The organism is Colwellia psychrerythraea 34H, from assembly GCF_000012325.1.
GTDB classification, from domain to species: Bacteria; Pseudomonadota; Gammaproteobacteria; order Enterobacterales; family Alteromonadaceae; genus Colwellia; species Colwellia psychrerythraea_A.
In genome coordinates this window covers 692,057-807,399 of the sequence record NC_003910.7, presented here as the reverse complement: position 1 = coordinate 807,399, position 115,343 = coordinate 692,057, and the positions used below count along the sequence as shown (strand labels likewise).

The following is a 115,343-nucleotide window of genomic DNA, read 5'->3' as shown; positions in this document are numbered from 1 at the left end:
TTCGAAAGTTTTGCTCTTTTCAATTACAGCTACTTAGTAATTTATATTATAAATTACTAAGTAGTTGGTCAGATTAAACTCAAGGTTAATTTGACCTTCTTGTGCTGTTCGCCGCAATTCTAGTACATTCTTAAGAAGATATCCAAATATAATCGATCAAAAAACAGACAAAAATAGACTTGTTATTCTAAGCTATTCATTAACATGAAAATAAATTTTAAAAAATTTATTCAAGTTTAGATGTACTAACAAAACCTATTGATACTGATATCTTACTAGTTTCAGTACTTCGTAGTTAACCAATTATGTAATATATGTTTGTAACCTTTTGCTAAATCGCAATTTATTATTTCAGAAACCCTAGATTTAAGATTAGTATTATTCTTGCTTAATTTGAGATCGAAAAATAAGACCACGATCTAGATGCGCCCTTAAGAAAGACAATTTTTATGATGAAGAGCCCTTTAAGCTCAAAGAATTATAAAGCTGTTTTCATTTTCGCATAAATTATACCTGCACGTAATGACCTATTTGGTGGCAGTAATTAGCCGCCTGGATTGGCTTGGTCCCTCGTCAGTTTTCAACGGGAGGAAAGCCAAGGTTATTCGGTATAAGCAAACGAGGAAATAAAGGCATACGAGAGTTATTCATTCACGGTGCAAGAGCTGTTCTTGTAAGGCTAGAAAAAGCAGTCGCTATCTTTGGCAACTGGATATTAGAGTTACTCTCACGAAAACCATATAACGTCGCGGTAGTCACATTAACGAACAAACTAGCACGTATCGCATGGTCGGTACTGTCAACCAAACAAGCATTCGAAGTTAGAATGCAAACCTGATTTGCAAATGATGATACAACGGTTAAACCACTAGGTTGAAGACCTGTGGGGCACTTACCTGAACAGATTAAGTATGGTCTTTATCAGGAGTTAAAGACTGTATTGTGGCAGTAGTTAACCTTTCCACACCATAAATGTTCGCTATAACGAACACTTGACCAACAAAACATTGAAACTCTACAATCGGAATTTTACAGATGACATGTATAGCTAGAATCATACTTTTATTGTTGTGAGGTTTGCTTCGATAATATTTTAAATGACTAAATAGAAGTCTCATTGATTTTGACAAACCACACAACCTTTTAATTATGCTCAAATATCCTCATAATTATAGGCACAAAAAACCAGCTGGATAGCTGGTTTTGATTAGCACGTATTTACTCACCAACACAGTGATATCTCCTGTAAATAAGACTAACTACCGAGTATTTTAAGCGGTAATGACAAGGCGTCATTAGCTGTTTGACCAACAAACCAAATAATGGCACTTAAACCACCGACAGTAATGACATACCACAGAGCTGATACGATTTGCGCATAGCGATTTAAGGGTAATAGATCACTTAAATGTCGACGCTTGTATTCAAAGAATATTTCAATGCTACCAATAGCCAGTAAAAAACCTAGCAAGGCTAAACCGAAGTGGTAACTGATATATACCCCCAATGCTGCACCTAATACACATGCGACTAAACCCACTTTAGAGTTGATTGAAAACGCAATACTTTTAAGCACGTGTCCACCATCTAACGGCAATACCGGCAACATATTAAATAAATTAAGTAGCGCATTAAATACCGCTAAACCAGCGAGTATTTCTATATCGGTAAGCCAATAGCCAACTAAACAGGCGATAGACAGTATCAAGCCGAAGAAAGGCCCCATAATGGAAATGACAATATCTTGCCAGCGAGTATTAATTTTGTCATCGCTAAGTGCTAAGCCACCAACAAAGGGAATGAGATAAATACCTTTGGTTTTCAAACCAAAATATTTCATCGCTTTAATATGGCCATACTCATGAAAGACTAAACAGAGGATTAGTGCGATAGCAAACTCAATAGAAAACAACCAGCTATAAGCAGCCAAACTACCAGCAGCGAACAACACTTTGATGACCTTGGCACTTTTCAATAGTTTTAAACCAAGACCAGCCATACCAACAAAGCTAAATTTAATTGGTTGCTTTTCACCTTGCGTGACTTGACGTTGTTCTATGTCTTTTTCATTGAGGGTATTTTCATGTAACAGCTCCTCATTGACTAAAAGCTGAAACTGCAGGTCAAAGGGCTGCCACTGTAATGATCCTTTGAGTTCAACTTGTAGTTCTCTCTGTTCACTTCCCTCTCTTTGCAAAGAAAATTGATGTGAAAATGTCTCACTATTGGCATTAGCATTAATCTGAGAGACACATTTATCACCCCAAAATAGTTGCTGCCATCCAGCCATTGAACCTTCTAACCGTAGTGTTTGACCTAAACACTCTATTTCTAATAATTGCACTTAATTAACTCAGCAAGTAAAACCTTGCCCGATTATCGCTATATTTTCTTAACCAGCAAGGTTTATCTAAAAAAATATTGTCGATGATTACTACTAAATAAAACATGATCATGAAATTTTAAGCTTACTTAAGCAAAATACTTGAGAGCTAAGCGATTACCAATGGAAATTTTTATTGAGCCATTTAGCATAAAATGGCGAGTTCCTACTAACATTCATTTGATCTTCAGCAGATAAAGTCGCACAATCCTCGCCAAGAGCTAACACCTAAAATAACACCTTATAATGACGCACTGACATAAGCCCTGAGATACAAGTCAGAGCAATTATGTAACTATATAAATTAGTAACCAGTTACCCTAGGCATACGTAACGCAGTAAGTACCTAATTCAGACGGCGCCTAGTCATGTTAAGTAATCAGAGTAGAAATAATGGATTCAAAAATACAACTTACCAAAGAAGATCTTAGAAAGAATAAGCCAACACGAGATGAATATTTAACTAAGCCAAAAATCCCCTTGATAGTGGTATTAGATAATGTCACTAACAGCTACAACATTGGTGCCTTTATTCGTTTGGCTGATGCTTTTGCTATCGAAAAAGTCATAGTTTGTGGCGCGCTAACAATTTCAGATAAGAAAATGAAAAAAGCCTCGAGAAATGAAGCGAAATGGGTTTGCGTTGAATATAGCGATAGTACTACAGCAAGCTTACAAACATTATTAGATGAAGGACATGCCATTTACAGTGTTGAGCTATGTCATGAGTCGGTTGATTACACTAAGGTAACTTATCCTGCTAAATGCGTATTAGTATTAGGCAATGAACGCAAAGGCGTGAGTGAAGCAGCATTGAAATTAAGCCTTCAACAAATACATATTCCCATGTTTGGCATGGGTAACTCACTCAATGTGTCTACCGCTGGTGCTATTGTCTTAGCCGAATGTGCTAATCAAATTAGAAAACTGCCATAAGGCTAACATGTTGTAAGAGTCGATGATTAAAAACCAGAGACTCAAACGTGTTGGAATATTTTCAACGCGACTTAAGGTTCAGTTCCACAATAACTTTATAAGGTTGTTGGAATATTTTTCAACGGGATATCTTAACAGTTACCTTGGCAATGCAATTATATTTACGGTAACGCAAAGCAGTGTACTACGAGAAAAGTACTCAAAGATAAAAAGCCAGTCATAAACTGACGGGCTTTTTAAATAGACTTAGTTTTAACCAAGCTAATTTATGAAGTGACGTTTTTACGTCTAGCTGAAATACCAAGTAAGGCTAAAGCAAATAATGCAATAGATGATGGCTCAGGTACACTTGCTGGTGGTCCTCCTCCGCAGTTATTATCACATTTGTTCCCATAAAAGGAGATGTGAGACAGATCCCTTGGGTTGTTACCATTTAACGGAGTAGTCCAAGTTCCTGTTGAGACACTAACCGCTAAATCTAGGCAGTTTACAGAAAACTCATCAGGAGATGCACAAGTCAAATTATTTGCATCGTTATCAACAATCATCCAGTTCAAAATAAAACCAGCAGATCCTGCTTTTGCTACCCAATATGAAACGCCTGGATATTCAGCTCCAGAGTAGTTCCATGTTCCAGTACCATTTTCTCCGGGGTTGGTTTGATTTGTTAGATTATTAACATCAAAATTCCAATCAGAAGCCTGTGATGGAGCTGCAAACTTTGTCGCTCCATCGCCATCGAATTTCCCCATAATCTCAGCAAATACAGGGGAGCCAACAGTTGGTACATGGGTAATTTTACATTGCTCAAATCCTTGACCAAAATAACCACTACAATCATTTTTCTTATTTCCCTGTTCAGTCTCTGCAATCAATATTGATACTTGGAGTAAATCACCGACAGGGGTTAAGGAAGCATTAACAAAAAAGCTACTGAAAAGAGAAGCCCCTATTAATATAGCCTTTGAAAACAGGTTCTTTGAAAACATTATATTCACCTAAAAATAATTCAATTATGCACTTATCATAATCATTAACATTCACAAAAGCAAAAATCATGCCTGCTTTTTAATTTGTTGTTATATAATGATTTATTTTTTTATTGTGACTTTTAATTATCAAAATAACAAAAAGTGTAAAATTCCTAGACAGTGTAAAAAAGGTTATATAATACGGTGTTATCTTTATTCCAATAATTTTGACATAATCACTATCTAATCTTCATTTGCAATTTAGGATAGATATTTGAAAGCTTATCCGTATATATTTTTACTACTCATTTCCTCTTCGTTAGCTGCCTCACAGGAAGATAAACTTTATGAAGCAGCTCGTAGTGCATTAAACGACAACAAATATAGTGAAGCACTGATACACGTAAAAAATATACTAAAAATATCACCAGAGCACTTAGCCTCAAATATTTTAATAGCTGAAATATTGCTCGCAGACGGTAGTGCTAGTGCGGCAGAAGCATCATTAACTAAAGCTGTTTCTCTAGGTGCAAATAAGAAGCAGTTACGACTATTGTTTGCAGAATCCTACATTATGCAAGGGCAATATAATAAAACCTTGGATTACCTACCAGAGCAAACTAATGACGACAAATTAGCAGCGAAAATTTATGTACTTCGTGGTGATGCGCATTTGGGGCTACGACAATTAAAGCTATCACAAAATGATTACAACACAGCGTTAGCTTTTGATGCCAAAAACATAGATGCCAAGTTGGGATTAGCGCAAATTGCAGTTAATTATTTTCAATTCCATCAGGCAGAAAAACTCGTTGATGAGGTGTTATCTGGGTATATTCCCCCCATTAAAGCTTGGAATTTGAAAGCGAGTATTCAGCAAAGTTTAGGCAATAACGAACTTGCTCTTAATGCAATTAACCAAGCGCTGCTGATTGATAAAAACAATATTCAATCACTAATTTTTGCAAGTACTATAAACATCGAATTACAGCAGTTTGAGTTAGCAGAAAAATACGCCGATACCGTATTAGAGCAAGTGCCGAATGAACCTAAAGCTGAATTTATTAAAGCTATGGTACAGGTTAGGAAAAATGAAAATGCTGGCTTTGAAAGTGCAATAGAAACAGTTGCACAAGTACTGGATCACCTGAGTGAAGATGTGTTGCGGTCAAATCCTTCTTATTATTATTTAGCCAGTATTATTTTATTTCACCAACAAAAACATGAAGCAGCAAGACAATATATAGATGACTATTTATTGATAGATGAAAATAATATAAACGCTTTAACACTTGCTGCCACTATTGAATTAGTAGAAAAAAAACCAATGCAAGCTAAAACGTTGTTAAGTAGAGCTAATTTTTTAGACCCTGATAACCCGAAAATATTATCTATGCTAGGCATGACCTACTTAGAGCTAAGGCAGTATGAAAAAGCTCACTTCTACCTTGCAAAAGTTAAAGAGCTGAAGCCTAATTTAGGAATCGCAGACACTCAACTTGCACAAAGCTATTTAGCAACAGGAAAGCCCGAAAAAGCGATTAAGCATTTGTTAACAGCCTCTGCAGCAGAATATGATCCAACAGTGGTTGGTTTATTATTGGTTGAGTCTTATATTAAGTCTGGAAAAATGAATAAAGGCATTAGTGTTGCAAAAAACTTAGCTGAAAACATGCCAGACAATGCAAATATTCAGCATCATCTTGGTTATATTTACCAAATTTCAGGTGAAATAGAGAAGGCAAAACATCAATTTGAACAAGCATTGATAATTGAACCCAATCATGCCAAATCCATTATTAGCTTAGCTAACCTCGATTATCAAAAGGGTAACGCTGATATTGCTATTGATCGTTTAAAAGCAGCATTAATAATCTCAGCAAACGATATTGATTTAATTACAGCTTTAGCTAAGTTTTATAACCGTACTAATAATTCAGCTGCTAGCGTCATCTTACTAGAAGAACCATTTAAGCTTGATAATCAAAATGAAGAATTATTAAAAAACTTAATTGTTAGTTATGTTGGCGATAAACAGCTGATGCTTGCTATTGAAACATTGAATACTTATTTATTGAATCAAAGAAAAACAGTTGAGCTTTATCTCATGCTGGCAAGTTTACAAATAATGAATTCAGATGTGAACTCTGCAGTTAGTGCGTATAAATCGGCGATAAAACAAGACGGAGATAAAGGGACAATTTATTTGTTAATAGCCCATGCTTATCAACGATTTTCTAAAGTACCTGAGGCAATCACTGCCTATAAAAAATCGATGGCTTGGGATGGAGATAACGATAAAGCGATCATAGGATTAGCGCAACTTTATAATGCAGAAAATGATACTGACAGTGCAATAAAATTAATTAAATCGTTTGAAGTTAATCATCAGTTATCTGCCCAATTAGTCGAAGTTTTAGCTAATTCCTATTTACGTATAAATCAATATAAACTAGCTGAAATGTATTATAAAAAACGTATTAAATTAGCTAGTAATGACAGTAGCGTAGTTGGTTTAAACTTAATATACAGAGCGACTAAACGAACCAGTAAAGCAGTAGACTTATTAACAACGTCGTTAAATGACAGGCCAAACAGTTTATTCTTGAATACAGCATTAGCTGAGCTTTATATCGACCAATCTCAATGGCTCAATGCAGATAAGATATATCAAACATTAGTTCAGCTGTACCCTAAGCAACCGGCAATATTAAATAATGCCAGTTATGTGGCTTTGAATCTATCTGATTACCCACGAGCTGAAGCATTGGTAAAAAGGTCATTGGCACTTGTTGATAATCAGCCTGACTCTTTAGACACTTTAGGCTGGGTTTATTATCACACCAAAGAATTTAATAAAGCCTTACCTCTATTTAGAAAAGCGTTAGCCATCAATAATTCAAATCCGGCGGTGAAGTATCATTTAGCGTTAACACTCAAAGCTCTTAATAGAGATAAAGAGGCAATAAAATTAATGGTAGATGTAGTGAATTCAGATTATTCCCAAAAAGCTGATGCGGATGTCTTATTGAAGCAATGGTTAAAATAAGGATAAAAGTCCAAGAATGTAGACTACTGTTTTATTAGCTTTTATTGGCTTTAATTAAGCGATTAACTTAATGTAGTTATCCAGCTATTACGGATTATCTGTAGTTAGCTAAAAGCTTACCAACATTCGCTTTAGTCGTTTTAGTTAACTTCTGAATTAAAGAAAATGGCACTTCATCAATACCAGCTTGTTGCTGAATATCATCTAACATCGCAACCCAAAGCTTTGCTGTCATTTCAGAATCGTATAATGCTCTATGGAAACTGCCATTTGAGGCAATGCCTTTATAGTTAATTAATGTACCTAACTTATGGTTAGGTGCAGTTTGATATAATCGACGAGATAACAATAACGAGCAGGCAAACTGCCCATCATAACCCGACGAGATACGCTTTAGCTCACTATCTAAAAAACGCTTATCAAACGATGCATTATGAGCAACGAGGTTTTGCCCTTGAATAAAACCGCTAAAACGATCCATGACTTCATGACATGGCGCGGCTTTACTTAGCATTACATTAGTGATGCCAGTGTAATCAGCAATAAAGTGACTTACCGGTCGCCCAGGATACATCAACTCTTGAAAACGATCAGTTACCACGCCATTTTCAAGTTTTACCGCACCAATTTCAATGGCTCTATCGCCATTATCAGGTGACAGACCGGTTGTTTCAAAATCGAGGATTATTAGAGAGTTTGCGTTCATAAGATTAGTTACAGAGTAGTGTTCAATTAATGGTCGTTAATAGAGGTTTTTGAGGCTTCTTTAATTTTGAGTTAATGATATCAGCTATAGCGAGAGTGTTGTGATTTCATCTCTAGAAAACTTCAACTTTACGCAACATATATTGGCAGCGATAAAACCACTTCAACACCTTGCTTAACATAAGGAGAGTCTTTATCACTCCCTTGAAGTAAACCTTGATAATTGTCTATTTTAATCGAGCCATTATGGTTAAATAAAATTTGTCTACACAGTGCTAAACCAATACCACTGCCTTGAGGTTTTGTGGTGTAAAATGGCACGAAAACATTAGCTAAGTTTGCAATGCCTGAGCCGAAATCTCGAATAGATATATGCTGCCAATTGCCTTCTTGAGAACTGTTGATCTCAATGACTTTTTCATCTATTTTGCTCATAGCTTCAACCGAGTTTTTAAATAAATTTATCAACACTTGTTCAAGCTGATTTTTATCCGCTTCAATTAATAATTCGTCGTCTATTTCACACTGTATTTTACATTGTGGATAAAGTGTCGAAAGATTATCAATCAACAATGCTAATTTAAATGCTGATTTATTCGGTTTGGGTAACTGAGATAGCTGACTATAGCTGGCAATGAATTGGCTTAATGAGTCTGCACGTTCATTAATAATGTTAATGCCATCAAGTAAAGGCACTTTGTCGATTTCACTATCAGCCCTTTGTAACTTTTTTTGCATTGATTGGCTGATAGCAACAATGGGCGTTAATGAATTATTCATTTCATGGCTTAATACGCGCAGTAAGCTTTGCCAAGCTTTACGTTCTTTTTCCATCAAGAGACGTTCGGCATTAGTAAGGGTATAAAGTTGATGCTGTTTGCCATCACTTAAAAAAGACTCTTTAGATAAAAAGTGCTCGCCGGTAATGAGCCCTTCTTTAAATTCAATAATGCCCGCATTGGCGCTAATAATTTCAGCACCAATAGGTAAAGTTGCTAATTGAATATTGGTTATATTACCGACCTCATTATCGACCTGCCCCAAAACAAGTTTATGCGCCGACGCATTCGCCATAACGACAAAACCTTGCTCGTCGGTTGCTAAAACCATGGCATCCATTTGTTCCATGATGCGCTCTAATAACAAACGAGATTCTTTGGCTTCAATTTTATGTTTCGACAAAGTATCCGCTAAAACGTTAACTGAACTAAGCAGTTCTTGAAACGCTTGATTGGTTTGAAGTCGTCCTCTTAACGTGTAGTCACCATCGATCATCGACTCAATTAAGTTAGATAAGGTACGGATTTGATATTGTGAATTTTGTCTACTCGCCACGATGACAAAGCTACAGAGCAGAAATAAAACAATAAGGATAAATGCAATTAAATAGCCTGATATTTGCGTTAAGAAAAGTGCAGTGGCTGTGATGAGAAAGCACGGTATACACACCAACAGTAACAATTTATGTTGGTTATCACCGCGTTGACTTTTTGACTTACCCAAGAGTAATTGCCAGCTTTTTTTAATCCAGTTCATACTTACTCAAACGTCGATAATAACCGCTTCTGCTTAACCCTAAAGACTTCGCTGTTTCAGTGGCATTTCCACGGTGAAACTTCAGGCGCTTAATTAACGTTTTTCTTTCAATTTCATCAAGGCTTAACGTGGGATCATCTAAAGATTCAACGGCACCATTTTCAGCATTATTAGCGCCTGTTAACATCAGCTCTGCGGTCTCAATACTGTCTTTTTTACAGGTAAACAGCACCCGTTCCATCATATGACTAAGTTCACGAATATTACCCGGCCAGTCATATTGTTGCATCGCATTAATAGCTTGGTCAGTCAGTTTAGGACACGCTCGATGGTATTTAGCGCTGAAAGACTCTAGAAAGTGGGCCGCGAGCGCTGGGATGTCTTCCGCGCGTTCGCTTAACGATGGCACTCTCAACTCAATAGTATTTAATCGGTAATACAGATCTTGTCTAAAGGTATTGTTTTTAATATCAGCCAATAAGTCACTGTTAGTGGCCGATATTATACGTACGTCGGCATGTAATGATTTACTACTGCCAACCGCCTCAAATTGTTGTGCTTCGAGCACATGCAACAGTTTAGCTTGTTGTGCAAAAGGAATATTGGCAAGTTCATCTAAAAATAAAGTACCTTGCTCCGCCATTTCAAAGCGGCCAATTCGATTTTCTTTGGCGTCAGTAAACGCTCCTTTTACATGGCCAAACATTTCACTTTCAAAAAGTGATTCAGGTATTGCGCCCATATTAACCGGCACAAAAGAGTGTTTTTCTCGACTAGAAACACTATGTACGTAAGCTGCAAGCATGCTTTTACCGGTGCCATTATCACCAGTTAATAAAATGCTCATATCGCTTTTAGCTAAGTCATCAAGGGTCGACAATAGTTCTTGCATCGGTTGAGACTGTGCAATGATGCCTGCACGACTACCAGGGTGGGCTTGTGAGGTAAGTAGCTGATTTTGCTGACTCAGTCGTTGGGCTTTTTTATCTGATTTTGCTAACGCTAATTGATTGTCAATTGCGCTGAGCATACGTTCATTTTTCCACGGTTTCTGGATGAAGTCTTTTGCGCCAGCTTGCATGGCTTCAACAGCAATATCAATAGTCGCCCAGCCAGTCATCACGATAATAGGAACATTAAGTTCAAGTTCGGTGATTGCTTCCACTAATTGAACACCTTCAGCACCAGAGGTTGTGTCTTGCTGAAAGTTCATATCAAGCAGAATTAAATCAACACTCTGAATTTTTAAATTCTCTAAAGCCGCTTGTGGCGTTGTGACCGCCACAATATCAAAGCCTTCATCAGCTAAAACAAATTTTAAACTGGCAATGATATTAATATCATCATCTGCGATCAGTATTTTTTTATTCACAAGCGTTTATTCATAAGTAATTAAGTTTCCGAGGTAATGTCTTCACTGTAAGTAATATCGAGTAAGGGCACAAGAATTAGATGACTATACCCATTACCAATCAAGATGCATGTTTCAGAGTGTTTGAGCAGTTTCAATTCAAGGCGCTGTGATGAAATAATGGTAATTCAGGAGAATATGCTCCTGCATTCTCTAATAACACCATCCATGTAGCGTCATTATAAATCACAGCAACGATGAAGTTATGTTGCTCAAGCGCTTCTTCGATGGGTTTAAATGACGTTATACGGCGTTAAATAATCAAAACATAGAATGGTGTTTAAATTATTTACCTTGCCTAAAGTCATTTTAATTCCCACTGAAATCCTGCACTTTGAATGGTAACGGGTATACAGCTTTATTCGTAGCGTAACGCTATGCTCGGTTCCATTTTAACGGCACGTTTGGTTGGTGCAAAAATTGCCAACATAACAATGACTGAAAGCACCGAAACTACCGTAATAGCAATGCCAAAGTAGAGGTATACCGGGAATATTTCTTCAGTAAACTTATGAAAACCAAAAGAGATTAAAGCAAACAGTACCACCGCCAAGCCTAAACCAATAACTAACTGACGAGCCCCCTGCTTTAAAAACATCTGTGTAATATTTTTATCACTAGCGCCAACAGCACGCCTAATACCTACTTCATGGGTACGCTGAGCCACTGAATTTGCCGTTAAGCCATAAATACCCACCATGGCCAATAATAAAGCAAAGAAGCCAGTACCAAAGGTTACATTCGACATTAAGCCCATTGAATCTCGCATCATGTTTCTGTTCTTACTCGCTAATTGAACCGAATATGTCATCTCAATAGAGCGATCGGTATCAAACATGGCTTGATAGAAAATTTCTTCCGCGTTTTGCGTATTGGGTAAAGTACGATAATAAACAATTTGGAAGCTATTGATAAATTGTAATCCTGATACATAAACTTCATCAGCACTATCTAATCGAGCAAACATAGTAGAAGCATTAAGACGGTCTGTAACAACGCCAACAATAAAAACTTTTTCATTTTTATCATCTATTTTCACCTGAAAACTTTTTTCTAAAGCAGACTCTCCCGGCCAATAACGTTTAGCCATAGATTGGCTAATCATAGCCGTTTTACGGTGACCCAACTTATCAAGGTGAGTAAATTGTCTCCCTGCGACTAAGTCAATACCCACTGTTTTGGTATCACCAATAACCGTAATCGTATCAATTTTAGGTTTGCTCTCTTCAGAGGCATAATCCTTACCTTCTAGAGTCACTGTCGATTGACGTCGCCAATCGTTTGCAACAACACCAACCACTTGAGGATGTTGCTCAATGTTTTCTTTTAACGATTGAAATAATGCTAATTGCTGCATAGGCTCTGGGTATTTATTTTCAGGTATCGACATTCTTGCTGACATCACATAGCTATAATCATCGCCCATTTCAAGGTTAATCAATTTATGTGATATGTAGGCAGAAACAGAGCCAATTAACATTAAAGTGGCGACCAAAAAGACTTGGCTAGTGACTAATATCCGAGAAATCCTGCCTGCTTTTTTACTTTGAGCACCACGGGTTCCATCTCTTAATGTGGTATTAATGTCTTGATTTGCAGAGCGCCATGCCGGTAAAAAAGCTGACAGTAAAATAGTAACCACGGTAAATGCAATGCCCATTAACAACGTTTGTAGATCCATACTCCAATGCCACCAAAAGGAACCTCCACCTGGAATCCACGAGTGAAAAGCAATTTCGGTATAATCTAAAGCAGCCCCAACCAATAGTAATGACAAAATGCCACCAACCGTTGAAATGATAACGCCTTCCCACATTAACTGGCTAACTAAGCGAGAGCTAGTTGCCCCCAAAGCAGCGCGAATAGCGGTTTCTTTTTGACGTTCAATGGTACGAGCGAGTAATAAATTGCCGACGTTGATACAAGCAAGTAATAAAATCAACCATGAAATGGCGTTTAAAAAGACAAAAACAATACTGCCTTGACCGTTGGTTTGCGCCGCTTGGAATGACATCAGCTTCGCGCCTTTTTCAAACTCAGGCATGTTATATAATGCTACATTCTGTTGATAAACTTGGTTAATGGCTTGCCCCAACTCCAATTCAGCTTGTTCAATAGTGGTACCAGCGTTAACTCGGCCATAGGCAAAATAGTTTTCACTTTGCTCTGCGGTAGCATTAAAAACGCTGTCAGACAGTGGCAACCAAATTTGTGAAGTATTAGGAAATAGATATCCTTTTGGCATAACCCCAATAACATCAGTAATCACCCCATTTAGCATCAGGCTTTTTGACAAAACACCTTCATCGCCATTAAGTTCAGACTGCCAAATTTCATAGCTAATTAATGCGACTGGCGATGCACCTATTTTGTTATCTTGGGTTTGTATCGTTCGACCTAAAATAGGTTCAGTACGACTGAACTCAAAAAAACCATTTTGGACATAGCTTCCTGAAATATCTTTACCTGATTGTTCAACAGACAAACGAATATTACGATTATCATAAACACCAAACTCGGCAAAACTGGTTACACTCTCTTTAACATTGTTATATTCATAACCCGTGATTAAGTTGTAGTTACCGTCAAATTCAACAGTAATCGCTTTTGCCGTTTCAGCCTCAGGTATTGGTAGAGGTTTGTAAACCATGGTATATAAAAATGAGAAGGTGAATAAACTAATCGATAATCCACCGATTAATACCCCCAAGGTCATCGCAGTAAATTTAGGCGCTTTAAATAACAAGCGAAAAGCGTATTTAATATCTATTAACATCGACATGGTACTTCTCCTAAGGTTTAGCCCGCAGCCAATTCAACTGGTTTAAGCGTTACTTGACGATCATGATTGATATTGTCTTTGATCAGTTGCCCATCAAACATTTCTAAACACCTACTCGCTCTCTTCGCTGACGAGGGATCATGGGTCACCATGCAGATAGTTGCGCCATCATGATGAAGTTGATCGAATAGCTGTAAAACTGCCTCGGCATTTTTTGAATCTAAGTTACCTGTTGGTTCATCGGCAAGAATAATTGCAGGGTCATTAACTAAGGCTCTAGCAACGGCAACACGCTGTTGTTGTCCGCCAGATAATTGTGAAGGGTAATGATTTTTACGATGTCCCATTTCTACTTTCGCTAATACTTCATTCACTTTAGCTTCAATGGCTTTTTTAGACTTTCCTGTTTGATACGTCAACGGTAACATAACATTTTCAAATACCGTGAGATCTGAAATCAAATTAAACGATTGAAAAACAAACCCTATTTGTTCACTGCGTATTTTTGCTCGTTGATCCCGTGTTAAAGCTGAAACATCACTACCTGCTAAATGATAATGTCCTGAACTAGGTGCATCTAATAATCCTAGTAAAGAGAGTAAGGTTGATTTACCACAACCTGACTGACCACTGAGTGACAGGTATTCCCCCTTATTAATCTCTAGGTTAATAGTATTTAAAGCCCGCGTTTCTATCTCTTCAGTTAAGAATTTTTTGCTAATATTTTTTAAGGTGATAAGTGCAGTCATAATTATTCCCATATCGTATCAGCAAGTTACTTGCTGCTGATTTTCATTTTTTGAGTAGTGTGTATTGAGTAACAATTCATTAAGTATTATTGGTAATAGACCATTAATTGATCTTAATCTCTTGATGTTCTTGCCAGCTTGACGTGTCTGAAATAATAATTTCATCGCCAAGCATCAAACCATCAATAATTTGAATTTTATTCACAGAACTTTGACCTAAACCAACAGAATATTTACTCGCAAATTGCTGATCTTGGCTCAGTTTATACAGGCCAACTTTAGTATGTCTTGGCGCATAAACAGGACGTTTTACATATAAAGCATTTTCAATATTGCTAATGGCAATTAAGCCATCAACTGTTAATTCAGGACGAGCTTCTGCTGGTAGATCACCGATTAACTTAACATCAACTAACACCATGCCAGATTTTACCGCTGGGTCGATACGCGTCACTTCACCAATAATCTCAGTGGTGCGAGTATCAATAGTCACCAATTGGCCTAGGGCAATATCTCTTACTCTAACCTCTTGCACTTGTAGTTCTGCAAACAAAGTATTTTGATCAGCCACTAAAGCAACACTATCTCCCACTTGAGCACGTTCACCGAGCTCTAATGATACTTGTTGAACAACACCAGATGTAGATGATCTCACTTGCAGCGCTGCGACTTGCTCTTGCACCCGCTGATAATTATTTTCAACTAAACCAATACGGGCTTGTTGAGCAATTTTTGTTGCCGCCATATTCGCTTTCATTTTTTCAGTTTTTTGTTGCTGAGCGCGCCAATATTGCATTTGCTGCTTAACGGTTAATTGGCTTCTTTGGTATTCAAGCGCAGAAACTGTCGCATTACCTTGTGCTAATAATGCAGTCTCTGCATCAAGTTTTAGTTTCGCTGATTGATAGCTGTATTCTGCGGACAATACTGAATTTTCTAAATCAACCATCTGAGATTCTAGCATCACAAAAGCAACATGACTTTCAGCTTTTTTTGCTTCGAGTTCCCAACGCGCCTTTTCTAAATTACGATGTAGTTCAGGGTTAGATAATTGTACAAGCACATCACCTTTATTGACTTTTGCGCCTGCTTTAACAAGAACTTGCTCTGCTCTACCTGAAACTTGTGAAGATACCCAACGAATATTAAGTGGTTTTAAAACACCTGTTGCACGTACATTCACTCGAAAATCACCCTGCTCTACCTTGGCAGTAACAACAGCGCTTCGTTCAATAAAGTAAGAGGCGTTACCTAAAACATTTCTTAATGAATAAGTGCCGATGAGTAAAATAAATACTGGTAAAACAAACCAATATTTTTTCCAAAGTGGTTTTTGAACGGCTTCTCTCTGTATATCCATGATTCATCTTATATTCGTAAATGAGATGATTAGTTATTACAAGTCTTGTGCCACAGTAGAGGTAAGATATAATACTTTGATTTTAATGTATTTTATTTTAATTTTATTATTTTAACATGAAGAGGTGTGCCAATTTCGGCACAGTTTTAATTGTAGTAAGTCGCAATTGTGATACATGACTACTTGAGATTTATACCCGTCACAATTAAAAGTGCAGGATTTCAGTGGGAATTAAAACCACTTTAAGCAAAGAAAATAATTTAAGCATAGTCAGTACAATAGGGCTGTGAAAACAAAAAACCCATAATGACAGTTAGCCCAGACAAAAATTTTCTGGGCTAATTGAATTTAAAAACCTCTAAAAAAGATGCGTTTCAAACTATATTTATTTAACATTCTTTCCATTAATTCAACATCAGAAAGACGATCATCTAACGCCTGAATTTGTTGTGAGTGTTTATCGAGTTGTCTGTCTTGTGATCGATCTAATCCACCACTGGCAATAAAACTACGGATCTGTTTTAACTCTCCTTTATCTAACCAAATGCCACAACTAATGCAGGAGTCAATAATCACCCCAGAGATAGCTTTAAAGTTTTTTCGGGACATTAATTTATCGCAACAAGCGCAAGGTAAATACCCTTCAGCTTTTGGCGTTGGTTTCCTAAGAAAATTTGGCTCCGAATTATCATCACGGTAAACGTCAAATTCACTGGTTAATACTTTGAATTTATCTGGCTCTAACCATAAACCTTCACAGCTTGTGCACTTGTCTAATTGATAATGATTAAACTGAAAAACCACTAAAGGTTCTTTACATCGAGGACATTGACGGTTTTCATTCTCTATTTCTTGTTTCATTGAACCACCACACATAGGGCAAATACGACATGTGCCTTTTACTATGTGTTGGCAGTGAATACAGTGCGAATTTGACATATAAATCCATTATAAAATACTTACTATGGAATTTATTGTAATTGAGTAACAGGCTAAAGTAATTACTTTCAGTCATGCAATAGGTATATAGAAGCTCCCCCTCATGCGTTGGTAAATAAAAAGAGTACTTATTTTGAATAATAATTACTCTTTTATTACTCTATAATCGATGACTTACTTATTTTCTTGTAACCATCCTTTTGTATCAGTAATATCAGCGCCACCAAATGACAATGATAATAAGTTAGCTGCAACCAATTGCCCTCCAGTAAAGCTGTGCTGCTGATATTCTAATTTAGGTGCAGCAATCGCATCGGAGATGACCTGGCACTTATAACCTTTATTGACCGCACTTCGACAAAGTGTTTGCACGCACGCTTGTGCCATTGCACCGACTATGACTAAGTTATCTATACCTAACTCAACCAATGTTTGTTCCAATGTTGTCTCAATAAAACTGTCTATTTGATGCTTTATAATGACAGGTTCATTTGCAGTAGGTTTAACACTTGATTCAATTTCAGCGCCTACTGTATTTGCACTGAAAAAGGCGGCATTAGTCTCTTCAAATAAATGCTGCATATGAATAACAGGCAGTTCTTTTTGTCTAAAGTGTGCTAATAATTGACTGGCTTGTTTGGCTGCAGAATCAGTATTATCAAGCTCAAAACGACCCCCACTAAAATAATCATTTTGTAGATCAACCAAGACTAAAGCCGTTCTTTTATCGTCAACAGGTTTTGTATGCTGTGCTAAAACAGTAAAGTCGTCTTCTTCAAGGTACCACTGACCGTCTTCTGCCAGAGTCCACAACTCTTTACTAATAAAACCACTGGCAATATTCATGCGCCAATTCGCTGAAAGTACTGCTTGTCGGTCATTTAATACTTTGATCTCAATGTTTCGATAAACTAAGTCACTTGGGTTACTCTTGGCAAACTCGAGCCAAAAATCAGCAATTGCCTCTATTGAAGTGAATTTTCCGAAGGGATGAACTTGCATCGTTGCACTGGGTAAATATCGGTTAATACATGTTTGGACATTCCCTTGATTAAAATCAGAGATCCACTGAGCGCTAGCTTGCATAACGTAATTTCTAATAGTGTTTAATGTTGTTTGATTCATTTTTTATCTCTTAGTTATTTCAGAAGCATCATTTTATTGTTATTCTAAAGAATGATAATTAGCCAAAAGATGAAAACAATGTTCAATAAAAGTGAACAGAAGCGTTTAGCTTACCAAATGTTAGTATTTGATGAAGTGCTTAAACAAGGCTCATTTACAGAAGCGGCTCATAGCCTAGGGCATACTAAGTCAGCAATTAGTCAGTATGTCAGTCAACTTGAACGAGCCTTAGGAGTTCGTTTGCTCAATAGGAGTACCCGTACTTTAAATTTGACGCCAACAGGACAGTTAGTTGCCAAACGTAGTGAGCAATTACTTGAGTTATTAACCGTCACTTTAGATGAAATACAAGAGAGTGCTATCGCACCAGCGGGCCGTATTGCAATAACGGCTCCACATGCTTTTGAGGCGTCTTTAGTCACACCAATCATTACAGAGTTATGTGATGAATACCCCAAACTTACACCTGAGCTTACTTTTACCGATGAACGTTTAGATATACTTAAACATCAGCTTGATCTGGCCATTTCAGTGGGACCACAAAAAGATAGTTCGTATCATGCGATACTGATTGGGGAATTAGAAAGTGTGTTAGTTGCATCGCCAAAATATTTGGCTAAACATACAGGCATTAATGAGCAAAATTTATCACTACAAAATTTAATTATGCTGCCATGGCAACATAATTTTTCTCTGACTAAAAATGATAATAACGCGATTACTTTTAGTAGCTTGAAATATCTGAAAATGAATACCTCAACCAGCGCTATCAATAGTGCAATAACAGGTGCGGGTATCTGTTTAATTCCGTCAGTTTTTATTAAAAGTGAACTACAATCAGGTGCTTTGCAACGCGTACTACCTGATTATTTGGGTGAGCCAAGAAATGTCTATGCGGTGCATTCTTATCAGCAACAGTTACCGTTAGTCCTACGGTTATTTATCAATAAATTAAAAGCTAAGTTCTTGCAAGAACAATGAATGTTCTATCCCTGTTAATCCATCACAGCGCTTTGAATTGAAATAGCTCTCGCACTCTGAAACATTCATCTTGATTGGTAACGGATATAACATATAAGACGGGTTTTAAGGATTGTGTTAATCGCGCAAAAAAGCTAAACATTCCGAATTATTACCACGAAAAATAACTCTGTCGGACTTGAGTCCTAATTGATATTGATACATAGGATCATAGTATTCGCTGAGTAATGGTTTTAACCAATCCAAGTGATACTGTGGTTGACCCTTGTTCTGCTGAGTTAAGGCCGTACTCTGTATTTCCTTTAGTTGCCCATAACGCTGGGTACCAAGGCGTTTTCGTACCTTGAATAAGCCATGCTCCAAATACTCGCTAAAGGCGGTAAAACCTTGTTCAACGCCATAAGCAGCTTGGTATTGGGCTGTCATTTTTATGATGTATTCTTGATATATCTGCTCAAGTCGATACTCTAAGCTTTCTTCAATCACCACGAGTGGTGCTAATGTCATAGCGTTACGTAAACTTTCAGGTAAATGAACGCTTCCAATTAATCTGCCTTCATCTTCTAAGACCAACCTTTGCTCTAAAGAAAAATCACCCCTGATGTATTGTTCAGCCAGTTTATTTTCAAAGTTTATTTGATTTGATTGCGGTGTAACAAAGCTGCCAAAACTCGAACCTCTATGTCCCGCGGCTCCTTCTAAATCTAAACTGTTTGCACAATGGGCCAGAAAAGGCGTTTTTCCACTACCGGTATTACCGGCTAAAATAGTTAAAGGGTGTAACGCTAGTTGCTCAAGTTCGTTCAATAAAAACTGACGCAGTGCTTTATATCCCCCTGTAATGAGTGGATAGTTAATTCCTGATTCCTTTAACCAGCGTTGTACCGTTTGTGAACGTAAACCGCCACGAAAACAATATAAATAACCTTGTGGATTTTCTCGTGCAAAGGTTTGCCATTGTGTCAATCGCCTGGCTTTACTTTGTCCTGAAACTAGCGCATTACCCAACTTAATGGCAGCTTCTTGGCCATTTTGTTTATAACAAATACCAACGTCTGCTCGTTCATCATTGTTCATTAAGGGGTAATTAATGGACAGGTCAAAAGCCCCCTTGCCAAACTCAACGGGGGCACGTACATCCATTAACGGGATCTTATTTCGAATGATAGTGCGAAAATCAGCACTATCGGCGCGCTCTGTTGCTGAGGTGATTTTTCCAGAGGTATTTATGCTCATGACAACAAACTCACTGTAGGCGAAGTTGCCGCCACGAGTTCACCAATAGGTTGTAGATTAAGACCATTCTCTTGGCATAACGCTTCAAAAGCTTCTTTGCCTTGTGGTTTCACTGCCACAAGTAAACCACCACTGGTTTGAGGGTCACACAAAAGTATTTTTTGTTTGGGGCTTAACGGCCCAACATGCTCGCCATAGCTGATAAAGTTTCTCTCACAACCACCAGGTACGCAACCTTGATCAATGTAATCATTGACGAAATCAAGACGCGGTACTTGCTCAAAATCAATAACTGCAGCAACCCCACTGCCCTGACACATTTCTAAAAGGTGTCCTAATAGTGCAAAACCGGTTACATCGGTCATAGCAGTAACTACCTCTAGTTCTGCAAACTTCTGTCCAATGACATTTAGGGTCTTCATCGCTTGTGGTGCTAGTTGCGCATGTTCAGGTAACAATTTCCCTTGTTTTTCAGCCGTGGTCATAATGCCAATACCTAATGGCTTGGTTAAGTACAGAAGATCGCCAACCTCTGCAGTATTATTTCGCTTAATGTGCGCATTATTAATTAGTCCCGTAACCGCTAAACCAAAGATAGGCTCTGGCGCATCAATGGAATGACCGCCTGCTAACGGGATACCCGCTTCAGCACAGATAGCTCTAGCGCCATCAAGTACTTGTTGGGCAATTTCAGGTGCTAAAAGATTGACTGGCCAGCCCAAAATAGCTATCGCCATGATCGGTTTTCCGCCCATGGCATAAATATCGCTGATGGCATTACAGGCAGCAATTTTACCAAAGTCAGTTGGGTCATCAACAATGGGCATAAAGAAATCAGTGGTTGAAATCACACCTTGATCATTACCAATATCGAAAACGGCCGCATCGTCTTTAGTACTATTACCCACTAAAAGTGCGTCATTCACGGGTAAAGCAAGTGATGACTTTAGCATCACATCAAGTACCGATGGAGAAATTTTACAGCCACAGCCTGCGCCGTGTGAGTATTGAGTCAAGCGAATTGATGTCATGGTGATTCGTATAAGAGAGTAAGCAAGTGACTAATTTACAGCAATACCTTCCCTGTTACACCCGTCGATTAATATATAATTGTTGGTGTTAGGGTAAAACTGAAAATAATAATCTTAACTTAGCTGATCCCATGAGCAGTTTTAATTTGAGGAACCTTGAAAAATTTAAAAACCACCGTATAAATACAATGCTAATGGTATGAATAAAATGGATAGTACGGTACTTAAAAACACCGATAAGCTCGCTTTCTCTGGTTTAGCATTTAATAAGACAGCAAGTGATACGGTATTGCCTGCAAGTGGTACAATTGAAAACAGAATCAGTACCTTGTATAAATCTTCGTTAAGTAATTGAATAAATGTTTTATCTAGGTAAATAAGCGCCAAAATTGAAGCCGGCCAAAAAATGAATTTGATGATAAAAGATATTTTGATAAATTTAACATCCAAGTCTTCACTTTTGTTAAAACCATGAAGCCCCATCCCCAACATCATCATTCCTAGAATCCCATAGGAGCTCTTAAATTGATCAGAGTAAAATGTTAACTCTTCTGGAAGCTTTATTCCCATGATGTTCAATGTAATTCCTACAATAAAAGCATGCAGAATTGGCAGTTTAATTATCTTAACAAGACTTTGTTTAGCGGTGAAATTGCCCTTTGCAGTGACATAAAATCCTGTAGTATTTTCATATAAAAGAGAAGCTAACACCGTAAATATATATATATTCGCTAAAGCTGTATCGAAAAAGATCAGAGCAAGCGGTATTCCAAAGTAACCAGTGTTTCCCGTTCCACTTGAAAAAGCTAAAATATTCCCTGTTGGGTCATTCCAATTTTTTCCAAAAATGAACAAAGTAGCGAAGGCAATGATAGAACCGAAGATGTATAAAAAAATGGGTAAAAAGGCAACACTGGCATTAATTTCTACACTCATTGTTGCAGACAATACAACAATAGGTCCTATGATATAAATAAGAAGAGCAGCAACACTATGTCTTTGAACATCCAAATATTTTGTCGCAAAAAAGCCTAAACCTACATTGATGTATAGTGGGAAAATTTTGACTAACAGTATTAAAAATATATTCACATTATCCTTCACATCGCAGATTTAAAAAATAAAAAACAATAACACAAACTAGATATACCTTTATCGCATATTTTTAAATTAGTTTTTAATAATTTTTCCGACTCTAGTTATCGCTCAATAATCCGACAGCTATGAAAAAGCATTACAAGGAGAGCCGGCCCATTTACCTTCAACAATCTTATTAGCCAAATTACATGTATTAAGAGGAGAAGGAGATGCGGCCGTTGATTATATAGGAGAAGCAATAACACTTGGCGCTGGCGTAAGCCTTACAATGCTAAGACTCGCAAAAACTACCTACTACAAAGGTATCAGTTAAGGCTATAACCTTAACTGATACCAATTTAACTGCACAAAATAAATTTGAGCTCATTTTATTCCAGACATCAGCCCTACAAAGAGTCGATTATTTCGACCACTGTAAAGAGTATTGGTTAACTGATGGTAATAAGTGCGCAATAGACATTACATATTTAGCTTTTAATCGACCAAGAGTCGAAGCTTCATTTTTAAGAGCAACTAACCCACCTGTTGGATCATAGACAGCATTCGTTTGGTAATAGAATGTTGACAAAGCACCCTGTAAATAAAGAGCTGCAGGTCTAACGCTTTCATTACGAATCTGAACAAGATCGCGTACTAAATTATCAACCGTTATCTTACTTAGACTTGATATAGGCCGTGCTGACAGTGCAAGTATTGAATTAATCAATACAACTCTATCACTCGCAATATCAGGGAATGCATTAGCATTCATTCGTGATGTTGCTTGCCCAAAGAAGCCTTGCTTCAATAACTTATCGATCTCATCAAGTGTTGTATCATGATTAAACTTAAAGTTACCCGAAACTAAGGCACTATCAATCCGTTTGGCAACATCCATAAAATCAGTCGGTGAGTCGCAGTAACCCGCATCCAGCCACTGCGTTCGGGCTAATAAATAAGTAAACTCATCATGAGTGGTTGTTTCCATCCAACAATCATCTAATTTAACGGGAATAATAACCGCAGAAGAACTTTGTGCTAAAACGACTTCTTTAGCCACCTCACTGGATCCCGCAATATTATTTACTTTATCCCCTATTGAATTGGCGCTTGTCATCAGTACAAAAACATCAATATCTTTTAACGCCGTGGCAATATCTTTTGCGTAATAACCACCGGGTAATATAGCGTCTTGATCAAACCAAACATCATAAGAAAGTTGCTCTAAAGCCTCTTTCAATAGCTTTACCGCAGGTCTATCAGATGAGCTATAGCTGATAAATACTTTGCTCATTAACTTTCCTTTTTGTGTTGCTGTAATTGATTGCGAATATTCTTAATCGCTTCATCAGCTTTATTACTTGTTTGACTAGAATCTAATTCAAATAAGCTTGTTTTCGCTTCGGCTATACGACCATCAACAACTCTTAACTCATCTTCTTTTTCTTCATCAGATAAGTCGTCATCAGCTTCAATGCTTATACGTTCATCTTCTAATTTTTGCATCAACATTTCAGGGCTGATCGTTTCAACATCTTTAGTCTGTTGGTGTATTTTTGACAAACTTTCTTCATTTAAAATAGTTAAGCGAATCTTCTCTCCACTAGCAACTGATAAAACAATTTCAGTTGCTGAGATGTCTTTACTTTTATCTTCCCAGAAATCATCACGATCCACTTCTTTTTTCGCAATATTGGTAACGTCTTTGTAATAAAAGGCATTTGCTTCCTTACCGACTGCTTTATTAGTTATAAAATCGTAATAAGTAGTGAACACATCAATTTTATCTTTTGTTAAGAAAGTGTACTGAATAAATTGCACAGCACTTACTAGCGTACCGCCTTTGATCGGCCAGAATGAATATTCATTTTCAAAAACAAGTTTACTCGCAACTTGTGAGCGTCTTTCTTTGTCTTGAATTAAACTAAATGTTGGTAAAATAATTGGTTCTTGATCTTTATAAATAATATCGTCTTTATCTAACCCACATTCATTCATCGCCAATTCTTGAATTTTACCACTGATTAATTCATCAATATGGGCTTGAATGAATTGTCCTTGATACAGATCTCTACTACCTTCCTGTAATACAGGTATTTGACTTGTTAATTTTTTTCGATAGCTCTTAATATTCTCAATCAGTTGATAATATCCTGGTAACAACACATTTAGCACGGCTAAATTGTTGCTTTCACGGTTAGCATTTTTATTATGCTTTCGTGATTTAGACCAAAATAACAACCAAAAAACAGACAATAATACCGCAGGTATGTAGACAAGGAATTCCGGTTTTTGTTGAGCAATACTCAATAAATCTCTGTTCTCTGACACCATAGATTCAAGTAAGCCTGGTTGTTGTAATAAAAACCAACCCGCTCCTGCAGCAGTAGATGCTAAGACAATGAAAACCCAGGCCATGGCACCAAAAGTACCTCTTTTGGATATATAACGAGTTTTTCTTGTATCTCCCTCTTCAATCAAGGTTAAGAGTACTTTCTCTTTAGTGCGAGCGGTTTTAATTACTGATTTTAGTGCCGTTTTAATTTTTTCAAATATAGGTCGGCTAAAGAAATTCCAAACTTTTTGTTCAGTCGCATTATCTTCAAAATCTAAGGATTGTTTTTCTAACTCATCGTGGGCACGAAATAAGCTTTTTTTCGAGGCAAGTAGATTTCTAGCGTGCTGAAAGTAGCTAACATCTGGATTATTACTTATAAACTGCTCAGTTTCTCGAAGTCCTTTTGCTAATTGATCAAATAAGTCGACAACACCTTTATTGTTTTGATGTTCACTTTGTAAAGTGCCGTTTTCATCGAACAATGAAATAATCGAATCACTTCGCTTAATTAGTAGTTGCTTCGATTCAAGTTCACAATATGCTCCGAACACAGGAAAGGAGAAAGAAAATGTTTTAATTAATTTCCCTTCACCTGTCCATAGACTTGGCTTAGTATTTTCTGTCCAGATTAGCCAGTTGCCCGATGATAGTTGATGAGCTGATTGCAGTTGCTTTTTTTGACCTTCGAGCTGTACTAATTGTTCACCTGAAAATTTCCAAATACTCACAGAGTTATTTTCTTTGATTGCCACGATATCGTGATAGAGAAAAAACTTAACTTGTTCTAATGATTCAAGTGAGGTTTCTATTTCACTAAGCATCTTCCCATTTTTAGTATTCCAAAAGCGAAGAAAACCATCCGTACTAGCAGAAACCAAGTTACCGTCATCAAGTTCAATCAAGCCGAGAACTCGTTCGTCGTGGCCGATCAATGTTTTCAGATGAGGTCCCTGATTTAAGGATATTTGCAAACTATTTTCTAAGCCTATGCTCACAAAACAGCCTTCATTTTTAGGATGTTTTAGTGGTAGTACACCAATTATGGATTCAAGGTGGCGGGTATACGTTTTTTGTTCATCTTCATCATCACAGTAAATAGTAAAGCTTGAATCTACACCCCACTCTAATCTATATTTATTATCTAAACGTTCTTCCCTCACAATCTCTTTAGCAATTTCATCATCAGTCAGTGTTTGATAAAAGCTTACTTTTTCTGTTGTCATAATTAGTTTTCCTTACTACTTAATTCAAATTTTTATCTTTCTTTCAAGTCGCTAGCCATTTCTGAACGTGTCCAAGTGACGTGTTCAAATACAGCTTCTTTAGCTAACTCAAGTAACATTTTCTTACTGCTTTTGTCCGGTGTTTCTTCAAACAGTGTTGTCGCACGCTCGTATAAAGTTTTGAGACTGCTATAACCTAAAGTAGTGGACTCATATCCTGCAATTTCACTCCATAGCACAACGATACCCGCTAGCATCAATCCATATTGCACTATGTACATTAGTGCGCCGTTAAATGAACTGAAAAAATCAAAACCGACAACATAAAATAGACTCAAATTCATCAATAAAATAAGACCAAACACCACTGCAGTATAAAAACTAAAGGATGCAATTTTACTGCATAAATGAGCAGCGTATCGTGGCCGTTTATATAATAGTTCACTGACTGAATTGGCAGATAATACAAGTCTACTGTCTAAAAACTTCACTTGTTCATCTAGCCAAATACTTTTAATAGACTCAGGACTACTTTGATAGTTTTTGTCCCACCACTGGATTTCTGTAAGTTGAATAACATGATTTAACAAGGGTAAATTTTCACGATAACGCCTTGGAATTAATGGCTCTGCAGTCGGCGCTACATCAGCGAGATTTAGAAACTCTCTAATTCGAATTGTTTCAGCGACCCCTCTAGCTAATTGATATTGCCATTTAGGATTATTTTTTCTCACATATTTAATAAGTAACCCACTACCTAACATAGCGAGTAAAACAACAATAAGTATGTACACACCGCTCAGTTCGTTGATGTAGTTACCCGCAAGCTCATAAGCAATAAAACCTGGGGTGATGATGCTAAAAAACGCTTTAACTATATTTCTATATTTAGATTGATTAGCAATAGCAATGGCATCAGATTTTTCAAAAATGGCATTAGTACTACTCAATCCATCACTTTGAATGTTCGATTTAACAGGATGATTTTGCGCTATTTGGTTATAAAACGTCATTTCATCGAGCATTAACTGAAACTCATGCACTATGAGATCATTTAGTATATTTTTACCCTTCGTTTGCCCTACTGAAGAATAAAGTTTACCAATGCCAACTTCTATTGACGTAAATTCGGTTAATTCCGTCAGCTTCGACGAGTCTGTCTTTCGAGGCACAAGGATATGGTGCACAACACCGCTAACTTGACCGTCAAAATCAGAGGCTGGCAATAGATTTTTATCAACAATAATATTATCTGGCCAAGAAGGTGTATTACCAAGTTTGTATTGCACTGCATCGGCACTGCCACCGGCACCTTTACTTTGGTGTCCATCCCATAAAGCCAATAAAGCATTACAATATTTAGCAACAAAAAGACTTTGATTCAAATATAAAGCGTTACGCAGCGCTCCAAATTCATTGTCATTAATTGCAATTTCAAACTCTCTAGATGAAAGTGGGTTTTTTAACTCAAAAAGCTTATTATCACTTTTTGTTATGCGCTCGAGTATATTGGTATAGGTCGATAACGCATCTGAATTAACGAAGTCTTTTCTAAACGCTGATTCTGGCATAGGCAAACAAGCAAGTAATAGTATATTTTCACCCTCACTTTGCAGTGCTAATACTGTTTCTGCTACAAGTAAATCGGCACCTTCTGCTAAACCCGTTAATAACCAAAGAGGAGTATTAGCGCCAATTTTTTTTTGCCAAAAAGAGAGTGCCTGTCTTATTTGACCTTTAAGCACTTCAGGTGAGTTTTCAGTAGATGTGAATAAATCACGATGCCCAGTTACTCCTAAAATAAATGGAATATTACCCGTACAGTCCGTTCGCATATAATAAACTTAATTCTTTGTTATTAATAAATAAAACCCCAAAAACACTTATAACATACTTGATTTTATTTTCCAATAAATGAATATGTCACTGTTGATTATTATGATTTACAAGTGAAATAAGACTAATTAGTTGAATGGGAATTGAGTATATTAACGAAATATATCATCTGAGGATAACAACATATCTAAATAAATTTTTATGATTTTACTGTTTTAATAAGCGGTTAACTTTAGCTCTCTATTCGTTAATTTCACTCATTACCCCCTTTTAACGAATTCACTTCTACCTTCAACCATAAAGAATCGAATAATAGATAAGATAGTAATGAAAAAATATTTGAGTTTTTATGCACTGATGAGGATGTTATAGAAGAAATCCACTAATAACTTACCATTAATAAATGACAAACTATTAGTGATTTCATTTTAAATGTGCGTTACTTTTCCTCATAATTATTAATTCATTATAAGTCACAGTAACGATAAAGTGAGATCGTTCTAACGCTTACTCGATTGACTTAAAATCACTTTATACTGGCATTAGGGATAAAACCACTACCAATACTTAGTAAGTTAATGGTTCTCTCCTAAGCAAATTTTATTTGCACTACTTACCTATACCACAAACTTTGCTGCCAGACTTTCAAGCGTATTAGCAATCTCTACTTGCTCACTAGCTGCCAGAGATACATCTTGTGCTCCCGATGTTATTTCAGAAGACTTCTTATCTATATCATTAACATTTTTATTGATATCTTCCGTGACGCTAACTTGTTCTTCTGCTGCAGTAGCAATTTGTTCGATCATCAGGTTTATATCCGATACTGCCGTTACGATACTTGTCAGTGATAATTCAATTTGATGAGCACCATCAATACTTTCATCCGCACGTTTTTGGGTACCAGCCACCATAGTATTTGCATTGCTGGCTTCGCTTTGCAATTGATTGATAATTTCTTCAATTTCAATAGTGGAGTCTTGAGTACGTTGAGCTAAGGTCCTAACTTCATCTGCCACTACGGCAAAGCCTCGCCCTTGCTCTCCTGCCCTTGCTGCTTCTATTGCTGCATTTAGGGCAAGTAAGTTAGTTTGATCCGCAATACCTTTTATAACATCAATAACATTTGATATATTTGACGTTGTAGAGTGCAGTCCTGATATAAGCGTGCCTATTTCCGACACTTCTGTCGCTAAATTATTGATTGCTTCTAATGAGTTGCCTACAACAGTTTGGCTCTCTATTGCTTGAGTATTTACTTGATGCGTTGATGACATCGCCTCATTGGCATTACGAGAGACTTCTTGTACCGTTGCTGACATTTCCTCTATTGCAGTAGCAACTTGAGCGGTTTCATCACGCTGCTGTTGTAAACTATCTACGTTATTATTCACAATGACAGATGATTGTTGTGCCGAAGCGGCGAGAGAAATGCTACTACTTTTTATTTCGGTGATGGCATTAGAAAAGGTGCTAAGTGTTTTATTTAAGCCTTTGGCAATGTTACCCAATTCATCCGTACTAAAAACACCTGCCTGTACCGTTAAGTCATTATGTTCAGTGACTTTTTCCATCGTTACTGAAATCTCATTCAATTGCTTAATTAAATTTGTCAAAATAACGTAGACAATAAAAATAGTCATAATGAACGTTATTATAATAATAATTAAATTAATACTGACTCCTCTACTTGCTTCATGAAGCAGTTTATCTATGTCAGTAATGAACTCATCAGCAACGAGATTCTCAATATCTTTTAGTAAATTAATTCGTCCTGTCGCGCTTTTAAACCATACACTCGCATCAATATTGAAAGGACCAGCTTGACCAACCGATACTGCCACGTTTCTCATTCTATTAACTTCAATTACAGCATTACTATTTAAGCTGTTTTTATAAGCGTTTATGGTATTAGATGATGCTTTAGCGCTGAATTGTTCTAAATAACTATCTTGTAAAGCCACTAAGCTAGTAAATTTTTGGAAAGCCGCTTGTGTGAACTTATCCATGGCAAAACCACCACTAGCAACAGCCCGCTCTATACCAGCCCGCTCTTTAGCTTCTAAAAGAACATAATACCCAATGGCGTTACTGACTGTTTCTGTTGGACTAATCGTTGAAAAGAACTCTGCTAAGCTAAGCATTTCATGGTTTTGAGTTGTGTAGTAACCAATAGCATCATTGAGTGAAATTGAGAGTTCATCAGAACGAGCTCTAATCCTGTCTAATTTTAACAAACCATTTTTAACCGTTAAGATAATATTATTTACTTTGTCATTCTCAGATGAGAAAACTTTTAACTTTGCATTTAAGAGTGTGTGAGCTTTATCGGTAAGTTTTCGTTGTTCTTTTAACTCGTAAGAAAAATTTTCACCTTTACTACCTAGATAAACAGCAGTGGCACCACGCTCTTTTTGTAACTCATGAACAAGTGCATTATTAGCAACTGTTAGCGTAATCAAGTCATGAATTTCTTCAAGCTGCCCTTGTTTTGAAGTTAAGGAATTTAAATTGTTTAAACTAAAATACAGTGTGGCTAAGAGGGGTATCAACACAAGTAAAATTAATTTTTGTTTAAACACTAAATTATTAAGTAAATTCATATGGATCCTTATTAAGATTTTGCAAAAATTTAAACAACAAAGAAATAAGCGATCCCTTCCCACTCTTCAATGGTTAAATTTCCAACATTAATAAAATATTGTTTGGTTCTAGTATAAACACTTTCGCTGAAAGGTACTGATTAATTAGGTAAAACTTTAGTCTACACCTAACCAGCGATTGTTGAGATAGTGCATCAAACGTTACCGAGCATCACCTTTTCTATTGTAATACATTAATAAAAAATTTATAAAAAAATCCCACCGTGATGCACACGGTAGGATTTTTATAGGATGCTATTTTAAAAGTATAGCGGTAGTCGCTAATTGCTTAAGGTAAGTAGCTCTTACCCATTAAGTAACTGTCTACTTCACGCGCACAACGACGACCTTCATCAATTGCCCAAACAATCAAGCTTTGACCACGGCGACCATCACCAGCAGCGAACACGCCTTGTTTGCTTGTAGCAAACTTATCGTATTCTGCAGCTATGTTAGAACGATTATCTTGCTCAAGGCCAAACTGCTCAACTAACCCACCTTCAGGACCCATAAAGCCCATTGCGATGAGTACGATATCGGCTGGAATAGCTTTTTCACTGCCAGCAACTTCCTGCGGGAACATTTGACCTTTGTCATTGCGTTCCCAAGTAATATCAACCGTATGAACCGCTTTAACATTACCTTGCACATCACTTTCAATTTTCTTAGTCATCACCAAATACTGACGAGGATCTTGACCTTGAATCTCAATAGCTTCCTTTTGACCGTAATCAACTAACAAACGTTTTGGCCATTGTGGCCAAGGGTTGTTATTCTCTTCACGTTTTTCTGGTGGACGCGGCATGATTTCGAGTTGTAAAGCATTTGTACACTGATGACGTAATGAAGTGCCGATACAATCGGTACCAGTATCACCACCACCAATAACGACCACATTTTTGCCTTGGGCATTAATGTACTGGCCATCTTTATGTTCGCTATCGAGTAAACTTTTAGTATTCGCTTTCAAGAAGTCCATGGCAAAATGAACACCATTAAGTTCTCGACCTTCAACAGGTAAGTCACGTGGCACCGTGGCGCCAATACATAACACTATCGCATCAAAGTCGCTTTCAAGTTTCTCAACACTAACGTCTTTACCTACTTCGGTATTAGTAACAAATACAATGCCTTCTTCCGCTAAAATATCAACGCGACGTTGTACTAATTCCTTTTGCAGCTTCATATTTGGAATACCGTACATTAACAAACCACCGATACGATCGGCACGTTCATAGACAGTAACCATATGGCCAGCTTTATTAAGCTGTGCTGCAGCAGCAAGACCAGCAGGTCCAGAACCTATGACAGCAACGTTTTTACCTGTACGTGCTGATGGTGGTTGAGCGACTACCCAACCTTCCTTAAAGGCATGATCAATAATTTCTTTTTCATGTAACTTAATAGCCACAGGATCAGCATTGATACCTAGTACACAAGCGCCTTCACAAGGTGCTGGGCACACACGCCCAGTGAACTCAGGGAAGTTATTGGTTTTATGCAATAGCTCTATCGCATCTTTCCAACGGCCTCGGTAAATCAAGTCATTCCATTCAGGAATAACATTGTTAACCGGACAACCCGCCACGGCAGGCGCAAACTCTGATTTTGCCGACTGACAAAATGGTACGCCACAGTCCATACAGCGAGAAGCTTGTTTTTCTACAGCTTTTAGTGGTATTTCTTCATAGACTTCAAGCCAATCAGATAAACGTTCACCTGCTTTGCGTTCAGTTGGCAAGGCACGACCTACGTTGATAAATCCTGTTGGATTTCCCATAATATATTCTCCTTGGCAGCTTAAGCTTTAGCGCTAGCTAGTTTATTTAAATGGATATCGAATGCTTGAACGGCAATGTCATATTCTGACTCGAACTTACCGCTTTCGCGCACGTCATTCATATAACCTTGCATTCGCTTATAATCAACTGGCATGACTTTAACAAAACGTTTCACGTTATTGTCCCAATCATTAAGTAATTCATTAGCGACATCTGAGCCTGTTGCGGCAAAATGTTCTGCAATTAATGCTTTTAACTCAAGGCTTTCTGCATCGGTATCAACTGTTTCTAATGAAACCATTTCCATGTTGCATTTAGGTGCAAAGTCTTTGTTATCATCAAGTACATAAGCAACACCGCCAGACATACCCGCGGCAAAGTTACGACCTGTTGCGCCTAAGATTACTGCTTTACCACCGGTCATGTATTCACAACCGTGATCACCAACCCCTTCAACAACTGCCGTAGCACCTGAGTTACGAACACAGAAGCGCTCGCCAGCAATACCTCGTATAAAGGCACTACCTGAGGTTGCGCCAAAGAAGGCAACATTACCAATTAGAATGTTTTCACTTGCTATAAACTTAGCTTGCTTGCTTGGGTATACTACCAAGTTTGCGCCAGACAGCCCTTTACCAAAGTAATCATTGGCATCGCCTTCCAGTTCAAAATGCAAACCTTTGGCTGAGAAACAACCAAAACTTTGACCCGCAGAGCCGTTAAACTTAACCTTGATAGTATTTTCTGGTAAGCCTTCAGCTTGATACTTCTTCGAGATTTCATTAGAAATCATCGCACCAATCGTTCTATCTGTATTGATAACATCATATTCAAGAGAAACGCTTTGCTGACTATCAAGAGCCACTTGCGCATCTTTTATCATCTTGCGATCAATAATATCGTCAATTAAATGCTTCTGATTGATTGATTGATAAAGCGTTTCACTCTCGTGAGATTCTTCTTTGTGCAATAACGGCGTTAAATCAAGTCCTTGGTATTTCCAATGATCAACATTTTCAAGCTGTTTAAGACACTGAGTCTGACCAACCATTTCTTCAATGGTTTTAAAACCTAGTTCAGCCATGATTTCACGTAAACCTTCAGCCATCATGGTAAAGAAGTTAACTAAAATATCAGCACGACCAGTAAACTTATCTCGTAAACCTTTGTCTTGTGTCGCAATGCCAACCGGACAAGTATTTAAATGACACTTACGCATCATGATACAACCTTCAACCACTAGAGCTGTTGTTGCCATACCGTATTCTTCTGCACCAAGTAATGTTGCAATAGCTAAATCGCGTGGTGTTTTAAGTTGACCATCCGTTTGTACAGTAATACGGCTACGTAAGTGATTACGTACCAAGGTTTGATGGGTTTCAGCCAAACCAAGTTCCCACGGTAAACCCGTATGTTTAATTGAACTCAATGGTGAAGCACCAGTGCCGCCATCGTGACCTGCAATAAGTACTACATCCGCATAGGCTTTCGCTACGCCTGATGCGATAGTACCTACGCCAGCTTCTGATACTAATTTAACGTTAACACGCGCTTCACGGTTAGCATTTTTAAGATCAAAAATTAGCTGTGATAAATCTTCGATAGAATAAATATCATGATGTGGAGGTGGTGAAATCAAACCAACACCTGGTGTTGAACCACGCGTTTTACCAATCCAAGCATCAACTTTGTCGCCAGGTAACTGACCACCTTCGCCCGGTTTTGCGCCCTGCGCCATCTTAATTTGTAATTCGTCTGCATTAGTTAGGTAATGACTGGTAACGCCGAAACGACCAGAAGCTACTTGCTTGATGCGCGAATTCATTGAATCGCCATTTTCTAACGGTGTATAACGAATAGGATCTTCACCACCCTCACCGCTGTTACTCTTACCGCCAATACGGTTCATAGCAATAGCTAAGGTAGTGTGTGCTTCCCATGAGATAGAACCAAATGACATAGCACCTGAAGCAAAACGTTTGAAAATATTTTCAATCGGTTCAACTTCACTTAATGGAATTGAAGGACGATCGCTATTCAGTTCAAGTAAGCCACGTAAGGTAAAGGCTTCTTTACTTTGATCATCAACTGTTTTGGCGTATTGCTTAAATTGATTGGTATCGTTACTTGCCGTTGAATGCTGCAGTAAACGAATAACCGTTGGGCTAAATAGATGACGTTCGCCATCATTACGCCATGAATATTCACCACCTGTTGGCAATAAGTTTTCAACAGCAATACGGCTCGCTTCAGGGAAACCTTCACGATGACGTAATAACGCTTCTTGGGCGATTTGATCTAAGCTTAATCCTTGGATTCGACTAACCGTACCAGTAAAGTACTCATCTATAACATCAGAGTTGATACCTAATGCTTCAAAAACTTGCGCACCTAAGTATGATTGTAACGTTGAAATACCCATTTTAGAGAAAGTTTTCAATAAACCACTGCCTACTGCTGCTGTGTACTTAGCAACAATTTCTTCATCAGTTAACTTGCTGTCAAGTACGCCTTCATCACGTAAGCCATACATACTTTCTAGCGCTAAGTAAGGGTTTACCGCTGCCGCGCCATAACCAATAACGGTAGCAAAATGATGAGTTTCACGGATGTCTCCTGATTCTAAAATAATATCAGCGCCAGAACGTAATTTTTCGCGAATTAAGTAATGATGAACAGCTGCTGTTGCTAATACTGATGGAATAGCAACATGGTCACTATCAACTTCACGATCACTTAAAATTAGGATTTCATAACCATCTTCAACGGCACTTTTTGCGTTAAAACATACACGGTCAAGCGCCTTTTTAAGTGCGCCAGCTTCACCGCTAGCTTTAAAGGTAATAGCAATGGTTTTTGATTGCAGATGATTATTATCAATATACTGTAACTTGCGTAATTGATCGATTGTTAATACCGGCTGTTCAATTTCAACTTTGTGGCAATGCTCTGGTGTCTCATCGAGTAAGTTAAACGACTTACCAATATAACCACGCAATGACATAACCAACTCTTCACGAATCGGATCGATTGGTGGGTTAGTTACTTGAGCAAATAATTGCTTAAAGTAATGAGACAATTGTTGTGGGCGGCTAGACAATACCGCTAAAGGCGTATCTGTACCCATAGCGCCTAATGGCTCTTTAGATGTACCAACCATACCCGCAAGCACTAAATTAAGATCTTCGCTAGTATAACCAAAGGCTTTTTGCATTTTACGCAGTTCTGCCAGTGGCGGTTGAGCAATAGACGCTATTGGAACTGGTAATTTATCTAATTCAACTTTGTTATCTGCTAGCCACTTACCGTAAGGCTGAGCTGAGCTGACTTGTGCTTTTACTTCATCATCACTGATGATACGACCTTGCTTTAAATCAGCAATGAATATTTTACCTGGCTGTAAACGGCCTTTTTCAACGACGGTTGACTGATCAACACACAAGGTGCCTGTTTCAGAGCCCATCACTAAAGTACCATCTTCAGTTAACAAGTAACGTGAAGGACGTAAACCGTTGCGATCAAGTGTCGCGCCGATAACATTACCATCACTAAACGATAATGAAGCTGGGCCATCCCATGGTTCCATGATGCAGGCATAATACTCATAGAATGCGTGTTTAGTTGCATCCATATCAGTTTGTGTTTGCCATGCTTCTGGCACCATCATCATCATAACTTGGGCTAACGAACGTCCACTTAACACCAATAACTCAATCGCCATATCAAGGTTGGCTGAATCAGAGTTATCGTTATTACAAATAGGGTTTAACATTTTCAATTCAGCATCGCTAAAATTAACTGAGCTAAACAATGCTTCACGAGCATTCATCCAGTTAATATTACCGCGCACTGTGTTAATTTCGCCATTATGGGCGATATAACGGAACGGCTGAGCACGACGCCAAGCTGGAAAAGTATTCGTTGAGAAACGAGAGTGGAACATCGCCATACCAGAGATAGTACGCTCGTCTTGAAGGTCAAGATAATATTGGCGAACTTGCTGCGTGGTAAATTGTCCTTTATAGACAATTTTGGTTGATGACATTGAGGTAACATAAAACTCATCACGTTCTGTGATACCGCTAGCATTAATCTTATGCGAGGTGTATTTACGCAAAACAAATAACTTACGCTCAAATTCTTGAGCCGTTAATGCTGCAGGTTTGGCAATGAATACCTGCTCAATGTTCGGTTCGCTATCAAATGAAGCCGCACCTAACATAGAGTTATCACCCGGGACATCACGATAACCTAATAAGGTTAAGCCCAGTTCAGTAATATTTTGGTTTAGAATTTCTCTACACGCTTCGCTTTGCGCTTTATCGCGCGGAAAGAAGATCATGCCAACGCCGTAATTTCCGGCATCTGGTAAGCTAAAGCCTAATTTTTCGGTTTCTTGGCTTAAAAAATCGTGTGGGATTTGAATAAGAATACCGGCACCGTCACCACTTTTGACGTCAAAACCAGTACCACCACGATGCTCCATACAACTCAACATGGTGAGTGCATTTTCAATAATATCGTGAGTTTTTTTACCCTTTAGGTTGGCGACAAAGCCAATACCACAACTATCATGTTCAAACTCGGCGCGATAAAGGCCTTGGGATTTTTTGCTCATATCATTCATTGCTTATTCCTATTTCATCAAACTATTTCTATTAGCTTCTTTTGCTTTCTAATTAAGCTGCTTGCTAATTAAGCTATATATTCTTTATGTTCAAAATGTGCGCTGCTGATCCTTCAGAATATTACTTAGAATTTCTTGAACATCGAACGTCAGACTTCTACCGAGTCTTTCTGAGACGAATGCAATTGTGAAAGTCATTATTAATTGCGGCCGGCAAAATTACCCGCAAAATGGTTCTGAGTCAATCATTTTATGAATATATATACGACATATTTGAATATATACAACAATAAAAGTGATTTGAAACGATTGAAAACTATTACTATTTACGCTAAATGGCAGCTACATTTAGTAGTACACTCACACACACGCACTTGAATGTTTGAATAAAACGCCAGAAACATCGCATAAAGAACCAAAAGCCACACCTATTGTAAAATAAAAAAAACACCCATTACACTAGGGTTAGAGTAATAATCACTGTTTTACTCGACATATTATCTACGAATAAAATAGTACTAAGTCTATTGAGTTACTTACCGCTAGGGATAGAGTGAAAAGACAGAAACGAAAGTCATCGATTGAGAGAATAGTTATTCAAATAATATATAATCAGGATAATTGACTCTGCAAAATCTAATAAAGTCACTCTCTATAGCATTAGCATGCTCTAAGAAGCTAAATTAGCCCTTAAAATGACTTTATAACCCCATTAGTGCAATTACTCTTATTAGTCTTGTTAAATGTGAATTAGAGCGTATTACCTAATAATGATTAATTTAGTTCAGTTGAGTCGAAGAACTTGCCTTTTCCTACCTTAAACTTTACTTAGCATTTATATCAGCTTTGATTTACTAACATTGGCTAGGGCCTTTAGTCCTTCCTATAGTGATTTGGTAGTTTAATATGAAACCTAATTGCCAATGCACGTAGAATAAAGGCAATAAAAAAACCTCCAATCAAATCGTAATTAGCCGGTAGGCTTAAGGTATTGAGCCAAAGGTACATAACTGAACCCGCCACAGTTGTGGTGATATAAAGCTCTTCGTTCATCAGTGTAAGGTTGCTACCACTAAGTACATCTCGTGCGATACCACCAAAGCTAGCTGTCATTACTCCCATACAAATGGCGATCAAAGGGGAGGTACCAAACTCTAGCGCAATCTCAGTGCCAACCACGGCAAATAATGCAATACCAACCGCATCCATCCAGATCAATGCGCGTGTTATAGAAGCCAATTTTGGTGCGATAAAATAGGTTATTGCTGTAGAAACCAAACAGACGATGATCCATATCGGCTCTCGTATCCAGAATACGGGGACATTACCCAGCAACAAATCGCGAAGTGTACCACCACCGAGACCGGTAGCTGTACCAATCAGCATGAACCCAAGAATATCCATTTTCTGGCGAGCGGCATCAAGTGCCCCCGATATTGCAAAGACTGCCACTGCAGACAATCCCATAATATTCACTACATCGGTAATTTCAAATAACACAGCAGCACTCTCATAACTTTCATAACTTTCATCTTATACCAAACGGATTAATTAGACTTTACCCAACCCTCTTATTTTCTTCAATCGCAAAAGTTAAAACCAGCTAATAAATCTTATTAGTTGTCACTTTATAACGCCAATATGACAAGAATCAGTTAAATATGCTCTATCCCCTTGCTATCTTGATTAAATCACACGTTTTTATAGCTCACAGCAAAATTACAAAACTAGACTGTAATGACCATGAGTACGGCAATGGTACCTGTATATTTACCCGTGATGGAGAAGCAGCGCGTTATTTCTCAGATAATATTCAGGTAGGTATGGTTGGCATTAATTTTCCACTGCCTGTGCCCGTTGCTTATCATAATTTCGGTGGCTGGAAGCGCTCATTATTTGGTGACTTACATGCCTACGGCCCTGATGGTGTTCGTTTTTACACCAAACGTAAAACCATCACTCAACGCTGGCCTTCAAGTGGCGTGCGTGAAGGCGCAAGTTTTGCGTTTGCTTAGTTAACTACCTTGAACAAAATCAGTGCGGCTTAGTTAAAATTAAGTCGCACTTTCGTCCCTCCCCTTTCCTTTCTTTGTTTTCTTTTATTTCCCTAAGCTCACTCATTATTTACAAACAGTAAAACGTCACTAACAAATATGGTTACTTTTTCGTGGTTATTTAGTCGTTTTGTAGTGCTAAAAATTCACTGACTGCTTTTAGGTTTTTAATTTTGCTATAAATAGCATAAAGTTATCCACTATCATTCTTTCTGGATTTAATAACTTGTGAAAACTCCATCGGCATTTATTATTGGCGCAGCTAAAAAACAAGATGAGGTAGGTAGTCTTGATCAGGTTTTACTACTCGAATCACAATTACTTCAACGTGGTATTACGCCTAAACATTTAGTGATAGAACCTTTAGAGGCTGATTGGCATAGCCCTGAGAAAGAACATCACTTTAGAAGTGGTTGCGCTCCAATTGAAGCCTTGGCTGAAGCAAAAAGATTAATAGAAAATGGTGAAGCTGCTGTAGTAATTAGTGGTGAAGATCATATCAGAACGGGTTATAGCCGAGAAAATCGGTTAAGTAAAATGGCTGTTTATGGACAAAGTTATCCATTAACACAAGCTTATACCGACTTAGCGCGTGCTTTTAGTGACAACCACACCATTACAGAACAACAATTTAAAGAATTCTCTAGTGCACTGTTTGAAAATTATCAAATCAGTTTTCGTAACGCTTTGTCTGATACTTTTACCCCAGAATTATTGCCCGATTTACGTTGGCATAAACCGATCACAGATTTATTTAGAGGGGTTGATTGTGCTAATCCTATGGTAGATTTTTCAGGTCGATTATTATTGACTCGTGCAGATATCGCCGAGCAGTTGGGCGTTGATAAAAGCCAATGGTTGAAGGTCAAAGCCGTAGGGTTGAGCCGCCTTGATGGCGATGGGCGAGAGTTCTTAACCGACATTTCTCGATATGAACACTTACAGCAAGCTTATCAACAAGCCTGTAGTGAAGCTAATATCGACTTTGTGCAGTTGTTTAAAGGTGGTGATGCCTTATTAGAAACTTATACTTGTTACCCTGTTGTTCCAATGGCTTTTTTATTAGTCAGTGGTTTGGTTGAAGTCTTAGAAGATATTCCAGACTTTCTTGCTGAACATAGTATTACCATAACAGGTGGTATGAATTTGGCCAAAGCCGCCTGGAATAATCCGGCGCTTAATGCACTAGTGCTAATGCATCATCGATTATGTGATGGCCCAGAAAAACTTGGTTTAATACATGGAAATGGCGGCTTAGGTTATCGACAAGGAGTCGCGATTGTAGAGCGTGTTGACGTTTAATAGGTTGATAACGTTTAAACTGAACTGCATATTAACTCTATTATTCTCATGGTTTATACCCGTTACCATTCAAAGTGCAGAATATCAGTGGGAATTAAAATGACTTTAGGCAAAGAAAATTATTTAAGCATAGTCATTCTATGGTTTGATTATTTAACGCCGTATAAAGTCATTTTAAACCCATCGAAGAAGCGCTTGAGCTACATCACTTCATCGTTACTGTGATTTATAAGGGAATGACTTCAAGCAATACAGCGTTATAGTCATGATATAACCATTGCCCTAATTTACTTCCCCCTTAATTTTCCAAATATATTTTTTACTTGCTTCAAAAGATAGTTAAAAGTATTTTTTGAAGTAGCCATCAATTCCGTATTTTTCACTTTATCTTCAACAGCTAATTTCAGACTGTATTATAAAGGCTACAAATACCCCAATAGCAAAATTCTTTAATAAAGTGCTAGATAAACTCATCAGCTTGATGTTAATAAAGTGTTACTATAAATTACATTAAGTGGTTATTTAAAGGAAGGAGTAACTTAAAATAATAATAAAGAATAAACACCAAATAGGAAGAGCAATTGCAAAGACCAATTAGACAATTACCCTTAGCTTTAGCTTTAGTGTGCCTTGTTACCTTTATTCCTTACCCTTTTGTTGCCAACTGGCTAACAATGCATTTTGAAAGCGCATTAAATTTTGCTCTATTCACTTTACAAATTATTAGCAGTATATTTTTATTTTTTTGTTTTAAAAAAAACACCTCACGCTCATTCAAACTGTTTTGGCAATATCTGCTTTTAGCTGCACTCGCGATCGTCGCAAGTAAATTATTAAATAGTACACCTGCCAGTGTCAGCCAGCAGTTGTATCAAGACTTTGCTTCGCTCTTTGTTTATTTCTTTATTTTATTGGCAATAGAAACCAACCCTCACTTAAGTGATGTCCCGCTTAATAAATATATTGGAGGTAGAGTTCCGGCTATATTTTTCACGCTGATTTGTTTTTGTTATTTTATTTTATTACCTGCCGAATTTTCGGGAAAGATATACCAAACAGCTAAACCGTCCTTGTTATTTCACCTAGTAATAAATAGCCTTATTATCGCCAGATTAATACAGTGTTTAGTGAGTGTTAAAGACAATTTCTGGCGTTATAGCTTTGCACTACTTTCTGGGAGTGCTGTTTTTTTGCTGATAGGAAATATCAGTGCCTTTATTGATAAGGATTCAGTCTTCATTAGCACCAACAGCTATTCTCTTCAGCTTATTGCTTTGCTGCCCTATTTCTTACTTATACTCGCCGCAAACATCACCTTAAAAGTAAGTAAATTACCTATCGCGATAGAAAAAGAACCTCATCCAGAACACTATATTTTACTGCTTATGCTTATACCAACCGCAGCTCATTTATATGGCTATGAGCACAAGTTGTTTTATAGTGTTAATAGCAATCTGCAATCTATTACCCTGCTTTTTTGGTTATTTGTTGGCGCCACTTTACTATCAGGTATTGCAATCACTCATCGCAGCCAAACTAAAAAGCTTAAGCAAAATTTACTTTCAGAAAAAAACCAACACCAGCAACTTAATAGTCTAAATAATGACTTAACCGATTCGCTGATTAACAGTGAAGATAAAGCGATAGTCAACGCTTCAAATAATGCCATATTAACAACTTCAATTACTGGTGAAATATTATCGGCTAACCCCGCAGCAGTACAAATGTTTCAAAGCCTAGAGCAAGAATTAAAAGGTATATCGGTGAGTCGCTTATTTGCAGAAAAAGACGAAATGCACTTCTTTTTTGACTTTCAAAGCAATGTCTATTCATTGCAGCGTAAAGCTTTAGGCATATCGGTGGAGTGTCTTTCGCTACGTTCAGATGGTACAGAGTTTCCAGCACAAGCAGAGTTACAGTGGGCTGATCGCGCTAAACAACCACTTATTGTCATAACTTTCATTAATTTATCCGCAAGAAAGCATGCTGAAAGACAAACTTTAGAATTAAAAGACAAATTCATCGCTAACATTTCACATGAGTTTAGAACACCACTCACCATTATTAATGGCATTATCGATAGGTATATAACCAAAACAACCAATGAATTAGAAAGTGAAGAATTAACCACTGCTAAGCGTAATGGCCTTCGATTAGTACGTATGGTTGAGCAACTGTTAGAGCTTTCACGTTTAAGTGACAATCCACAACTATCGCTGAGTACTTATCGATTACAAACCCTAATGATGATGCCTGTTGATTCATTTTCTCGTATGGCATCACAAAATAACTTAAGCTTTACGAGCAATATTCCTGACGACTTGTGGTTAGACTGTGATGGCCAAGCTTTTGAAAAAATCATCTTTAACTTGCTTGCTAATGCGATAAAGTACACCCCTAACGGAGGCTCTGTACAAGTAAATGCTTATGTCGAGCAAGACACTATTATTTTAAACGTTATCGACTCAGGTATAGGTATCAACAAAGACTCTCTTGATAAAATATTTGGACGTTTTCAACGAGCTGACGATGTAAAGAACCAAGCAACTTTTGGGGTAGGTATAGGTTTGTCTTTAGTTAGTGAACTCGTAAAAGCCCACGGATGGCGTATCAGCTTAGTGAGCGAGCATGGCCACGGCAGTAAATTCAGCCTTTCAATACCGTTAGCACCCGCAAATGAGGTAGAGGCAGAAATATCGATGAGTATCTCAGAGAATGAGGTGACTTCATTACTCACAGAACAGCGTTGTGTAGCGAATATTGAGAGCAATCATTCACAGAAAGTCGTTTTAGTGATAGAAGATAATCTGGATATGCAAAGTCATATAAAACAAGTCATTGAACAACAACATCACTGCATTCTTGCCGGCAGTGGTGAGCTTGGCCTGCAATTAGCACAAGAATATATCCCTGACCTCATTGTCTGCGATTTAATGTTAACCGGTATTGATGGATTTGAAGTGTTAACACAGTTAAAGCAAGATGAAATGACCGCGCATATTCCGGTAATATTACTCACCGCAAGATCTGATCTTGAAAGTAGGTTACAAGGCCTGAACCTAAATGCTGATGAGTATTTAAGTAAACCTTTCAATCAACATGAACTGTTAACGAGAATTCAAAATTTAATTACGAATAGGCAGCAGCTACAAAAACGCTATTTACAAAAATTTAATGAAGAGCGAAAAGCAGAGCGAAAAAGTACCAGCCAACAAAATGTCGCAAACTTAACGCAAGAGACCGTTGAGCAAATCAGTCTGGAAGATAAGTTTTTACATAAACTTGAAGCGCTGATCGCTAAACATTACACAGAGCCAGAGCTTGATATCTCATTACTTGCCAAAGAACTCGCCATGAGTGAAAGACAATTACAGCGAAAAATTAAAGTGATACTAGGCACTACGCCTAATAACTTCATCAAAGAATTTCGTTTGAAAAAGGCACAAGCATTACTAACCAGTGGTGCACAAATTGGGCGTATAGCTTTAGATGTAGGCTTCTCATCACAAACCTATTTTGGCCGTTGTTTTAAAGAAAGTTATCATTGCACGCCCAAACAATACCAACAAAAAATGGCACAACAAAACTCAACTCCCGATTGTTAACTTATAGCAGCAACTAACCCTGCTTTAATTTGACTAATTTACTTAATTCGCCAACATCTTGTTGCTGAATAACATCTAAATAGTTAAACGGCTGCACCTTAGGTGCATAAAGCCCCAGCCAATTCATGTTATTATCTCGAGCAACCTTTAAGGCATGTTCAGCAATAACACTCACTTGATCCCATGATAGCGCCATAGGTTGTTCAAAATTAAACGGGTAAAAAGAATAAGCCACATTTGATTTAATGCCATGGCCCAATACTTGTGCAAAACGATCCGTTAAGCGAGTTACCAACTCACGGGTGTTATCATCTTTTTCATAACCGATAATAACAAAGGTGTCATCAGCCCACCGAATAACCAAATCTTCATTATTTCGACTATATAGTAGTAGGTCAGTAAGGTTAACCAATTGGCTATTAGTTACTTGCTCTATATTCTCAAGTTTTATCATGACAAGGTATAAGCGTGGTAATAGGCTGCGCTGTACGGGCAGAATATTTTCATGAATTTGAGACATCAGTTGGCTAGCTTGTTCGATATAAATATCTAAATAACGACGGCTTTTAACGCCTGTCACTTTATCTACCGTTGCCGCATTCTCTAACTGTTTATTTGCCTGTTCAAGCTCAACATTCTTCAAATGAAATTCTTGTGTTTTATCTCTTACTTGCTGCTTTAAATTAGCTTTTTGTTGCTGTTCAATAAGTAACTTTCGGTTTAAAAAACGCGAATAAGTTAACAGTAATAAGGCAATCAATGCGGCATAAAGCACATACGCCCACCAAGTATTCCACGGGGCTGGTTTAACTACAATATCAAGGGATAATCCTGGTTCACTCCACATATTATCGTTATTAGCAGCAATCACCTGTAGCTGGTAGCTACCTGCCGGTAAATTGGTATAAGTGGCTCGTCGTGACTTACCGGCATCTATCCATTCTTGGTCAAACCCTAATAAGCGGTATTTATAACGTGTTGACTCTGGAGCTGCGTAATTTAATCCGACATATTCGAATGAGATCAGTTGTTCACTGTAGTCAAATTCCAATTGGGTTAATTTTGATAATGAGCTTCCTAAGGGCATCGGCTCATTCAATTTTAAAATACTTGTTAATCGAACTTCGGGTGAAAAAATACTGGTATTTATTTTTTCAGGATTGATACTATTCATTCCTTTACCTGCACCAAAGTATAATGTGTTATCCATCGAGCGAAATACAGCAGAGTGAGTGTACTCGAGATCAACTAGGCCATGAGTCAGGTTGAAATGCTTAAAGCTTTTATCACCCAATGAATAACGAGATATACCTTTATTGGTGCTAAACCAAATATCATCATAAGCATCTTGAGTGATGCCGTATACTGTCAAACTTTTCATACCGTCTTTAGTATCAAGGTGAGTAAATGAAAAGTTGTTATTCTGACGATTTTCACGGCTTAATATGCTAAAGCCTGAAGATTGAGTACCAAACCAAAGGTTTTTATTATTGTCTAACAGCATGATCCATGAAAAATCATCAGAAATACTATTAAGGTTATTTTCCTCATGACTAAAGTGTTTAAACGTTCTCTTCATAGGGTCAAAACGACTTATCCCACCACCAAAAGTAGCCAACCATATAAAGCCTTGGTCATCCTCTAACAATTGTACAACATGATTACTGCCAGGCCCTTTTTCTCTATTTAACTTGTTTTTTATAAACCGTTTAAAAGTACCATCTTTATTTAATAAATTAAGTCCTTGATGGAAAGTAGATACCCAAAGGTTGCCATTCCTATCTTTAATAATATCCGTAATACTATTTGCCGAAATAGAATTATTGTTTTCAGCATCATGACTATATGAAATAACTTTCTTCGTTGTTAAATTTATTGAAAACAATCCTGAAGCTCGCGTCCCCACCCATAAAGTGTTTTCATCGGCAAACATAGTCATAATTCTATATTCTGAAAACGAAGCGTTAAAGTCGGCAGTTGAAATTGAATTATCATATTGCGACAACCGATAAATTCCAGCGCTATAGGTACTAAAATATATATTTTCTTTATCGAACTGAGCAAAACTAGTGATATTGTGATTTTTTAAAACAGGATCCGTTTGAGTACTATATTGTCGAAAAGTCGCTAGGTTAGGATCCCAACGATTAACTCCAGAAAAAGTACCTATCCACATCACCTTATGATTATCTTCAAAAAAAGTGAGAACAAAATCATTACTTATACTGTATGGATTATTCGGAGAGTAATTATATCGACTGAAATGATTGGTTTTGTAATTATAAATAGATAAACCATTATCTGTGGCAATCCAAATGTTTTGTTCTGAATCCTGAAAAATGTTACTTATTGCATTACTGCTAATCGTTGACTGATCATCAACATTAAGTTGAAAGTGAATAAATTGCTCTGTACTAGGAGTATACTTCAGCAAACCGCTATCAACTGTGCCGATCCAAACATTTTCATTAATATCTAAGTGCAAACTACTGACAAATTTGTTTACATAAGTCGCACTATTTTGATCACCGTACTTTATGGATTTAATAAAATGTCCTTGTAAATCAAATACCGAAATACCCCCGCCATTTGTACCAACCCAAATTTCTTGATTGCGGGTCTCAATAATTGAAAGTACAGCATTATGCGTAAGGCTATTAGGATTACCTAGCTCTTGAAATATTTGCTGAGTTGACCACTTTTCGTCATGAGATCTGAGAATATTTAAGCCATTTTCGGTAGCAACCCAAATTTTACCTTCACTATCCTCAAATAGTGCATTCACAGAATTATTAGTTAACGTTGCATTTTTTGTTTTAGTGGTAAAATGTAAAAAGTCTTGAGTTGTTTCTCTATATAAATTCAAGCCCCCACCGAAAGTTCCCACCCAAATACGTTGTTGTTTATCAATAAGAATACGACTGATTACATTAGAGCTAAGTGAACTAGGCCGAGAGCTATCATGCTGAAAACTTAGGGTTTGGTGGCCATCAAATCGGTCTAGCCCCTCAGATGAACCAAACCACATAAAACCATCTTTATCTTGGACAATTGTTCTGACAAAGTTATAGGACATTGGGTTGTCAATACCAAAGTTTTTAAACAATTTGACTTCTTGTGCAAAAACACTGAAATGAAGACTAATAAGAAATAACAAAAGAAGAATATTTTTCACAAAACAGCTCTTATAAATTGATGATATTTAGAAGTTTACAGCATGAAATAAAAAAGCCACTGCTTTTACAGTGGCTTAGAGTTGGTCAAGCTATTGTTGCTCAACCCAATTATTAACATTAATGTTGGTAGTACTATCCGCTATACCCATCCTCCAAATGATGGTATCTGACTCAACATTCATTCTCCAAATTATCGTGTTAGTTTCGACATTCATTCGCCAAATTATGGTATCTGTTGATGCTGTATTTTTCCAGTCTAGCGCATCTTCAGCAAAATTCATTCGCCAAATTATAGTATCACCACCAAGGTTACTATCATCTAACTTCCACACATATTCATCGCCTAAACCTTCAACATAAAAATTTCCATCCTCATTGATATTAGAAGGTCCAAAGAAATGTTCATTTCCCTCTAAGTCTTGAGCAATATCTAATGCTTGATTCGCACATGCTGATGCAGTACTTGTTAATGCATCAGCGACATTCACTAGGCCTGAACCCTGTTGGAAAACACTATAAGCAAGTTCACCGTTATTATTAAATGCTGCATGAGCACTGTCCATTAAGCGACACTTAACTTGATCTGGAGTTAATGCTGGATCTTGCGTTAACATCAATGCCACAACACCAGACACTACACCAGCTGCTTGAGAAGTGCCTGACATTTCAAAATAACGTCCGCCATCATGAAACTCTGGGTGTTCTTGAACGATTTGAGAATCATAAGCCATTAAACCTGATAAATGCCCACCTGGTGCGACAATTTCTGGTTTAACAAAACCTTCAAAAGTAGGTCCTGCCGCACTAAAAGTCGCTAACTTGTCGTCGTTTGGATCTGATTCTGTAAAATTATCCGTCATCGCTCCTACCGTAATGATATAAGGCACATTACCTGGAACACCAATGGTCATGGGATCAGGACCACTGTTACCAGCAGAAGCCACGACAACAATGCCTGCTTGCCATGCTTTCATTACCGCTTGGTTTAAAGGATCTTCCCAATAATAAGAACGAGCAGGCCCACTGAACGACATATTCAAAACTCTTAAGTTAATCTGATCCTTAACTTGAAGTGCCCATTCAATACCACGAATAACGTCTGCATAGGTTGCCTTGCCTTCAGCATCAAAAGCTTTAATACCCACTAATGACGCATTAGGAGCAACACCATAGACCTTACCGTAAACATCATAGTCTGCATTCCCTGCAATACTAGCAACATGAGTACCATGGCCACTTTCTTCATTACTATAATTACTGAGGTTATTATTTATCGCGTCATACGTTCCCCAGAACTTATCTCGCCCATATAAATCAGTAGATAAGCCTAGCCCGTTTGAGGTCCCTTCTAACTGATCTAATCCGGTATCCAAAAAGCCTATGGTTACTCCGTCGCCAAAATTGCGGGCGGCATGGGCAGGAGAAGCATCAATCAGGTCATTAACAACTGATTTAGGCTGCCATTTACGTTTCCCCCAGGCTTTACCGCCTGACAATTCTACGCTATGGTTTTTAGTGACCGTAATAGTCAGACTTTGCTGTAAATGAGATAACTGAGATTGATTCAAATCAACCGCTACAGCATTAATAATGGCAAGTTCATGTGAAGGTACTAGGTTAAGTGCTTGGACCTTTTCTTTTAACAATAAGTAATCGGCTGAGCTGATAATATAAGACTGAGTTTTATTATTAGCTGTGCTATTTAATAATAAACTGATAAGCCAAATTGATAAGCCAATAACGCCTAACAATGAGAATGGTTTGATTAATTGTTTTACTGAGTTGTTCGACATTTTAATTCCCCTATGCCCAATACATCTTTCAAAATATCAACATATTTTGAAAGCATTAGGGTGTTTTTGTTTATATCTTGTCGTATCTATTTTTACTTAAGATCTAATTGTTAAAAATAAGTTACAAAAAATCACATCGCTACAAAACATAGACTAAACATACCCTAACCACAATGACTTTTATTTCTAGCGTGATAAATATTAAAAGTTAATGTCGCTTAAACGAAAATATCCAGCCCCATAAATGAGCTGGATATTAAGTACTTGAAAGAAGAATATCAAGTACTTAAGTTGGTTCAAATTAGAAGTTTACCGTTACTTCACTTGAACAATTATCACTACCTTGGTCACATACTTTATACGTAAATGAGCCAGAAGCTCTAAAGCTATCTCTAAAAGAGCCATCGTTTGCTGTTGTAGTTCTTAAAGAACCGTCACGATAAATATCAACACTTGATGCTGAAGCACCACTCCAGTTTAGATCCACGTAGTTCTTACCTTTAGCACGACCAGTCGTTGTATCCAAAGTAATATCACCCGCTGGAGGAGGTGTTACACCACCGCCACAACCGTTAGCCGTTAAGTAGTCACTCGCTGCTTTAGCTTTAACGATACCGCTACCAAAGTTAACATCATGACCTATAGCACCACTATCTTGCGCTGTTGCTTTAAGTGCATCACGGATCTCAGTACCCGTACATTCATTATGGTTAGACCAGATAAGCGCAGCCATTCCTGATACTGCAGGCGTTGCCATAGAAGTACCACTCATGAAACCGTAATCACTTGTACCAATAGTTAGAATGGCAGTTGTAGCAGCTAACAGATCCGCCCTGTCTTCAAATGTTGCACCTACTGCTGGGATAGTCGTCGCATTAGTATCGCCTAATGTGCCATAAAGCATGCCGGCTTCATTATTGATAAGAATTGCACCAATACCACCTGAGTTTTCACAATTTTCAACTTTATCGTGGAACGAAATAACGCCTCGGTCAATTACACAGATGTTGCCATTAGCGCCAGAATCTGTCGCTTCAGCGGTACCCATGTAATAAGTATTACCTATAGCATTACCCGGATTTTCCATAGAAGAGCTGGCAAAATCAACGCCATTGGCAGACATTGATGCGCTAGTAGCCATACCCGCAGGGTAAGTAGATAAAGTATCAACACCACCAGCAGTTACTTCTACACAAATAGTTTCATCAGTCGTTGTTGTTTGTCTTTTACCTTTACCACTGGTTACAGAGCAACTAGGGTATTGTGAAAAATCGGCGATGTTATTGTTATTATCGTTTGCGCCAACCATCATTACTGATGAATAACCAGCTGGGAATGAACGTACATCATTACCATCGTTACCTGCAGCAGCAACCACTAAACCTCCCGCAGCAGTAAATGCTTTAAAAGCATTTTCTTCAGTGCTATTTGCACCACCACCGCCTAGACTCATACTGATAATATTAGCGCCAGCTGCTGAACACTTATCAGCAGCATACGCTAAATCTGAAGAGTAACCCCAACCGTCAGTATTGAATACTTTAATAATATGCATATCTACGCCAGGTGCCATACCAACAACACCTACGTTATTATCAGCAGCACCAATTGTTCCGGCAACGTGTGTACCGTGTGGGCCACCATTTTCATCCCAGTTACCTGTTCCTGAGTCATTATCACCCGTGATATTATTCCATTCGAAATCTTGATTAGAGCGATCTAAACCAGAATCGATGATACAAACCTTCATTCCAGCGCTGGCATTAAAGGCTACTTGATCGGCTTGTGATTGCACTACAGCATACGGAGTTAGCTGCTCAGTCATCGCATTACCCACATCGTCACTATAAAGTGATAAAGGCATACGACGTTGATCTTCTTCGACCATTTGAATATGTGGATTATTTAGTAAACCTTTAACATCAGCTAAATTTTTTCCTGAAAATGCTGCAGCAATAAAACCATTACCATCAACTTTAAGATCAGCACCTAGTTTCTTCGCTAAAGCTTTTACAACACCTTTTTTACTGTTGTCTACTTTAATAATGTATCTGTCGTCAGCTGCTTGAGCTGAGAATGCAGCGGTAACTGCTAAGGTAAGAACTGAGGTTGTAAACTTAGAAATTTTCATATGTACTCCACTATTGCTTTAATTTTATTAAGTCGTCTTATTATGTAGATTAACTTATTGATTAATTGCTTAGATGAACGGTCCGTTCTCCTTTTATATGCTTCACGTAATATATACATTTGCTTAACTTGGCTCCCTGCCTCTTGCATAATTCGATAGTAACAGTTGCTAAAACTCCCTCTAGTAATATTACGACAAACTTTCGAACAAACACGACAAATAAAAACAGATCTCATTACTTTCAATAACTTAGCTTAATAAACAAAAAATAGAATGTCGGTTTTTTATTACTATTCGTCCATTATTTGCTAGATAAATATCATCTAAAGATTCAATCTGATAAATGTTGATTTTTTGTTAAACACTTAAAGCAACCTATAAAAATAATGCGCAAAACAACAGTCAAAATGATTGCTGCAAGAAGCGTGAAATATCAATGATGGAGTTAATGTCAGATGAAAAATAATAGAAAGCTCGTATTAAGTACCATAGCCTTATCCGTTTTAGCCGTGACTAGTGCCGCGAGTAATGCAACACCTCAAGCGCAACTTAATAAAGCAGAAAAAATGACTACGGCGCAGTCTTCAACACTTAGTTTTGCGCAGTGGCGTGCTCAACAAAAACTTGAACGCACTGATTACACTGACCGTTTAATTATTACCTTTAAAGATAAGAAGCAAGGTAAGAGTGTTCCTCCTGGTCTAGCTAAAAAAATCGGTTTAAATTTAAAACACGTTAAAATATTAAAAAATAATAGCCATGTAATTGCTCTTGATGAAATGCATGCGGTAAAAGATGTTGAGAAATTCATTGAAAAACTACGCAAGCACCCTTCTGTTGTATCGATAGAACCAGATTATCAACGTTTTTTAATGGCGCAAAACCAACCTTGGGGAATATCAAAAACCCAGTCTGATCAATTAACTGATAATGACGCCGCTAACATGACGGTATGTATTATCGATTCAGGTTATCAACGTAACAATCCAGATTTAAATGCAAACAATGCTGCAGGTACCAATAACTCGGGTACAGGTAACTGGTATGAAAATGGTGGTTCTCACGGAACACACGTAGCAGGTACTATTGCTGGGGTAAATAACAGCGAAGGTGTTGTTGGTATTTTGCCAAGCACTAACGTTAATCTACATATTGTAAAAGTATTTAACGAAGCAGGTTGGGGCTACTCTGGCGACTTATCTGACGCAGTTGATACTTGTGTAAATAACGGCGCTAAAGTTATCAATATGAGCTTGGGTGGTTCTGGTTCAAGTAACACTGAAAAAAATGCCTTACAAGCTGCTGCTGATACTGGTGTATTGCTTATTGCTGCTTCAGGTAACGATGGTAACGCTACTCTGTCATATCCAGCTTCTTACGATGCAGTTATGGCTGTTGGCGCATTAGACAGCAATAACCAACATGCTGAGTTCTCTCAATATACTAGCCAAGTTGAAGTATCTGCACCTGGCGAAGCTATTTTATCTACTGTGGCTGGTGATGGTCGTTTAGGTTTTATTACTGTCGGTTCAACAACCTATGGTAATGACAGTGTTGTTCCTCAAACTCATTACATTCAAAGTGCTGGTAACTTCGTTGTTAGCAATGTTGATGGTGCTGCCAATGGCGTATTATCAAGCTGTACTATTTCAGGTAGCAGCTACAGCTGTTCAAACGTAAATGGCAATATTTGTTTAGCTGAGCGTAATGATAACCAAAAAGGGAGTAATTACCCTGAGATCAACCCAGCTAAAGCTTGTGCTGATGCTGGCGCATCTGCTGTTATCGTTTATAGTGACAGTACTCGTCCTGGCTTACAAAATCCTTTCCTAGTTGATGCAAATACTGACGTAACTGTACCAACCGTTTCTGTTAGCCGTGCATTAGGTCAACAACTGATGACCCAATTAGGGTCTAACGCTAGCTTAACCGTTAATAGCTCACAAGATTATGCCTATTATAATGGTACTTCTATGGCAACACCTCATGTCACAGGTGTTGCAGCATTAGTATGGAGCAATAACCCAAACTGTACTGCCGACGATGTACGTAGTGCATTGAAAAATACTGCGGTTGATTTAGATGCAGCAGGTCGTGATGACAAAACAGGATTTGGCTTAGTACAAGCAAAAGCAGCGTCTGATGCTTTAGCAGCTAGTTGTGGCGGCGGTACAACACCTCCACCACCAACAGGTAATACGCTTACTAATGGTGTAGCTAAAACCAACCTTGGCTCAAGCACAGAACTTAGCTTTACTATGGAAGTTCCTGCTGGTGCCACTGAGTTAAACTTTGCTATGGCTGGTGGTACTGGTGATGCAGATCTTTATGTTAAATTTGGTTCAGCACCAACAACTAGCAGCTATGATTGTCGTCCATATAAAGGCGGTAACACTGAAAGCTGTCCAATAGCGAGCGTTCAAGCAGGTACTTACCACGTTAAAATGATTGCTTATTCAGCATTTACGGGAGTTAGTTTAACAGGCAGTTTCACCGAACCTACCACAGGTGGCGGCGCTACTGGCGGCAGTGCTTCAGTAACAGATATTAGTGTTGCTCGACAAGCTTGGACATACTACACCATTGACGTTCCTGCTGGCATGGCGACATTAGATTTTGCTATGAGCGGTGGTACAGGTGATGCGGATATGTATATTAGACGTGGTTCTCAACCGACCTCTTCAACGTATGATTGTCGTCCATACAAAAGTGGTAACACTGAAGCTTGTGCATTTACCAACCCAGCAGCTGATACTTGGCATATAGGTGTTTACGGTTACTCTGCAGCAAGCGGTGTTAGCTTAGACGTAACTTATAACCCATAAGTAAATGATTACCTAAAAAGTAAAACTAACAACCTGGTATAAGGCAACTTATATCGGGCTTTCTTTGTTTTACAAAAGAGTAAAGTCTTTCGCCCATAACTGCACAATTTTCTTCGGCTTCTACGGTACTTACAAACAGCTGACTAATTACTCTTTAACAAATTTTCCGATGGTCACAGATTTTTCATGCCATTAACTGCTCCGACAAGTTTTAATGGAGCAGCTCTAAAATAGAAACTAACCAGAGAAACTTGCTATTGGCCGAACGTCCACAGAAAAGCTATAAACATGGGCTTGGCTTCAGGAAACGATCAATTTAAAACAAAAATTGAAGGATGAAGCGGTAAGAGTGAAATAGATAGATAGGTAAACAACAAATTCAAAGTAGCTCTGACCCCTTTATTTCTAGGCACTGCCGCTATGAGAGCGATTGGGACATTAATACTTTAATTTTTTCATCTTGCTTGAGCATTAAATGAATTGTCTTATTAACTTCTTGACGGGTTTGTGATTTATACCAACGATTCCAGCAACCAACATTATCCCAGTCGGTGATAATCGTTCTGATATTAGGGTTATCAACATTGGTGTATGACGCACCAGAAATATAACCTTTTGCTGCCATTATTGCTGCTAAGGTTTTGCGAATTTCATTATCGTAGGTTGTTTCCATATCTTCTGCGAGCACACGCTCAATAATTACTTTTATCATTTCTATTCAGTTACCTAATAATTAAATATTTAACTTACACATCACGTTTTTCAATGCTCACAACATAGATATAACGCATTTTAGGATTCATTGTAAAGCAGAGAAATAGGTAATATTAGTTAATTTTTCAGTTGTTCATTTATTTTAGCTTAAAGAAGGATAGGTGCTTTAGGTTGAAACCGAAGTTTAGCGAAGTAGAACAATTGTTCAAACCATCAAAAAATAATTAATTGATGGTGAATGTGGTTTAGTAAATTATTTTTATCTTGAACTATTTTTTAAAAATTACGCTAGGGGAAAGCTGTTGATTGGCTTAAATATAATAGAGATGGATATTGTGGCTATATAGACGATAGTAGATGCATATCTACCCATAATATATCCAGACACAAGATAGGGAACTTTTAAACAACGAACATTCCAAAAAACTCGTTGTAAATTAGGTCCTATAAAGCACTTTAATTACATGCCAACCAAATTTAGTTTTAACGAGATGAGACTCTAATAGTGCGCCTTTAAATGCTATTTTATCAAACTGAGGTACCATTTGACCTCGTTTAAACTCGCCTAAATCACCGCCCTTTTTACCAGACGGACATGACGAATATTTTTTAGCTAAGGTTTGAAACTTGGCCCCTTTACCTAACTGCTCAATAATATCTTCTGCAATTTCTTTGTGCTTAACCAATATGTGAAGTGCGTACGCTGTAGCTGCCATGATAAAAACCTTTTTAATACCGCTTGATGACTCATTTATTATACTATTATCTTTTGCACATAAAAAAGCCCCGACTCTTTCGAATCAGGGCTTTATAATAGTGGTACCAGCGGTCGGACTCGAACCGACACGTCTTGCGACAGGGGATTTTGAATCCCCCATGTATACCAATTTCATCACGCTGGCATAGGTATTACCCTACTTTTGCAATTTGCAAAGAATTAAGTTTTCATTTAAAAACTAAATTCTTTACAAACTTTTTTCTTTTGGTATATCTAATTTTCTTCATAACTTTAGCTACAAGCTAAAGATGGGGGGCATTATACGAAACTTATTCCAGTAAGCAACAAGTTTTTCATGCCTTCACGACACTTAGGCATCAAGTGTCGTTTATTTGTGCAATCATCTTACATTTTGTGGGCATGTAAAAAGAGATCAACCGCCTTAGTCACTTGATAAGTGATTTCTTCATCACTCACTTGTTTATCGGGCAATAGTAAACTGCGGGTATGGAGCGGCCCTTTAGCCATTTCCATTAACATTTGCGCACTAAAATGGCAGTTGTCAATTTTCAATATTTTTTGCTCAGTCAACCAGGTTAAATAATCAACTAAAGGCAATATGCCGGTCATTGGACCATTTTTATATATCATTTCACCCAGCTCAGGAAACTTCACTACTTGCTGAACGACTAAACGAAATAGTGACATTAATTCTGGTGACAACATGCCTACTACAAACTTGAAACATACTTGATTGAGCGCTTCCTTTGCTTCGAGGTCACGATTTATCGACGTTAAAATTTCAGATTGTGTTTTTACTTGCCGTTGAATAACGGCCATCAACAAGCCGTGCTTATTTCCAAATTCATTGTAGATAGAACGTCTTGAACCGCCAGCGTCCTTAATAATCATTGCTAAAGACGTTTCATCAAAACCTAGATTATAAAAAAGGTTTTGTGCTGCATCTAAAATCAATAGACCCCTTGGGCTGAGTTTTTTTATGTCTACAGTGCTGTCTTTAACCATGTGATTGTCCGTTATTGTAACTATATTGTTGACTTTGGTACTACATAGTACCAAAATATACGGTACTGACTAGTACCAATTGTACAGTTCAGCAAAAATGAACTTTACTCACAGGGACATCCCTGCACTGAAGGAACACGTATGCGCGCGCTCTCATTTATATTTATTGCTCTGATACTCGTTGGATGTAATGAACCAGCTAAAGAAATTACTAAACCAATACGTCCCATCATGTGGACCAAAGTAAAAATATCTCCGTTTGAACAAATCCGTACCTTGTCTGGTATTGTTGCTCCTGTTGAAGCAACTAAATTGAGCTTTGAAGTTCAAGGAAAAATTCAAACCATTGAGGTGAATCTTGGTAATGAAGTTGTTAAAGGTCAAGAGCTAGCGCGCTTAAATCAACGTAACTTTAACTTGGGGCTTCAGTCTGCACAAGCGCAATACCAACAAGCCAAAGCAACATTAATTGATGCCAGAAATAGCCATAGACGATACGAACAATTACTTAAACAAGGCGTAGTGTCACAATCAGGCTTTGATAATGCTAAGGCCACTTATGACGCTAGTAAAAGTGCTGCTGATGTAGCACAAGCACAATTGGATATAGCTAGTAAAAATTTGCAAGACAGTATTTTATTAGCCCCTTATGACGGTATTATCACCAAACGTTTATATGAACCTTCACAGCAAATATCCGCAGGACAATCCCTTTTTGAAATTGAAGGTAAACATGGCCTTGAAGTTCATGTCATGGTACCAGAAACACTCATTCGTGAATTAAGACAGCTTTCTATTCTCCCTATACATTTTCCTGTATTACCTGAATTAACGATGCAAGGTCAAATTACCGAAATTGGTACTCGTGCTGAATATGCGAATGCCTTCCCTGTTACAGCAGTACTCGAGGGTGATAATCCTTTACTCCGTGCAGGTATGACGGCTGAGGTGGACTTTTCTTTTTCTGGAACAGGAAGAACAGGTCATACAGGTGATGTATTTCGTATTCCGGCAACTGCGCTAAGTGCAGGGTTAGAACAAAAGGCTTATGTTTTTGTTTATAACCCTGACAGCCAACAAGTGATTAAAACCCAAGTGCAGACAGAAAACATTTTCAAAAATGAAGTGTTCATTTCATCAGGTTTAAAACAAGGCGATATTATTGCGATAGCGGGTGTTGCCTTTTTGCGCGATGGCCAACAGGTCAGTTTGACTGATAATAACGTTCAGCGTTTTAATTAAGTTTAGGAAAATTGATGAACATTACCCAAGTAGCTTTTACCTACCGAAAAAGCGTGTTTTTGATTATTGCTGTGTTACTGATTAATGGCCTCTTTGCTTACTTCACTTTGCCCGCGCAAGAAGATCCAACGATTACCATTCGTGAAGCGATTGTTAGTACTTCTTTTCCTGGTATGGCGCCCGATAGAATTGAGCAGTTAATCACTAAAAAATTAGAAGAAGAAATACGAAAAATACCGCAAGTAAAAGAGATAAAATCTAGCTCAGCCACTGGCATATCTATTATTCACGTTAAAATTTACGACCGCTATTTTAATCTTGATGATATTTGGCAGAACCTGCGCAATAAAGTGACTGCAGCACATAATAAAATGCCCTCTGGCACCCATACTCCTTTTGTTAATGATGAGTTTGGTGATGTATCTGTTGTTACCTTAGCACTAACCGCTGATGGGTTTGATCTGGGTGAGATGTATGATATTGCACAACATATTCGCGATACCTTATATGGCGTCGAGGGTACTAAAAAAATTGAAATATTAGGTCGCCAAGAAGAACGTATATTTTTAGAAGCTTCAAATGCCAAACTTGCTCAGTTAGGTATTTCACCGCAATCACTTATCAATGAATTACAAAAGCAAAATATTGTCCGTTCTGGCGGTGAAGTAAACACGGGTGCCATCAGTTTTATTGTTGAGCCGTCAGGTAATTTCAACAGCTTAGTTGAGATTGGTGATACCTATATCAGCATTCCTAATACTGAAGATTTTATCGCATTAAAAGATGTCGTGACTCTACGCCGTGATTTTATCGACCCACCCGATAAAACCGCTTATTTAAATGGTCAATCGGCGATATTTTTTGCAATTTCGATGTTGCCAGAAAATAATCTTTTGGAATATGCCCCGCGTGTATTAAACAAAATCAATGAAATCGAATCAAGTTTACCTATTGGTTATAATCTTGAAATTGCCACTTATCAGGCCGACCAAGTGGCAAAAACCATTAATGGTGTCTCTGTTAATGTACTGCAAACCTTGGCTATTGTATTAGTGGTTGTGATTCTATTTTTAGGTTTACGTACTGGCTTGATTGTTGGCGCTATTGTGCCTTTTGTTATGCTAACCACATTAAGCATAATGCAATTTAGTGATATGAAACTCGAACGAATGAGCTTAGCTACTCTTATTATCTCGCTCGGTTTATTAGTCGATAATGGCATTGTTATCGCTGAAGATTTCAAGCGTCGCTTAGAAGATGGCGTAGATCGATATAACGCCATGTTGCAAGGTAGCAAAGAGTTAGCGATTCCCTTACTGAGCTCATCAGTGACAACGGTTTTATTTTTCTTACCACTTATGTTGGCTGAACATGTTGCAGGAGAGTATACCCGCTCTATCTCACTGGTTATTTTAATTACCTTACTTACCAGTTGGATATTGGCTTTATGTGTTACCCCTCTACTGTGTTATTTCTTTATTACCCTACCGGAAAATAAAAAAGCTAAAGTTGAAAATAACGAGTCTACCCGTGAAGAGCCAGGTAAGTTTTACCGATACTATGAAACATTCTTGCATTGGTTACTTAAACATAAAGCCTTATTTATGACCGCAATGTTAGCGCTGTTCATTGGATCAATACTTTCAATGAAATATGTCGCCAAACAATTTTTTCCTGATTCAGATCGTACTCAAATACTAGTAAATATTGATTTACCTAATGGCACTTCATCCACAGAAACCAACCGTCAGATGAAAGATATTTTCACTTGGTTGGAAGATGAAACACGTTTTGATTTTATCGAGAGTTACTCTGCTTATGTCGGCTTTAGTGGCCCAAGATTTGTGATGTCACTTAACCCTGAAGACCCAGCTCAAAACAAGGGTTTCATGGTATTAAACGTTAAAGATGAGACGGATATTAGTGCAACGGTGTTATCACTTGATGAGCAAATAGAACATGATTTTCCTAACGTGTCAGCTCGCGTTAAAAAAATGTTTTTAGGGCCTTCCGATTCAAGTACCATTAAAATTCAAGTAAAAGGACCAGATAAAGAAGTTATCTATAAAAAAGCACAACAGATAATGGCTGTTTTACACGATGTTCCCAATACTATTGATATACGTACCGATTGGGAAAACCTGATCACTAAAATTGACGTGCAGATAGACCAGCATAGAGCCAAACGTTCAGGCCTTACTTCTGAAGAAATAGCTCAGGCACTCGATGCCTATTTCTCCGGTTCGAAAATTACTGAGTTTCGAGAAGGTGATAACATTATCCCTGTTGTGCTGCGTGCAGAGCAAGCAGAACGACAAAGTTTAGATAGACTTAGAACGCTAAATATTTATTCCAATAAAACAGGGAAAACGGTGCCCTTGTTCCAAGTAGCGAACTTAGCACCCTATAATCAATTTTCTATTATTCACCATGAGGATCTTTTTCGTACCATCAGCATTCAAGCGAGAAACACCGATGTTGCCGCAGAAGATCTTAAGTTAATTATTGATGCAAAGATTCAAGCTTTAGCGGCTGATTTACCGATAAACCATAACATTGAATATGATGGTGTGATTAAAGAGTCTCGTGCCGCTCAAAAAGCGCTAGGTGCAAGTATGCCAATAGTATTAGGGTTAATATTAATATTATTAGTGGCGCAGTTTAATTCTTTTAGACAAGCAGCGGTGATCACCTTAACTATCCCTCTGTCATTTATAGGTGCTGTATTAGGCCTATTTTTGATGCAAGCTCCTTTTGGCTTTATGGTTACCTTAGGACTATATAGTCTAGCGGGTATTATCATTAATAATGCGATTGTACTGATTGACCGGATTAAAATTGAAACTGCATCAGGAAAGTCTGACTATCAAGCCGTGGTAGATGCCTGTTTAACGCGGTTACGTCCAATAGCTATGACCACTATTACTACCGTGATGGGATTATTACCCTTAATTATTGGTAAAGATCCGTTGTTTTACGGTATGGCAAACGTGATAGCTTTTGGTCTCGGTATTGGTACCATATTAACCTTAGCGGTAGTGCCTGCATTGTATTGTGGTTTTTATAAAATCACTGATGTTCAAGTAGAACCTGTATAAATTAGCCTAATAAGCTAGCCCTCAGCTTATTTTACATATGCCACAACACAGCCAATTTTCTCGGACGAGGACATTGGCTTTTTAGTTATGTTTATACCCATGAAACTTCAAAATCTGAGTTTCAGGATACCTGTGTAATGAATGATCAAGGCTCATCTTTTTATTAAGGATTGTTCCCTTAAAAAGAGATACAACGAAGAGCATGGTTTGCTCGGGTTAACAAGGATATTCAATTAAGGTAAATTTTGTTAAACTGCCAAATTATTTTTACAGCCTCTACTTACTGTTACCAACATAAAGAACATTAAATGACTGATACTACCCTTGCAAATTTTCCTCGAGCTGGCTTTAGAAGACGTTTTGGCTCATGGATTTATGATCTATTAATTATCATCGCTATATTTATGCTTTCAGGCTACGTATGCGTAGCGCTTTTTGTTGCTTTAGATGCAATGGGGTTAATCTCAATTGCCAGAAGTGGCTTTGGTATTGACTGGAATGCTACTCATCTTGCTTATAAAGTTGCCTTTAATTTTTGGTGTGTTGCTTGGGTTTGTCTATTTTTCATATACTTTTGGTCTAAAAAAGGCCAAACATTGGGTATGAGAGCATGGCGTTTACGTTTACAAAACCGTGATGGTTCACTGCTTAGCAAAACAACGGCAATTAAACGGTTACTGCCAACGTTATTAGGCTTGGGTAATCTTTGGGTGATTGTTGATAGAAAAAATAAACTCAGTTTACAAGATAGAGTTACCAATACTGAAGTCGTGGTATTATCACTGGAAGCAAATAGAGGCCGCTTATAAGCGCTACTTTATTAACAAAGTATGTGCCCCCGTTAATAGCGATATTCCTCTAGAGAATAGTGCTATTAACAGCAAACGCTATTTAATGTTTTTGCTAGTCTTAAAGAGTTTTGAAAAACTAGCAGAAACTAAGCGGTTTTCTTACCAATAAAGTACCAAGCAATACCAACAAAGAACAGACTAGGTATCATAGCCCCCAGTATTGGTGGTAACTGATAGACCAAACTTAACGACCCTAAGACTTCATTACTAATAAAGAATAAAATTCCGGTAAAGACGCCCATCATTATGCGCGCCCCCATAGAAACTGAGCGTAAAGGTCCAAAAATAAAAGAAAGTGCCACTAACAGCATTACCGCAACCGTTAATGGCTGCATTATTTTTCGCCAAAAAGCTAACTTATAGCGACTTGGATCTTGTTCATTCGCCTCTAAATAATCTAAGTAATCAATCAAGCCCCTTAAAGAAAGCGACTCAGGGGTAACAGTTACTACGCCAAGCTTTTTCGGTGTTAGCGAGGAGTTCCAAATTTTTTGACTATGGCTTTTGGTAATAATTTCATTTTCAGTTAATGAAAACTCTTCAACATCAGTCAATAACCAGCTTTTATCTTGATAAATGGCACTTTTAGCTGAAAGCCAACTATCAATTTTTAACTCATCATTGAAGCCATAAATTTGTACTTTCTTTAATTGACCTCTGTCCAGCACTTCACCAATATTAACAAAGTAATCACCATCTTTAGCCCAGACACCATTTTTAGCGGCAATTAGACTACCACCTGAAATTGCTTGAGCACGTATTTCACGCGCTTTCGCCTCGCCACTGGGTGCCAACCATTCACCAATGGCCATGCTAACAATAATCAATAAAACAGCCGTTTTCATCACTGACTTAATAATATCTAATCGCGACAAACCCGCGGCTTGCATTACAATAAGTTCACTATTACTCGCTAACATACCGATACCAATTAAGCCGCCGATAAGTGCCGACATCGGGAAAAATACTTCCACATCGCGAGGCACCGCATAAAGCACATATAATGCGGCATGGGCTAGATCATAATTTCCTCGACCTATAGCGCGCATTTGCTCAACAAATTTAATGATGCCACTCACGCTGACAAAAACAGCCAAGGTAATAAAAGTAGTAGAAGCAATGACACGACCAATATAAAAATCAATAATGCGCATTAATAACCCTTAACTTGTTCAAGAAATCTCACCACACCACTCACACAGATACCGACAAAAACAGCTAAGGTAATAAAAGTAGTAGAGGCACTATGATGAGTAAAGCGACCAATGTAAAAATCAATAATGCGCATTAACTTTCTTTCCCTTCAGTCATTTTTTTAATTGATTTGCGTTTAAAGCTCGGTAATTTTGCTTTGATAATTCGCCCACTACTTCGTTCTTTCATTAATAACATCATCCCAATAAACAACGCACTGATGTGTATGGGCCACAAGCCAACAACACTTGGAATGGCGTTCTTTTCAATAGCTGAGCGCATTGAAGTTAATAATAATAAATACCCTAAAAATAACATCAAGGCCGGCAGCATTTTGGCAAATTTACCCTGCCTTGGATTGACCACACTTAACGGCACGGCAATAAAAATGAGAATAATACAGGCTAAAGGAAAAGCGATTCGCCATTGAATAGTCGCGCGGTAGGCGGATTCTAACTCTGGAGGCATATTGTTATACAACTCGAGCGTGGATATAGCACTTAGCTTACGGTGTTGATGTTCAACTTCTTGATCTTTTATTTGAATATAATATTTATTAAATGCCACCGATTGGAATTCTTTAGATTCGATATCTCTGTGATAACGAATGCCATCACCCAACACTAACTGCTGAGAGCCAGTATCATCTTCAAAAACCTTACCTGTTTTTGCGTATACTAAACTTGAGTTAATAATGCTGGCATCAACATTGTCACCTTTAGGTAACTGAGCAACAAAGACTTTATTAAAACTATTAGTTTCACGGTCTTTATCATGAATAAAAACCACCGCATCTTGATTTCCCGTTTGTTGGAAACGTCCGGAAACCAGTGCACTTAGACCAGAATCGGCTGCAAGCTCCTCTTTAACTTTATATTGATATTCTGAGGCTAACGGCGCTAGGTATAGCGTAAAAATTCCGGTAAAAATAGCGGTAATAACAGCGAGCACTAACGTTACTCGCACCACATACCATTCACTAACACCACACGCATGCAAGACGGTCATTTCACTGTCTGCATAAATACGCCCATAAGCGAGTAAAACGCCTAAGAACAAGCTAAGGGGTAAAATAAATCCGGCAAGGTCTGGTATTTTCAAGGCAATAAAAGTCATTACCAATTGCCCAGGTATACTTCCTTCTGAAGCATCACCGAGCACACGGACAAATTTTTGACTGATAAAAATAGTCATTAACACAAAAAACACTGCTAATTGTGTTTTGGCGACTTCTTTTAATAAATAACGAAAAATGATCACAAAAAGATCCCGTAAAAACTTAGTTTTTTTCTGACATATTGGCAAATATTGAGTAAACTTGTCGTTTTCATAAGTAAACTATATAGTCAGTAACTAACGAATATTGTTGAGTGCGACTATAATTATAGCCCTTAGCAATATCAATTGAATAGTCAAGAGTGCTATTTTTTACTTATTTTAGCAAGTTATGCTAAATAAACACCTTATTAAATTGTAAAAGGAAAAGTCATGGAGTTCAGTGTAAAAAGCGGCAGTCCAGAAAAACAACGTAGCGCTTGTATTGTGGTAGGTGTTTTTGAACCTCGCAGACTTAGCGGTACAGCCGAACAGCTTGATGAAATCAGCGAAGGCTACATAAGCAACCTTTTACGTAAAGGCGATTTAGAAGGTAAATCAGGGCAGATGTTATTATTACATCACGTGCCTAATATTTTAAGCGAGCGTGTTTTATTAGTAGGTTGCGGTAAAGAGCGTGAGCTTGATGAACGTCAATATCGTCAAATAATTACCAAAACAATTAACACCTTAAATGAAACCGGTTCTATGGAAGCCGTATGCTTCTTATCTGAGTTACATGTTAAAGGTCGTGATATTTACTGGAAAGTTCGCCAAGCGGTTGAAGCAGCACAAGATGGCTTATATAGTTTTGATAGTTTAAAAACGCGTAAGGCTGAGGCTCGTCGTCCTTTACGTAAAGTTGTTTTTAATGTACCAACTCGCCGTGAATTGCCTATTGGTGAACGTGCCGTTAGTCATGCTTTAGCTATTGCTGAAGGTATTACTACCTGTAAAAATGTTGCTAACATGCCGCCAAACATTTGTAATCCTGCATATCTTGCTGAACAAGCCAAGATTCTTGAAAATGATTATGACAAGGTTACAACAACAATTGTTGACGAAAAAGAAATGGAAGAGCTTGGTATGGGTTCATACTTAGCTGTTGGTCGTGGTTCAGTAAACGAATCATTAATGAGTATCATTAAGTATGACGGCGCCGGTGATGATTCAAAGCCACTAGTATTAGTGGGCAAAGGTTTAACTTTTGACAGTGGTGGTATTTCATTAAAACCTGGTGCAGGCATGGATGAAATGAAATATGACATGGGTGGTGCTGCAGGTGTATTAGGAGCTATGCATGCGCTGGTCGAACTTAATTTACCTATCAATGTTATTGGCGTTTTAGCTGGTTGTGAAAACATGCCAAGCAGTAACGCATATCGTCCAGGTGATATATTAACAACTATGTCTGGTCAAACTGTTGAAGTACTTAATACCGATGCTGAAGGCCGTTTAGTTTTATGTGATGCACTGACTTATGTTGAACGCTTTAACCCTGAAGCGGTTATTGATGTAGCCACCTTAACCGGTGCTTGTGTCGTTGCTTTAGGCGCACATGCAACAGGCCTATTGAGTAGTCATAATCCACTTGCCCATGAATTATTAAATGCTTCCGAGCAAAGTGGTGACAGAGCATGGCGTATGCCGTTATGGGATGACTATCAAGACCAACTTGAAAGCCCATTTGCTGACTTTACCAATTTAGGTGGCAAAGAAGCAGGAACGATTACTGCAGCTTGTTTCTTATCGCGTTTCACCAAAAAATATAATTGGGCGCATTTAGACATTGCCGGTACAGCATGGCGCAGCGGTAAAAATAAAGGCGCAACCGGTCGTCCTGTAAGCATGCTAACGCAGTTTTTACTGAACCGTTCTGGTCAAGAACAAGGCGAATAAATCGCCAGAATAAATTGATAGAAAAAAGAATAAGCCCGAGTAGTTAACTACTCGGGCTTAAGTATTTAAATTAGGCGAACTTAATTAGGCAAGAATGATGCAAACTCAAGTAATGTTTTATCTACTTAAGGATGATGTAACAGACGAGAAAGAAGAAGATACTCGTTCTGCTATTTATCATGCCTGTTTGCAAGCCAGTCATTTCTATCGTCAAAATCAGCGGGTCTATATTTATGCAAAAGACCAGCAACATGCTGAACAAATTGATGAGATGCTTTGGGCATTTGATAGCGACAGTTTTGTACCCCATAACCTCGTTGGTGAAGGTCCAAAACAAGGCGCTATGGTGGAAATAGGTTATCAAGCACCGCAAGGACGTCGTCCTGTGCTTATTAACCTTAATAGTGCGGTGCCTAACTTTGCCAATCAATTTCAATTTATCGTTGATTTTGTGCCTAGTGATGAAACACTTAAACAACAAGCGAGAGAACGCTTTAAAACTTGCCGACAATGGGGTTTTCAAGTTGATAACCAAGCGGTAACCGTGCCAGAGGAAGTCAGTAAATAGCGATTTATCTCTATACTGGGCACTCACAAAGATAAACAAAAAAATGAAGACGAACACAAAAAACCTAATTCAATAAACGTTGCATTTTACTTTGCTGCACTTTTACTTTGTTGAGCCTTCACTGATCAACAGTGTTGCAACAAAACAACGAACAACTATTAAACCTATTACCGGATAAAATGATGGAAAAAACCTTTAACCCTACCGACATTGAACAGTCCCTTTATACTAGCTGGGAAGAGCAAGGTTACTTTAGCCCTACAGGTGAAGGTGACAGTTACAGTATTGCTATTCCACCACCAAATGTTACTGGTAGCTTACATATGGGTCATGCTTTTCAGCAAACCATCATGGATACGCTTATTCGTTACCAACGCATGCAAGGTAAAAACACCTTATGGCAAACCGGTTGCGATCATGCTGGTATAGCAACACAAATGGTAGTTGAACGTAAAATTGCGGCTGAAGAAGATAAAACGCGTCATGACTATGGTCGTGAAGGTTTTATCGATAAAATTTGGGAATGGAAAGAAGAGTCTGGCGGCACCATAGGCAAACAAATGCGCCGCTTAGGTAACTCTATCGATTGGAGTCGTGAACGTTTTACTATGGATGATGGTATGTCTGAAGCGGTACAAGAAGTATTTGTACGCTTATTTGAAGACGATTTGATTTATCGTGGTAAACGCCTGGTAAATTGGGATCCTAAATTTCACACCGCTATTTCTGATTTAGAAGTTGAAAATAAAGACAAAAAAGGCCACATGTGGCACTTGCGTTATCCTTTAGCTAACGGTGCTAAAACAGCAGAAGGTCTCGATTATTTAGTCGTAGCGACAACACGACCGGAAACTATGTTAGGTGATACAGGGGTTGCAGTAAACCCAGAAGATCCTCGCTATAAAGACCTAATTGGCAAGCAAGTATTATTACCGTTAGTAAACCGATTGATTCCAATTGTCGGTGATGATCATGCCGATATGGAAAAAGGCACTGGTTGTGTAAAAATCACACCTGGCCATGACTTTAACGATAATGAAGTAGGTAAACGTCACGCATTGCCACAAATTAACATCTTAGATAAAGATGCTGCTATTTTAGCAACCGCTGAAGTTTATGATACTAAAGGTGAAGTTTGTAACGCTTACGATACTGGATTACCAAGCGAATTCGCTGGTATGGATCGTTTTGTAGCCCGTAAAGCTATCGTTGCTAAGTTTGACGAGTTAGGTTTATTAGTTGAAGTAAAAGACCATGATTTAGTTGCACCATACGGTGATAGATCTGGCGTTATTATTGAGCCACTATTAACGGACCAATGGTATGTACGTGTTGAAAAGTTAGCAGGCCCTGCTGTTGATGCTGTTAAAGATGGTCAAATTGAATTTGTGCCTAAGCAATATGAAAATATGTATTTTTCTTGGATGAACAACATTCAAGATTGGTGTATCTCACGTCAACTTTGGTGGGGACATAGAATCCCAGCTTGGTATGACGAAAACGAAAAAGTATATGTTGGCCGCACAGAAGAAGAAGTACGCGCAAACAATGACATTGCTGCTGATATGAAGTTAAGACAAGACGATGATGTACTTGATACTTGGTTCTCATCTGCTTTATGGACGTTCTCAACCTTGGGTTGGCCAAAAGACACTGAAGATTTAAAAACCTTCCACCCTACTGATGTATTAGTCACTGGTTTTGATATTATTTTCTTCTGGGTTGCCCGTATGATCATGATGACCATGCACTTTAACAAAGATGAAAACGGTAAAGCGCAAATACCATTTAAGAAAATCTACATGACAGGCCTTATTCGTGATGAAAATGGCGATAAGATGAGTAAATCCAAAGGTAATGTTGTTGATCCTTTAGATATGATTGATGGTATTTCTTTAGAAGATTTATTGCAAAAACGTACTGGCAATATGATGCAGCCAAAGCTTGCCAAGAAAATTGAAAAGCTTACCAGAAAAGAATATCCAGAAGGTATTGAAGCGCACGGTACTGATGCTTTACGTTTCACGCTAACGTCTGTTGCTACAACGGGTCGCGATATTAGCTGGGACATGAAACGTCTAGAGGGTTACCGTAACTTTACCAATAAGTTATGGAATGCTAGCCGTTATGTAATGATGAATACTGAAGAATTTGATTGCGGACAGTCATCACCTGAAGGAAAGGCTGGCGACATGGAGCTTTCACTTGCTGATCGCTGGATCATAGGTCAATTTGAGCAAACTGTAAAAACGGTTCATGAAGCCTTTGATACTTATCGTTTCGACCTTGCCTCACAAGCTTTGTATGAATTTACTTGGAATCAGTTCTGTGATTGGTATTTAGAACTAACTAAGCCTGTCCTGTTCAAAGAAAATGAAGCACAGCAACGTGGTACTCGCCATACTTTAGTGAATGTTTTAGAAGCGTTATTACGCTTGATGCACCCTATCATGCCATTCATCACTGAAACGATTTGGCAACGAGTTCAACCATTAAGTGATTTTAGTAAAAATGGTGACTCGATTATGGTGCAAGCATTTCCTCAGTTTGATGAGAGTAAATGTGATCAACAAGCCATTGACGATTTAGAGTGGGTTAAACAATTCATTATTGCTATTCGTAACATTCGTGGTGAAATGGACATCTCGCCAAGTAAAGAGTTGCCTGTATTGCTTAAAAACGTAAATGATAATGATCAACGTCGTTTGGATGAAAACGAGCAGTTCTTAAGTTCGCTAGCAAAATTAGAAAGCATTACGGTATTAGCGGATGATGAACAAGGTCCAGCTTCAGCTTCAGCTGTAGTAGGTGACTTATCAGTGCTAATCCCAATGGCTGGCTTAATCGATAAAGAAGCAGAGCTTGCTCGTTTAGATAAAGCTATTGAGAAGCTTGAAAAAGAAGCCGGCAGAGTTCGCGGTAAATTAGGCAATGAAAACTTTGTTAGTAAAGCCCCTGCAGCGGTTATTGAAAAAGAACAAGCAAAGTTAGCTGACGCTGAATCTACACTTGCTAAAATACTTGAACAAAAAATACAAATAGCCGCACTTTGATCTAAAGAGCTAAGCTAAAAAATAAAAATGACGGCTACCTTAAATAGTCGTCATTTTTTATCATAATCCGCCGCGTCTCCCCCTCAAAACCCACCTTGAGTGACTGTTAACATTGGCTTTGATAGCTACTCTCATTTAGACAAAGAAAATTTGAACTAATCTGACTTTTTATAAAGCAAATTAAAAACAACTATGTTAGACTACTTTCGCGTTGAGTTCTTGCGTTGCAGATGAAGGTTTATACTGACTTTTGTTGTAGTTTTCTATCTGATGCACATAGTGTATTGATTATTCTACACAGGCAGATTTAGACAATGCAAACTATTGTTTGAAGCAATGATTGTGTCGAATATGGTTTGTTTCCTTCCTCTTCCTGTACTTTTTGGTAGAGGGCACTTACTCGGGTGAAAACGGTTTCTACCCATTTTGGGATAGAGCCACAATATTATTTTATGATTACAGGAAAATGTTAGTATGTCTGATACAGTTACTGGTAAAGTTAAATTTTTCAACGAAACTAAAGGTTTCGGTTTTATAGAGCAAGAAAATGGTCCTGACGTGTTTGTTCACTTCAGCGCTATCTCTGGAGACGGTTTCCGTACTCTAGCTGACGGTCAAGCAGTTACTTTTACTGTTAAACAAGGTCAAAAAGGCCCTGAAGCAGAAAACGTACTAGCTGTATAAGTTTAACTTATAAGCTAATCTAAAAAAACGAAGCATGAGTTTAACTCTTCCTTCGTTTTTTTGTGTCTGCAATTTAAGAAAATAAAACAGGTACATTTCAAAACACCCCAACAACTGCAATTTATTATCAACTACACCCTACCAGCTAAACTTGTAGCGACCTTTCCTTAGTAATTCAATTACCCAAATAAAACCAGTTAAACAAAAGACTAATGTTAATAAGGCAAAGAAGGTTATTTGACCATTATTGAAACCACCTACCGACCCCTCTCCTAGAAAAGGGTAATCCATAAAGTGCAGCATAAAGAAGAAATCAACAAAACGTTTATCCTCATTACTGTGCCCGACTAAACGCCCTGAACTAGCATCTAAATAAACACTCGTTTCTAAGTCATCAGAAAAGTTTACCTGCCAAACGCTATTTTGTTCTTTGAGCATATCAGTAATAGGTGGTTCAAGTTTAACTACACTATTTATATCCCCTTTGCCCTTATAGCTTGCTTGAGCCAGCTTACCTGCAACATCATCATCGATAATAAGCTCATCTCCAACGTAAGCATCTACTAGGCTGTAATCGCTTTTAAAATGATTGTATAAGCCTTCTTCATGAGTTAATAAATAGTAAGGTTTGCCTAATCGCTGTATCAAGGCAACCTCAGTTACAGCTTTACTATTTTTATTCATGATCAGATCAAGGTTTACTAAACGTTTGTGTTCAATCTTTTGGAAGGTGATTGCTTTCTTATTTTGATTACCACGTGCTTTATCGTGATCCATCAAATTAAAAAACAAGCCCGTACTTAGCCAAATGAATAACTGAATAAAAACTAAAAGCGATAACCATTTATGGAGTTTTTTAATTGTAGATAGCTTAATAAGTGATGGGTTTGGGATATTACGCTTTTTCATCTGTAATCTCCTTATTCAAATCATTATCAACATTACTGTTTCTTTTGTTCTTCTTGGGCATAAGGCGAAAGTAAGTCAGTACTAAGCCAAAGATACTGGCAATAAAAGCGAGCACAGTGAACACAAGAAGTAACTTATTGCCTGGCTCTTCATCGATATAATCCATAACATGAAAAGCAAACATCCAGTCAAAAATGCGCCAGTAGCTATGTCGCTTAGTTACCAATTGTCCTGAGTTAGCGCTTATATAGAAACTAGGACTAGCAAAATCATCAAAATCAATTCGCCATGCGGGTAAATGGCGACTACTTAGCTCTCTTGGTGGGTTAACGGTAATCAACTGAATATGGGTTATCAGTGCTTTACTGTTTGTATAGTTGTCTTTGGCTATCGTCATCGCTAATGTTTCGTCGATGGGTGATAATTGGCGACCATCAAAGGCCGAAAGCATAACTTTCTGCTCGCCATCATTAAAACGATAAACGCTTTGATTTAGCAATAAACCAAGCTCAATATCTGATGCTGTACTATGATCATTCATTAACTCACTAAAAGAATAATTAACGTTATTAAAGGCGATTGTTTGCTTTTTATTGGCAACTAATGAATCCCCATGAATATAATCAATATCCATTAACACCATATAAGTCCCCGTGATAGACCAGGTTAACAGTTGCAGGCCAACAAATAACATTAACCATTTATGATATTTTCTACTATTCCTATGTAAAGACACTACCAATATTCCCTTATATTTCTGCTAACGCTTGTACTAAAATGGCTTCAATTTGAGACATAATTGCTTGGTTCGTAGCCGCATCAAAACCACTGATCCGTGGCGTATGAATATGCCCAGTAGGGATTGTTGAACCTAACTTATTACGCAAAGCAATACTTCGATAAGAGATCTCATTAGATAAATAACCTCCCCCACCACCTTGCACAGCAACCTTATCAACAAGCTCAGTTAAGCTATTGGCGGTAATATTTTTTGCGGTACCTGATTCGAGTATCGTTACCCCACGATTATCATTAATTTTGTAACGACCTTTCGCTTTCATCATCGCTTGATAAGGCAAACTAAAAAGAACAAATTCATCACCTTTAAGCGGCGCTGCAAGTAAGCTAGGTATTAAAGGATTATTCTTATTCGCGCCAGTATAAACATTGACATTATCTGGTGCTGTAGCACTGCGCCTTAACCCTGGGAAATGTTCTAAGTCAAAGTCACTTCGGCCCATTGAAAGAGTCGCAATCAAATCAACACTATTTAATGCATAAAAAGGGGCTAACAAGCTTTCAACTTCACCTTGATCAAAATCAGCATAACGTACCGGTATCATGGCAGCATTTATTTCTGCTGTTATCTTTTTCCCGTTCTGCATGTATTCGATAACCACACCATCAAGTAGTAACGCAGCTAAACCTGAAGGATTAGATTGTTTAATGTTTCTATCAAGCAAGAATGGGTCAAAACCAGTTAGCAAAATACGCTTATCGGTAGCTTGCTTGTAAGTTAAATCATTGCGACCACGGGATGTATTTTCAAAGGTTTCAACTAAGGCTGCCAATTCAGTTTGCGAATACTGAGTTGGCGTCGCTTTTACAAATGAGATAATAGCTAACCTTGTCCAGTATAAGGGCCTGTCATCAACAACCTGACCATTTTTCGCTTGTTCTTTACTGTATTGCCATAATTGATTACCAAGCAGTGATAACGATTGCTGAGCTAAAATGAAAGTATCCTTTTGTGGCCAGCTCTTTTTAAAAGCAAACCAATCAAAATGTGTACTTACTTCTGGCATTGCTTCTTCAGCTTTTATTACGCGCTGCTCTTCGATATTTAATGGTAATTTTGCATTGGAATATAAACTAGTTGAGCTAATAAAAAGAGAAAAAATCAATAATGCACGGTTGAACTTCATGATGGGCCTTTAATAAACAAGTAAGGATATAAAGCTATAATGCCAATGAAAAATATCGAAGTAAACTTCAGCGGCAAGAGACTCTCTAGAACATAACTAAAAATGGCGGTATATGTTTACAACATATACCGCCATTTTATTGTGTACTTAAACTGTTAATGCTAGTCAGCAATATACTCAACCACTTCTAGGCCAAAACCTGACAATGAGTGATATTTTGTTTGTGAACTTAATAAACGCATTTTACTCACACCTAAGTTTGCTAAGATTTGTGAACCAACGCCAACATTGCGAGAGCCAATGTGACGATTAGTTTCTTTTACGGTTTCACCCGCATCAATCTTGGCATATTTTTCTACCAAGTTAATTAACTCATTTGGTGACTCATGCTTACCGAGTAAAACAAGTACACCGCCTTCTTTAGCAATTTTTTCTAACGCATTGGCTATTGGCCAAGTCGAAATACTTTCACGTTGACTGAATAATAAATCTCTAAAAGTATTTTCTAAATGTACACGTACTAAAGTCGGTTCATCCGCTTTAATTTCGCCTTTAGTTAAAGCAAAGTGCGCTTGACCGTCAATGGTATCTTTAAACACGGTTAAATCAAACTCACCAAAAGCGGTAGGAAGCTTACACTGAGAAACTCGCTCGATGGTTGTTTCTGTAGCATTTCTAAATTCAATTAAATCGGCAATAGTGCCCATTTTTATATCGTGTTTTTGTGCAATGACTTCTAAGTCAGAGCGGCGCGCCATCGTGCCATCTTCATTTAAAATCTCGACAATAACCGCAGCTGATTCAAAACCTGCCATGCGTGCTAAATCAACACTCGCTTCAGTATGACCTGCGCGATTTAATACACCGCCATCTTTAGCTATTAGTGGGAAGATATGACCTGGTTGAACGATACTAAGATGTGTCGCTTCTTTATTTGCAGCAGCAAGAACAGTGGTTGCACGATCAGCAGCAGATATACCTGTAGTTACACCGGTAGCAGCTTCAATTGATACAGTAAAGTTAGTACTAAACTGTGCCTCATTTTTATCTACCATTAATGGCAGTTTTAATGTCTCACACTTTTCACGGCTCATTGGCATACAGATCAATCCGCGGCCATGGGTTGCCATAAAGTTGATAGCAGCAGGAGTCACTTTTTCAGCGGCCATAATGAAGTCACCTTCATTTTCTCTGTCTTCATCATCCATTAAAATAACCATCTTACCTAAGGCGATGTCTGCGATGATTTCTTGTGGGGTATTTAAATTCATTTCGGCCTCTTTAAATGGCTAGCTATGTTGTTAGCCTATTTTAACTGTTCTTATTTGATATGTTTTTATGAGTTCATGACGTAGATGTACTCACCGCTTAATCTTTTAGCTAATTTTTATTAATTTTTGTTCGAAAGCAAGCTACTTAATAAAGCCTGCTTTTAATAACATGGATTCGGTAACATTCGACGCTGGAGCATGCTCATTCCCACCACTTTTAGTCAATAATCGTTCTAAGTACCGCGCAATTAAGTCCACTTCGATGTTGACCTTGCTACCTACTTGATACTCAGCAAAGATGGTTTCTTTTACCGTGTGTGGCACTATTGTTAATCGAAAACTACCTTGTGAATGACCTTTTGAGCCCTCTTCAGCAAGCGCATTAACCGTTAAACTTGTACCATCAATAGTTACAGAGCCTTTTTCGGCAATATAGTGTGCTAAATCACTTGGCATACTTAACCAGTATTCAATACTATTACCGTTATTATTGATAGCTAATATTTCACTGACACCATCTACATGGCCAGAAACCATATGGCCACCAAAACGTGTGCTTGCCAACATCGCTTTTTCTAGATTGACTTTACTGCCAACTTTATAGCCTGCAAAACCAGTTCGCTGTAGAGTTTCATTAGAAACATCTGCGCTATAGCTGCCATTACCTTTGCCATTATTAAAATCAACAACCGTAAGGCATATACCGTTAGTTGCGATGGAGTCGCCCAGTTTAACATCACTCATGTCCAAGCTATTGGTAGCAATAACTAAACGAGCTCCTTGGGCATTAACATTTATGGCCGATATAGTACCAACGGCTTCGATAATTCCTGTAAACATAGACTTCTCTATTTAATTTTTTGTGTGATTATTTATTCGGTGTTCATTTATTCAGTATTAGTAAGTTGGCTAGTGATGCGAATATCCACACCAACCATACGAATATCACTAATAGTTAATGCCTTGGCTTGGTTCAGCTTTGATACTGAGGGCATTTCCATTAAGTTTTTACCATCGCCACCCATTAATTTGGGCGCTTGATACAGAATAAGTTCATTCACTAAATTTTGTTCAATAAAGGCACCACTTAACCGTGCGCCTGACTCAATTAAAATATCATTGAGCCCTCGCTTTGCTAGGTATTCTAACAAAGCCTTTAAATTTATTTTCAATTTACCCTGCGAGTTTTCAGTCACAGGTAATTGCACCTGTTCTACGAAATGCGGCCATTTTGGTAAGTTTTCAAGATGTGATTCAATTTTATTTTCAACGTAGTCCGGATCTATGCCATTAATAATTAAAATTGGTGACTGATGTTCGAATAATGCAAGGTTTGGCGTCAGTCTATTTTGACTATCAATTACAATACGTAAAGGCTGACGAAGGGCTTCTTTTGGGTAGTTACTTTTTAACTCACCTAGCTCAGACCAACGTACTGTCATCTTAGCATTATCAAAAAGTACTGAATCTGCACCTGTGATAATCGCGCAACTCTGGGCGCGTAGACGTTGAACATCTTGTCGAGCATCTGCTGACGTAATCCATTTACTTTCGCCACTGGCCATGGCTGTTTTTCCATCAAGACTCGCTGCTAATTTACAGCGTACATATGGAAGATTATTGACCATCTTATGAATAAACCCGACGTTGAGTAGCCTTGCGCTTTGTTCTAACAAACCCGATTGTACCGTGATGCCCGCTTTTTCTAATAGAGATAAACCATTACCAGAAACTTGTGGATTGGGATCAACCATAGCGGCAATAACATGACTAACACCAGCATCAACTAATGCTTTGGCACATGGCGGCGTACGGCCAAAATGGCTGCAAGGCTCAAGGGTAACATAGGCTGTAGCCCCCTTGATTAAAGCGGGATTGTTCACTTTTGCCTCAGCTAACGCATTAACTTCTGCATGACCCTGCCCAGCTTTTTGATGATAACCTTCACCAATGACCTTACCAACACCTTCTTTATAGCTCACTAACACACAACCAACTCTAGGGTTGGGAGAAGTAGTGAAATGTCCTTTTTTAGCTAAATCTATAGCCCTAGACATAAAGTGGTGGTCTTGTTCAGTAAAGTTTTGCTCAGTAAGAGTGTTCTTGTTGTTAGGCGAACTAGTTTTCATGTTATTTAGCCGTTTTCGCTGGTTTAGCCTTTTTTGCTTTACCGTTTTTTTCTTTTCCTAATCGCGTGATCTCATCAGCAAACTCGCTGATATCTTCAAAGGACAAATAAACAGAAGCGAAACGTAAGTAAGCAACTTTATCTAATTCTTTAAGCTGCGCCATAATTAAGTCTCCTAGCATTTCACTGCTAATTTCTCGTTCACCAGTAGCGCGCATTTGAGACTTCAGCTTATTAACCGCCAACTCTATTTGTTCCATGCTTACAGGGCGTTTTTCTAATGCTCGGGTTAAACCACTAAGCATTTTATCTTCGTTAAACGGTTCTCTGCTGCCATCACGTTTTATGATTCTTGGCATCACCAATTCAGCACTTTCAAATGTTGTATAACGTTCGTGACAAGCTAAACATTCACGACGTCGTCTTACTTGATGGCCATCAGAAACTAAACGTGAATCGATGACTTTAGTGTCATTAGCTGAACAAAATGGACAATACATGGTTTACCTACGGTAATGGAGATTAAATTACGGACAAAAAAAATGGCCGCTCAAGGCGACCATTTTAATATAAAACAACTGATTTAGCTAAGTAAACTGAGTTTCCGTTAAGCCTTGAGCGATAAAAGGCTTAGTGTATGACGCTAGTTCACTATTCACTTACTTACACTAACTATTAAACAAATTTCAGTGTAAGTAGATATTTAGCTTTAAGCTGTGTGGCTCAATTTAAAGAAAAAAGTACGGAGTTGACGTTAGTCAATGAGTACTTTTGACGCTTAAATTGAGCTTTACAGCGACAAGATAAAAGCTACTTTTGGTAAACAGGGAAACGAGCACATAACTCTTTAACTTGGTCTTGAACACGTTTGCTAACGTCTTCATTTTCAATATCATCAAGAATGTCACAAATCCAGCCAGTTAATGCCTTAGTTTCTTCGATACCAAAACCACGACGAGTAATCGCTGGAGTACCTAAACGTAGACCTGATGTAACAAACGGAGAACGAGGATCGTTTGGCACTGAGTTTTTGTTTACTGTGATGTGTGCTTTACCTAAAGCGGCATCAGCATCTTTACCAGTAATATCTTTATCGATTAAATCAAGTAACAATAAGTGGTTTTGCGTACCGTTAGATACTACTTTATAACCACGGTCTTGTAATACATCTACCATTGCTAAAGCGTTAGCTAAAACATTTTGTTGGTAAACTTTAAACTCTGGCGATAATGCTTCTTTAAATGCAACGGCTTTCGCTGCAATAATGTGCATTAATGGGCCACCTTGACCACCTGGGAAAACAGCGCTGTTTAACTTTTTGTAAATAGCTTCGTCATCACAACCAGAGATAATTAAACCGCCACGTGGGCCAGCTAATGTTTTATGCGTAGTTGTAGTAACAACATGCGCATGTGGAACTGGGTTAGGGTAAAGACCTGCAGCAATTAAACCCGCAACGTGAGCCATATCTACGAAGAAGTAAGCGCCAACTTTATCAGCAATTGTACGCATACGTGCCCAGTCAACAACACCTGAGAATGCTGAGAAACCACCGATAATCATTTCTGGTTTGTGCTCTACAGCTAAACGTTCTAATTCTTCATAGTCAATATCGCCTGTTTCAGGGTGAAGACCATATTGGAACGCTTCGTAAGACTTACCAGAGAAGCTTACATGTGAACCATGAGTTAAGTGACCGCCATGAGCTAAGCTCATGCCTAATACTTTACCGCCTGGTGTAACTAAAGCTTGAAAAACAGCTGCGTTAGCTTGTGAACCAGCATGAGGCTGAACGTTGGCATAAGTAGCACCAAATAATTCTTTAGCACGATCAATCGCTAATTGCTCAGCGATATCAACATATTCACAACCACCGTAGTAACGCTTGCCAGGGTAACCTTCAGCGTATTTGTTAGTAAGTTGTGAGCCTTGTGCTTCAAGAACGCGCGGGCTACAGTAGTTTTCAGATGCAATTAATTCAATGTGCTCTTCTTGGCGAACAACTTCATTGCTCATTGCTTCAAAAAGTTCTGGATCAAAAGTAGCAATATTCATATCACGAGTAAACATGGTTTATTCCTTAAGTATTTCAGCCCAAGGCTGCAAACTGTGCCCTAGTTACCTATTTAGTAAACTTAATTACCAAATTCGATTAACTTGGACACACAAAATTAGTGGCAGTATTTTGCCTGATTTTTACCTGTATGTACACGGCAAAACGGGCTAGCCTTAGTGCATTTCGCACTGTTTTATAGCGTAAGTTGTTAAGCTATCGAACTTAACAGCACAATAAAAGTTTTCACCAAAGCAAGCAAACAGACTATAACTAATAAAAAAGCAAGTTACAACGAATATAAAACAGAAAACAAAACAAATACCCGAATAATAAACAGGTATGACATGTAAAGTACAAATTATTCGTGGAACCATGAATGTTATTACAATACCAGAATGGCTGGCTCCATAATTAGTGGTGATATTGTTTATCGGAAGTCATTTATAACTTTATTGTGCAAAACTAAGCGGTATATTTGCACAGGAATTATTAGATTAAGCTAAGTTGGCTCAACTCTTTAGTGCGCTTTTTCTGAAACCAATGGCTAACCAACCACAAGATGACTATAACAAGATTGATCACAAAGAAGGGCGGCCAAGATGATTTTTCTGACTCTTCAATCATGACATAAATGTACCAGTTAACTGCTGGTAGCAATAACCAGCATGATAGCTTAATTAATTTAATATATTTAATCGAAGACTCCAGCCCTGCAATAGCGTTAGCTACCGCTTTATCTGGACTATCACAGCTATGTTGCCAAATACGTAAACGTATCTTAATTTCATAATAAACAAAGACTATTGAAGTTATTGCTCCGAAGGCAAGGTAAGCAATAGTTGCCGTTCCCCAATCCCCTTGATACAGGCCAATTAATAACGCAATGATAAGCCCAACAGTTGCGATGATATCAATAGCCAACAAAGATTTTGCTAGCAGAGTACGTTTTTTAGTTTGTTTTAATAACGCTTGAATATTTGTTTTTTCATAAGGCTGACTTTGCCAATCTTGGCTAAGTGTGAGCCATTGTTCATCAAGTAGATTGCTCGTCTCTGCACTAAACTCTGAGATAACAGCCGAACTTAATTGTTTCTCGGTTTCTTGATGAACACCTTGATGAACCTCTTCATTTTCAGGAAATTTATCGTTACTCATACGGCCTCCAACATTTGAGATAAGACTTGTTTAGCTCTCTGTAATCGTACACCAACAAGGTTTGTTGTAATGGCTAAAACGTCTGCAATCTCTTGATAACTCATGCCTTCTAATGCGAGTGTTATCACCTGTTGTTGCTCAAGTTTTAGCTGACGAATAGCTTCGGCTAGCTTTTGTTGTCGTTGACTCTGGTTAAGTGATTGATAAGGTGTAGGTTGACGTTCATCCTCTTCAACCTCCATACTGATGTTACTTAAGTCTTGATCCGCTTTAATGGTTTTGACTGCTTTAGCAACGTGTGTCGCTAATACATTGTGAGCAATACGTGCAACAAAGGTTTTTACCGCTGCATCTTGACGAAACTGAGGTAAAGCTCGCCAAATATTTAACGCGATCTCTTGAAATAGCTCATCTTGAATAGCAATTTTTGCTTCAAAACCCGTAATGATATGACGTAGCAATTTTTCATGCTCCGTCATCCACTGGGTAAATACGACTTGATGATCCACAACCTGCGGCTCTACTGAATAACAATCCAATGCGTTTTCCTGGCAGTCTGTTCTCTGCGCGGTGGCATAGGAAACGTCTGCTTTCGTTATGATTAATTTACTTAAATTTAACATAATATTTACTATAAGATTGTTATTTTATCATCAATGTCGCGATATACCCAAGCGACTTGAAGATGCACATTTCAGGATGCCTGAGTGATTCATGATCAAGGCGCTTCATTTTATTAAGGGTTATTCCCTTAAAAAAGGAGGCAACGAAGAGCATGGTTCACTCAGGTGTTCCCATAGGGCTGGTTTATAAACGCTTTAAGCCATGTTATTGATTTCGACAAGGGAATAATCCTTCTCTTCAATCAATGCCTTGCCTAAAGGCATTTCTAACTCCAGCTGAAACCTGCATCTTCATGTAGTTTGGGTATAGGCTTAGCTTAATGCCATCACTACTTTTTCTGATTTTAACTTCTTAGCTAGTGCTAAAACTAAAGCAATCGTGATAGCAATAGTCACTGCACTCGTAGCGAATACTGCTAACCAATCAACGTCAACACCCTTAAATATATTTTCAATTATCATGGATTGACCCGCGATTGGCAGCCAATTTAGCCACTGGGGACGATCATCCATCATCGAAACAACAAAAGGGATAAAAGCGGGAATACCGATAAGCATACCTACCGTTGATTGCGCCTCTTTAAAGCTCTTTGTTTGAAATGCCACAAATAACTGACAGGCTGACGCAAAGAAACAAATAGGTAATAGTAGTAATAATAATACCGCTGCGGTCGATAGATCTAAGCTAAAGGTGGCACCAATTTTAGTTAAATCGACAAAACCCACTGAAACAGAGGTAAGTATCAATATCAATAACACACCGATAACTGCCACTGTTGAAGCACTTATCAATTTAGCCAATACTATTTTCATGGTGCTTACAGGTTGGCAAAGCAACATTTCCAGTACATTACGCTCACGCTCACCGGCACTCGAATCAATCGCGACCGATAAACCAGACATAAATGCAGCTAACATCAAATAAATACCAAGCATCATTGAAATCAGCATAAAAGTAGCATCAGGTTTTGCCGTGTCTTGCTCAACTAATTTAACAGGGTTTAACAAACGTATGTCTACACCTCGAAGTAACAAACGTTTATAACCTATGGATAAAGAGAACTCTCTTACGGCATTATTAATTCGCCTTACTGGCGGTTGAACAGCCTTGTCAGTAAAATCAGCCTGTAAATGCAATTTTATCGGCTTACCTTCTGCCATATCTGCTGCATAATCTTCTGGGATTTCAATCGCAATATTACGTTGTTCCCAAGTAGATTTTTCATCCTTAGGTACATCCGCCAAATCTAACAAGTTTTTATCTGCAAAGTGCTTGATTAACTTAGGCGCATGCTCAGCGCCGATGAACTTGACATAGATAGGCGGCTCATCCACCATTTTTTCAATCATGATTTTTGACATGACCATTATTCCGACAGGCGCTAAGATAGCCATCATTAACGCAACCATAAGCGCGCGTTTATCACGAAAAGCCTCTCGGTACTCTTTTATCACTAATGCTTTTAATTGGATTAAATCTACATTTAAATTTGAAGTAATCATGCAGCTACTCCTTCATCTGAACCAATTAATTTAACAAAAGCTTCTTCTAAATTCTGTTCACCCGCTAACTCACATAACTCTTGAGGAGTTCCTTGTGCGGCAAGCTTTCCATTAGCCACAATAATGACTCGGTCACATAAGGCCGCAACCTCTTGCATTACATGTGACGAGAATAAAATACAGTGTCCTTTGGCTTTAAACTTAGCTAAATGATTACGTAAAATACGGGTACTCATTACATCTAAACCTCGCGTTGGCTCATCAAGCACAAAGTTTTGCGGTTGATGTACTAATGCTTGGGCTAGTGTAACTTTCATACGCTGGCCTTGAGAAAAGCCAACAGTTTTACGATGTGCTAAATCACCTAACTCTAAATCTTGGATCACTTGTTCTATCGCTTGTTTTTTAGTTTTTCCTGACATGCCATGAAGGCTGGCAAAATAATCAATTTGCTCGTAAGCGGTAAGACGTTCATACAAGCCAAATTTGTCAGGAAAAATACCTAACTTAGCTCGTGCAGCAAGTGGGTTTTCAGTCACACTAATACCGTCAATGGTGGCAAAACCTTCGTCAGCTGAAAGTAATCCATATAACGTGCGTAAACACGTTGTTTTTCCGGCTCCGTTAGGGCCTAAAATACCAGTAATTTCACCGTCTTTGGCGGTGAAAGAAAGTCCATCTAGCGCTTTGACCGTATTCTTCTTATCTTTCTTATCAATAAAACTCTTATGTAAATTATTTACTTCTATCATTTCTTTTTCCTTCAAACATAGTTATTCCCTTATTCGTGCCATTACATATAAATGTATGCGCTCTATTGAATACCGTTAACACTGGTCATAAAGGTTTCTTGGGGAATGTCTTTTAAACAAGATTCATCAAGTTTCTTAGGCGTTTTACTGGTTAAAAACTCCTGAATTATATCGCTAGCACAGGTACTCATTGCCACGGTATGCGAAGCATTTTCAACAATAATATGATGGCTATTAGGTAGAGTCTTCGCTGAATACTCACCATTACTAGGCGGTGTGACTGGATCTAAATTACCTGACAAAATTAACGTCGGAATATCTGCTGTGACACTCTGGTAAAAACCTTCACTCGGGCGGTATTTAGGGAAGAATGGACAAACCATGTCCCATGCAAGCTGGCTGTCTTTGCCATCAAAGTTATTGTTCGCGTCCGCCGCTTTATCTGCTACCGATAACCTTGGCATATCTTCATTACATACAATGTTAAAGAGTAAGCCGGTATAAACAAGTTGTTCACCCTCCGTGCGAGCCATCAAACCAACTAGCGGTTGATAATTACCTAAGAAAGCTTGATGGATAACAAGTGGCACCATAGAACGACCTTCCATGCCATACAGCTGAAAGCGTAAGTTACCGGTAAATTTAGTCTCATCAATAACAAGTTTTGTTGGTGTGCCTAAACGAGGATGTAAGATATCAATGCTAGCAGGCTCTTTCGCTAAACGTACTTTTACTGCTTGAAATTCATCAGCTAAATTTGGGAAAGCTTTATGGCATGACTCACTATTTTTACAATTATCAATCAATAGATTAAAAGAACGTGCGCCACTTTGCCCGAACATGCCTATAGGTACTTCTATTGGACCAACACTATCTAACACAACACTTTCCAGAGACTCTGGAAACATGCGCATAAAGACCAACCCTGCACGTGTGCCATAAGAGCCGCCATAAATATTTAACTTTTCATGACCCAGTGCTGCACGTATTGCATCAAAATCTCGAATAGCATTTTCAGAATTATATTGAGTTACATCACCTTTAAATTGCGCAACACAATCTTTTACTTCTTGAGGGGTTAATGCATCAGGTAAAGCGCTATAGACATTATCTACTGCTTCAAATTCACATGACAAGGGACTGCTTTTACCAGTACCTCGTTGATCAACAAGAATAATATCACGTGTTTTACGTACTTCACGAAAGACTCTATTTAATCCTGTCGCTAATTCAACTGCGGCTTGACCTGGACCACCTGCTAAAAACATTAACGGCGCCTTGTATTCACTATCATCAATAGCAGGCAATACGGCAAAATTAACGGCTATTTTATCACCATCAGGCTGCTGATAATTTTCTGGCACTTCAAGTTTGCCACACTGTACTTGTGAGCGAATTTCACCTAAATGGCAGTTTTCTAAAGTTAATTTACTATCATTAGCCCAACTCGTTGCCGTTAATGACAATAAACTTAGCGCCAACAGATTTTTCCACGTTACTTTCATTTTATCTTTCCTTAATAAAGCATTGGACAGTTAGTCTGCAGCTTTGCCAATTTATTACAGAAAAATAAAAATAAAGTTGATATATACCCGTTACAATTCAAAGTGCAATATTTCAGTGGGAATTAAAATGACTTTAGGCAATACATTGATGGAGGAGAATAGTTATTCTATTGTCGAAATCAATAACGCAGCATAAAGCATTTCTAAACCAGCCCTTCGGGGATGGTTGAGGAACTAATGATCAAGCGTCCCGAAAAACGCATATTCAAGTGGCTTGGGTATATGATCCAAAAGCAATCAATAAGTAGACAAATAGCTACTTTATCCATCACAAGGCTAAAAAAATTGAAATAGCCATTCACAAACACCTGAATAAGCGATATGGTTTAGTCATATCTTTTTTAAATTAGTAGTGGGGATTTTATATGGACTTAAATCAGTGGGTAGATGAGTTATTTGAAGTGTTTGATGAAGATAAAGACGGCGTGATAAGTCGTTCGGAATTTGTTGAGCTAATTGACGTTTTATTACAAGACAAAGGTATTCGTATGTGCGAAACCATTTTTAATCGTTTTGATAAAAATCACAGCAACTCAATCTCTAAAGATGAGCTAAAAGATATGGTTATTGAGTTAGCACTTTAACTAAAGTTCGCTCAACTCTGATACCAAGGCTAACAGCAGATTTAGCCTTAGATAAACTCTATCTTTACTTTGTTTGGTGTTGTATTGACACTCAGCGTACATTCGCACACTAAACTTATTAAAGCAGTTCATTATGACTGATCAGAAAGACTTTCCTTCTGACAATTCTCCACCAACCTCTTATAGCCAAAGCGAAGAGAAACTTAATGTTATCAGCCACGCCTTTGGTCTATTGTTAAGTTGTTTCGCACTATTTTTACTATTAAATAACAGCCATGGCGAACTTAGCCGAATAATTAGTTTTAGTATTTTCGCTACCAGTGGCATTCTACTTTTTCTCGCCTCAACTATTTACCATAGTTTAACGAATAAGCGCGCTAAGACGTTATTTAAACTACTAGATCACTGCGCCATATATTTACTCATTGCAGGTACTTATACACCACTATTTGCTATCACATTGGCAGGCCCGCTTGGTTATACTCTGCTGGTTTTTATTTGGCTATTTGCCTTATCCGGTGTTCTGTTCAAAATAAAATTTGGTAACAAATACAAAAAAATATCCCTAGCCACTTATTTAGGCATGGGTTTTATTTCGTTGGGTATTTTAGGGGAGTTATATGAGAAGTTACCTGAACAAGCCATTGGCTTGCTGGCATTAGGCGGGTTAATTTATTCTCTTGGGGTTTTTTTCTATGTCAAAAAAACAATACCTTACACGCACGCTATTTGGCACCTTTTTGTTTTAGGCGGTGTCACTTGCCATTTTTTAATGATTTATTGGTACGTGTAATATTCACTAATGCCACAAACCCGACCTAAATTATCTCTAGGATTCATTCAGATTTACGTTCACTTAGGATATGAAAGCTGACGTTAGTCCTTACGTATCTAACGGCAACTGTTCCGACAAAGCGGACTAAAAGCTATTTACGTCTTAAGCTCTTTTTAATGTGGCTATGGCTAAAAAATAAAACATATGAAACTAATTAGACAACATGATAATACAGCTATTAGTAATTTCTTGAATATTTAAAGCGTCCGTTAAACTGGGGAGGTTCAGAGTATCCCAGCTTTTTTATTATCCAAAGAACCAATAACACACGATTATAGCCGCACAGATTCCAGCAAGATCCGCGATCAAACCACAAAAGACGGCATGCCTTCCCTGCTTAATACCCACAACGCCGAAATACACAGCGAGCACATAAAACGTTGTTTCGGTACTGCCTTGCATAACGGCAGCTAATCGACCGGCGAAAGAATCCACGCCATGTGTATTCATGGTCTCTAGCATCATAGCCCGCGCACCAGAACCGCTAAATGGTTTCATCAGTGCCGTAGGCAATGCATCAACAAATTGCGTATCCAGCCCAGCGAGGACCAACAAGTAAGCTATACCGTCAACAAATAGATCCAAGGCCCCGCTAGCACGTAAAACCCCTATAGCCACTAACATTGCCACTAAATAAGGTATTAATGTAATGGCTGTAGTAAAACCTTCTTTGGCCCCCTCTATAAACGTCTCATAAACTTGCACTCCTTTACGCCAACCTATAGTAAGAAAGGCAAGAATAACACCAAATAAAATGATGTTAGCAGCCACCGAGCTAACCTTTGTCATTTGCTCTGCTGGCATACTTATTAAACTGGTAATGAGCAAGGATACGAGTAAAACAAATCCCCCCAAATAAGATAACACTACACGATTCAAAAGTGAGAGACGCTGAATCCAAGCGACAACTGACACCCCAACAACCGTTGATGCGCAGGTAGCCAGTAATATAGGGATAAAAACCTCCGTAGGGTTTAGAGCACCTTGCTGAGCACGATACATAAAAATAGTAACGGGCAATAACGTAACGGAAGACGTATTCAAAACTAAGAATAAGATTTGAGCATTAGTCGCAACATCTTTATTGGTATTGTGCTCTTGGAGGTCTTGCATAGCCTTTAGGCCAAGCGGAGTAGCAGCGTTATCTAGCCCCAGCATGTTAGCGGCCATATTCATGGAAATGGAGCCAAAAGCTTTATCGCCACGAGGCACTCCAGGCATCAAATACCTAAAAAGTGGCTCAACGCCACGAGCAAAAAAAGATATAAGTTGGGCTTTCTCAGCGATTTTAAAAATTCCGAGCCACAAACAAAGTGTACCAATCAATCCAATTGCAATTTCAGCAGATAGCTTTGCCATAGAAAACAAAGAGCTAATAACTTGACTAAATACGTTAGCGTTATCTAGTAAGAGCCACTGATAACCTGCGGCTATAGCTGCTAGCCAAAAAAAACTTAACCATAATCCATTCAACACAACTATATACCCCGAATAAGAAAATTAGATACGAACAACTACAAATAGTTAGGATTATAACTTTAAAAGAGTCGAGAAAAATCAACAACCTAGAATTTAGATGCTGCGTCAATAAACTAGCGGCCACTTAGGCCTTTGAAATTCTCATCTGACCCCGTTTATTAAGCATCAGCAGTTCAGTCTACTCACGACTAATAGGAGGGTGTCGTGTCAAAATAGTGAACTACCCTTCGTTAAATTTATAGGAAATTAGATAATTATTCAAATGAGACATATTCTTTAAACAGGTTATAACAGCTTCAGGCTATAAGTTGACCTAAAGAACAATCAGTAGCTAACGTCAGCAAAGCGTACGCAGCAGACTTAAGCCCATAATAATTTCATGATGTTTTTTTGAATGATTTTCTAAGGTTCACTTATGCCACTTAGAAGGCATAAGGGATTTAGGTGGTGAAGCTAATTTGGATTAGTTTTTCTATCGATAACGCATAAGCAAGTGCGTGTAACGCATCCGCTTACTTATGCGTCTATGTGCTACGACTTAAACAGCAACAACTTTATTTGCACATGGGCCTTTCTGTCCTTGCCCCACTTCGTACTCAACGGTTTGACCATCAGCCAATGTTGCATATTCACCGCCTGATTGAATTTCTGAATGATGAACAAACAAATCTTTACTTCCGTCTTCTGGAGTAATGAATCCGAAACCTTTATCTGAATTAAACCACTTAACTATACCTTTACTCATAACATTCTCTTTATTTTTGGTGAAAAATATAATTCTGATTTGCTATCACCATTACAAAATCAGATTTTGAATTTAATTAAGCCACCTTAAGCTGCAAATTTTATTGCTGATTAACGATGCTTACCTTATTTATTTTTAATATTAGCCACCTTTCGCGCAATAACAAGTAACTCAGGTTATAGTGGCATAGTTAATTTGGCTATATTTTTAGATATATCAGTAAAGATATTCTATGATGTTATGTGCCCATTAACGAGTTAGAGTTAAACGTTCACAATTACCACTGTGTAGACATTAGGAGTTTGAGCTGTAAAGGTGGATTAGACTTTATAGGGGTAACGCTTGTGTAATTTACGCATTGGAGCGTAGCGGAAATACGTCTAATTGATGTACTTGTCAGCTCTACCTTTTTGCTCAAAATTCATTTCCCAAGCGCTCAAATAATTGTAGGTAATTAACGGTTTAACAGCTCCGCATTCGTTGGATATTTCTCAAGTAGCTCAACAAGTTTCCTAGCACCCTCCACAGGTTTAAGACTGGTAAGCGCTCTTCTCAAAAATCTTACCTTTTCGATATCCTTCGAATTAAGAAGAAGCTCCTCACGGCGCGTGCTACTTTTCGCAATATCCAATGCGGGAAAAACCCTCATATTTGCAGCCTCACGTGATAAAACGATTTCCATATTACCCGTGCCCTTGAACTCCTCAAATATCACTTGATCCATTCGGCTTCCGGTATCAACAAGTATGGTCGCTAGAATGGTAATCGAGCCACCATTCTCAATATTTCTAGCTGTGCCAAACAGTTTTCGTGGTATTTCCATCGCTCTAGCGTCAATTCCGCCCGACATGGTACGACCGCTGCTCTTTTGATTTGCATTATATACTCGTGTGAGCCTTGTGAGAGAATCAATGACAATCATGACATCGTGACCTTCACCAGCTTCCTTGCGAGCAATATTAAGAAGGTCATTGGCTACACGTACGTGATGGTCATAGTTTTCATCCGTGGATGAGGCATATACTTGTGCCGGCACGCTGCGCTTAAAATCCGTCACCTCTTCTGGGCGCTCGTCAATGAGTAACGCATAAAGCTTTATATCGGGATAAGCTGCGCCCACAGCCTGGCAAGTATGTTTTAAAATGGTCGTTTTTCCGGAGCCAGGCGGTGCAACAATCAACCCCCTCTGCCCCATTCCTATTGGCGTGAACAAATCCATAGCTCGCGCGGAGTGTTGCTGAGAACCTAATTCTAGGTGAATACATTGTTCAGGATTGATGGCTACGCCATTTAAAAAACGCTTTTGTGGGTCATCATGAGATACATCCTTGACCACTTCATCTATTGGTTTGGAAACTATTTTTCTTTTCACGTTCAGTTTTAATATTTTTCTTGTCATGATATGGGTTTATAGCTCTAGATTATTAAGTGTTTTTTGACGTCTTTAACGTAGTATAACGCAGCTAACAGCTCATTATGTTGACCGTGCAAAGTTAGCTACTTTTAATGTTATATTTTATTAAAAAATAGATAATAACGTATTAAAAAAAGTATTGATAAATATTTTACGCAATTGTCTGCAAAGCCAAAAAGAAGTCTAAATTAGGGTTAAAACCCTATCTCACTTTGTGCATCTTTGCACCATAGAAGTATGAAATTTATGTCCGCTATATGATCAGAAAATTGACCTACACATTCGGGGAGGCTTTATGTCTTCTGTGCCCATGGAAACGACCTAACTGTAAATTTAATTAGATTTTGAAACAGTAAATTTTATTGAATGAAATATTAAGGGTAGTAGCTGCCACAAAACGGTCGTTTTTTGTGAACCAAAGTCACCTCAGCTAAGAGGCAGTTTGATACGTAAACGGACGTTCTCCTCCTTGTTTATTTAATTTTTACTTTCGGACATGAGTTCTAGAAGTATAAATAATATTTTAAAGCAAGAGGAGTGTGATTGATTCGTAGCACCTAATCCAAAAATCAGTGTTAATTTTCTTTTGTTCAGTATTGACTATCCTCTCATCAAAGCCTCTAATATGTCGCAGTATAATAACAATAAAAAAGGTGTTGTATGGCTATTCACAATATCACTGATAGCGCATTACTAGTAAAGAAGTCACGAAGAACAATTCAGCGATACATAGCTAACGGTAAGTTAACAACGGTACGTGATACGTTAGGTAAGCCACAAATTGATACTACTGAGTTAATACGTGTTTTCGGTTCGCTATCTAAAGTGTCGCAGAAAATAATAGCTAAAAAGTCACAGAATGTCGCAGGGAAATCGTCGAAAAAAAATAACACCATTAATTTAACACCGGATGAACTTGAAGATATCATTACTCGCGCTGTAGAAAAAGCACTGAGTAAAGCGATACCGCTATTGATTGAACATAAGAACACAGCACCAATACCCGAACCAATTATTGCAACGACTCCAGTAGTTCATAGAAAAAGAAAACCAATACTACCAATAAATAGACCTTCTATTCCTAAAAAGAAAGAACGTAAAAATGGTTATGCTGCTGCTTTTGGCCTTCCTAATGTTATTACCGAGGTTATTCATTTACAGATAATGAAGTTACACGGTGAGGGCTTAACATCACGAGAGATTGAAAAAGAGGTCAGTGTTAGTCTTGCATCAATACAACGGGCGATTAACGTTAGCACCTAAAGCAATTAGTGAATCCGATAGAGTAAATTGCTAGGGTCATGCTCTATAATAGACGGTCGGCATTGGGAAAGTAGAATCACCTAACGCTCACTTTTGCACAGAGAAAACCAAATCTATTAGCCGAAGTTACTCAAAATTAGGTGCGCTATCGATACGTAAGCAGACATAAAAATTGAGGCGACAATTCGGGACACCCATTAATTGAAATGATCCCGATCAATGGGTGTCCTACCTTTTTACCTTTCCAGCGTAGAATTTCATCCAAAATCTATCCTTAGCGAACAAGGTCATCAGTTACTTGATCATTTTTAAACCTAAGTACAAATTAAAGTACGTACATTATAACGAGATTTGCTAAAGTAGAGTTGTAATGAAAGCAACAATAGAGGCTCACTATGTCGATTGAAAGAAGGTTTTATCCTAGAAAAGATGTAAATTTTTCGGTATCTATCGTCTTAAAAGACAGTGAGCAACAGTTAACAAGTACTGCAATTAATATCTCTTTATCAGGAGTCCAACTCAGCGCAGACAAAGCATGTGTTGATTTCATTTTAAGTCACACCAATCACCACCCTACTCAATTTCAAATTATACTCAACGAGGATAAAAAATTAGGGTTAATGACCGTACGCGTAATTGTAATTCGTCGTATATCTCAAAATGATTTTCTATTAGGTTTAAAATTTATCAATATTACTGTCGGGCAATTAACTTCAATAGAAGCATTGTTAAGCCAACAGATAAATGTAGTGGTTAAACAAAATTGGCCAACCTAATAGATTTTTGGTGTTGTTTAAATCTCTTCTTTTAACGATCAGTTGACCTAAAGAACAATCAGTAGCTAACGTCAGCACTACGCACAAAGTGATCATCATTTTTCTGAAGAATATATTCTGTTGCCTAACACCAAGACACAAAAAAGCCGCACTTTCTATTATTAACAATAAAGAGTGCGGCTTTTTACTATTTACATTTCATTGCCTCAGTGAAGGCAATGAAACCTAAGTTAAGTTGTTAATAGCAACTTCAGGACTAACATCAGCATCGTAATCAACACCGTCAATACCAAAGCCAAACAGTTTTAAGAATTCTTGATGATAAGCAACGTAATCAGTTAATTCATCAATAGTATCAGTATCAACACTATTCCAAATATCAGTAACACGTTTTTGAACGCTATCTTCTAGCTCTTTATAATTCTGACGGAAACGACCTTCTTCATCTAAACGAGGCGAGTCACTATAAATGTTCTCTTTGAATAAGTTCGCAATTTGCTCAATACAGCCTTCATACGTACCGTCGGCTTTCATCACTTTAAACATAGCTGAAATGTATAAAGGCATAATAGGAATAGCAGAGCTTGCTTGTGTTACCACAGCATTTAAAGAGGTTACACGTGCTTGACCATTCAAATCAGCAGTTGCTGCGTTAATAGCAGTAGCCGCTCTATCTAAATCTTCTTTCGCTTTACCAATAGTCGCTTTACCATAAATTGGCCAAGTTAATTCTTTACCAATATATGTGTAAGCTACGGTTTTAACGCCTTCAGCTAAAACACCAGCTTCACCCAGTGCGTTCATCCACAATTCCCAATCAGCGCCGCCCATTACATCAATAGTACCTTGAATTTCAGCATCATTTGCTGCTTCAACAGAGACTTCATCAATAACACGCTTTGAGGTATTAAGGTTTTTAGTGGTAACACTTTGGCCAATTGGTTTTAACGTAGAAGAATATACTTCACCGGTATCTGGATCAGTTCTGCGAGGTGATGCTAATGAATAAACAACTAAATCAACTGTACCCATATCGGCTTTAATTGCTTCAATCGCTTTTGCTTTTATTTCATGAGAAAAAGCATCGCCATTAATATTCTTTGCGTAAATACCTGCTTCATCAGCTGCTTTTACGAAAGCAGCTGTATTGTACCAACCAGCAGAGCCTGTTTTCTTTTCTGTTGGTGGTTTTTCAAAGAAAATACCTAATGTTTTCGCATCATGACCAAAAGTAGAGGTGATACGTGACGCTAAACCATAACCAGTAGAAGCACCGATAACCAAAACATTTTTAGGACCAGAAGTCGCTGATGTTTGCGCTTTTACATAAGCAATTTGTTCATTAACATGCGCTTCACAACCTACTGGGTGAGCATTAGTACAGATAAAACCACGAATTTTTGGTTTGATAACCATAAGTTAACCTTTTTATTTATATTAGTGACTCAGCTAGAGTATGTATTTAGCTAAGGTTTGAAAGAAACTTTCAAGTATTTGATGACATTGTACCTTGCCTCAAGCATAAAGAGGTACGACCAGAATACAATATATTCTACTTTCCGCCACCTAAGCAGTTTGGAGAGCTTGGCGCCTTGCCAGCATACTGCTCTTGCCACTCTTTTTCTGTGTAGGTGTGTAATGCTAAGGCATGAATTTTTTCAGCTAACTCTTGTGAAAGTACGTTATTGATTAAACGATGACGCTTAATTAAACGCTCGTTTTCAAAGGCTTTGGCTACAATAACCACTTTAAAGTGTGACTCACTGCCCGGCGGTACATTATGGTTATTACTTTCATTAATCACATCTAAGTGTGAAGGTTGAAAAGCATCAAGCAGTTTTTGTTCAATAACAGAGGCAACAGTCATTATTCTCTCGCTGAGTGTAAAATATGAAGAATTAAAAGTAGTAAATATTTTAGCTGATTTAAGTGGATAGACCAACAATATGTTGTAGATTATGACACAATAGCGGGCAAATTTTTCACTGACCTTTAGCCAATTTTTATGATCAGCCCTTTTATTGTTAATGATAAGAACTTATTCCTTAGTCGCTTCCCTGTTTCACAAGTAAACCGCAGTTTACAAGCATGGGATTCAGCCGATGAGTACCTAATAAACCATGTGCATGATCAAAATTTAATTAACGCGCAAACAAAGGTGGCTATTTTTAATGATGCTTTTGGTGCACTGGCTGTTAATTTTTGCCAATCGACGAGTGAGAATCCTGAAGTTATTTCTATTAATGACTCTTACATTAGTAGTGAAGGGGCCAGCTATAACATCGAGCAAAATAGCTTAGATGATAGTCATTTTACCCAGCTAAACTCTCTTGATAGTTTGCCAAATAATATTGATGTCATTTTATATAAAATTCCTAAAAGCAAATCACTGCTCATCGAACAACTCATTCAAATAAAAAAATCAGTAAATGAAAACTGTATTTTTATTGCCGCAGACCGCGCCAAAGAGATCCACAGCTCAACTCTAAAGGTGTTTGAAAAACATTTAGGCACAACAAAAACCTCTTTAGCGGTTAAAAAAGCACGCTTAGTTTTTTGTCAGTTTGATAATAAGCAAGTTCATCAGTCCCCTTTTCCAACTGTGTGGTCTATCCCACACAAGTCTACCAATGATTTACCATCTCGCGAGTTAACCATTAGCAATCATGCCAATGTTTATGCCCGTGAAAAGCTGGATATTGGCGCACGATACTTTATTGAGAATTTGCCTACAGTTGCTGCTAACAGCACAGTAATAGACTTAGGTTGTGGCAATGGTGTTATCGGCCTCACCGTTTTAGCAAATCAACCAGAAGCACACGTTCAGTTTATTGATGAATCTACCATGGCAATTTCTTCAGCGAAGCAGAATATAATGACAAACCTGCCTGACGTTATTGAACAATGTGAATTTACCCTTAACGACTCTTTGACCGATATAGAAGGTGGTAGTGTTGATTTGATTTTATGTAATCCGCCATTTCATCAAAATACCGCGACAACTGATCATATCGCTTGGCAGATGTTTAAAGACAGTCACCGAGTATTAAAAAAAGGTGGGGAGTTACGTATTATTGGTAACCAAAAATTAGCTTATCATATTAAGTTACAGCGTCTATTTGGTAATGAAACCCTAATCGCCAGTAATGATAAGTTTGTCACTCAATCAGCAATTAAACGATAAAATAGAGAAAACAATGAACTTCAATACACTTAAATCAATAGCCCTAACCTTATTGCTTACGAGCATTGTCGGCTGTAGTACTGCACCTACACATTTAATTGTTTCACCTCAAGTTTATCTATCACCCTCAAATCAATTATCTGGCAAAGAAGCACAGCTGAACGTTGTTGATATGCGAACTAGCCCGCATATCATCCAGATACTAGAAAAGGATGAAGCGGCAATCATTCTTTCTTCCGAGCAACGCCTTGAAGATATTATTCAAGGACTATTAGTGAAGCAGTGGCAACAACAAGGTTTATCTTTGGCTAGCTCAGCAAATAATCAAATAACCGTTTCCATAGAAAAAGCTATTATCAGTGTTGATCAAGAAAGTGTCAGTTACAGCACTCAAAGTGAAATTATCATCAAAGTTTCAATTGATAATACCAAACAGACGCTAACTAGCAGCTTTAAAAATAGAGCGCACAGTGAAGGTGCTCTTAACGCAGATATCGCGGTATTAGAACGTGAATTTAATCAACATTTAAGTACCTTGATAAAACAAATTCTAACCAGTAAAGATATTAAAACCTTCTTATAATATTAGGCTATGCGACAAACATCCTTCAATCAAAGGTAGGCAGATAATTGTGAAAAATATCGTTCAATTTATTATAACAAGCACCTTGCTAATCTTAAGTAGTTTTAGCTATGCGGTTGATCCAACTAATATTTATCCTAAAGTAAAATTAGAAACATCTATGGGCGTTATTGTGGTTGAACTCGATAGAGTGAAAGCACCCATTACGGTGAATAATTTTCTGGAGTATGTGGTAAAAGGTGAATATAACAACACTATATTTCATCGCATAATAGACGACTTTATTGTACAGGGTGGTGCTTATGACGCTAAATTTACCGCCAAAGAATTAGGCAAAAATATTGTTAACGAATCAGGAAATGGCCTGAAAAATGAAATGGGCACTATCGCGATGGCGAAAGAAAATAGACCCCATACTGCCAACCGCCAATTCTTCTTTAATCTTGCGGATAATACAACGTTAGACCCGGGAAGAAAATGGGGTTACGCGGTTTTTGGCGCTATTATTGAGGGTGAAGAAGTACTAGAAGCCATCGCAAAAGTACCAACAGATTATAACGAAACTATGGCTTGGAATGATGTCCCGATAAAACACGTCACTTTAATTAAAGCCACATTATTACCTGCTGATGAGTAGGTTTAATAATAATCTTCACCAACAGTAAATTACAAAAAAACACTAAATAAAAATGAATTTTCTTTGACAAAAAGCCAACTATCACCGATACATAAGTTAGCCAATAAATTTTCTCGCACTTCAATTCAAGCCGTGAAGCAATAATAAAGGCATTAATACTTTTCGGTGAAAATTAAACCTATAGCTAACCACCGTCATCTTCTGTACCAAACGGTACATGTATTTTAAGGGGACATCATGATAATTGAACAATTCATCGATCATAAAATACTACAAATGCATGCCTACGTGAGCGCAGTCATTGAGAAAAAACTACACTATACTGAGCTCGACCATTTTATTTTAGATACCATGTCTGAGTGGACTTTATTAAAAGTGATTGATGAAACACCACACAGCGCTAAAGAACGTGTATTTTGGCATTTGATGCATGAAGTTAGCTTACATGGTGCTCAAGCCTTAAACCAAGATCTGTTTTTCAAAAGTGAAATGAATACCTGCTTAGATTTTTTTAACGGTATCGGTAGCTATCCTATTGATTGTATTGGCTGGCGTCCTATCCCGTAACTGAGCCGATTAGCGATTCGTCACTAAATATCACTCAAATACCGCATACCGCTTCTGCAAACAACAAGCCTCTGATAAACTTAGAAGAAATAAAAACCTAATTTAAGTTACTCGTTAATGCCGCAAATGCCCACAACTAGCCAAGTAGACAACAGTTCCTTTAAAGAGGCTATTTTAAATAAGCGCATGCTTATTTGTATTTTTACTGGCTTTAGCTCAGGTCTACCACTGTTTGTTTTATATCAATTGGTTCCAGGCTGGTTACGTGATGAAGGGGTAAGTCTTACTGAGATTGGACTTTTCTCATTAATTGGCATTCCTTATGTGTGGAAATTCCTTTGGTCACCACTCATGGACCGCTACTCTCTGGGCATACTTGGCCGACGACGAAGTTGGATGTTAGTAACACAACTTTTACTGTTAGGCTCTATTGCTGGTTTTGGCTTTGTGAATCCTATAATGGATATATGGTCTGTCGCTTATTTAGCTGCAGCAGTGGCTTTTTTCAGTGCCAGCCAAGATATCGTGCTTGATGCCTATCGACGAGAGTTATTACCCGATAACGAGCTTGGCTTAGGTAACTCAGTTCATGTTCAGGCATACCGACTTTCTGGACTGGTACCGGGATCACTCGCTTTTATTCTAGCCGATCATATGAGTTGGCAGTCGGTCTTCGTGATAGTTGCAGCTTTCATGTTATTAGGCGTATTACTAACACTGTTCATTAAAGAGTTAGACTCTGAGCATGCTGCACCTAAAAGCCTGCGAGAAGCTATTGTCTTACCATTCAAAGACTTCGTTCAGAGTAAAGGGCTTAAATCTGCAGGTTATACGCTATTGTTTCTTGTACTTTATAAGTTAGGAGACAATATGGCGACAGCATTGCAAACGCCATTTTTCATTGATATGGGCTTTAGCAAAACTGAAATAGGTGTTGTTGCCAAGACCTCCTCATTAATTGCAATGACCATTGGTATAGTCGTTGGCGGCTTAGTGATGGTTAAGCTCAGCATTAATCGAGCGCTATGGTTATTCGGTTTTGTACAAATTTTAAGTATTTTAGGCTTTGCTGCCCTCGCTGAAATTGGACATAACACCTATGCTTTAGCCATCGCTATGGGATTTGAGTATTTAGGCGTTGGTTTAGGCACCGCTGCTTTCACAGCTTTTATTGCTAAAACGACTAATCCCGCCTTTGCAGCAACACAAATTGCCTTATTTACTGCCTTAGCCGTAGTACCACGTACTTTTGCTAATGCCACAACAGGAGTCATTGTTGAAGCAATAGGTTGGACAAATTTCTATTTTCTTTGTACGGCTTTAGCTGTTCCAGGTATGTTGATGTTACTTAAAGTTGCCCCTTGGAATGAGACATCCCTTAATTCGAGCACAAGTTAACCATTATGATAAAATTTTTCTTTTTAATGCCCATTATTATGTGTGCCATTTGGATTTGGTATCTTAACGTACATGAGTACAGCCTTAAGGAAGGTATCAAAGGTTTTACTTACATTCTCGCTTTCAACACTATCATCATTGGTTTTTTCGTGATGATGATTTATATAACACACTGATTTATAAGTTTTATAAGAAAGTTTTGCCAAGATTTAAGTTTCAGGATTCCTGAGAGAGTTATGATTGAAGCTCATCTTTTATTAAGGGTAATACAGACAAAAATTCAAACAACAAATGATGGCGTTATTTGATAAGAAACATAGCAAGCAGGTTTTTTATAACATACACTAATGCCATATTTTTATAGCTTTTATTAGTCTTATGTTAATTGTTGATCAAAGTGTTTTAGATGATATTGGTCGTGGCTTCTCTGTTCCGGCCCAACCCAAACTGCTGCTAGAGTTATTGACACTTATGGCAGAAGCAAATCCAGATATTAACGCCATTAGCCGTGCCATTAGTAAAGACATCGCGGTCAGCGCTACTATTTTAAAAACCATTAATTCGCCTCTATACGGCCTAGGTAGAACAATAACCGATATAAAAATGTCAGTGAACTACATTGGTATTTTTGGTGTCGTCATGTTGGTCACGGGTAGCTTACTTAAAAAGAGTTTTGATCCCAAAAGCTGCAGCATTAATTTGGAAGACTTTTGGCAAGTCACTTCTGATATTGCCAATGCGGCCATGTTGCTTGGGCAAAGATATAAACCTGAGATTGCTAATGATAGATTTTTTAGCTTAGGGTTATTTCATGCCTGCGGTGTACCTGTGATGGCGATGAAATATAATGATTACCAACAGTTATTAGATAATGCATTAACAACGCCAGAGATCGCGCTTACTCAAGCTGAAGAACAACATTATGGCGTGAATCATGCGACTATTGGTTATTATGTTGCTAGTTCATGGCGACTACCCAAAGACGTGTGCCAAATTATTTTACAGCACCGTGATAGAAACTTTATTAGTGAACTTAACGGCTCACAAGAGCAAGATTTATTTGCTGTACTTAAGTTAAGTGAACAGTTAATTTCAATGAAGTATTCCGATTTTTCTAGTGCGGACTGGCCCTATGTGCAAGAAAATGTTTGCAAGATATTGGCGATTGATGAAGCGACTTTACAGAGTTTAGTTTCAGAGTTTGCTGTGAGTACATAACAAATAATAACGGCACAACTAACTAATTAAAGATGCTAGCAAAGCACCTTTAATTAGTTCACCTATGGTTTATCGTAAACCGTTAGTGAACTGGCCCCAAGAAAGTAATAACGCTCTAAAGTCATCTAAACCACAGCTAGCCATTTCATTTTGATCTAAATGAATATGTTCATCGGTTAACATCTCAGGTAAACCTTCACCACTGCCGTTTAACGAACCATTCATGCTCACATTAGTTTGAATCGAGACATCTTCATTATTTAAGGTAATCGAATATTCGCTACCTGTGATGAGTAGCTCTTGAGACTGTCCGGTTTCAATGTTATCAATCGCAGTTAGTAGATCGGTAAGCTTAGTAACGTTATGTCCTAGTTCAACTTCCATCCACGGACCTATGACCTCATGCTCTAAAGAAAAGAGCGCTCGGGCTTCGCCTGTTATGGCGTCGTGTACAAATTCGTATTCCATAGCCTTTCCTATCAATGGGGTATAAAAGGGCCTACATTAAGTGTAGCAAGCTTTGCAGCTTTAATAAAAAATAGTATAACTTCGTGAGGTAATTACTGTGCTTGCCAATGGCAATCAAGTAGTACTTTATTATCCACTAATTTATCTTCTTGGCTCAAATATACTTGACCCGTAAAGTTATCATTTACACCAATAACACCCACGCCTTTCGGTGTACCTGTCATGACAATGTCGCCATCTTCAAGACTCATAAACGTTTGCAGTTCCGTTAAGATATCATCAGGTTTTGCCATCATTAAATTAACGCCCCCCTGCTGCTTGGGAACATTATTAATCATAAGTGATAAGTTTAATGTCTGAATGTCTTCTTGCTCAATACTGACAAAATCACTGAAAATAGCTGAGTTATCAAATGCCTTAGCACGTTCCCAAGGAAGTCCTTTACCTTTTAACTTTCCTTGTACTTCGCGTTTAGTTAAATCTAGACCAAGGGCCACTGCAGTGAATTTTCCACCCTGGTAGAGAAAACTTAACTCAGCCTCATAATGTAATACATCATTATTATGCTTAGCATTAAGCACGGTATTAATTGCTGAATTAGGCTTTAAAAACACCACCATTTCATCCGGTATTTCATTGGCCAGCTCTTTGATATGGTCTACATAATTACGACCTATACAAATAACTTTTGAGGGTGTTATTTGTTGTGCTGATTTTTCAGCTGAAACTAAGGTGACAGTATTCATAAAAGGACCTATTTAGCCTGTAAGAATTTATTAGCGAGCATACTAATCAGTTACAGGGTATTGGACAAGTTGATTTTCTGATTGACGGTAAAATATAAACGCATGCACCTCACCATTAAGACTAATAACCATATAAATTCAAGTAACAGTAAAATAGCAAAGACAAAATATAAGCTCGGTTCACAGAGTACTGCCACCAGTGATAAACCACTAAAAATATGCATGTAGTAAAGTGCTAAACCATGTTTTTTATTTAAAAATTCATGCATATGAGGAATGAATTGCATCGCAGAGAAGTCAATCAAACAGCGTTGTTGAAGATGGGTGTAACTCAGAAAGGGTAATATTTTTAGTAACATACCTTGGATCACGGAAAGCAAATAAAAATAAATGAAAACTGCCGTTAATAACATCCCCTTATCAGGTAGTGATATAAATAAAGGGGTCTGTGCTGCGCTATAAAAACTATCCGGTAAGAAGTACAGTATATTGAGTAACAATAATGTTCCCGCAGCCAATTGCCAGTACTTAATACTGGTGTCGGGTACTTTACGTTTGCGCTGATTGATCACATAAAATAAGCTAAAGGCAAACACGCCATGACTAATGACAATTAGCCCTAAGGTAAACTCAGCATAAAAAGCATACACTATCAGTAAGATAAAAATGCTGATACCAAGATATTGTCTTATGTATTTCGGCATATTGGGAGCAACATGAAACATAGGCAATACTTGAAAGCTCACCGCAATAATTAACATACCTGCCCAGCCAACTAACCCCATTAGCGCATGGATATCGGTAACATGTTTATCAAGGCTAATAAATGGCACCGTGATGCCTAATCTATTGGCTAAAAGCAATATTCCTAACAGCAGCAATATTACCAATGACGTTATCGCTAAGCGAAAGCAATTAATGGAATCACCCTGGCTTATTTTTTTGATTAGCACCCAAATAATAGCACCGAGATAAATACTTAACCCCAAACTAAGCAACACCAATGCAGCGAGCGTTAACCAGTTAGTCGCAAGAATAAAACTGAGCATTAAGGCCATTACACCAACACAATATAAAGCGTGGCTAGTGGTCGCAATGAGTCTAGGTTTAGCAATACCAATACCACCGATTACGGGTAATAATTGTAATAATGCGCCCATCATCACCATGGTTATAAAGCCTAAGGTAAAACCGTGTGTCAGCGCCAACATACTCGGCTGCCAACGACTTAGCCAAAGAGTTTCCCCTGAAAATAAAACTAATAGCGCACAAACGATGATGAAGATTGGTGCACTTAAGAAAAAACGAAAAGGTAAATCGATAGGAGGTAATGCATTAAATGACAAGCCTGACATATTCATAGCGAGCCCTTACTTTGTTGTACTTTGAAAGGTTTGACCGTCAAAGTGCTGTTCAAACAATTGTTGTTCGATGTGGCGATAGATGAACAATGAAATATGATCATCATCATGTACTTGGCAGTGGTACGCCCAACCGGCTTGAATCAGTTTTTCATACAAAGGAAAGGGTTGCCGTCTATGAGTAACCAATAAACAATGACCTAGCTCCAAACTAGCCAACGCAGTTAATATCACTGTCATTGGCTCAGGTGGAGCAAGTTCACTTACATCAACAGCTACAAGCTCCATGATGATTTAAACTGCTGCGTTGGCTTTAAAGCCCTCGATAAGCTGCTCGCCATCGCTTAAATGTTGCGCCATCATAGGATAAAGCATCATTTCTTCTTTCATATTATGCTGCTGCATCATTACCATCAAGGTTTCAGATAAGCCTAAATATTCATCTTTATCTTTGGCAGCAAGGGCATTATCAAGGGATTGAACCAGCGCACGCATTTGCTGATGTTCCATGCGCATGACTTGTGTCGGTCCTGCTGTCATTCCAGTAGCTTGTTCAAACTGTGGAAATAAAGTATCTTCTTCTTGGGCAAGATGCTCAGTTAATTCACTGGTAAATAGCTGCCATTTAGCTAATGCCAACGACCAATCTTTATCGGCAACAGCGGCTTCGGCTTCAGAAAAAAACTCATCACATTCTCTATGTTTTGTCGTCATGTACTCTGGAATTGAACTCATAAAACTTCCTACTATCTATTATCAATGTTGGCATGTTAAAGCAGGAACTAATGCCATGTTTTGACCTACATTAACAAAATCTCAAGCAAATAATAAATATTATCGCTAGAGCCTCTATTGATGTTCTAAATCAATATGGTTAAGAGTAAAAATCCGCAATAGCCAACAGCACTATGATCAAAATAACGCTAAAGCTGTTCACAAGTGAATACTAGTTTTCACTGTTGATAACAGTTCAAAACTAACCTTTAAGGTAGGCTCATTACTTTATCCTTTTTACATGGTCCAAACTTATGACATTCAATAAAACATTGTTAACACTATCGTTAACCTGTTCATCATTTTACAGTGTCGGCGCCGCCTTTCAGTTGGCTGAGCATAGTGCTGCTGGTTTAGGTCGAGCGTTTGCTGGTGAAGCTGCAATTGCCGATGATGCATCTGTAATTGCACGCAACCCTGCCCTTATGGCGCAATTTGATCAAATAGAGTTATCATTTACTGGCACTTACGTTATACCTGATGTCAGCTTAACGGGTATTGATGCACCAACGGGTATTAACCCAGTAGCATTGAATGATAGTAGTATTGCGCCAAGTGCCATCATTCCAGCAATATATCTAGTAGTGCCGCTAAATGACAAGTTTGCTCTAGGTTTTGGCACCTTCTCTAATTTTGGTTTAGCCACTGAGTTTGATGATGATTATGCTGCGGGGCAACTCGCGGGGGAAACGTCAATTACTACGGTTAATTTTAATTCCAGCCTCTCTTATAAAGTAAATGATAACTTTGCCATAGCTGGGGGGTTAAATGTTATTTATGCCGATGCTTCCTTAATACGTAATTTTGGTGACAGTCCGCTGCCTTCGCCACCTGAAACGGTGGCCGCAAATTTGGCTGGCGATGATATATCCTATGGTTGGAACCTAGGTTTATCGTATGATTTTAACGAAAACAATAGACTAGGTTTTAGTTATCGAAGTGAAGTAGAACTAACACTTGAAGGTGATTACAGTAATGGTTTACCAGCTAACCTTGGTGGCTTAGCGGGTGACGTAGTCATGGGCACCATGGATATAACCTTGCCAGCTATTATGGAGTTTTCAGGTTTTCATCAATTAAATAGTTCCTTAGCTGTGCATTACTCAGCCGTGTGGACTGGTTGGAGTAGTTTTGATGAGCTAGCGGGATACGCTGAAGGTGTAGAAGACCCTGTGTTTTCAAAAGAAGAGAACTTTGCTGATTCAATGCGATATGCCATTGGTGCCACCTATCAATTAAGTAGCAATATAAAGCTCAGAACAGGTATTGCTTATGACCAAACACCCACCGGTGAAGAACATCGATCGATCTCAATTCCTGATAGTAATCGTATATGGATAAGTGGCGGCTTAAACTATAGCTTTGACGACCAATCATCGATAGATTTAGGTGTCAGTGTCATTCAAGGCAATAGTGAAACATTCACTGAAAAAGATGACTTAGGTCAACAGTGGACATTCGAATCACAAGGTGATGCTTACATTGTTTCTGCACAATATAACCATGTTTTCTAAGGTGTTGTGTGATGGTTTAATGACTAAGGATAGCTGAAGAGTTTAGATAAATTAAGTTAATCCTCGCGAAGTATGGCGAGGATTATTATTCTAGTAGGACGCTAAGGTCATTTTTTACTGTTCATCTTTTACCGCTAACAAGTTACGGATCGAAACGGTGATTTCTTCAATATTATCGACATCAACCGGAGCAATGAAAATGGTGTCGTCACCAGCAAGGGTGCCTAAAATACCTGCAGACTCACCCATGCTATCCAGCATACGAGAAATTAATGGCGCAGCGCCAATACCTGTCTTTAAGATGATTTGCATTTGATTATGCTTAACACTCAATACCACTGATTCGATTGATTGCTTTGATTTTGGTACGGCCAATTCATCCGGCAGAATATAAATCATTTCATTATTGGTATTACGCGTTTTAACTGCACCGAGTTTAGATAATAAGCGAGAAATTTTCGCTTGCGACATATCTTCGAACCCCTGCGAAGCAAGAGCTTCTGCTAACTGACCTTGAGAACCATAACATTGTTCTTTTAATAATCTTTTAAATGCTTGAACTAATAGGGATTCTTTTTGTTTTCGGGTGCTAGTCATTTAGCTTCTTCATATAATTAATTGATATTAATTAATTCTACACTATTGATACTCAATTAGTGAATATTTATTCAATAATAATCATGTTTTTTAGACTGAAATCACTGTCATATCATTATCTCAACGAAAATCATTAAAATCAGCATTTTATTGGTAAGCTTTTTAGGGGGATTTTGTGCATTACCACACGTTCTATCTGTGAATGCGACAATGCTATCAGTAATCAAAGTCGCTTCTGCGTCACCTTTGAGTTATGGCTAGCAGTAAGTTTATTAGCGTTAATGACTTAAAAAAACAACTCCGTCTTAGGGCTGTCACTAAAAAAATAAAGATGAACTAAAGATAAGTAATGGGCTAGAAAGCCCATTACTTAACCTGAACTCAGGATAAGGAGTGCTTGATGTTTAATTAAAATCAACAACTTAGATCACAATACAAAACCCTCAACAAGATCAGAGTCGTTAAATTTCCAATCAATGTTTCAGTTTCTGTGGTTATCAAGGCAAAACGTTTATGAATAGCGGGCTATTTATCGACGGTTTAACGATGAAAACCACAAAAATGGGAATGTTGAGTAAGTACTGCTTATCCAGAGTTCAGGTTACTTATTAACAAGTACTATTTTATCGGTCACTACAATGACATAACAAAATCTAATAACGCTTGTCTATCTGCTGGTGTCATAGCCATGAAGTCTGCTTTACTTTGCTGTGCTTCACCGCCGTGCCATAAAATAGCTTCTTCAACCGTTGCAGCTCGACCATCATGTAAAAATCCTGCGGCAGGGTTAACCGTTTTAGTTAAACCTATTCCCCATAAAGGCCTGGTTTTCCATTCAACGCCGGTAGCAGTGAAGTCTCTACGGTTATCAGCTAAACCTTCGCCTAAGTCATGCAGCAACATATCAGTGAAAGGATATATTTTCTGGCCTTTTAAACCATCGGGTGCTGGTAAACCACCCACTAATAACTCACCCTTTGCGGTGGTAAAATCGGGTTGATGACAGCCAGTACAATTAACTTGATCAAAAAGCTGGGCACCCGCTATCACAGATTCATTTTCAATATTTCGTCTTGCTGGTACTGCCAACGTTTCAGCATAAAACACCACCTCATCAGAAAATTCTTGCGAAGCTTCGGTATTACCTTGCTCATCAACACCGGTATCAACAAAGTTTGTCCGTGTTAAATAACTTTCATGCAAAGGCGTGTTAGCAATACTTTCATCCGGGAATAATGGATTGGTCACGCCCATATCGCCTCGTAATGCCCCAAGTGATTGCACACGAACGCTCGGCGTACTGGCTTTCCAACCAAAGCGACCTAAAGAGACAGGTACAGGATCATTACTTTGTGCTTTGATAGGATCAAACACCCAATTTGGACGCCCAGATATTCCATCACTATTAGAGTCATTTTCATCGGCATTTGCCAAAATATCAGCATCACTGATAAGTTCAAGCAAACCTAAGCCGAACACTGGCATACCATTTCTTGGACTGTATCGAACATCGGCTTGTAAAATAGCACTGTCTAAACGGTTTTCAGCACTCACATCATAAGGCTGTTCAATCGAAAAAATAGGCTTTTTAAGTTCAACGGAACTGCCATCGGCATATTCCACGGTCGAATATTCATACGCAAGATAAACATCTGCTTGACCAATGAAAGGGTTTTCTTGCCAATCATCTCGAGCTTTTAATACGCCCCGATGAAATAGCTGTGTGCCAAAACCATCAACACCCGCATTTTTACAGTAATTGTTATCTGCAGATGGATTAGAACATTCGCCATCATCAATACTCATGCGTAAGAAAATTCCAGCTTCAGAACCCAATAAAACACGCTCTTGACCTTGTGCCAAGGTAATCGTTGACGATCGACCATCACGTTGATGACAGGAATTACAATCTTGATTATTAAAGACAGGCCCTAAACCATCGAGTTCAGGGTGTTCACTATTTGGAGCCGTAGTAAATGCTGTTTCAAAATGAGCATCTCCGGCTAAATGTTTAGTTAACTGTTCAGTAGTTAGATTAGGCATAGGCGTTGAAAAACCATGTCCTGAATCACTCGCGCTTACTGCGGTAGCATCACCACCTAATTGACTTATATGGGTATAGGCAACTTGTGCTTTTGATTGTGTTTCTTCTTTTTTATCTGAGCTGCTTGAGTTACAGCCAGAAACAATTATCGAACTTGCGATAATGATGGCCAAGTTTGACCATTTTGCTCTTCTTAAAATTTTCATAGGAATACTTCCAGGACATTCGTTCTAAACGATTGTGCATCCTTGCACAACATTCATCCTTGAAAAACGCTCATGATAACTAGCTACACGACTACGGCTGTTGCCATTCATTCAACTGCGTTAGCACATCATTCTCTAACGAGGTTTGCAATGTTGTTAACTTATCAATTGCTGTTTGAATTCGAACGCGAGCATCTGCATCATTAATGGCCTGTCTAAAAGGTAGGTCATTGTCTCCAGCAACGGCTTTAATGGCTGCGATAGCATCAACTATTTCAGTATCGACGCGCGTTGCAATAGCAGCATCCGCTGCTGTAACAAAATCAATAATACCGGTTTTATCCGCTTGCCCTAGAAACTCACCACGATAAACATTTTGAACACCTTGAATATTGTCAGTAAAATCAGCCAGAGAGTTCCAGCTATATTGTGATTCTACTTTTGTGGTATCGATATTATCAATACTGCTGCCAAAAGGTTCAGAGATTTTACCATTGCCGACTTCATCCACTATGCCAATCATGCCGTTAATTAATTCTTGGACTACACCTAACGAAGAAGAATAAACCTCATTATCCGGAGTTAGTAATAAGTCTTTATAGGCTGGAGAGTTAGCATCATTAGGATCATTGGCAACAGTCCATGCATCAAACAATGTTTGCGTATGAGATTTGAAAACCTCCGCAGCAGCAGATAAATATTCACGCTCTAAGGCTGTCATTTCACCAATAGCTTTTTCATTGTCGGCAACACCGTCACCAAACAATAAAAACTCCATGGTATGGAAACCCTGTACGTCATCATTAAATGCTTTTAATTGAGTCGCGTTAAAACCTGATTGAGTATTTAACAATGCTTGTAAGTCACTGGTATTTAATGGCCAAGTATCTAAATGTGGGTCAATAGAAAGTGCATCAACAGGACCGAATATATGCGACTCGCCTTGTTCCCAATGTACACGAACATCTTTCCAAGCTTGTTGCGCTGCCGCTAAATTTTCTTCCGTAGCCGTATTGGCTAAGTTTTGAGTGGCTAATAAGTAAACTGCGGCCTCATCATTAAGATTTTTATAGCCTGCAACAATCACATCATTGGTTAAATTAGTGATCATTTCTGTTGCGTCAAAAGTAAATTTTGATTCTACTTCAGGTACAACAGCATCATTTGATGAACTACCACCGCAGCCAGTAAGAAATACGCTCGACAAGGCCAAAGCCAGAAGTGATTTTTTTAACATTTTATTATGTTCCTTGTTTAAATATTGATATTGATTAACTAGGGTCTGTTAACCTTTCGCGGTTAAATTTTGTTCGCCTTTTTTAAAGAGAGTAAAGCGTTTTAATCGCGGCGAGTAGTGTGTGACCTAGTCATTCTAAGTAAACACTGCTTAACAAAGAGTAAAACGCTTTTAGCCGAATCCTTCGGATAGCGTTTGTAGGGTCTTTTTACTGCGATATCGCCTTTTTATGTGGAGTAACCACATGACAAATGCTCTGCCTTGTATAAATACCCAACAATTCGCTGTAAAAACAATCTCGAAAGTTCAACAGACCCTATTATTAAAATTTTATATTGAGAAAAAGTAACCCATCGATAGACTGAAGCTTGTGCTGTCATCCAAATCACTTTGTGCATACATCTGTTGTGCTACTTGAGCTTTTAAGACAATGTTTTTGATAGGAAAGTAATTAATACCTAAGGCAACTGATTCTTTATTAAAACGATCAGTTGCATTGCCCTGCTCAACCTCTTTGATTGGGTTGGCATATTCATAAGTGGTGTATAAATAAAGAGGATTTTTTAAATTAAAAAGACCTTGGCTGTTATAAGCAAGTTCAACAAATGAAGATTCTGCTTCACTGCCCAGTTGTGCGAAGTTACCTGGTTTAAGGCCAGGTGTGGTTTTATTGGCATTGGTTATCGCTTCACTGTCATCTAAAGTACCAAAGAGATATTGCCCTCTAACTTGCCAGTTTTCATAGCGGTAAGCGCCATGAAGACCGATGATAGTGAGATTTCCGTCACCAGCAACTTTAGCGGTATTATTGCGGTTTCCTGAAGTGTCACCTGTGTAATAACTAACGCCAAACCCTTTACCTGCTTTTATGTCACCGTAATCTAAACGAAGCGTTATTGCTAAATCATCAGCATTAACTTGTTCAAATCTTTTTTGATGTCCCGTAGCTACCCATTCATAAGTTCGAAAGTACTCTGAATTTAAACCTGTTGTTATTAAGGTTTGTGCCGTGAATCCCTGCCATTTACTGATCAAGTTAACGCCTGTTTCGTGCCATACTTGTGGAATGAGTGTGGCTTCACTCCAATGTCGTTGAGTCGTAAAATACTGACCTGGTTTATGTAAGTCTGTGCCTAAACCGACAGGAACAAAGATATGACCCATTTTAATGGTGAAGTTTTCATTGGCTGTATATTTTGCTTGTAGCTTTTCAACAATAACCTCACCGCCTGCTTCAATTTCGGTTTCAAATTCACCAAACTCTTCAAAACCATCATATTCAAGCGTTGAACCCACTCCGCCATGTTCATATTCAAGTTCAATTTCTACTTGCCATTTAGCATCAAAGTCGTAAACAAACTCTAAGACGACTCGCTCTAAATCAGTGCTCGCTTTACGCTCTGGGTCAATATCTTGGATATTACGATAAATCTCTTCGCTCTTATAAAGCACACTACCGTATGAGTTAATTTGCCAATTTTTATCATTGTTATAACTTGCTGTTTTTTCCTCATGACGCTGCTCTTGCGCACTTATCATTGTTGTTTTTAATTCTGCTAATTGTTTTTCAATCAACTGCAGTTGCTCTTTCTGCTTTAATATTTCGGTCTGTAACTCAGTCTCACTAGCCGCAAAACTTTGATGATGAAAGAGAAATAGAGTACTTATGGCTATAAATTTTAGGACGTTATTCATGGAATCACTCAAATAAGAACGAGAATTAATGTTATTTGCGCTAATGATAATGACACTTGATTACAATTACAAGTGAGAATTGTTTTTATTTGCAATAACTATAATTTGATCAACTTATTGCTAAAGAACAAGTAAAGCTCAATAGGTGCTAACTTCATGACTACTGCTTAAAGCATAAAAATATACGCCACTGTTAATGATAAGTTTTATGGCAATAATGGCACTTCGTGAATTACTTTTTGAAACCTATCTTTACAATTGAAATGAATAATTTTCGTTGTTTTTTTTGACTAAGGGTTATCACTAGCGCACACTCTGTTGTCGATATTTTTTATCAAAAAAATTACAATCAAATAACAACTAAATAACATAAAATGTAGTCCCACAACTAATTTGATTCGGTTCAAAACTACATAAGAAAAGTAGGATAGCTATGATTAAAATGAAACAATTTCTGAGCTGGTCAGTAATACTGCCAACACTAGCTCTTAGCGCAGGTTCAGCATTAGCCGATGAAGGTATGTGGCAACCAAACCAATTACCAACTATCGCTAAAGAATTAACCAACGCGGGTTTAAAGTTAAATCCAAATGATTTAACCGATCTTACCGGCTTCCCTATGGGTGCCATTGTTAGTTTGGGTGGTTGTACCGCATCGTTTGTTTCTGATCAGGGCTTGGTAGCAACTAACCATCATTGTGTTTACGGTTCAGTGCAATACAACTCAACAGCAGAAAACAACTTACTTAAAAATGGTTTTTTAGCTAAAAATTTCGCTGAAGAATTACCAGCAACACCAGGTAGTCGCATTTATGTAACAGAAGAGATTACCGAAGTAACTAAATTGGTAAAATCAGGCGTTACAGAGAAAATGTCAGGTAGTGATCGTTACAAAGCGGTTGATACCAATTCTAAAAAATTAGTCGCTGAATGTGAAAATGATGATAGATACCGCTGTAGTGTAGTTAACTTTCACGGCGGTTTAGAATATTACTTATTCAAGCAGCTTACTATTCGTGATGTGCGTTTAGTTCATGCGCCTGCTAGCAGTATTGGTAAATACGGCGGCGATATCGATAACTGGATGTGGCCACGTCACACGGGTGATTACGGTTTTTACCGCGCCTATGTTGGTAAAGATGGTCAACCTGCTGATTTCAGTAAAGACAATGTTCCATACAAACCTAAGCATCACTTAAAAGTAAACAAAAGCAGTGTTGATGACGGTGATTACATCATGGTTCTTGGTTACCCTGGCCGAACTAACCGCTACCGTACAGCTTATGAAGTTGAAAATACTTTCTCTTGGACTTACCCACACGCTAAAGCGTACCGTGAAGAGATTATTGATTTAATTCATACGCATTCAGAGGTAGGTAGTGAAGCGCGTATTAAATATGAAAGCACATTAGCTGGTCTTGCTAACTATGCTAAAAACTATGGTTCAATGATCCACAGTTACAACAAGGGTACTTTTTTACAACGTAAGCAAACACTTGAAACGAACTTAGCTAAATGGTTAAACAGCAGTGCAAAGCGTAAAGCCCAATATGGTGAAGCGTTATCTGGTTTAGACAAATTAGTTAAAATGGATGATAAGCAACAAGCACGTGATTTAATTTTAGGTTATATGCGTTACAGCAAAATGTTATCAACTGCGAAAAAACTTCACCGTTTAGCCGTTGAAAACACTAAAGCAAATATTGACCGTGAACGTGGTTATCAAGAACGTGATATCGCCCGTTTTGAACAAGGCATGAAATCTGTTGATCGTCGTTATGATGAAAAAATTGATCAAGAAATCCTTGTCGCTATGCTAACGCACTACGTTGCTTTACCTAAAGCTGAGCGTCTTAAATCATTTGATAAATTCTTTGGTTTAACCAATACCACAGCTAAAAACTTTAACGAGAAGAAGCTTCGCAAGCAATTAAGCAAAATGTATAAAAACACCAAACTTAATTCACAAGAACAACGTTTAGCGCTGATGAATAACTCTGTAAGTGATTTTAACAACAGCAAAGACCCGTTTATTCAATTAGCTGTTTCTAGTTTTAAAGAACGTAAAGCGATTGAAGACAAATCGAAAGAGCTAGCAGGTAATATTCAAGCTTTCCGTCCTAAGTACATGGAAGCGCTTATCGCTTACTTCAACGATAACGACTTACCTGTATATGCGGATGCTAACAGCACTTTGCGTATTACTTACGGTAATGTAAAAGGTTATTCTCCTCAAGATGGTTTAACGGCTACGCCTTATACTACGCTTGAAGGTATTGTTGCTAAAGATACTGGTGTTGCACCATTTGATGCACCACAAAAGCAATTAGATTTAATCAATAAAAAACAGTACGGCGAGTACGCGAAAAAAGCACTTGGCTCAGTACCTGTTAACTACTTAGGTACACTTGATATTACCGGTGGTAACTCAGGTTCACCTACGCTAAATGACAAAGCTGAATTTGTTGGTTTAGTATTTGACGGTGTTTATGAAAGCATTATTGGTGATTGGGATTACGATACTAAGTTGAATCGCTCAATTCACGTTGATGTACGTTACATGCTTTGGGTTATGGAGCACGTAGATGGCGCCACTAACCTAATCGAAGAAATGGATATTGTTGAATAGTCTTTAACTTATTCAAGTCTCACTATAAAAATCCGGCCATGTGTCGGATTTTTTATTTTATATAGATTAATTATCGCTGATGTTAGTACCAATCAGATTAATTAATGGTTCAAATTTTAATGAGGATAAATTTTCAAGAACAAGGTGCTTGATTGAGCAATAGCTGGCTATTGGGATTGAAAGCAACAATGTTATTGAGTATTTAGACCATTTAAAAAGATCATTTAAAAAGATCATTTAGTTAGTCTGGTTGGTATAACTTAATAGTATTGTCAAAAGCATCTGAATTTTCAAGACTTGTTAAGGCCTCAGCAGTTGGTAAAGAGTCATTGGACACAAATTGAATAACACTTGGGTCAGGCTGGCAAAAGAGTATATCGAATGCCAAACGATCCAAGCCATATAAACCACGATGAATCATATTTGCCGAAAAGATTAATAAATCTCCCGCTTCAAGTTTAATGATTTTTCCTTGTGATAGTGGCTGATTATTTTTATCACCTGCTTGCTCTAACCTTACCTTAAGCTCTTCAGTAGAGTCCCAACGTTTATGTGTACCTGGCACCAATTCAATACCTGGCTCATCAAGTAAAGGTAGCCGAAAGTGAATCACATCAGATGCCAATAAAGCTACTTTTTGCTGTTCAATAGATAGGTGATATTGCGGATCTCTATGCCAATAGTTACGCTGCTTCGGGTTCATCGGATTAAAAAATAGTTGGGTATTTAAAAAGCAAGGTTGTTGGGGGATTAGTTCATTAACAATAGACATTACTTTTTCTGAACCAATAAAATCAAACAGCACTTGTCGCTGTCTATCATTTAAGTATTCTCGATTAGTCAGATAAGCTGAATTCACCGCGCTCTGCGCATAATAAGTGGCATTGTCCTTTTGCCATAAACGATGAAACTCCGCTACTACGGTATGTAACTTTAAGACTTCACTTTCATTAAGAAAATTCTTAATTAGTAAGTAACCACTTTCACGGTATGCTTTATTTATTATAAGTTTCCACTTAGCACTTTATCAAATTAACGTCCGCTATTAACATTGCCGTTCAACATTAAGAATTAGTGGTCAGCATTTTCTTCGCGCCAGTATAGTTTTGGTAAAAGGAAATATGTGCTGCTTTAGAGAAGTTATCATCCCTGAGATCGTATTGAGAAACCCACTGTATAAGCATGGCTAAGTTAGCATCTTGTTCAATTTTAGACGCGTATTTATGCGGTTCCCAAGACCTATTATTGGCATTGATAATACAATCATCAACAGATAAATTCATATAGATAATTTCTGTCGATTGTTCCTCTGCGACCTTTAATAAGTCACTATAACAACCCTCAATAACCCAGTGTTCATGCTGTAGCATAAATTTTTCAATCGCTTTAGCACTTTCAACTAACGGCACTCTAGTTGGTGGGTTGGTCGCTTGCCAAGCGAGCAAGTCGAGATCTAAGTGCGCTAATTGCTCTGACGCAGCCAAGCGCTTAGCTAAGGTAGATTTACCGCTAGCTGAATTGCCAAAAACCAACACCTTTCTCAATATTCTTTCCTCACGGCGGAGAGCGTCACTCAGCATGAGTAAAGCTTATTTATTGTCATTACCAATCAAGATGCCTATTTCGGGTGCTCTTGATTGGCAATAAATATAGACTGCCTAATATCCCATACTTTCATCACTTTAAAAATAGGTAAAGCCTGTTCACAACAGCATTAAGTACCCATTATCTAACGTTAAAACTAACTAAAATTACTGAGTTAATGCTTGCCATGCTTTCACTGCTTCAGCTTGACCATTTTGAGATTTGATATACAGATTTAATAACTTCAGTTCGTTGCTTTGTCTTGCTTCAATCGGTTTTGCTGGCACTTCAATTAAGGAGATGCCTGTTTGCTGACTGCATGCTTTAAAGTAAGCTTTAAACTCACCGACGCTAGTACATGTTTTGCTATCACCTTGATAGGCTTTCACTAAACTATGCACATCAAATTCACTGTCATTACAGTGATAAATAGCGCCATCACCACTTTTGCCTAAGTGAAAAACATTATTACGCATATATACGATAGTAACGTCTGATTTATCCTTTAAAAAGTGGATCAATTCATTTAATTGAAAGTGAAAACCACCATCACCAATAATCACTACTGCACGTTCCGCTATTTGTTGTGACTTGATGCGTTGAGCGACCACTCTGGCATAAGGTAATGCTGTGCCCATTGCGCCGTACCAAGGATTAGTAAGCCAAGAGCGACCAAGTATTGATTGACGAACTTTCAAACTGTAACTGGCAAAATATGAATTACCTACTTCAGGTAGATAAACATAGGTACTGGCATCTTGTGCCTGTAAGTCATTAAGTGTTTGCGCCAAGTTATTAAAATCAATGTCATCATCACCTCTAGCTAATTCATTACTTTCAAGCTGTAGCGACAGCGCTGTTAAACCTCTTTGAGATGGCGCTGTAAACTCGAAGGGGCTAATGTTTTGCTCCATCAAGCGCTCAAAGATAGCGATAAGGTCTTTCTCTAATAGTGAACCGCCTTTTAACAGTGTTTTATTATCAAAGCGCTCAATTTTATGGGTACCAGTGCCAAAGGCAATATTACTGTCTTGCGGGAATATACTGGTAGCAATATCAATAACATAATCAACTTGTTGTTCAATGTACTCACGGCCAGTTGTTTGGGTAAAAATACCATTATAAGCACCTAAACATAATGGTGCGTATTCATCAAAAAGCCCTTTAGCAAACCAAGTAGTGGCATAGGGAATATTAAATTTATCCGCAAAACTAATAATCAAATGTTTAAGTTTTTCATTGTGCTTTAGGCGATCGCCTAAATAGAGCATAGGTGCTTTGGCTTGGGCCAATTTATCTAAAATATTATCAACAATTAACTCTGTCCCCGCTAAAATATTACTTCCACAGCAAATATCATCCAATGTGCTTGGTAGCTTAATGGGTTGGGTTTTAGCAAAGACTTGGTCGCGTGGTACTTCAATAAAAACGGGCTGCTTATTCTTATACGCTTCACTGACAATTTGATAAAAACGTTGTCCGGCAAGATTAGGATGTCCTTCTACGCGCTGTCCTTGTAAACGCTCTACACGCATACCCAAGGCAGAAAAAGCTTCTAAAGCATTATCATATTCAGCTTTCCATGAGGCATTGGGATGAATAGTGTGATGAATAGCTACTTGATTCACCTCACTTTCTGCAGGAGCACCTGAAATAAAGACAACAGGTAATCCCTCAGTGACCGCTAATGCGGCAGCACTGGTACAAGGTAAACTACCAACCATATAAGTCGTTAAACAAAACCCCATACCGTCGACTTCAGCCTGAGCACACGCTGAAAATCCTGCATGCATTTCATTACTTGAGGGATTAATTTGAATGCCTTCGCCATGCTCATTAACACTAAGAGCTGCTATTAAGTTAGCCGCAAAATCGCCACCAACACCATAAATATACTGGCCACCAAAAAAGCGAATAACATCGCTCATGGTTTCGCCTAACGTAGGTAGTTGCTCATTGTAAGCTTTGCCAAAGTTCATTTCATACGACATGATTTTAATCTCTCTTATAAAGTTTATCTCTGTACTTTAAAGGGCTATTAAACAACCAATATGATTAAGATCATCTTTTATGATCTTTAGATAAAATCACTTTGAAGCCGTGTGTGCAGTCTTTTTTACAGTTTTTGTAAAGGTGTAATTGGCGAATGGCAGTTCAATTGATTTTGATTTT

The 115,343-nt window shown here is 38.0% G+C and carries 84 protein-coding genes, 1 tRNA gene, 3 pseudogenes and 1 riboswitch (1 of these 89 cut by a window edge); of the genes and pseudogenes, 28 read left to right on the top strand and 60 right to left on the bottom strand.

The window, feature by feature from the left end; all coding sequences use genetic code 11:
• Positions 1–25, bottom strand: a riboswitch (cyclic di-GMP riboswitch) (it extends 60 nt beyond the left edge of the window).
• A 519-nt stretch (positions 26–544) separates the two neighbouring features.
• Positions 545–838: pseudogene (locus CPS_RS03505) on the top strand (transposase); the annotation flags it as partial.
• Between the two features lie 417 nt (positions 839–1,255).
• On the opposite strand, the gene CPS_RS03500 reads toward CPS_RS03505, so the two are convergent.
• Entirely contained in the window at positions 1,256–2,344 is a 1,089-nt protein-coding gene (locus CPS_RS03500; protein ID WP_041736631.1) for a metalloprotease, read from the bottom strand.
• Between the two features lie 432 nt (positions 2,345–2,776).
• On the opposite strand from CPS_RS03500, the gene CPS_RS03495 reads away from it, so the two are divergent.
• Positions 2,777–3,319 carry a TrmH family RNA methyltransferase gene (locus tag CPS_RS03495; RefSeq protein WP_011041633.1) on the top strand — a complete coding sequence of 181 codons (543 nt, stop codon included), beginning with the start codon at positions 2,777–2,779 and terminating at the stop codon, positions 3,317–3,319.
• A gap of 266 nt (positions 3,320–3,585) precedes the next feature.
• On the opposite strand, the gene CPS_RS22790 is transcribed toward CPS_RS03495, so the two are convergent.
• Positions 3,586–4,308, bottom strand: a complete 723-nt coding sequence (locus CPS_RS22790) for a PEP-CTERM sorting domain-containing protein (protein ID WP_049757732.1) — start codon at positions 4,306–4,308, stop codon at positions 3,586–3,588.
• Positions 4,309–4,564: 256 nt separating this feature from the next.
• Between CPS_RS22790 and prsT the strand changes: the two genes are divergently transcribed.
• On the top strand, positions 4,565–7,339 hold the full coding sequence (gene prsT, locus CPS_RS03485) for an XrtA/PEP-CTERM system TPR-repeat protein PrsT (RefSeq protein WP_011041630.1): 2,775 nt from the start codon (positions 4,565–4,567) through the stop codon (positions 7,337–7,339).
• Between the two features lie 94 nt (positions 7,340–7,433).
• On the opposite strand, the gene CPS_RS03480 is transcribed toward prsT, so the two are convergent.
• The 8 genes from CPS_RS03480 to CPS_RS22785 form a co-directional block, all read right to left on the bottom strand.
• Positions 7,434–8,045, bottom strand: a complete 612-nt coding sequence (locus CPS_RS03480; protein WP_011041629.1) for a 3'-5' exonuclease — start codon at positions 8,043–8,045, stop codon at positions 7,434–7,436.
• A gap of 128 nt (positions 8,046–8,173) precedes the next feature.
• Positions 8,174–9,580: a sensor histidine kinase gene (locus CPS_RS03475; protein ID WP_011041628.1), complete on the bottom strand. Its 1,407-nt coding sequence runs from the start codon at positions 9,578–9,580 to the stop codon at positions 8,174–8,176.
• Positions 9,567–10,952, bottom strand: coding sequence for a sigma-54-dependent transcriptional regulator (locus tag CPS_RS03470; protein ID WP_011041627.1), 1,386 nt, complete (start codon positions 10,950–10,952; stop codon positions 9,567–9,569). The genes CPS_RS03475 and CPS_RS03470 overlap by 14 nt, the downstream gene beginning before the upstream one ends.
• Before the next feature lie 397 nt (positions 10,953–11,349).
• A complete protein-coding gene (locus tag CPS_RS03465) occupies positions 11,350–13,773 on the bottom strand; it encodes an FtsX-like permease family protein (protein ID WP_011041625.1) in 2,424 nt (807 codons plus the stop codon).
• Positions 13,774–13,790: 17 nt separating this feature from the next.
• A complete protein-coding gene (locus tag CPS_RS03460) occupies positions 13,791–14,522 on the bottom strand; it encodes an ABC transporter ATP-binding protein (RefSeq protein ID WP_011041624.1) in 732 nt (243 codons plus the stop codon).
• A 103-nt stretch (positions 14,523–14,625) separates the two neighbouring features.
• Entirely contained in the window at positions 14,626–15,882 is a 1,257-nt protein-coding gene (locus CPS_RS03455; RefSeq protein ID WP_011041623.1) for an efflux RND transporter periplasmic adaptor subunit, read from the bottom strand.
• Positions 15,883–16,230: 348 nt separating this feature from the next.
• Positions 16,231–16,821 carry a zf-TFIIB domain-containing protein gene (locus CPS_RS03450; RefSeq protein WP_011041622.1) on the bottom strand — a complete coding sequence of 197 codons (591 nt, stop codon included), beginning with the start codon at positions 16,819–16,821 and terminating at the stop codon, positions 16,231–16,233.
• A gap of 174 nt (positions 16,822–16,995) precedes the next feature.
• Positions 16,996–17,946, bottom strand: coding sequence for a cysteine hydrolase (locus CPS_RS22785; RefSeq protein ID WP_011041620.1), 951 nt, complete (start codon positions 17,944–17,946; stop codon positions 16,996–16,998).
• 78 nt (positions 17,947–18,024) lie between these two features.
• Between CPS_RS22785 and CPS_RS03440 the strand changes: the two genes are divergently transcribed.
• Positions 18,025–18,927: a LysR family transcriptional regulator gene (locus CPS_RS03440; protein WP_011041619.1), complete on the top strand. Its 903-nt coding sequence runs from the start codon at positions 18,025–18,027 to the stop codon at positions 18,925–18,927.
• 117 nt (positions 18,928–19,044) lie between these two features.
• Here the strand turns inward: CPS_RS03440 and mnmH are convergent, their stop codons facing one another.
• The 10 genes from mnmH to CPS_RS03390 all read right to left on the bottom strand — a co-directional run bounded on the left by mnmH (position 19,045) and on the right by CPS_RS03390 (position 38,185).
• Positions 19,045–20,163: a tRNA 2-selenouridine(34) synthase MnmH gene (gene mnmH, locus CPS_RS03435; protein ID WP_011041618.1), complete on the bottom strand. Its 1,119-nt coding sequence runs from the start codon at positions 20,161–20,163 to the stop codon at positions 19,045–19,047.
• Positions 20,160–21,194 carry a selenide, water dikinase SelD gene (gene selD, locus CPS_RS03430; RefSeq protein ID WP_011041617.1) on the bottom strand — a complete coding sequence of 345 codons (1,035 nt, stop codon included), beginning with the start codon at positions 21,192–21,194 and terminating at the stop codon, positions 20,160–20,162. Before selD ends, mnmH begins: the two co-directional genes overlap by 4 nt.
• A gap of 165 nt (positions 21,195–21,359) precedes the next feature.
• Positions 21,360–22,286, bottom strand: a complete 927-nt coding sequence (locus tag CPS_RS03425) for an AEC family transporter (protein ID WP_011041616.1) — start codon at positions 22,284–22,286, stop codon at positions 21,360–21,362.
• Between the two features lie 406 nt (positions 22,287–22,692).
• Positions 22,693–23,565, bottom strand: coding sequence for a toll/interleukin-1 receptor domain-containing protein (locus CPS_RS03420; RefSeq protein WP_011041615.1), 873 nt, complete (start codon positions 23,563–23,565; stop codon positions 22,693–22,695).
• Positions 23,565–25,832: a WD40 repeat domain-containing protein gene (locus CPS_RS03415; protein WP_011041614.1), complete on the bottom strand. Its 2,268-nt coding sequence runs from the start codon at positions 25,830–25,832 to the stop codon at positions 23,565–23,567. Before CPS_RS03415 ends, CPS_RS03420 begins: the two co-directional genes overlap by 1 nt.
• A gap of 32 nt (positions 25,833–25,864) precedes the next feature.
• Positions 25,865–27,667: a hypothetical protein gene (locus CPS_RS03410; RefSeq protein ID WP_011041613.1), complete on the bottom strand. Its 1,803-nt coding sequence runs from the start codon at positions 27,665–27,667 to the stop codon at positions 25,865–25,867.
• 618 nt (positions 27,668–28,285) lie between these two features.
• The gene (locus CPS_RS03405; protein WP_011041612.1) at positions 28,286–30,271 is read right to left on the bottom strand and encodes a methyl-accepting chemotaxis protein; all 1,986 of its coding nucleotides are present in this window, start codon (positions 30,269–30,271) and stop codon (positions 28,286–28,288) included.
• Between the two features lie 328 nt (positions 30,272–30,599).
• The gene (locus CPS_RS03400) at positions 30,600–32,090 is read right to left on the bottom strand and encodes a glutamate synthase subunit beta (protein ID WP_011041611.1); all 1,491 of its coding nucleotides are present in this window, start codon (positions 32,088–32,090) and stop codon (positions 30,600–30,602) included.
• Between the two features lie 20 nt (positions 32,091–32,110).
• A complete protein-coding gene (gene gltB, locus CPS_RS03395) occupies positions 32,111–36,718 on the bottom strand; it encodes a glutamate synthase large subunit (protein WP_011041610.1) in 4,608 nt (1,535 codons plus the stop codon).
• An 873-nt stretch (positions 36,719–37,591) separates the two neighbouring features.
• Positions 37,592–38,185 carry a trimeric intracellular cation channel family protein gene (locus CPS_RS03390; protein WP_011041609.1) on the bottom strand — a complete coding sequence of 198 codons (594 nt, stop codon included), beginning with the start codon at positions 38,183–38,185 and terminating at the stop codon, positions 37,592–37,594.
• A 269-nt stretch (positions 38,186–38,454) separates the two neighbouring features.
• Between CPS_RS03390 and CPS_RS03385 the strand changes: the two are divergent.
• The 3 genes and pseudogenes from CPS_RS03385 to CPS_RS03375 all read left to right on the top strand — a co-directional run.
• A pseudogene (locus tag CPS_RS03385) lies at positions 38,455–38,733 on the top strand (aldehyde dehydrogenase family protein); the annotation flags it as partial.
• Between the two features lie 267 nt (positions 38,734–39,000).
• The gene (locus CPS_RS03380; RefSeq protein WP_011041607.1) at positions 39,001–40,074 is read left to right on the top strand and encodes a hypothetical protein; all 1,074 of its coding nucleotides are present in this window, start codon (positions 39,001–39,003) and stop codon (positions 40,072–40,074) included.
• Positions 40,075–40,655: 581 nt separating this feature from the next.
• A complete protein-coding gene (locus tag CPS_RS03375) occupies positions 40,656–43,679 on the top strand; it encodes an ATP-binding protein (RefSeq protein ID WP_138140230.1) in 3,024 nt (1,007 codons plus the stop codon).
• A gap of 13 nt (positions 43,680–43,692) precedes the next feature.
• Here CPS_RS03375 and CPS_RS03370 read toward each other — a convergent pair whose 3' ends face one another.
• The 3 genes from CPS_RS03370 to CPS_RS03360 form a co-directional block, all read right to left on the bottom strand.
• Entirely contained in the window at positions 43,693–46,854 is a 3,162-nt protein-coding gene (locus CPS_RS03370; protein ID WP_011041604.1) for a two-component regulator propeller domain-containing protein, read from the bottom strand.
• 90 nt (positions 46,855–46,944) lie between these two features.
• Positions 46,945–48,648, bottom strand: a complete 1,704-nt coding sequence (locus CPS_RS03365; protein ID WP_011041603.1) for a S8 family peptidase — start codon at positions 48,646–48,648, stop codon at positions 46,945–46,947.
• 301 nt (positions 48,649–48,949) lie between these two features.
• Positions 48,950–50,779 (bottom strand): S8 family serine peptidase, encoded by a 1,830-nt coding sequence (locus CPS_RS03360; protein ID WP_011041602.1) that lies wholly within the window; start codon positions 50,777–50,779, stop codon positions 48,950–48,952.
• A gap of 455 nt (positions 50,780–51,234) precedes the next feature.
• On the opposite strand from CPS_RS03360, the gene CPS_RS24235 reads away from it, so the two are divergent.
• Positions 51,235–53,604, top strand: coding sequence for a S8 family serine peptidase (locus tag CPS_RS24235; RefSeq protein ID WP_011041600.1), 2,370 nt, complete (start codon positions 51,235–51,237; stop codon positions 53,602–53,604).
• A gap of 418 nt (positions 53,605–54,022) precedes the next feature.
• Here CPS_RS24235 and CPS_RS03350 read toward each other — a convergent pair whose 3' ends face one another.
• The 4 genes from CPS_RS03350 to CPS_RS03335 form a co-directional block, all read right to left on the bottom strand.
• Positions 54,023–54,316 (bottom strand): antibiotic biosynthesis monooxygenase family protein, encoded by a 294-nt coding sequence (locus tag CPS_RS03350; protein ID WP_011041599.1) that lies wholly within the window; start codon positions 54,314–54,316, stop codon positions 54,023–54,025.
• Positions 54,317–54,755: 439 nt separating this feature from the next.
• Entirely contained in the window at positions 54,756–55,034 is a 279-nt protein-coding gene (locus CPS_RS03345) for a peptidylprolyl isomerase (RefSeq protein WP_011041598.1), read from the bottom strand.
• Between the two features lie 101 nt (positions 55,035–55,135).
• A tRNA-Leu gene (locus CPS_RS03340) sits at positions 55,136–55,220 on the bottom strand.
• A gap of 221 nt (positions 55,221–55,441) precedes the next feature.
• Positions 55,442–56,062 carry a TetR/AcrR family transcriptional regulator gene (locus CPS_RS03335; protein WP_011041597.1) on the bottom strand — a complete coding sequence of 207 codons (621 nt, stop codon included), beginning with the start codon at positions 56,060–56,062 and terminating at the stop codon, positions 55,442–55,444.
• A 141-nt stretch (positions 56,063–56,203) separates the two neighbouring features.
• On the opposite strand from CPS_RS03335, the gene CPS_RS03330 reads away from it, so the two are divergent.
• From CPS_RS03330 to CPS_RS03320, 3 genes are all read left to right on the top strand, one after another.
• Entirely contained in the window at positions 56,204–57,304 is a 1,101-nt protein-coding gene (locus CPS_RS03330) for an efflux RND transporter periplasmic adaptor subunit (protein ID WP_011041596.1), read from the top strand.
• A gap of 14 nt (positions 57,305–57,318) precedes the next feature.
• On the top strand, positions 57,319–60,402 hold the full coding sequence (locus CPS_RS03325; protein WP_011041595.1) for an efflux RND transporter permease subunit: 3,084 nt from the start codon (positions 57,319–57,321) through the stop codon (positions 60,400–60,402).
• Positions 60,403–60,710: 308 nt separating this feature from the next.
• Entirely contained in the window at positions 60,711–61,211 is a 501-nt protein-coding gene (locus tag CPS_RS03320) for an RDD family protein (protein ID WP_011041594.1), read from the top strand.
• Between the two features lie 128 nt (positions 61,212–61,339).
• Here the strand turns inward: CPS_RS03320 and lptG are convergent, their stop codons facing one another.
• The 3 genes from lptG to lptF are packed head-to-tail and all read right to left on the bottom strand — an operon-like array spanning position 61,340 to position 63,707.
• On the bottom strand, positions 61,340–62,407 hold the full coding sequence (gene lptG / locus CPS_RS03315; protein WP_011041593.1) for an LPS export ABC transporter permease LptG: 1,068 nt from the start codon (positions 62,405–62,407) through the stop codon (positions 61,340–61,342).
• On the bottom strand, positions 62,407–62,541 hold the full coding sequence (locus CPS_RS24230) for a hypothetical protein (protein ID WP_011041592.1): 135 nt from the start codon (positions 62,539–62,541) through the stop codon (positions 62,407–62,409). Before CPS_RS24230 ends, lptG begins: the two co-directional genes overlap by 1 nt.
• On the bottom strand, positions 62,541–63,707 hold the full coding sequence (gene lptF, locus CPS_RS03310; RefSeq protein ID WP_011041591.1) for an LPS export ABC transporter permease LptF: 1,167 nt from the start codon (positions 63,705–63,707) through the stop codon (positions 62,541–62,543). The genes CPS_RS24230 and lptF overlap by 1 nt, the downstream gene beginning before the upstream one ends.
• Before the next feature lie 228 nt (positions 63,708–63,935).
• Between lptF and pepA the strand changes: the two genes are divergently transcribed.
• The 4 genes from pepA (at position 63,936) to CPS_RS03290 (ending at position 69,746) form a co-directional block, all read left to right on the top strand.
• Complete coding sequence (pepA, locus tag CPS_RS03305) at positions 63,936–65,441, top strand: leucyl aminopeptidase (RefSeq protein WP_011041590.1); 1,506 nt, start codon at positions 63,936–63,938, stop codon at positions 65,439–65,441.
• Positions 65,442–65,535: 94 nt separating this feature from the next.
• Complete coding sequence (locus CPS_RS03300) at positions 65,536–66,009, top strand: DNA polymerase III subunit chi (RefSeq protein WP_011041589.1); 474 nt, start codon at positions 65,536–65,538, stop codon at positions 66,007–66,009.
• Between the two features lie 182 nt (positions 66,010–66,191).
• Positions 66,192–69,062, top strand: a complete 2,871-nt coding sequence (locus CPS_RS03295; protein ID WP_041736619.1) for a valine--tRNA ligase — start codon at positions 66,192–66,194, stop codon at positions 69,060–69,062.
• Between the two features lie 474 nt (positions 69,063–69,536).
• Entirely contained in the window at positions 69,537–69,746 is a 210-nt protein-coding gene (locus tag CPS_RS03290) for a cold-shock protein (RefSeq protein WP_011041587.1), read from the top strand.
• Between the two features lie 138 nt (positions 69,747–69,884).
• Here the strand turns inward: CPS_RS03290 and CPS_RS03285 are convergent, their stop codons facing one another.
• The 13 genes from CPS_RS03285 to CPS_RS03225 form a co-directional block, all read right to left on the bottom strand.
• A complete protein-coding gene (locus CPS_RS03285) occupies positions 69,885–70,655 on the bottom strand; it encodes a PepSY domain-containing protein (protein WP_011041585.1) in 771 nt (256 codons plus the stop codon).
• A complete protein-coding gene (locus tag CPS_RS03280; RefSeq protein WP_081428691.1) occupies positions 70,642–71,391 on the bottom strand; it encodes a PepSY domain-containing protein in 750 nt (249 codons plus the stop codon). Before CPS_RS03280 ends, CPS_RS03285 begins: the two co-directional genes overlap by 14 nt.
• A 13-nt stretch (positions 71,392–71,404) precedes the next feature.
• Positions 71,405–72,580: a hypothetical protein gene (locus CPS_RS03275; protein ID WP_011041583.1), complete on the bottom strand. Its 1,176-nt coding sequence runs from the start codon at positions 72,578–72,580 to the stop codon at positions 71,405–71,407.
• Positions 72,581–72,741: 161 nt separating this feature from the next.
• Positions 72,742–73,851, bottom strand: a complete 1,110-nt coding sequence (ribB, locus tag CPS_RS03270; protein ID WP_011041582.1) for a 3,4-dihydroxy-2-butanone-4-phosphate synthase — start codon at positions 73,849–73,851, stop codon at positions 72,742–72,744.
• A 141-nt stretch (positions 73,852–73,992) separates the two neighbouring features.
• On the bottom strand, positions 73,993–74,691 hold the full coding sequence (locus CPS_RS03265; protein WP_011041581.1) for a riboflavin synthase: 699 nt from the start codon (positions 74,689–74,691) through the stop codon (positions 73,993–73,995).
• A gap of 47 nt (positions 74,692–74,738) precedes the next feature.
• The gene (gene ribD / locus CPS_RS03260) at positions 74,739–75,980 is read right to left on the bottom strand and encodes a bifunctional diaminohydroxyphosphoribosylaminopyrimidine deaminase/5-amino-6-(5-phosphoribosylamino)uracil reductase RibD (protein WP_049757725.1); all 1,242 of its coding nucleotides are present in this window, start codon (positions 75,978–75,980) and stop codon (positions 74,739–74,741) included.
• 1 nt (position 75,981) lies between these two features.
• The gene (gene nrdR, locus CPS_RS03255) at positions 75,982–76,479 is read right to left on the bottom strand and encodes a transcriptional regulator NrdR (protein WP_011041579.1); all 498 of its coding nucleotides are present in this window, start codon (positions 76,477–76,479) and stop codon (positions 75,982–75,984) included.
• Between the two features lie 310 nt (positions 76,480–76,789).
• Positions 76,790–78,049, bottom strand: coding sequence for a serine hydroxymethyltransferase (gene glyA / locus CPS_RS03250; protein WP_011041578.1), 1,260 nt, complete (start codon positions 78,047–78,049; stop codon positions 76,790–76,792).
• A 475-nt stretch (positions 78,050–78,524) separates the two neighbouring features.
• A complete protein-coding gene (locus CPS_RS03245) occupies positions 78,525–79,190 on the bottom strand; it encodes a hypothetical protein (RefSeq protein ID WP_011041576.1) in 666 nt (221 codons plus the stop codon).
• Positions 79,187–79,813 (bottom strand): sigma-70 family RNA polymerase sigma factor, encoded by a 627-nt coding sequence (locus CPS_RS03240; protein WP_081428690.1) that lies wholly within the window; start codon positions 79,811–79,813, stop codon positions 79,187–79,189. Before CPS_RS03240 ends, CPS_RS03245 begins: the two co-directional genes overlap by 4 nt.
• 312 nt (positions 79,814–80,125) lie before the next feature.
• Positions 80,126–81,316 carry an ABC transporter permease gene (locus CPS_RS03235; protein ID WP_011041574.1) on the bottom strand — a complete coding sequence of 397 codons (1,191 nt, stop codon included), beginning with the start codon at positions 81,314–81,316 and terminating at the stop codon, positions 80,126–80,128.
• Positions 81,313–82,068, bottom strand: coding sequence for an ABC transporter ATP-binding protein (locus CPS_RS03230; RefSeq protein ID WP_011041573.1), 756 nt, complete (start codon positions 82,066–82,068; stop codon positions 81,313–81,315). The genes CPS_RS03235 and CPS_RS03230 overlap by 4 nt, the downstream gene beginning before the upstream one ends.
• A 62-nt stretch (positions 82,069–82,130) precedes the next feature.
• The gene (locus tag CPS_RS03225) at positions 82,131–83,573 is read right to left on the bottom strand and encodes an alpha/beta hydrolase (RefSeq protein WP_011041572.1); all 1,443 of its coding nucleotides are present in this window, start codon (positions 83,571–83,573) and stop codon (positions 82,131–82,133) included.
• A gap of 425 nt (positions 83,574–83,998) precedes the next feature.
• Here CPS_RS03225 and CPS_RS03220 point away from each other — a divergent pair, with 425 nt between their 5' ends.
• On the top strand, positions 83,999–84,217 hold the full coding sequence (locus CPS_RS03220) for an EF-hand domain-containing protein (protein ID WP_011041571.1): 219 nt from the start codon (positions 83,999–84,001) through the stop codon (positions 84,215–84,217).
• A gap of 133 nt (positions 84,218–84,350) precedes the next feature.
• Entirely contained in the window at positions 84,351–85,010 is a 660-nt protein-coding gene (gene trhA, locus CPS_RS03215) for a PAQR family membrane homeostasis protein TrhA (RefSeq protein ID WP_011041570.1), read from the top strand.
• A gap of 288 nt (positions 85,011–85,298) precedes the next feature.
• Here the strand turns inward: trhA and CPS_RS03210 are convergent, their stop codons facing one another.
• From CPS_RS03210 to rho, 3 genes are all read right to left on the bottom strand, one after another.
• Complete coding sequence (locus CPS_RS03210) at positions 85,299–86,528, bottom strand: nucleoside recognition domain-containing protein (protein ID WP_011041569.1); 1,230 nt, start codon at positions 86,526–86,528, stop codon at positions 85,299–85,301.
• Positions 86,529–87,069: 541 nt separating this feature from the next.
• Positions 87,070–87,276 (bottom strand): cold-shock protein, encoded by a 207-nt coding sequence (locus CPS_RS03205; RefSeq protein ID WP_011041568.1) that lies wholly within the window; start codon positions 87,274–87,276, stop codon positions 87,070–87,072.
• Positions 87,277–87,730: 454 nt separating this feature from the next.
• Positions 87,731–88,675, bottom strand: coding sequence for a transcription termination factor Rho (rho, locus tag CPS_RS03200; protein WP_011041567.1), 945 nt, complete (start codon positions 88,673–88,675; stop codon positions 87,731–87,733).
• Between the two features lie 675 nt (positions 88,676–89,350).
• Between rho and CPS_RS03195 the strand changes: the two genes are divergently transcribed.
• On the top strand, positions 89,351–89,953 hold the full coding sequence (locus CPS_RS03195; RefSeq protein ID WP_011041566.1) for a hypothetical protein: 603 nt from the start codon (positions 89,351–89,353) through the stop codon (positions 89,951–89,953).
• 395 nt (positions 89,954–90,348) lie between these two features.
• Entirely contained in the window at positions 90,349–90,729 is a 381-nt protein-coding gene (locus CPS_RS03190) for a PilZ domain-containing protein (protein ID WP_011041564.1), read from the top strand.
• Positions 90,730–90,954: 225 nt separating this feature from the next.
• Here the strand turns inward: CPS_RS03190 and fabV are convergent, their stop codons facing one another.
• Both fabV and CPS_RS03180 read right to left on the bottom strand, forming a co-directional pair.
• Positions 90,955–92,145: an enoyl-ACP reductase FabV gene (gene fabV, locus CPS_RS03185; protein ID WP_011041563.1), complete on the bottom strand. Its 1,191-nt coding sequence runs from the start codon at positions 92,143–92,145 to the stop codon at positions 90,955–90,957.
• A gap of 136 nt (positions 92,146–92,281) precedes the next feature.
• Positions 92,282–92,596, bottom strand: coding sequence for a BolA family protein (locus CPS_RS03180; RefSeq protein WP_011041562.1), 315 nt, complete (start codon positions 92,594–92,596; stop codon positions 92,282–92,284).
• A 138-nt stretch (positions 92,597–92,734) separates the two neighbouring features.
• Between CPS_RS03180 and CPS_RS03175 the strand changes: the two genes are divergently transcribed.
• From CPS_RS03175 to CPS_RS03150, 6 genes are all read left to right on the top strand, one after another.
• Positions 92,735–93,913, top strand: a complete 1,179-nt coding sequence (locus CPS_RS03175) for a methyltransferase (RefSeq protein ID WP_011041561.1) — start codon at positions 92,735–92,737, stop codon at positions 93,911–93,913.
• Positions 93,914–93,926: 13 nt separating this feature from the next.
• Positions 93,927–94,496 carry a YajG family lipoprotein gene (locus CPS_RS03170; RefSeq protein ID WP_011041560.1) on the top strand — a complete coding sequence of 190 codons (570 nt, stop codon included), beginning with the start codon at positions 93,927–93,929 and terminating at the stop codon, positions 94,494–94,496.
• 58 nt (positions 94,497–94,554) lie between these two features.
• Positions 94,555–95,133: a peptidylprolyl isomerase gene (locus CPS_RS03165; RefSeq protein ID WP_041737275.1), complete on the top strand. Its 579-nt coding sequence runs from the start codon at positions 94,555–94,557 to the stop codon at positions 95,131–95,133.
• Between the two features lie 237 nt (positions 95,134–95,370).
• Positions 95,371–95,700 carry a hypothetical protein gene (locus CPS_RS03160; protein ID WP_011041558.1) on the top strand — a complete coding sequence of 110 codons (330 nt, stop codon included), beginning with the start codon at positions 95,371–95,373 and terminating at the stop codon, positions 95,698–95,700.
• Positions 95,701–95,817: 117 nt separating this feature from the next.
• Complete coding sequence (locus CPS_RS03155; RefSeq protein WP_011041556.1) at positions 95,818–97,098, top strand: AmpG family muropeptide MFS transporter; 1,281 nt, start codon at positions 95,818–95,820, stop codon at positions 97,096–97,098.
• 378 nt (positions 97,099–97,476) lie between these two features.
• A complete protein-coding gene (locus CPS_RS03150; protein WP_011041554.1) occupies positions 97,477–98,316 on the top strand; it encodes an HDOD domain-containing protein in 840 nt (279 codons plus the stop codon).
• A 69-nt stretch (positions 98,317–98,385) separates the two neighbouring features.
• Here CPS_RS03150 and CPS_RS03145 read toward each other — a convergent pair whose 3' ends face one another.
• The 5 genes from CPS_RS03145 to CPS_RS03125 all read right to left on the bottom strand — a co-directional run bounded on the left by CPS_RS03145 (position 98,386) and on the right by CPS_RS03125 (position 101,626).
• Entirely contained in the window at positions 98,386–98,784 is a 399-nt protein-coding gene (locus tag CPS_RS03145; protein ID WP_011041553.1) for a YacL family protein, read from the bottom strand.
• Positions 98,785–98,876: 92 nt separating this feature from the next.
• Positions 98,877–99,530 (bottom strand): fumarylacetoacetate hydrolase family protein, encoded by a 654-nt coding sequence (locus CPS_RS03140; protein WP_011041552.1) that lies wholly within the window; start codon positions 99,528–99,530, stop codon positions 98,877–98,879.
• A 50-nt stretch (positions 99,531–99,580) separates the two neighbouring features.
• Complete coding sequence (locus tag CPS_RS03135; RefSeq protein WP_011041551.1) at positions 99,581–100,891, bottom strand: hypothetical protein; 1,311 nt, start codon at positions 100,889–100,891, stop codon at positions 99,581–99,583.
• Between the two features lie 9 nt (positions 100,892–100,900).
• Complete coding sequence (locus tag CPS_RS03130) at positions 100,901–101,179, bottom strand: DUF2249 domain-containing protein (protein ID WP_011041550.1); 279 nt, start codon at positions 101,177–101,179, stop codon at positions 100,901–100,903.
• A gap of 6 nt (positions 101,180–101,185) precedes the next feature.
• A complete protein-coding gene (locus tag CPS_RS03125) occupies positions 101,186–101,626 on the bottom strand; it encodes a hemerythrin domain-containing protein (RefSeq protein ID WP_011041549.1) in 441 nt (146 codons plus the stop codon).
• A gap of 293 nt (positions 101,627–101,919) precedes the next feature.
• Between CPS_RS03125 and CPS_RS03120 the strand changes: the two genes are divergently transcribed.
• Entirely contained in the window at positions 101,920–103,179 is a 1,260-nt protein-coding gene (locus CPS_RS03120; protein WP_011041548.1) for an outer membrane protein transport protein, read from the top strand.
• A gap of 114 nt (positions 103,180–103,293) precedes the next feature.
• Here the strand turns inward: CPS_RS03120 and argR are convergent, their stop codons facing one another.
• From argR to CPS_RS03105, 3 genes are all read right to left on the bottom strand, one after another.
• Positions 103,294–103,776, bottom strand: coding sequence for a transcriptional regulator ArgR (argR, locus tag CPS_RS03115; RefSeq protein ID WP_011041547.1), 483 nt, complete (start codon positions 103,774–103,776; stop codon positions 103,294–103,296).
• Positions 103,777–104,409: 633 nt separating this feature from the next.
• Positions 104,410–106,026, bottom strand: a complete 1,617-nt coding sequence (locus CPS_RS03110) for a di-heme oxidoredictase family protein (protein ID WP_011041545.1) — start codon at positions 106,024–106,026, stop codon at positions 104,410–104,412.
• A 91-nt stretch (positions 106,027–106,117) separates the two neighbouring features.
• Positions 106,118–107,263 carry an imelysin family protein gene (locus tag CPS_RS03105; RefSeq protein WP_011041544.1) on the bottom strand — a complete coding sequence of 382 codons (1,146 nt, stop codon included), beginning with the start codon at positions 107,261–107,263 and terminating at the stop codon, positions 106,118–106,120.
• Positions 107,264–107,380: 117 nt separating this feature from the next.
• Between CPS_RS03105 and CPS_RS24020 the strand changes: the two are divergent.
• A pseudogene (locus CPS_RS24020) lies at positions 107,381–107,602 on the top strand (hypothetical protein).
• Here CPS_RS24020 and CPS_RS03100 read toward each other — a convergent pair.
• Complete coding sequence (locus CPS_RS03100; RefSeq protein ID WP_011041543.1) at positions 107,594–108,958, bottom strand: hypothetical protein; 1,365 nt, start codon at positions 108,956–108,958, stop codon at positions 107,594–107,596. The pseudogene CPS_RS24020 and the gene CPS_RS03100 overlap by 9 nt on opposite strands.
• A gap of 433 nt (positions 108,959–109,391) precedes the next feature.
• On the opposite strand from CPS_RS03100, the gene CPS_RS03095 reads away from it, so the two are divergent.
• The gene (locus CPS_RS03095; protein ID WP_011041542.1) at positions 109,392–111,587 is read left to right on the top strand and encodes a S46 family peptidase; all 2,196 of its coding nucleotides are present in this window, start codon (positions 109,392–109,394) and stop codon (positions 111,585–111,587) included.
• 241 nt (positions 111,588–111,828) lie between these two features.
• Here CPS_RS03095 and CPS_RS03090 read toward each other — a convergent pair whose 3' ends face one another.
• The 3 genes from CPS_RS03090 to CPS_RS03080 form a co-directional block, all read right to left on the bottom strand.
• Positions 111,829–112,590 (bottom strand): phytanoyl-CoA dioxygenase family protein, encoded by a 762-nt coding sequence (locus tag CPS_RS03090; RefSeq protein ID WP_081428689.1) that lies wholly within the window; start codon positions 112,588–112,590, stop codon positions 111,829–111,831.
• Positions 112,591–112,651: 61 nt separating this feature from the next.
• Positions 112,652–113,131, bottom strand: a complete 480-nt coding sequence (locus tag CPS_RS03085; RefSeq protein ID WP_011041539.1) for a hypothetical protein — start codon at positions 113,129–113,131, stop codon at positions 112,652–112,654.
• A 207-nt stretch (positions 113,132–113,338) separates the two neighbouring features.
• Positions 113,339–115,162: a thiamine pyrophosphate-dependent enzyme gene (locus tag CPS_RS03080; protein WP_138140229.1), complete on the bottom strand. Its 1,824-nt coding sequence runs from the start codon at positions 115,160–115,162 to the stop codon at positions 113,339–113,341.
• Between the last annotated feature and the right edge of the window lie 181 nt (positions 115,163–115,343).

What these genes read in the sequence shown, in the direction of transcription:
- CPS_RS03495 (WP_011041633.1), top strand. Translation starts at nt 2,777, where the DNA reads ATGGATTCAAAAATACAACTTACCAAAGAAGATCTTAGAAAGAATAAG.
- CPS_RS22790 (WP_049757732.1), bottom strand. Translation starts at nt 4,308, where the DNA reads ATGTTTTCAAAGAACCTGTTTTCAAAGGCTATATTAATAGGGGCTTCT.
- CPS_RS03480 (WP_011041629.1), bottom strand. Translation starts at nt 8,045, where the DNA reads ATGAACGCAAACTCTCTAATAATCCTCGATTTTGAAACAACCGGTCTG.
- CPS_RS03475 (WP_011041628.1), bottom strand. Translation starts at nt 9,580, where the DNA reads ATGAACTGGATTAAAAAAAGCTGGCAATTACTCTTGGGTAAGTCAAAA.
- CPS_RS03465 (WP_011041625.1), bottom strand. Translation starts at nt 13,773, where the DNA reads ATGTCGATGTTAATAGATATTAAATACGCTTTTCGCTTGTTATTTAAA.
- CPS_RS03460 (WP_011041624.1), bottom strand. Translation starts at nt 14,522, where the DNA reads ATGACTGCACTTATCACCTTAAAAAATATTAGCAAAAAATTCTTAACT.
- CPS_RS03455 (WP_011041623.1), bottom strand. Translation starts at nt 15,882, where the DNA reads ATGGATATACAGAGAGAAGCCGTTCAAAAACCACTTTGGAAAAAATAT.
- CPS_RS03450 (WP_011041622.1), bottom strand. Translation starts at nt 16,821, where the DNA reads ATGTCAAATTCGCACTGTATTCACTGCCAACACATAGTAAAAGGCACA.
- CPS_RS22785 (WP_011041620.1), bottom strand. Translation starts at nt 17,946, where the DNA reads ATGAATCAAACAACATTAAACACTATTAGAAATTACGTTATGCAAGCT.
- CPS_RS03440 (WP_011041619.1), top strand. Translation starts at nt 18,025, where the DNA reads ATGTTCAATAAAAGTGAACAGAAGCGTTTAGCTTACCAAATGTTAGTA.
- mnmH (WP_011041618.1), bottom strand. Translation starts at nt 20,163, where the DNA reads ATGAGCATAAATACCTCTGGAAAAATCACCTCAGCAACAGAGCGCGCC.
- selD (WP_011041617.1), bottom strand. Translation starts at nt 21,194, where the DNA reads ATGACATCAATTCGCTTGACTCAATACTCACACGGCGCAGGCTGTGGC.
- CPS_RS03420 (WP_011041615.1), bottom strand. Translation starts at nt 23,565, where the DNA reads ATGAGCAAAGTATTTATCAGCTATAGCTCATCTGATAGACCTGCGGTA.
- CPS_RS03415 (WP_011041614.1), bottom strand. Translation starts at nt 25,832, where the DNA reads ATGACAACAGAAAAAGTAAGCTTTTATCAAACACTGACTGATGATGAA.
- CPS_RS03410 (WP_011041613.1), bottom strand. Translation starts at nt 27,667, where the DNA reads ATGCGAACGGACTGTACGGGTAATATTCCATTTATTTTAGGAGTAACT.
- CPS_RS03405 (WP_011041612.1), bottom strand. Translation starts at nt 30,271, where the DNA reads ATGAATTTACTTAATAATTTAGTGTTTAAACAAAAATTAATTTTACTT.
- CPS_RS03400 (WP_011041611.1), bottom strand. Translation starts at nt 32,090, where the DNA reads ATGGGAAATCCAACAGGATTTATCAACGTAGGTCGTGCCTTGCCAACT.
- gltB (WP_011041610.1), bottom strand. Translation starts at nt 36,718, where the DNA reads ATGAATGATATGAGCAAAAAATCCCAAGGCCTTTATCGCGCCGAGTTT.
- CPS_RS03390 (WP_011041609.1), bottom strand. Translation starts at nt 38,185, where the DNA reads ATGGGATTGTCTGCAGTGGCAGTCTTTGCAATATCGGGGGCACTTGAT.
- CPS_RS03365 (WP_011041603.1), bottom strand. Translation starts at nt 48,648, where the DNA reads ATGTCGAACAACTCAGTAAAACAATTAATCAAACCATTCTCATTGTTA.
- CPS_RS03360 (WP_011041602.1), bottom strand. Translation starts at nt 50,779, where the DNA reads ATGAAAATTTCTAAGTTTACAACCTCAGTTCTTACCTTAGCAGTTACC.
- CPS_RS24235 (WP_011041600.1), top strand. Translation starts at nt 51,235, where the DNA reads ATGAAAAATAATAGAAAGCTCGTATTAAGTACCATAGCCTTATCCGTT.
- CPS_RS03350 (WP_011041599.1), bottom strand. Translation starts at nt 54,316, where the DNA reads ATGATAAAAGTAATTATTGAGCGTGTGCTCGCAGAAGATATGGAAACA.
- CPS_RS03345 (WP_011041598.1), bottom strand. Translation starts at nt 55,034, where the DNA reads ATGGCAGCTACAGCGTACGCACTTCACATATTGGTTAAGCACAAAGAA.
- CPS_RS03335 (WP_011041597.1), bottom strand. Translation starts at nt 56,062, where the DNA reads ATGGTTAAAGACAGCACTGTAGACATAAAAAAACTCAGCCCAAGGGGT.
- CPS_RS03330 (WP_011041596.1), top strand. Translation starts at nt 56,204, where the DNA reads ATGCGCGCGCTCTCATTTATATTTATTGCTCTGATACTCGTTGGATGT.
- CPS_RS03325 (WP_011041595.1), top strand. Translation starts at nt 57,319, where the DNA reads ATGAACATTACCCAAGTAGCTTTTACCTACCGAAAAAGCGTGTTTTTG.
- CPS_RS03320 (WP_011041594.1), top strand. Translation starts at nt 60,711, where the DNA reads ATGACTGATACTACCCTTGCAAATTTTCCTCGAGCTGGCTTTAGAAGA.
- lptG (WP_011041593.1), bottom strand. Translation starts at nt 62,407, where the DNA reads ATGCGCATTATTGATTTTTATATTGGTCGTGTCATTGCTTCTACTACT.
- CPS_RS24230 (WP_011041592.1), bottom strand. Translation starts at nt 62,541, where the DNA reads ATGCGCATTATTGATTTTTACATTGGTCGCTTTACTCATCATAGTGCC.
- pepA (WP_011041590.1), top strand. Translation starts at nt 63,936, where the DNA reads ATGGAGTTCAGTGTAAAAAGCGGCAGTCCAGAAAAACAACGTAGCGCT.
- CPS_RS03300 (WP_011041589.1), top strand. Translation starts at nt 65,536, where the DNA reads ATGATGCAAACTCAAGTAATGTTTTATCTACTTAAGGATGATGTAACA.
- CPS_RS03295 (WP_041736619.1), top strand. Translation starts at nt 66,192, where the DNA reads ATGGAAAAAACCTTTAACCCTACCGACATTGAACAGTCCCTTTATACT.
- CPS_RS03290 (WP_011041587.1), top strand. Translation starts at nt 69,537, where the DNA reads ATGTCTGATACAGTTACTGGTAAAGTTAAATTTTTCAACGAAACTAAA.
- CPS_RS03285 (WP_011041585.1), bottom strand. Translation starts at nt 70,655, where the DNA reads ATGAAAAAGCGTAATATCCCAAACCCATCACTTATTAAGCTATCTACA.
- CPS_RS03275 (WP_011041583.1), bottom strand. Translation starts at nt 72,580, where the DNA reads ATGAAGTTCAACCGTGCATTATTGATTTTTTCTCTTTTTATTAGCTCA.
- ribB (WP_011041582.1), bottom strand. Translation starts at nt 73,851, where the DNA reads ATGAATTTAAATACCCCACAAGAAATCATCGCAGACATCGCCTTAGGT.
- CPS_RS03265 (WP_011041581.1), bottom strand. Translation starts at nt 74,691, where the DNA reads ATGTTTACAGGAATTATCGAAGCCGTTGGTACTATATCGGCCATAAAT.
- ribD (WP_049757725.1), bottom strand. Translation starts at nt 75,980, where the DNA reads ATGAAAACTAGTTCGCCTAACAACAAGAACACTCTTACTGAGCAAAAC.
- nrdR (WP_011041579.1), bottom strand. Translation starts at nt 76,479, where the DNA reads ATGTATTGTCCATTTTGTTCAGCTAATGACACTAAAGTCATCGATTCA.
- glyA (WP_011041578.1), bottom strand. Translation starts at nt 78,049, where the DNA reads ATGTTTACTCGTGATATGAATATTGCTACTTTTGATCCAGAACTTTTT.
- CPS_RS03245 (WP_011041576.1), bottom strand. Translation starts at nt 79,190, where the DNA reads ATGAGTAACGATAAATTTCCTGAAAATGAAGAGGTTCATCAAGGTGTT.
- CPS_RS03240 (WP_081428690.1), bottom strand. Translation starts at nt 79,813, where the DNA reads ATGTTAAATTTAAGTAAATTAATCATAACGAAAGCAGACGTTTCCTAT.
- CPS_RS03235 (WP_011041574.1), bottom strand. Translation starts at nt 81,316, where the DNA reads ATGATTACTTCAAATTTAAATGTAGATTTAATCCAATTAAAAGCATTA.
- CPS_RS03230 (WP_011041573.1), bottom strand. Translation starts at nt 82,068, where the DNA reads ATGATAGAAGTAAATAATTTACATAAGAGTTTTATTGATAAGAAAGAT.
- CPS_RS03225 (WP_011041572.1), bottom strand. Translation starts at nt 83,573, where the DNA reads ATGAAAGTAACGTGGAAAAATCTGTTGGCGCTAAGTTTATTGTCATTA.
- CPS_RS03220 (WP_011041571.1), top strand. Translation starts at nt 83,999, where the DNA reads ATGGACTTAAATCAGTGGGTAGATGAGTTATTTGAAGTGTTTGATGAA.
- trhA (WP_011041570.1), top strand. Translation starts at nt 84,351, where the DNA reads ATGACTGATCAGAAAGACTTTCCTTCTGACAATTCTCCACCAACCTCT.
- CPS_RS03205 (WP_011041568.1), bottom strand. Translation starts at nt 87,276, where the DNA reads ATGAGTAAAGGTATAGTTAAGTGGTTTAATTCAGATAAAGGTTTCGGA.
- rho (WP_011041567.1), bottom strand. Translation starts at nt 88,675, where the DNA reads ATGACAAGAAAAATATTAAAACTGAACGTGAAAAGAAAAATAGTTTCC.
- CPS_RS03195 (WP_011041566.1), top strand. Translation starts at nt 89,351, where the DNA reads ATGGCTATTCACAATATCACTGATAGCGCATTACTAGTAAAGAAGTCA.
- CPS_RS03190 (WP_011041564.1), top strand. Translation starts at nt 90,349, where the DNA reads ATGTCGATTGAAAGAAGGTTTTATCCTAGAAAAGATGTAAATTTTTCG.
- fabV (WP_011041563.1), bottom strand. Translation starts at nt 92,145, where the DNA reads ATGGTTATCAAACCAAAAATTCGTGGTTTTATCTGTACTAATGCTCAC.
- CPS_RS03180 (WP_011041562.1), bottom strand. Translation starts at nt 92,596, where the DNA reads ATGACTGTTGCCTCTGTTATTGAACAAAAACTGCTTGATGCTTTTCAA.
- CPS_RS03175 (WP_011041561.1), top strand. Translation starts at nt 92,735, where the DNA reads ATGATCAGCCCTTTTATTGTTAATGATAAGAACTTATTCCTTAGTCGC.
- CPS_RS03170 (WP_011041560.1), top strand. Translation starts at nt 93,927, where the DNA reads ATGAACTTCAATACACTTAAATCAATAGCCCTAACCTTATTGCTTACG.
- CPS_RS03160 (WP_011041558.1), top strand. Translation starts at nt 95,371, where the DNA reads ATGATAATTGAACAATTCATCGATCATAAAATACTACAAATGCATGCC.
- CPS_RS03155 (WP_011041556.1), top strand. Translation starts at nt 95,818, where the DNA reads ATGCCGCAAATGCCCACAACTAGCCAAGTAGACAACAGTTCCTTTAAA.
- CPS_RS03150 (WP_011041554.1), top strand. Translation starts at nt 97,477, where the DNA reads ATGTTAATTGTTGATCAAAGTGTTTTAGATGATATTGGTCGTGGCTTC.
- CPS_RS03145 (WP_011041553.1), bottom strand. Translation starts at nt 98,784, where the DNA reads ATGGAATACGAATTTGTACACGACGCCATAACAGGCGAAGCCCGAGCG.
- CPS_RS03140 (WP_011041552.1), bottom strand. Translation starts at nt 99,530, where the DNA reads ATGAATACTGTCACCTTAGTTTCAGCTGAAAAATCAGCACAACAAATA.
- CPS_RS03135 (WP_011041551.1), bottom strand. Translation starts at nt 100,891, where the DNA reads ATGAATATGTCAGGCTTGTCATTTAATGCATTACCTCCTATCGATTTA.
- CPS_RS03130 (WP_011041550.1), bottom strand. Translation starts at nt 101,179, where the DNA reads ATGGAGCTTGTAGCTGTTGATGTAAGTGAACTTGCTCCACCTGAGCCA.
- CPS_RS03125 (WP_011041549.1), bottom strand. Translation starts at nt 101,626, where the DNA reads ATGAGTTCAATTCCAGAGTACATGACGACAAAACATAGAGAATGTGAT.
- CPS_RS03120 (WP_011041548.1), top strand. Translation starts at nt 101,920, where the DNA reads ATGACATTCAATAAAACATTGTTAACACTATCGTTAACCTGTTCATCA.
- argR (WP_011041547.1), bottom strand. Translation starts at nt 103,776, where the DNA reads ATGACTAGCACCCGAAAACAAAAAGAATCCCTATTAGTTCAAGCATTT.
- CPS_RS03110 (WP_011041545.1), bottom strand. Translation starts at nt 106,026, where the DNA reads ATGAAAATTTTAAGAAGAGCAAAATGGTCAAACTTGGCCATCATTATC.
- CPS_RS03105 (WP_011041544.1), bottom strand. Translation starts at nt 107,263, where the DNA reads ATGTTAAAAAAATCACTTCTGGCTTTGGCCTTGTCGAGCGTATTTCTT.
- CPS_RS03100 (WP_011041543.1), bottom strand. Translation starts at nt 108,958, where the DNA reads ATGAATAACGTCCTAAAATTTATAGCCATAAGTACTCTATTTCTCTTT.
- CPS_RS03095 (WP_011041542.1), top strand. Translation starts at nt 109,392, where the DNA reads ATGATTAAAATGAAACAATTTCTGAGCTGGTCAGTAATACTGCCAACA.
- CPS_RS03080 (WP_138140229.1), bottom strand. Translation starts at nt 115,162, where the DNA reads ATGTCGTATGAAATGAACTTTGGCAAAGCTTACAATGAGCAACTACCT.